Source organism: Mesorhizobium sp. M9A.F.Ca.ET.002.03.1.2 (genome assembly GCF_003952365.1).
GTDB lineage: Bacteria > Pseudomonadota > Alphaproteobacteria > Rhizobiales > Rhizobiaceae > Mesorhizobium.
Genome location: NZ_CP034443.1, coordinates 4865172 through 4977216, shown reverse-complemented (window position 1 = coordinate 4977216; position 112045 = coordinate 4865172). Strand labels below are relative to the sequence as shown.

At 62.1% G+C, this 112045-nt stretch carries 114 protein-coding genes, 2 tRNA genes and 4 pseudogenes (2 of these 120 only partly in view); 72 read left to right on the top strand and 48 right to left on the bottom strand.

The features are described from left to right. The 7 genes from EJ066_RS24060 to EJ066_RS24030 all read left to right on the top strand — a co-directional run. Positions 1–426, top strand: the 3' end of a protein-coding gene (locus tag EJ066_RS24060) for a cysteine synthase A (RefSeq protein ID WP_126042375.1). 609 nt of this gene lie to the left of the window's left edge; only the last 426 of its 1035 coding nucleotides appear in the window; its start codon lies off the left edge, out of view; its stop codon occupies positions 424–426. Further along, entirely contained in the window at positions 426–1169 is a 744-nt protein-coding gene (locus tag EJ066_RS24055) for an alanyl-tRNA editing protein (protein WP_126042373.1), read from the top strand. The genes EJ066_RS24060 and EJ066_RS24055 overlap by 1 nt, the downstream gene beginning before the upstream one ends. 39 nt (positions 1170–1208) lie before the next feature. Next, a complete protein-coding gene (gene sseA, locus EJ066_RS24050) occupies positions 1209–2090 on the top strand; it encodes a 3-mercaptopyruvate sulfurtransferase (protein ID WP_126042371.1) in 882 nt (293 codons plus the stop codon). 5 nt (positions 2091–2095) lie between these two features. Continuing rightward, positions 2096–2659: a GNAT family N-acetyltransferase gene (locus EJ066_RS24045; RefSeq protein ID WP_126042369.1), complete on the top strand. Its 564-nt coding sequence runs from the start codon at positions 2096–2098 to the stop codon at positions 2657–2659. A gap of 103 nt (positions 2660–2762) precedes the next feature. Next, positions 2763–3320, top strand: coding sequence for an OmpA family protein (locus EJ066_RS24040; protein ID WP_126042367.1), 558 nt, complete (start codon positions 2763–2765; stop codon positions 3318–3320). A 218-nt stretch (positions 3321–3538) separates the two neighbouring features. After that, a complete protein-coding gene (dapB, locus tag EJ066_RS24035; protein WP_126042365.1) occupies positions 3539–4345 on the top strand; it encodes a 4-hydroxy-tetrahydrodipicolinate reductase in 807 nt (268 codons plus the stop codon). Between the two features lie 76 nt (positions 4346–4421). Then, the gene (locus tag EJ066_RS24030) at positions 4422–4889 is read left to right on the top strand and encodes a DUF1203 domain-containing protein (protein WP_126042363.1); all 468 of its coding nucleotides are present in this window, start codon (positions 4422–4424) and stop codon (positions 4887–4889) included. 238 nt (positions 4890–5127) lie between these two features. Here EJ066_RS24030 and EJ066_RS24025 read toward each other — a convergent pair whose 3' ends face one another. Together EJ066_RS24025 and ald are read right to left on the bottom strand one after the other, a co-directional pair. Then, positions 5128–6426 carry an outer membrane beta-barrel protein gene (locus tag EJ066_RS24025; protein WP_126042361.1) on the bottom strand — a complete coding sequence of 433 codons (1299 nt, stop codon included), beginning with the start codon at positions 6424–6426 and terminating at the stop codon, positions 5128–5130. Positions 6427–6626: 200 nt separating this feature from the next. Further along, on the bottom strand, positions 6627–7742 hold the full coding sequence (gene ald, locus EJ066_RS24020; protein WP_126042359.1) for an alanine dehydrogenase: 1116 nt from the start codon (positions 7740–7742) through the stop codon (positions 6627–6629). A 156-nt stretch (positions 7743–7898) separates the two neighbouring features. Between ald and EJ066_RS24015 the strand changes: the two genes are divergently transcribed. Further along, positions 7899–8372, top strand: a complete 474-nt coding sequence (locus tag EJ066_RS24015) for an Lrp/AsnC family transcriptional regulator (RefSeq protein ID WP_023675099.1) — start codon at positions 7899–7901, stop codon at positions 8370–8372. On the opposite strand, the gene EJ066_RS24010 is transcribed toward EJ066_RS24015, so the two are convergent. Further along, positions 8369–9028, bottom strand: coding sequence for a 5-formyltetrahydrofolate cyclo-ligase (locus EJ066_RS24010; RefSeq protein ID WP_126042357.1), 660 nt, complete (start codon positions 9026–9028; stop codon positions 8369–8371). The genes EJ066_RS24015 and EJ066_RS24010 overlap by 4 nt on opposite strands. 171 nt (positions 9029–9199) lie before the next feature. Between EJ066_RS24010 and EJ066_RS24005 the strand changes: the two genes are divergently transcribed. Beyond that, on the top strand, positions 9200–10465 hold the full coding sequence (locus EJ066_RS24005; RefSeq protein ID WP_126042355.1) for an NAD(P)/FAD-dependent oxidoreductase: 1266 nt from the start codon (positions 9200–9202) through the stop codon (positions 10463–10465). 53 nt (positions 10466–10518) lie between these two features. Here EJ066_RS24005 and EJ066_RS24000 read toward each other — a convergent pair whose 3' ends face one another. The 4 genes from EJ066_RS24000 to EJ066_RS23985 all read right to left on the bottom strand — a co-directional run bounded on the left by EJ066_RS24000 (position 10519) and on the right by EJ066_RS23985 (position 14458). Next, positions 10519–11100, bottom strand: coding sequence for a TetR/AcrR family transcriptional regulator (locus EJ066_RS24000; protein ID WP_126042353.1), 582 nt, complete (start codon positions 11098–11100; stop codon positions 10519–10521). A 189-nt stretch (positions 11101–11289) separates the two neighbouring features. Then, positions 11290–11880, bottom strand: coding sequence for a DUF308 domain-containing protein (locus EJ066_RS23995; RefSeq protein WP_126042351.1), 591 nt, complete (start codon positions 11878–11880; stop codon positions 11290–11292). Between the two features lie 226 nt (positions 11881–12106). Further along, positions 12107–13096: a glycerophosphodiester phosphodiesterase family protein gene (locus tag EJ066_RS23990; RefSeq protein ID WP_126042349.1), complete on the bottom strand. Its 990-nt coding sequence runs from the start codon at positions 13094–13096 to the stop codon at positions 12107–12109. Positions 13097–13201: 105 nt separating this feature from the next. Continuing rightward, positions 13202–14458, bottom strand: a complete 1257-nt coding sequence (locus EJ066_RS23985; protein WP_126042346.1) for a cyclopropane-fatty-acyl-phospholipid synthase family protein — start codon at positions 14456–14458, stop codon at positions 13202–13204. Between the two features lie 367 nt (positions 14459–14825). Between EJ066_RS23985 and EJ066_RS32435 the strand changes: the two genes are divergently transcribed. The 16 genes and pseudogenes from EJ066_RS32435 (at position 14826) to EJ066_RS23910 (ending at position 28750) form a co-directional block, all read left to right on the top strand. Next, the gene (locus EJ066_RS32435; protein WP_276316413.1) at positions 14826–14960 is read left to right on the top strand and encodes a hypothetical protein; all 135 of its coding nucleotides are present in this window, start codon (positions 14826–14828) and stop codon (positions 14958–14960) included. A 98-nt stretch (positions 14961–15058) separates the two neighbouring features. Continuing rightward, positions 15059–15349 carry a Dabb family protein gene (locus tag EJ066_RS23980; RefSeq protein ID WP_126042344.1) on the top strand — a complete coding sequence of 97 codons (291 nt, stop codon included), beginning with the start codon at positions 15059–15061 and terminating at the stop codon, positions 15347–15349. 303 nt (positions 15350–15652) lie between these two features. Next, positions 15653–16576, top strand: coding sequence for a VOC family protein (locus tag EJ066_RS23975; RefSeq protein WP_126042342.1), 924 nt, complete (start codon positions 15653–15655; stop codon positions 16574–16576). Continuing rightward, positions 16573–17403, top strand: a complete 831-nt coding sequence (kdsA, locus tag EJ066_RS23970) for a 3-deoxy-8-phosphooctulonate synthase (protein WP_126042340.1) — start codon at positions 16573–16575, stop codon at positions 17401–17403. Before EJ066_RS23975 ends, kdsA begins: the two co-directional genes overlap by 4 nt. 103 nt (positions 17404–17506) lie before the next feature. Further along, positions 17507–17710 carry a dodecin family protein gene (locus EJ066_RS23965; RefSeq protein ID WP_126042338.1) on the top strand — a complete coding sequence of 68 codons (204 nt, stop codon included), beginning with the start codon at positions 17507–17509 and terminating at the stop codon, positions 17708–17710. Between the two features lie 84 nt (positions 17711–17794). Then, positions 17795–18160, top strand: coding sequence for a PRC-barrel domain-containing protein (locus EJ066_RS23960; RefSeq protein ID WP_126042336.1), 366 nt, complete (start codon positions 17795–17797; stop codon positions 18158–18160). A gap of 388 nt (positions 18161–18548) precedes the next feature. Continuing rightward, positions 18549–19823, top strand: a complete 1275-nt coding sequence (gene eno / locus EJ066_RS23955; protein WP_126042334.1) for a phosphopyruvate hydratase — start codon at positions 18549–18551, stop codon at positions 19821–19823. 184 nt (positions 19824–20007) lie between these two features. Next, on the top strand, positions 20008–20331 hold the full coding sequence (locus tag EJ066_RS23950) for a septum formation initiator family protein (protein ID WP_126042332.1): 324 nt from the start codon (positions 20008–20010) through the stop codon (positions 20329–20331). Between the two features lie 172 nt (positions 20332–20503). Continuing rightward, positions 20504–21550, top strand: a complete 1047-nt coding sequence (pdhA, locus tag EJ066_RS23945; protein ID WP_126042330.1) for a pyruvate dehydrogenase (acetyl-transferring) E1 component subunit alpha — start codon at positions 20504–20506, stop codon at positions 21548–21550. 15 nt (positions 21551–21565) lie between these two features. After that, positions 21566–22981 carry a pyruvate dehydrogenase complex E1 component subunit beta gene (locus EJ066_RS23940; RefSeq protein WP_126042328.1) on the top strand — a complete coding sequence of 472 codons (1416 nt, stop codon included), beginning with the start codon at positions 21566–21568 and terminating at the stop codon, positions 22979–22981. Positions 22982–22999: 18 nt separating this feature from the next. Continuing rightward, positions 23000–24373 carry a pyruvate dehydrogenase complex dihydrolipoamide acetyltransferase gene (locus tag EJ066_RS23935; protein ID WP_126042325.1) on the top strand — a complete coding sequence of 458 codons (1374 nt, stop codon included), beginning with the start codon at positions 23000–23002 and terminating at the stop codon, positions 24371–24373. Between the two features lie 145 nt (positions 24374–24518). Beyond that, positions 24519–25157: an SGNH/GDSL hydrolase family protein gene (locus EJ066_RS23930; RefSeq protein WP_126042323.1), complete on the top strand. Its 639-nt coding sequence runs from the start codon at positions 24519–24521 to the stop codon at positions 25155–25157. Positions 25158–25379: 222 nt separating this feature from the next. Further along, a complete protein-coding gene (gene lpdA, locus EJ066_RS23925; protein ID WP_126042321.1) occupies positions 25380–26825 on the top strand; it encodes a dihydrolipoyl dehydrogenase in 1446 nt (481 codons plus the stop codon). A 96-nt stretch (positions 26826–26921) separates the two neighbouring features. Next, a pseudogene (locus tag EJ066_RS23920) lies at positions 26922–27177 on the top strand (GlsB/YeaQ/YmgE family stress response membrane protein). A 136-nt stretch (positions 27178–27313) separates the two neighbouring features. Next, positions 27314–28279 carry a lipoyl synthase gene (gene lipA / locus EJ066_RS23915; RefSeq protein WP_126042318.1) on the top strand — a complete coding sequence of 322 codons (966 nt, stop codon included), beginning with the start codon at positions 27314–27316 and terminating at the stop codon, positions 28277–28279. Positions 28280–28291: 12 nt separating this feature from the next. Further along, positions 28292–28750 (top strand): type II toxin-antitoxin system RatA family toxin, encoded by a 459-nt coding sequence (locus tag EJ066_RS23910; RefSeq protein ID WP_126042316.1) that lies wholly within the window; start codon positions 28292–28294, stop codon positions 28748–28750. On the opposite strand, the gene EJ066_RS23905 is transcribed toward EJ066_RS23910, so the two are convergent. Both EJ066_RS23905 and EJ066_RS23900 read right to left on the bottom strand, forming a co-directional pair. Continuing rightward, complete coding sequence (locus tag EJ066_RS23905) at positions 28726–29235, bottom strand: CinA family protein (RefSeq protein ID WP_126042314.1); 510 nt, start codon at positions 29233–29235, stop codon at positions 28726–28728. The two genes, EJ066_RS23910 and EJ066_RS23905, sit on opposite strands and share 25 nt — an antisense overlap. Continuing rightward, positions 29232–30458 carry a bifunctional 2-C-methyl-D-erythritol 4-phosphate cytidylyltransferase/2-C-methyl-D-erythritol 2,4-cyclodiphosphate synthase gene (locus tag EJ066_RS23900; protein WP_126042312.1) on the bottom strand — a complete coding sequence of 409 codons (1227 nt, stop codon included), beginning with the start codon at positions 30456–30458 and terminating at the stop codon, positions 29232–29234. The genes EJ066_RS23905 and EJ066_RS23900 overlap by 4 nt, the downstream gene beginning before the upstream one ends. Before the next feature lie 140 nt (positions 30459–30598). Between EJ066_RS23900 and dusB the strand changes: the two genes are divergently transcribed. The 8 genes from dusB (at position 30599) to hflX (ending at position 40807) form a co-directional block, all read left to right on the top strand. Continuing rightward, positions 30599–31627 (top strand): tRNA dihydrouridine synthase DusB, encoded by a 1029-nt coding sequence (gene dusB, locus EJ066_RS23895; RefSeq protein ID WP_126042309.1) that lies wholly within the window; start codon positions 30599–30601, stop codon positions 31625–31627. Further along, positions 31624–32766: a nitrogen regulation protein NR(II) gene (locus tag EJ066_RS23890; RefSeq protein ID WP_126042307.1), complete on the top strand. Its 1143-nt coding sequence runs from the start codon at positions 31624–31626 to the stop codon at positions 32764–32766. The genes dusB and EJ066_RS23890 overlap by 4 nt, the downstream gene beginning before the upstream one ends. Then, positions 32763–34223 carry a nitrogen regulation protein NR(I) gene (ntrC, locus tag EJ066_RS23885; RefSeq protein WP_126042305.1) on the top strand — a complete coding sequence of 487 codons (1461 nt, stop codon included), beginning with the start codon at positions 32763–32765 and terminating at the stop codon, positions 34221–34223. Before EJ066_RS23890 ends, ntrC begins: the two co-directional genes overlap by 4 nt. A 214-nt stretch (positions 34224–34437) precedes the next feature. Continuing rightward, positions 34438–36723: a PAS domain-containing sensor histidine kinase gene (locus EJ066_RS23880; RefSeq protein WP_189644353.1), complete on the top strand. Its 2286-nt coding sequence runs from the start codon at positions 34438–34440 to the stop codon at positions 36721–36723. Then, on the top strand, positions 36713–38074 hold the full coding sequence (locus tag EJ066_RS23875; RefSeq protein ID WP_126042303.1) for a sigma-54 dependent transcriptional regulator: 1362 nt from the start codon (positions 36713–36715) through the stop codon (positions 38072–38074). The genes EJ066_RS23880 and EJ066_RS23875 overlap by 11 nt, the downstream gene beginning before the upstream one ends. An 89-nt stretch (positions 38075–38163) precedes the next feature. After that, positions 38164–39024 carry a D-amino-acid transaminase gene (locus tag EJ066_RS23870; protein WP_126042301.1) on the top strand — a complete coding sequence of 287 codons (861 nt, stop codon included), beginning with the start codon at positions 38164–38166 and terminating at the stop codon, positions 39022–39024. Between the two features lie 145 nt (positions 39025–39169). After that, entirely contained in the window at positions 39170–39415 is a 246-nt protein-coding gene (hfq, locus tag EJ066_RS23865) for an RNA chaperone Hfq (RefSeq protein WP_006202172.1), read from the top strand. After that, positions 39416–40807, top strand: coding sequence for a GTPase HflX (hflX, locus tag EJ066_RS23860; protein WP_126042297.1), 1392 nt, complete (start codon positions 39416–39418; stop codon positions 40805–40807). It abuts the gene before it with no gap. Between the two features lie 6 nt (positions 40808–40813). Here hflX and mazG read toward each other — a convergent pair whose 3' ends face one another. The 3 genes from mazG to opgC form a co-directional block, all read right to left on the bottom strand. Continuing rightward, a complete protein-coding gene (mazG, locus tag EJ066_RS23855; protein WP_126042295.1) occupies positions 40814–41638 on the bottom strand; it encodes a nucleoside triphosphate pyrophosphohydrolase in 825 nt (274 codons plus the stop codon). 84 nt (positions 41639–41722) lie between these two features. After that, a complete protein-coding gene (locus tag EJ066_RS23850; RefSeq protein WP_126042293.1) occupies positions 41723–42907 on the bottom strand; it encodes an amino acid aminotransferase in 1185 nt (394 codons plus the stop codon). Positions 42908–43039: 132 nt separating this feature from the next. After that, a complete protein-coding gene (gene opgC / locus EJ066_RS23845; protein WP_126042290.1) occupies positions 43040–44197 on the bottom strand; it encodes an OpgC domain-containing protein in 1158 nt (385 codons plus the stop codon). 435 nt (positions 44198–44632) lie between these two features. On the opposite strand from opgC, the gene EJ066_RS23840 reads away from it, so the two are divergent. The 3 genes from EJ066_RS23840 to EJ066_RS23830 are packed head-to-tail and all read left to right on the top strand — an operon-like array spanning position 44633 to position 46671. Next, complete coding sequence (locus EJ066_RS23840) at positions 44633–45151, top strand: sigma-70 family RNA polymerase sigma factor (RefSeq protein WP_245454969.1); 519 nt, start codon at positions 44633–44635, stop codon at positions 45149–45151. An 8-nt stretch (positions 45152–45159) separates the two neighbouring features. Next, positions 45160–45933: an anti-sigma factor gene (locus EJ066_RS23835; RefSeq protein ID WP_126044025.1), complete on the top strand. Its 774-nt coding sequence runs from the start codon at positions 45160–45162 to the stop codon at positions 45931–45933. Positions 45934–45954: 21 nt separating this feature from the next. Continuing rightward, on the top strand, positions 45955–46671 hold the full coding sequence (locus EJ066_RS23830) for a Bax inhibitor-1/YccA family protein (protein WP_126042286.1): 717 nt from the start codon (positions 45955–45957) through the stop codon (positions 46669–46671). A gap of 254 nt (positions 46672–46925) precedes the next feature. Here EJ066_RS23830 and EJ066_RS23825 read toward each other — a convergent pair whose 3' ends face one another. Then, positions 46926–47837, bottom strand: a complete 912-nt coding sequence (locus EJ066_RS23825; RefSeq protein ID WP_126042284.1) for an agmatinase — start codon at positions 47835–47837, stop codon at positions 46926–46928. Between the two features lie 266 nt (positions 47838–48103). After that, on the bottom strand, positions 48104–48799 hold the full coding sequence (locus tag EJ066_RS23820; protein ID WP_126042282.1) for a TetR/AcrR family transcriptional regulator C-terminal domain-containing protein: 696 nt from the start codon (positions 48797–48799) through the stop codon (positions 48104–48106). 188 nt (positions 48800–48987) lie between these two features. Between EJ066_RS23820 and EJ066_RS23815 the strand changes: the two genes are divergently transcribed. Continuing rightward, a complete protein-coding gene (locus tag EJ066_RS23815) occupies positions 48988–49476 on the top strand; it encodes a RidA family protein (protein ID WP_126042280.1) in 489 nt (162 codons plus the stop codon). A gap of 266 nt (positions 49477–49742) precedes the next feature. On the opposite strand, the gene EJ066_RS23810 is transcribed toward EJ066_RS23815, so the two are convergent. After that, positions 49743–50690 carry a homocysteine S-methyltransferase family protein gene (locus tag EJ066_RS23810; protein ID WP_126042278.1) on the bottom strand — a complete coding sequence of 316 codons (948 nt, stop codon included), beginning with the start codon at positions 50688–50690 and terminating at the stop codon, positions 49743–49745. A gap of 242 nt (positions 50691–50932) precedes the next feature. Here EJ066_RS23810 and EJ066_RS23805 point away from each other — a divergent pair, with 242 nt between their 5' ends. Continuing rightward, complete coding sequence (locus EJ066_RS23805; protein WP_126042276.1) at positions 50933–51592, top strand: TetR/AcrR family transcriptional regulator; 660 nt, start codon at positions 50933–50935, stop codon at positions 51590–51592. Positions 51593–51654: 62 nt separating this feature from the next. Here EJ066_RS23805 and EJ066_RS23800 read toward each other — a convergent pair whose 3' ends face one another. From EJ066_RS23800 to EJ066_RS23765, 8 genes and pseudogenes are all read right to left on the bottom strand, one after another. Beyond that, on the bottom strand, positions 51655–52125 hold the full coding sequence (locus tag EJ066_RS23800) for a YbaK/EbsC family protein (RefSeq protein WP_126042274.1): 471 nt from the start codon (positions 52123–52125) through the stop codon (positions 51655–51657). Between the two features lie 15 nt (positions 52126–52140). After that, positions 52141–52958 (bottom strand): annotated as a pseudogene (locus EJ066_RS23795) (MBL fold metallo-hydrolase). 3 nt (positions 52959–52961) lie between these two features. Further along, complete coding sequence (locus EJ066_RS23790; RefSeq protein ID WP_126042272.1) at positions 52962–53756, bottom strand: TatD family hydrolase; 795 nt, start codon at positions 53754–53756, stop codon at positions 52962–52964. Next, positions 53756–55309, bottom strand: coding sequence for a methionine--tRNA ligase (gene metG / locus EJ066_RS23785; protein WP_245454968.1), 1554 nt, complete (start codon positions 55307–55309; stop codon positions 53756–53758). Before metG ends, EJ066_RS23790 begins: the two co-directional genes overlap by 1 nt. A gap of 83 nt (positions 55310–55392) precedes the next feature. Next, positions 55393–56448 (bottom strand): DNA polymerase III subunit delta', encoded by a 1056-nt coding sequence (locus EJ066_RS23780; protein WP_126042268.1) that lies wholly within the window; start codon positions 56446–56448, stop codon positions 55393–55395. Then, positions 56445–57119 carry a dTMP kinase gene (gene tmk, locus EJ066_RS23775; RefSeq protein ID WP_126042266.1) on the bottom strand — a complete coding sequence of 225 codons (675 nt, stop codon included), beginning with the start codon at positions 57117–57119 and terminating at the stop codon, positions 56445–56447. The genes EJ066_RS23780 and tmk overlap by 4 nt, the downstream gene beginning before the upstream one ends. Before the next feature lie 63 nt (positions 57120–57182). Further along, complete coding sequence (locus EJ066_RS23770) at positions 57183–58337, bottom strand: D-alanyl-D-alanine carboxypeptidase family protein (RefSeq protein ID WP_126042264.1); 1155 nt, start codon at positions 58335–58337, stop codon at positions 57183–57185. 161 nt (positions 58338–58498) lie between these two features. Next, complete coding sequence (locus tag EJ066_RS23765; protein WP_126042262.1) at positions 58499–59716, bottom strand: septal ring lytic transglycosylase RlpA family protein; 1218 nt, start codon at positions 59714–59716, stop codon at positions 58499–58501. A gap of 477 nt (positions 59717–60193) precedes the next feature. Here EJ066_RS23765 and EJ066_RS23760 point away from each other — a divergent pair. From EJ066_RS23760 to EJ066_RS23740, 5 genes and pseudogenes are all read left to right on the top strand, one after another. Beyond that, positions 60194–60283 (top strand) — tRNA-Ser (locus tag EJ066_RS23760). Between the two features lie 174 nt (positions 60284–60457). After that, positions 60458–60687 (top strand): annotated as a pseudogene (locus EJ066_RS23755) (LysR substrate-binding domain-containing protein); the annotation flags it as partial. A 155-nt stretch (positions 60688–60842) separates the two neighbouring features. Further along, entirely contained in the window at positions 60843–61073 is a 231-nt protein-coding gene (locus EJ066_RS23750; protein WP_126042260.1) for a hypothetical protein, read from the top strand. 215 nt (positions 61074–61288) lie between these two features. Beyond that, the gene (locus tag EJ066_RS23745; protein ID WP_245454967.1) at positions 61289–61501 is read left to right on the top strand and encodes a hypothetical protein; all 213 of its coding nucleotides are present in this window, start codon (positions 61289–61291) and stop codon (positions 61499–61501) included. A 217-nt stretch (positions 61502–61718) separates the two neighbouring features. After that, the gene (locus EJ066_RS23740) at positions 61719–61880 is read left to right on the top strand and encodes a hypothetical protein (RefSeq protein WP_245454966.1); all 162 of its coding nucleotides are present in this window, start codon (positions 61719–61721) and stop codon (positions 61878–61880) included. A gap of 199 nt (positions 61881–62079) precedes the next feature. On the opposite strand, the gene EJ066_RS23735 is transcribed toward EJ066_RS23740, so the two are convergent. Then, positions 62080–63522 (bottom strand): multicopper oxidase family protein, encoded by a 1443-nt coding sequence (locus EJ066_RS23735; RefSeq protein WP_126042256.1) that lies wholly within the window; start codon positions 63520–63522, stop codon positions 62080–62082. Positions 63523–63601: 79 nt separating this feature from the next. Next, a complete protein-coding gene (locus tag EJ066_RS23730) occupies positions 63602–63979 on the bottom strand; it encodes a hypothetical protein (protein ID WP_126042254.1) in 378 nt (125 codons plus the stop codon). A 536-nt stretch (positions 63980–64515) separates the two neighbouring features. Between EJ066_RS23730 and EJ066_RS23725 the strand changes: the two genes are divergently transcribed. After that, on the top strand, positions 64516–64818 hold the full coding sequence (locus EJ066_RS23725; RefSeq protein ID WP_126044023.1) for a PadR family transcriptional regulator: 303 nt from the start codon (positions 64516–64518) through the stop codon (positions 64816–64818). Continuing rightward, entirely contained in the window at positions 64815–66038 is a 1224-nt protein-coding gene (gene chrA / locus EJ066_RS23720; RefSeq protein WP_126042252.1) for a chromate efflux transporter, read from the top strand. The genes EJ066_RS23725 and chrA overlap by 4 nt, the downstream gene beginning before the upstream one ends. A 184-nt stretch (positions 66039–66222) precedes the next feature. Here chrA and EJ066_RS23715 read toward each other — a convergent pair whose 3' ends face one another. Next, positions 66223–67350, bottom strand: a complete 1128-nt coding sequence (locus EJ066_RS23715) for a PQQ-dependent sugar dehydrogenase (RefSeq protein WP_126042249.1) — start codon at positions 67348–67350, stop codon at positions 66223–66225. 382 nt (positions 67351–67732) lie between these two features. Between EJ066_RS23715 and EJ066_RS23710 the strand changes: the two genes are divergently transcribed. After that, a complete protein-coding gene (locus tag EJ066_RS23710; protein WP_126042247.1) occupies positions 67733–67945 on the top strand; it encodes a hypothetical protein in 213 nt (70 codons plus the stop codon). 179 nt (positions 67946–68124) lie between these two features. Here EJ066_RS23710 and EJ066_RS23705 read toward each other — a convergent pair whose 3' ends face one another. From EJ066_RS23705 to EJ066_RS23695, 3 genes are all read right to left on the bottom strand, one after another. Further along, complete coding sequence (locus EJ066_RS23705) at positions 68125–68481, bottom strand: VOC family protein (protein WP_126042245.1); 357 nt, start codon at positions 68479–68481, stop codon at positions 68125–68127. A 29-nt stretch (positions 68482–68510) separates the two neighbouring features. Beyond that, entirely contained in the window at positions 68511–68909 is a 399-nt protein-coding gene (locus tag EJ066_RS23700; protein ID WP_126042243.1) for an SRPBCC family protein, read from the bottom strand. Positions 68910–68977: 68 nt separating this feature from the next. Next, complete coding sequence (locus tag EJ066_RS23695; protein WP_126042241.1) at positions 68978–69775, bottom strand: helix-turn-helix domain-containing protein; 798 nt, start codon at positions 69773–69775, stop codon at positions 68978–68980. Positions 69776–69975: 200 nt separating this feature from the next. On the opposite strand from EJ066_RS23695, the gene EJ066_RS23690 reads away from it, so the two are divergent. From EJ066_RS23690 to rimO, 3 genes are all read left to right on the top strand, one after another. Next, positions 69976–70746: an SDR family oxidoreductase gene (locus tag EJ066_RS23690; protein ID WP_126042239.1), complete on the top strand. Its 771-nt coding sequence runs from the start codon at positions 69976–69978 to the stop codon at positions 70744–70746. A gap of 269 nt (positions 70747–71015) precedes the next feature. Then, complete coding sequence (locus EJ066_RS23685; protein WP_126042237.1) at positions 71016–71675, top strand: TerC family protein; 660 nt, start codon at positions 71016–71018, stop codon at positions 71673–71675. 135 nt (positions 71676–71810) lie between these two features. Then, positions 71811–73124 carry a 30S ribosomal protein S12 methylthiotransferase RimO gene (gene rimO, locus EJ066_RS23680; protein ID WP_126042235.1) on the top strand — a complete coding sequence of 438 codons (1314 nt, stop codon included), beginning with the start codon at positions 71811–71813 and terminating at the stop codon, positions 73122–73124. A gap of 76 nt (positions 73125–73200) precedes the next feature. Here the strand turns inward: rimO and EJ066_RS23675 are convergent, their stop codons facing one another. From EJ066_RS23675 to EJ066_RS23640, 8 genes are all read right to left on the bottom strand, one after another. Continuing rightward, positions 73201–74268, bottom strand: a complete 1068-nt coding sequence (locus EJ066_RS23675; RefSeq protein WP_126042233.1) for a BMP family ABC transporter substrate-binding protein — start codon at positions 74266–74268, stop codon at positions 73201–73203. Between the two features lie 51 nt (positions 74269–74319). Beyond that, positions 74320–75240, bottom strand: a complete 921-nt coding sequence (locus EJ066_RS23670; protein ID WP_126042231.1) for an ABC transporter permease — start codon at positions 75238–75240, stop codon at positions 74320–74322. Further along, positions 75240–76370, bottom strand: a complete 1131-nt coding sequence (locus EJ066_RS23665) for an ABC transporter permease (protein ID WP_126042228.1) — start codon at positions 76368–76370, stop codon at positions 75240–75242. The genes EJ066_RS23670 and EJ066_RS23665 overlap by 1 nt, the downstream gene beginning before the upstream one ends. After that, complete coding sequence (locus EJ066_RS23660; RefSeq protein ID WP_189644352.1) at positions 76367–77944, bottom strand: ABC transporter ATP-binding protein; 1578 nt, start codon at positions 77942–77944, stop codon at positions 76367–76369. The genes EJ066_RS23665 and EJ066_RS23660 overlap by 4 nt, the downstream gene beginning before the upstream one ends. 235 nt (positions 77945–78179) lie before the next feature. Continuing rightward, positions 78180–79157: a quinone oxidoreductase gene (locus EJ066_RS23655; RefSeq protein ID WP_126042224.1), complete on the bottom strand. Its 978-nt coding sequence runs from the start codon at positions 79155–79157 to the stop codon at positions 78180–78182. A gap of 34 nt (positions 79158–79191) precedes the next feature. Then, a complete protein-coding gene (gene pcsA, locus EJ066_RS23650; protein WP_189644555.1) occupies positions 79192–79953 on the bottom strand; it encodes a phosphatidylcholine synthase in 762 nt (253 codons plus the stop codon). Positions 79954–80015: 62 nt separating this feature from the next. Next, positions 80016–80630 carry a DUF1326 domain-containing protein gene (locus EJ066_RS23645; protein ID WP_126042220.1) on the bottom strand — a complete coding sequence of 205 codons (615 nt, stop codon included), beginning with the start codon at positions 80628–80630 and terminating at the stop codon, positions 80016–80018. Positions 80631–80644: 14 nt separating this feature from the next. Then, entirely contained in the window at positions 80645–81583 is a 939-nt protein-coding gene (locus EJ066_RS23640) for a DUF2182 domain-containing protein (protein ID WP_126042218.1), read from the bottom strand. A gap of 63 nt (positions 81584–81646) precedes the next feature. Between EJ066_RS23640 and EJ066_RS23635 the strand changes: the two genes are divergently transcribed. Further along, the gene (locus EJ066_RS23635) at positions 81647–82858 is read left to right on the top strand and encodes a UbiH/UbiF family hydroxylase (RefSeq protein ID WP_126042216.1); all 1212 of its coding nucleotides are present in this window, start codon (positions 81647–81649) and stop codon (positions 82856–82858) included. Here the strand turns inward: EJ066_RS23635 and EJ066_RS23630 are convergent. After that, the gene (locus EJ066_RS23630; protein WP_126042214.1) at positions 82835–83797 is read right to left on the bottom strand and encodes an AEC family transporter; all 963 of its coding nucleotides are present in this window, start codon (positions 83795–83797) and stop codon (positions 82835–82837) included. The two genes, EJ066_RS23635 and EJ066_RS23630, sit on opposite strands and share 24 nt — an antisense overlap. Positions 83798–84017: 220 nt before the next feature. On the opposite strand from EJ066_RS23630, the gene hspQ reads away from it, so the two are divergent. Beyond that, the gene (gene hspQ, locus EJ066_RS23625) at positions 84018–84341 is read left to right on the top strand and encodes a heat shock protein HspQ (RefSeq protein ID WP_189644351.1); all 324 of its coding nucleotides are present in this window, start codon (positions 84018–84020) and stop codon (positions 84339–84341) included. A gap of 91 nt (positions 84342–84432) precedes the next feature. Here hspQ and EJ066_RS23620 read toward each other — a convergent pair whose 3' ends face one another. Beyond that, positions 84433–85062 carry an invasion associated locus B family protein gene (locus EJ066_RS23620; RefSeq protein WP_126042210.1) on the bottom strand — a complete coding sequence of 210 codons (630 nt, stop codon included), beginning with the start codon at positions 85060–85062 and terminating at the stop codon, positions 84433–84435. A 231-nt stretch (positions 85063–85293) separates the two neighbouring features. Between EJ066_RS23620 and EJ066_RS23615 the strand changes: the two genes are divergently transcribed. The 3 genes from EJ066_RS23615 to EJ066_RS23605 all read left to right on the top strand — a co-directional run bounded on the left by EJ066_RS23615 (position 85294) and on the right by EJ066_RS23605 (position 90212). Next, positions 85294–87114, top strand: coding sequence for an extracellular solute-binding protein (locus EJ066_RS23615; RefSeq protein WP_126042208.1), 1821 nt, complete (start codon positions 85294–85296; stop codon positions 87112–87114). Between the two features lie 42 nt (positions 87115–87156). Further along, entirely contained in the window at positions 87157–87837 is a 681-nt protein-coding gene (locus EJ066_RS23610) for a DsbA family protein (RefSeq protein ID WP_126042206.1), read from the top strand. Positions 87838–88325: 488 nt separating this feature from the next. Further along, on the top strand, positions 88326–90212 hold the full coding sequence (locus EJ066_RS23605) for an ABC transporter ATP-binding protein/permease (protein WP_189644350.1): 1887 nt from the start codon (positions 88326–88328) through the stop codon (positions 90210–90212). Here the strand turns inward: EJ066_RS23605 and EJ066_RS23600 are convergent. The 4 genes and pseudogenes from EJ066_RS23600 to rpiA all read right to left on the bottom strand — a co-directional run. Then, positions 90136–90336: pseudogene (locus EJ066_RS23600) on the bottom strand (hypothetical protein); the annotation flags it as partial. The gene EJ066_RS23605 and the pseudogene EJ066_RS23600 overlap by 77 nt on opposite strands. A 23-nt stretch (positions 90337–90359) precedes the next feature. Continuing rightward, positions 90360–91748 carry a glutathione-disulfide reductase gene (gor, locus tag EJ066_RS23595; protein WP_126042202.1) on the bottom strand — a complete coding sequence of 463 codons (1389 nt, stop codon included), beginning with the start codon at positions 91746–91748 and terminating at the stop codon, positions 90360–90362. 154 nt (positions 91749–91902) lie between these two features. Further along, on the bottom strand, positions 91903–92466 hold the full coding sequence (locus EJ066_RS23590) for a DUF2059 domain-containing protein (protein ID WP_126042201.1): 564 nt from the start codon (positions 92464–92466) through the stop codon (positions 91903–91905). Beyond that, positions 92453–93181 carry a ribose-5-phosphate isomerase RpiA gene (gene rpiA / locus EJ066_RS23585; protein ID WP_126042199.1) on the bottom strand — a complete coding sequence of 243 codons (729 nt, stop codon included), beginning with the start codon at positions 93179–93181 and terminating at the stop codon, positions 92453–92455. Before rpiA ends, EJ066_RS23590 begins: the two co-directional genes overlap by 14 nt. Positions 93182–93334: 153 nt before the next feature. Here rpiA and EJ066_RS23580 point away from each other — a divergent pair, with 153 nt between their 5' ends. The 8 genes from EJ066_RS23580 (at position 93335) to EJ066_RS23550 (ending at position 99547) form a co-directional block, all read left to right on the top strand. Continuing rightward, positions 93335–94018: a phosphoglycolate phosphatase gene (locus EJ066_RS23580; protein ID WP_126042197.1), complete on the top strand. Its 684-nt coding sequence runs from the start codon at positions 93335–93337 to the stop codon at positions 94016–94018. A 137-nt stretch (positions 94019–94155) separates the two neighbouring features. Further along, positions 94156–94230, top strand: a tRNA-Val gene (locus tag EJ066_RS23575). Positions 94231–94735: 505 nt separating this feature from the next. Next, entirely contained in the window at positions 94736–95944 is a 1209-nt protein-coding gene (locus EJ066_RS23570; RefSeq protein WP_245454965.1) for a sugar ABC transporter substrate-binding protein, read from the top strand. A gap of 69 nt (positions 95945–96013) precedes the next feature. Continuing rightward, entirely contained in the window at positions 96014–97081 is a 1068-nt protein-coding gene (locus EJ066_RS23565) for a sugar ABC transporter permease (protein ID WP_126042192.1), read from the top strand. Position 97082: 1 nt separating this feature from the next. Beyond that, positions 97083–97958 (top strand): carbohydrate ABC transporter permease, encoded by an 876-nt coding sequence (locus EJ066_RS23560; RefSeq protein ID WP_126042190.1) that lies wholly within the window; start codon positions 97083–97085, stop codon positions 97956–97958. A 16-nt stretch (positions 97959–97974) separates the two neighbouring features. Continuing rightward, positions 97975–98130: a hypothetical protein gene (locus EJ066_RS31510; protein ID WP_189644349.1), complete on the top strand. Its 156-nt coding sequence runs from the start codon at positions 97975–97977 to the stop codon at positions 98128–98130. After that, entirely contained in the window at positions 98123–99193 is a 1071-nt protein-coding gene (gene ugpC / locus EJ066_RS23555; protein WP_126042188.1) for a sn-glycerol-3-phosphate ABC transporter ATP-binding protein UgpC, read from the top strand. The genes EJ066_RS31510 and ugpC overlap by 8 nt, the downstream gene beginning before the upstream one ends. A gap of 96 nt (positions 99194–99289) precedes the next feature. Continuing rightward, positions 99290–99547 (top strand): PepSY domain-containing protein, encoded by a 258-nt coding sequence (locus EJ066_RS23550; RefSeq protein ID WP_126042186.1) that lies wholly within the window; start codon positions 99290–99292, stop codon positions 99545–99547. Positions 99548–99756: 209 nt separating this feature from the next. On the opposite strand, the gene EJ066_RS23545 is transcribed toward EJ066_RS23550, so the two are convergent. Then, positions 99757–101667: a murein L,D-transpeptidase gene (locus tag EJ066_RS23545; RefSeq protein WP_126042184.1), complete on the bottom strand. Its 1911-nt coding sequence runs from the start codon at positions 101665–101667 to the stop codon at positions 99757–99759. A gap of 212 nt (positions 101668–101879) precedes the next feature. Further along, positions 101880–102626: a 3-oxoacyl-ACP reductase family protein gene (locus EJ066_RS23540; RefSeq protein WP_126042182.1), complete on the bottom strand. Its 747-nt coding sequence runs from the start codon at positions 102624–102626 to the stop codon at positions 101880–101882. Between the two features lie 99 nt (positions 102627–102725). Between EJ066_RS23540 and EJ066_RS23535 the strand changes: the two genes are divergently transcribed. Further along, entirely contained in the window at positions 102726–103340 is a 615-nt protein-coding gene (locus EJ066_RS23535; protein WP_126044022.1) for a TetR/AcrR family transcriptional regulator, read from the top strand. 32 nt (positions 103341–103372) lie between these two features. Here EJ066_RS23535 and EJ066_RS23530 read toward each other — a convergent pair whose 3' ends face one another. Beyond that, the gene (locus EJ066_RS23530) at positions 103373–104284 is read right to left on the bottom strand and encodes an alpha/beta fold hydrolase (protein WP_126042179.1); all 912 of its coding nucleotides are present in this window, start codon (positions 104282–104284) and stop codon (positions 103373–103375) included. A gap of 47 nt (positions 104285–104331) precedes the next feature. Between EJ066_RS23530 and EJ066_RS23525 the strand changes: the two genes are divergently transcribed. Next, positions 104332–104784, top strand: coding sequence for a MarR family transcriptional regulator (locus tag EJ066_RS23525; protein ID WP_091590958.1), 453 nt, complete (start codon positions 104332–104334; stop codon positions 104782–104784). Between the two features lie 22 nt (positions 104785–104806). On the opposite strand, the gene EJ066_RS23520 is transcribed toward EJ066_RS23525, so the two are convergent. Both EJ066_RS23520 and EJ066_RS23515 read right to left on the bottom strand, forming a co-directional pair. Continuing rightward, the gene (locus tag EJ066_RS23520) at positions 104807–105418 is read right to left on the bottom strand and encodes a pyridoxamine 5'-phosphate oxidase family protein (RefSeq protein ID WP_126042177.1); all 612 of its coding nucleotides are present in this window, start codon (positions 105416–105418) and stop codon (positions 104807–104809) included. Between the two features lie 69 nt (positions 105419–105487). Continuing rightward, positions 105488–105847, bottom strand: coding sequence for a DUF971 domain-containing protein (locus EJ066_RS23515; RefSeq protein WP_189644554.1), 360 nt, complete (start codon positions 105845–105847; stop codon positions 105488–105490). A 193-nt stretch (positions 105848–106040) separates the two neighbouring features. Here EJ066_RS23515 and moaA point away from each other — a divergent pair, with 193 nt between their 5' ends. From moaA to EJ066_RS23475, 8 genes are all read left to right on the top strand, one after another. Further along, positions 106041–107036, top strand: coding sequence for a GTP 3',8-cyclase MoaA (gene moaA, locus EJ066_RS23510; RefSeq protein WP_126042172.1), 996 nt, complete (start codon positions 106041–106043; stop codon positions 107034–107036). 89 nt (positions 107037–107125) lie between these two features. Continuing rightward, the gene (locus tag EJ066_RS23505; RefSeq protein WP_245455230.1) at positions 107126–107566 is read left to right on the top strand and encodes a hypothetical protein; all 441 of its coding nucleotides are present in this window, start codon (positions 107126–107128) and stop codon (positions 107564–107566) included. Between the two features lie 162 nt (positions 107567–107728). Then, positions 107729–108649, top strand: a complete 921-nt coding sequence (locus EJ066_RS23500) for a DMT family transporter (RefSeq protein ID WP_126042168.1) — start codon at positions 107729–107731, stop codon at positions 108647–108649. A gap of 29 nt (positions 108650–108678) precedes the next feature. Beyond that, positions 108679–109305, top strand: a complete 627-nt coding sequence (gene mobA / locus EJ066_RS23495) for a molybdenum cofactor guanylyltransferase MobA (RefSeq protein WP_126042166.1) — start codon at positions 108679–108681, stop codon at positions 109303–109305. Next, on the top strand, positions 109302–109811 hold the full coding sequence (gene mobB, locus EJ066_RS23490; RefSeq protein ID WP_126042164.1) for a molybdopterin-guanine dinucleotide biosynthesis protein B: 510 nt from the start codon (positions 109302–109304) through the stop codon (positions 109809–109811). The genes mobA and mobB overlap by 4 nt, the downstream gene beginning before the upstream one ends. Positions 109812–110022: 211 nt before the next feature. Continuing rightward, positions 110023–110805 carry an ABC transporter substrate-binding protein gene (locus EJ066_RS23485; RefSeq protein ID WP_126042162.1) on the top strand — a complete coding sequence of 261 codons (783 nt, stop codon included), beginning with the start codon at positions 110023–110025 and terminating at the stop codon, positions 110803–110805. Between the two features lie 118 nt (positions 110806–110923). After that, entirely contained in the window at positions 110924–111637 is a 714-nt protein-coding gene (locus tag EJ066_RS23480; RefSeq protein WP_126042160.1) for an ABC transporter permease, read from the top strand. Further along, positions 111634–112045, top strand: partial view of an ABC transporter permease gene (locus tag EJ066_RS23475; protein ID WP_126042158.1) — the 5' end (the start) only. 419 nt of this gene lie beyond the right edge of the window; only the first 412 of its 831 coding nucleotides appear in the window; the start codon lies at positions 111634–111636; its stop codon lies off the right edge, out of view. Before EJ066_RS23480 ends, EJ066_RS23475 begins: the two co-directional genes overlap by 4 nt.

The window sequence follows — 112045 nt, the reverse complement described above, 5'->3', positions numbered from 1 at the left end:
ATCGCGCTCGCCGATCCGCTGGGTGCGGCGCTCTACAGTTTCTACACCAGCGGCGAATTGAAATCCGAGGGAAGCTCGATCACCGAAGGCATCGGGCAGGGGCGGATCACCGCCAATCTGGAAGGATTCACGCCGGATTTCTCGTTCCAGATTCCGGACGAGGATGCGCTGCCGATCGTCTTCGACCTGATCCAGGAGGAGGGCCTGTGCGTCGGCGGCTCGACCGGCATCAACATTGCAGGTGCTGTCCGGCTGGCGCGTGAACTTGGTCCCGGCCATACCATCGTGACCGTGCTTTGCGACTACGGCACGCGCTACCAGTCGAAATTGTTCAATCCGGAGTTCCTGCGCGAAAAGAAGCTGCCGGTGCCGGGCTGGATGGAACAACGGAGCACGATTTCGGTGCCGTTCGAAAAGGTCGCGTGATGGCGCACAACACGGAAGCGCTGTTTCGCGACAACGCCTATCTAAGGACGGCTGACGCCATGGTTGTCGCCGTCAACGATCGTGGCGGCATCATTCTGGACCGGACGATCTTCTATGCCACGTCGGGTGGGCAGCCGGGCGATATGGGCACCTTCGAACGCGCCGACGGCAGCCTGATCGCTGTTGCCGCCACCATCACCGGCGAGACCAAGGACGAGATCATCCACGTGCCGCCGCCGGGGCAGCTGGTTCCGGCCGTTGGCGAGCGGGTGAAGCTCGCCGTCGACTGGGAGCGTCGGCATCTGCTGATGCGCATGCATACGGCCTGCCATTTGCTCACCGTCGTCTGCCCGTTCCCAATCACTGGTGCCGCGGTTTCCGAGGACGACAGCCGTATCGATTTCGACATACCGGATGCCGGCTTCACCAAGGAAGACGTAACGGCCAGGCTAATGGAACTGGTGCGGGCCGACCACCCGATCTTCGTCAGGCTGATATCAGATGAGGAACTGGCGGCCAATCCGGGACTGGTGAAGTCAAAGAATGTGCGGCCGCCCGTGGGTACTGGCAAGATCCGCCTGGTCTGCATCGGCGAGAATGCCTCGATCGACAGCCAGCCATGTGGCGGCACCCATGTGAAGAGCTCCGGCGAAGTCGGCGAGATCCATATCGGCAAGATCGAGAAGAAGGGCCGCGAGAACCGGCGCTTCCGTATCCGCTTTGGACCGATGCCGACGACCTGATAGACAGTATGCCGCCAAGGGGCGGGCAGGAGAAGAAGAATGGCCGAAGACAGCCCTTTCACCGTCGCTGCGGACTGGCTGCAGGCGCGCCTTAGCGAGCCGGGCCTGACGATCATCGACGCGTCCTGGTATCTACCGGCGCAAAAACGCGACGCGCGCGCCGAGTATGACGCAGCGCACATTCCGGGTGCGCGGTTCCTCGATCAGGATGCGATCTCGGATCCCGATTCCCCACTGCCGCACACGCTGCCGTCGCCGCAGCATTTCGCCCAGTATGTCGGCGCCATGGGTATCTCGGCAGACGACACCATCGTCGTCTATGATGGCCCGGGCTTCTTCTCGGCGCCGCGCGCGTGGTGGATGTTCCGTGTCATGGGCGTGTTCCAGGTCTATATATTGGATGGCGGCTTCGATCGCTGGAAAGCGGCGGGACGGCCGGTGACGGCGGAGCCGACCAAGATCGCGCCTTGCGTTTTTCATGCCGACTTCGATGCCGCTCGCGTCGCCAGCCTTGCCGACATGCGCCGGATCGTCGGGACGAGGGAAAGCCAGGTCGCCGACGCCCGATCTGCCGGCCGTTTTGCCGGTACCGAGCCGGAACCTCGCGCGGGCATTCGCTCAGGCCATATGCCTGGCGCGCACAATGTGCCGTCATCGGTGCTTGCCGAAAACGGCGAGCTGTTGTCGAAAGACCGCTTGCGCAAAGTGATCGAGGACGCTGGCATCGACCTGTCCAAACCGGTCGTCACCTCGTGCGGTTCAGGCATTACGGCGGCCGCGATCACGCTGGCGCTCGAGACGCTTGGCCATACCGACAACAAGCTCTACGACGGCTCATGGACGGAATGGGGTGGGCTTTCCGATACGCCCGTCGTGACGGGCCCCGACTTGATGGGCCCCGTCTTGATGGGCAAGGACTGACGGCGATGGAGAACGGAGCGCTGGAAGACATCGAGGTCACGGTGACGTTTCTCGAAATGCACGCGCCGCCGGCCTATTCGCCGCCGGTGCCCTACAACCGTCAGATTGCGCTGCTGAAGACCAAGGACATTCCGCTGCATTTCTACCGCTACCTGATGGATCGGGTGGGCCGCAAATGGCACTGGGTCAACGTGCTGAGGCTCAGCGACGAGGAGCTTTCCGCGGGCGTCCACCGCGAGGACCGCGACATCAGGGTGCTGTATCTCGATGGAGCGCCCGCCGGATTCTTCGACCTCAAGCCGCATCTGCCGGAGGAAGTGGAGCTCGCCTATTTCGGCATGATGGAGCACGCGACCGGGCAAGGCATCGGTCGCTGGTTCCTGGGTTCGGCGATCGCCGCCGCCTGGTCGCACGGCCCAAGGCGGGTGACGGTGCAGACCTGCACGCTCGATCATCCAGCGGCATTGCCGCTCTACCAGAAACTCGGCTTTGAGCCGGTGGCGCAAAAGAAGGAGATCGTGCATCCAATGGCTTTCGCCGAGCGCGCGGCCAGCGTCATGCGACCGTGATTTTCCCGAAAGCCGAACCTTTCGTTCATCAAAGTTTCAGCTTGTCTTTGCCATCTTGCCGGCACCATCAACGGGCCGAGGCCGGCCCCGAAGGAGAGAAGACATGCTGACCCGACGCACATTTGCCGTCGCACTGATTGCGGCACTTGCCGTGCCGACCCTTGCCGCAGCCCAGGCGACTACACCTTCGGCCGCGACGATCGAGCGTCAGCTCGAGGCGGCGCCCCGGGTAAAGCTGCGCCCCAATCAGCGCGTCACCATACGCGAATTCAAGAGGCGGCCGGACCTGCGGCGCATGGCCCGCTCGATCGATATCCAGTCGATCAATTTCGCCTTCGGCTCGGCGGCTATCTCCGAATCGCAATATGGAAAAATCGAGAATATCGCCGACGCGCTTCAGCGAATCCTGCGGCGCGACCCCGGTGCCCGTGTTTTGATCGAAGGCCATACCGATGCGGTCGGCTCCTTCCGGTCGAACCAGATATTGTCCGAACAGCGCGCCGCCTCCCTGAAGCGCACCCTGGTGCGCGAATTCGGCGTGCCGGGTTATGCGCTGGAAACCGTCGGCTACGGCGAGGAATTCCTGCTGGTGCAGACGCAGAACGAGAATTGGCGCAATCGCCGGGTGACGCTGCGCCGCTTCGACGACTTCATCCGGTAAGACTGTTCAAAATTCTGGTGATCTGACCCGTCTGTGCGGCGGTCTGGATCAACTCTCCAGACGGAGCCCGGCTTGAATGAGCCGGGCTCTTTCCCTATCGCTGGTCGCTCAAGACCTACCACGTCGGCCCGCACGATGCATAGCGTCAAATTCCAAGAGCGTCCCTCGTGCGTCCAAACGGATGTATGGTGCTCTAATGGCGATGGAGGAATCGAACGATGGCAATACGGGTGGTGATGGCCGGTGCGACCGGCTGGGTCGGCAAAGCGCTGGTTCCGGCGATCGGGGCGCAAGGCGACATGGCGCTGGCAGGCGCCGTGTCACGCAGCGGTGCGGGGCAGGATTCCGGCCTTCTGGTTGGCATGCCGGCCAATGGCGTCACCGTTTCCGCCTCGCTGGCCGAGGCGCTGGAGGTGCCGTCCGACGTGCTGGTCGACTACACCAAGCCGCATGTGGTGAAGGACCATGCGCTGCTGGCCATCGAAACGGGACGGCACGTTGTGATAGGCACGTCGGGGCTGGCTGCTACCGACTTTGCCGAGATCGACGCCGCAGCGCGCGCCAATCGCGTCGGCGTCATTGCAGCCGGCAATTTTTCGATCACTGCCACGCTGATGAAGCGGTTTGCCCTGATGGCGGCGAAATACGTGCCGGATGTCGAGGTCATCGACTATGCCAGCGCCAAGAAGCCCGACGCGCCGTCCGGCACCGCGCGCGAGCTCGCGGAGGCGCTGGCGGATGTCCGCAAGGCTTCGACCGCGCGGCCCGTCTCGGAGGTCTCGGGTGTGCCGGGAACCCGCGGCGCGGCGGTCGGTACGGGTGAGGGGGTGCAGGTGCATGCGCTTCGCCTGCCCTCCTACATCCTGTCCTGCGAGGCGCTGTTCGGCCTGCCCGACGAGCGGCTGACCATTCGCCATGACGCCGGCTCGTCCGCTGCTCCTTACGTGGCGGGTACGCTGCTCGCCATCCGGCGGGTGCAGGAGATCACCGGGCTGGTGCGAGGCCTCGACGCCTTGATGGGCTGACAGGTTCGGCAGGAATCGGGTGGGAAGCGCTGGCGCAGCGGCGTAATTTCCGGTCGACGACACCGGAGATTTCACTATGACCGTAAAGTTCAAAGCCTTGCCCACGGAAGATGTCAGAGCCCTGCAGCGCGGCGGGCCGGACGCCTATGGTCTGATACCAGAGCGGAGAATATCCGACGGCGACGGCGTGCCTTGCCGCCACTGCCTGAAGAACGTGGCCGCCGGACAGGCCTATCTCATCCTGGCATACCGGCCGTTCCCCGAGTTGCAGCCTTATGCTGAGACCGGGCCGATCTTCTTGCATGCTGAGGAATGCGAGCGCGCCGCCGAAGCCGAGGTGCTTCCCGAGGTGCTCGAAAGCACCGACTATATCGTGCGCGGCTACGGCAAGGACGACCGCATCGTCTATGGCAGCGGCGGCGTCATCCCGACGGGCGCCATCGCGGCGCGGGCCGAGACCTTGTTCCAGCGCGAGGACATCGCCTATGTGCATGTCCGCTCGGCGCGCAACAATTGCTACCAGTGCCGGATCGAGCGCGCCTGACGGTCCGGGCGGCATTCATCGACCGCGACTGTCGTACGCCTGTCGCAATGTCGCGTTATGGAGTGATTGTCGATCGATTTGCCGACCGCGGATGAACCGGCGGGAAGTCTCGATATCAGAGGAAGCGGGGCTTTGGCTCCGCTTTTTTTTGCCTGCAGTGTCCCGCCCTGTATTTCTTCCGCCCAAAGAAAAAGCCCGCCGGAATGACCGACGGGCTTTGACTGTTGTCTGGACGGCTCTAGTTGAACTTGTACTTCGCACCGATACGAACGGTGTGGAACGAAGGGGTGGAGGTGAGGGTGTCGTCCGGCAGCGCGATTTCCGACGAAAAATCCTTCTCGGAGAACTGCGAATAGCGGTACTCGATGCCGACGGTCACGTTGCTGGACATGGCCGTTTCAAGACCACCACCAACCGAGAAGCCGCTGGAGTCCCAATCGAGGATATCGCCGATGGGCGAAGACGCATTCAGATCGAAGTGCTGCCAGCTGTAGCCGCCGAGCACGTAGGCGAGGGTTGATTCGTTTACTTTCATACCGACACGGCCAAGCACATCGAAACCGTAATCAGTATCCAGGTTGATGGATCCGCCCGGAACTTTCAGCTCCGAAGTCATGCCGGAGTAGCGAGCGTCAACCATGACACCTGCCACCCAGCTGCCGAAATCATGGTCGTAGCCGACGTTCAATTCACCGAACACGCCTTCGCCACCGAGCCCGTTGAATTCAAGGCCAAGCGGCGGAACGTCGATCTGATGCACCGATGCACCCGCACCGGCGGCACCGCCGACGTAGAAGCCGGTCCAGTTGTAGGCAGGGGCTTCAAAAGCGGCGACACCGCCATTCTGGGCGCCAAAGCGATAGTTGGCCGCAACTTGGAACGTATGCCGCGACGTGTCGAGATTGAGGGTGCCGTCCGGTGCGCCGAGATCGGCAAGAAGATCGTCGTTAGTGCCGAAGCGGGTATAACGATATTCGGTTTTGATGGTCCAGTTGCTGTTGACGGCCGTTTCAACGCCGGCGCCAACGAAGTAGCCGCTCTGGTCCCAATCGAAATCAAAGCCTGCGTTCGTGTCGAGCTTGTATTTCTGCCAGGAATAGCCGCCGAGCACATAGCCCAAAGTGTTGGGCGTGAAGAGGTAACCAGCCCGCAAACCAGCGTCGAAGCCATAGGTCTCCTGAACCGAAGCATTGAATCCAGCAACGTCGAGCGTGGTTTCAATATTGCCGACATGGGCGTCCAAAAGTCCGCCGATCAGGAAGCGCGGCGACACCATATAGTCGTACCCAACGGTCAGTTCACCGTACACGCCTTCACCGCCAATGCCGTTCAACGAGAAGCCAGGAAGGAGATCGCCGCTGAGCTCGTGGACATTGGCACCGGCGCCAACGCCGAAGCCGACATAGATGCCGCTCCAGTTGAAGCCCGACGTCTCGACGACCGGCACAACCGCGTCGGCGGCATGGGAAGCCGATCCGAGCGCTAGAATGGACGCCGCGCCAAGAAGCAAAAACTTTGTGGATTTTAAGCTGATCATTACTACCCCCTAGAAGAACCCGATGTCCTCCTAGCATCGGCCTATGGCGGCGGCTGTAACAAAAAAGCCACAGAAAAGGCATATTGCACGCAAAACGCGCAAAGCCGTTCAGTCGACGGCAAGCGATGAAATCTGCTTGTGCAAAATAATGAGCCGCCGAGGGTGTCAGCGGCTCTGTTGGGAACGAATCAGCGGCGGGTTCAGGCGGCGAGGACGGCCTTCGGCTCGACCAGTTCATAGCCGAGTGCTTCGGCCACCGCGCGGTTGGTGATCTTGCTCTTGTGGACATTGAGGCCGTTGCGCAAATGATGATCGTCGACCAGCGCCTTCAGGCCCTTGTCGGCGAGTTGCAGGCCGTAATGCAGCGTCGCATTGTTGAGCGCGTGGGCCGAAGTGACCGGCACCGCGCCCGGCATGTTGGCGACGCAATAGTGGATGACGCCGTCGACCTCATAGGTCGGCTCGGCATGAGTTGTGGCGTGCGAGGTCTCGAAGCAGCCGCCCTGGTCGATGGCGACGTCGACCAGCACGGCGCCTTTCTTCATGCCCGACAGCATTTCGCGTGTAACGAGCTTCGGCGCGGCGGCACCCGGGATCAGCACGGCGCCGACGACGATGTCGGCTGAAAAACATTCCTCTTCCAGTGCCTCGACGGTCGAGTAGCGGGTGTGGACGCGGCCGCCGAAGATATCGTCGAGCTGGCGCAGGCGCGGGATCGAGCGGTCGATGATGGTGACGTCGGCGCCAAGGCCGGCCGCCATCCGGGCGGCATGCAAGCCGACGACGCCGCCGCCGAGCACCGCAACCTTGCCGGGCAGCACGCCGGGCACGCCGCCGAGCAGCACGCCGCGGCCGCCATTGGCCTTCTGCAACGCGGTGGCGCCGGCCTGGATCGACAGGCGGCCGGCGACTTCCGACATCGGCGCCAGCAGCGGCAGGCCGCCGCGGTCGTCGGTGACCGTCTCGTAGGCGATGGCCGTCACGCCGGAGGCCAGCAAGCCCTTGGTCTGCTCCGGATCCGGAGCGAGATGGAGATAGGTGTAGAGGATCTGGCCGTCGCGGAGCTGGACCCATTCCTCAGGCTGCGGCTCCTTGACCTTGACGATCATGTCGGACTTGGCGAACACATCGGCGGCCGTCTTGGCGATGGTGGCGCCGGCGGCGCGATAGGCGTTGTCGTCGGCGCCGATGCCGGCGCCGGCACCGGTCTCGACCAGCACTTCGTGGCCATGCGCGACATATTCGCGGACCGAGCCCGGCGTCAGGCCGACGCGGTACTCATGATTCTTGATTTCCCGGGGGCAGCCGACGCGCATTTTCTTCTCCTGATCCGGCCCTTCTGGGCACGTTCCCTGTTTAGAGGTAGTGAACCACGAATCGTTCCGTAAGTGTTTGCGAATACGCTTGCGCAAGAGCATGCGGCTCGATAATCGTTGCGCAAAACAGCCAGATTGTCGCAGGAATCCCGAAAAATGCCGCTCGACAGGATCGATATCGCTATTCTCGAAACATTGCAGAAGGATGGGCGCATACCCAATGCGGCGCTTGCCGAGAAGGTCGGCCTGTCGCAGTCGGCCTGCTCGCGGCGGCTGGACAATCTGGAGAAATCCGGAACCATCCGCGGCTACCATGCCCGGCTTTCCAACGCGGCCCTTGGCCACCAGATGACGGCGATCGTGCATATATCGCTATCGGGGCAATTCGAAAAGACGCTGTCGGATTTCGAGGCAGCGATAAAGCGCTGTCCGAATGTCCTGTCCTGCCATCTGATGTCGGGCGAATACGACTACATCCTGCGCATCGCCGCTAAGGACCTCGTCGACTACGAGCGCATCCACAAGGAGTGGCTGTCGGCAATGCCGCATGTGACGAAGATCAATTCGTCCTTCGCCTTGCGCGAGATCGTCGACAGGACGGCCGTGGGGATGAAGCCGGAACTTGCCTAGGACTTGAAAGCCTCCGTCACCACCCGGTCCATCGGGATGTCATGCGGCTGCGGGTAGATGGTGGCGATGCGCTGCAATTCGTAGCCGACACCGATGACCAGCGGCTTGAACGGCATCGCCGCCAGCGTGCGGTCGAAGAAGCCGCCGCCATAACCCAGGCGAAATTGTCCCGGATCGATGCCGACGATCGGCGAAATGACGATGTCGGGCAGCACCGGATTGCCTTCAGCCGGGATCGGAATATTCCAGACGCCCTTCTCCAGCCGGTCGCCCGGTGCATAGGCGCGGAAGATTAGCGGCCGGCCTTTCTCGACGACAACAGGCAGTGCGGTGCGGCCGCCGCGTGCGTTGATGGACGCCATCCAGGGGCGCAAATCCGGCTCGCCGCGGAACGGCCAGTAGAGGCTGACCATGCGCCCAGCAATGTCGCCGATCACCGCGTCGAGGCTTTCGGCGATGCGCTGCGACATTGCCGTTCGCCCGTCGGCCGGGACAGCGAGGCGGGCTGCAATCAGCCGCTCGCGCTCGGCCTTGCGACAGCGCCTTACGTCCGTCCAGTCGGATAAGGGCGCCCGGAATGTCGGGTCGAGTTCATGCATGAAGCAAGGCGGAGAGGCGTATTGCGCCGGACCTTCATCGTCTCGATCATTGGCCATGTTTCACCTCGGCGTGCTGTTTAGATGAGGCTACATCAGGCGCGCGAACTGCGACATGCGCATTGACGACATCAAGCGGCGAGTCCGGGCATACGTCCATGGTCTGGCGTTGTTGCGCTACACAAAAATGCCTATATCAGCCAGGGTGAATTGCTCGCCATGGTGAATGGGATGAACCGGGCCAACCATCATATCGTCGTTGTCGGCGCGGGTTTCGGGGGCCTCGAATTCACCCGCGCGCTTGACGGCGCGCCGGTGCGCATCACCATGATCGACAAACGCAACCACCATCTCTTCCAGCCGCTGCTCTACCAGGTGGCGACCACGGCGCTGGCCACCTCGGAAGTCGCCTGGCCGATCCGCCATCTCCTGCGCAAGCGCAAGGACGTGACGACGCTGCTCGCCACCGTCAGCGGCATCGACCGCGCCGGCAAACGCGTGCTGCTCGAGGATGGCGGCGCGGTCGCCTATGACACGCTGCTGCTGGCCACCGGCGCCCGCCATGCCTATTTCGGCCATGACGAATGGGAGCCTTTCGCACCGGGGCTGAAGACGCTGGAGGACGCCACCACCATTCGACGGCGCATTCTGCTAGCCTTCGAGCAGGCCGAGCGGGAGACTGATCCCGCCAAACGCCAGGCGCTGCTGACGCTGGCGATCGTCGGCGGCGGACCGACCGGCGTGGAACTGGCCGGCACCATTGTTGAACTGGCGCACGACACGCTGCGCGGCGAGTTCCGCAACATCGATACGCGGCAGACGCGCGTGGTGCTGATCGAGGCCGGCGACCGCATCCTTCCCAATTTCGCGCCTGAACTTTCCGACTACGCCAGGAAGGCGTTGGAGCGGCTCGGCGTGACCGTCGAACTCGGCCGGCCCGTCACACGCTGCGATGCCGAGGGCGTCGTCTTCGGTGAAACGCACCTGCCGGCCAAGACAATCCTGTGGGCGGCCGGCGTCGCCGCTTCGCCGGCCGCCGAGTGGCTGGGCGCGGCGGCGGACCGCGCGGGCAGGGTGCTGGTCGAGCCCGACCTGACCGTGCCGGGGAGCCCGGAGATTTTCGTCATCGGCGACGCTGCACACGCCCTGCGGCCCGATGGCCGCATGGTGCCCGGTGTAGCACCCGCCGCCAAACAGCAGGGTTGGCATGTCGCAGAGACGATCAAGGCCCGGCTTGCCGGCGACGCAACCCCGCGGCCTTTCAGCTACGAGCATGACGGCGATCTGGCGACGATCGGCAAGCGCGCCGCCGCGATCGATTTCAGCTGGATCAAGCTCACCGGCTGGCCCGCCTGGTGGCTATGGGGCCTGGCGCACATCTACTTCCTGATCGGCTTTCGTAACCGGCTAGCGGTTTCGCTGAGCTGGCTATGGATATATTTCACTGGTCAGCGCAGCGCCCGCCTGATCACCCAGGGCGACGACGACAAGGGGTGATTTCCTCGGCAACCTGTTGCGTCGACACGACGCGGTATGACGTGGCTGAAGCGTTAGGTGCGAATGCGACGAAGAAGAGTTTCGACGATCACGTTAAACTGCTTCGGATCATCAAACGCCCGGGCGGCAAGCATGGCTCCGTATACGGCCGCCATGAAAGCTCGTGCCTCGACGGCAGGGGATGCATCGAGATGCACCGACCCCTGCTGTACCCCGAGTTCCAACAGCCGCTCCAGCCAGTTGCCGAGGTCGGCGAAATGACCGCGAACGGAAACCGCGACCTCTTCGGGTAGACTGGGCAATTCGGCCGCCAGCACTGCGGCCAGGCAAAAGGGAGCGGACTGATCCTTGATGCAGCGTTCCCAATACCCAGTATAAAACCGCAGCTGATCTATTGCGAGCGGCGAGCCCTCCTCCAGCGCCGCGATCTGGGCTTGGATACCGGCACGCGCCTGTTCGACAACTGTTACGACCAAGTCGACTTTCGAAGGAAAGTGATGGTGGATGCTTGCCTTACGGATGCCAAAGCGCTCTGAAAGGTCAGCATAGCTGAAGCCGTTATAGCCAACACGCATGATGAGCTGGGCAGCTCCGCCAACCAACTTACCCGCGGTGTCACCAAGTGCGGTGTTCATTGTCTACCTTCTAATAGGTTGATTTACGGATTTTGCCGATTTTTTAGGTTTGTCCCAGTTGGTAGTCCAAGATTCCGGCCAAACTGCCAATCTATTTCGAAAAAAGAAATGCGCTGTCCCAGGAGGACAGCGCACCATTCACCAGCAGGAGAGAGAGTCAGGATCTCGGACGGTTCTTTCAAGGCGCACCTAGTCGGCGATCTGGGGCGACTTTCGAAGGATGTCGCTGACCACCAGCCACACCGCCGACACCAGGAAGTAGAAAGCGCCAAACGCAGCGTATGGCGCGACATTTGTGATGCCGATAGCTTCCACGCCCCCAGCCATCCTTACAAAGAAGACTCCGGCCAGCGCCGATTGAGCGCCGCTCAAGATCATCGCCCACTGGGCACCATTGATCTTCCAGCGCCGCGCGGCGGTAATCAGTTGAAACAGGCCAGATAGAACAGCCCAGACACCGTAAACCGCCAGTACCGCGTTGTTGCTGTTGGTTAGCGCGATTGCTACCGCCAATGCGGTGAGCAGGCTGATGACAAAGTTCAGCAGTTGCGACTTATTGCGGCTCAGCCCGCCAGTGCGTTGAGCATCGACCAAGTTCGCCAGGGCATCCCACGCAGGATACGCGACCAACATGATCGCGGCCAGTGGCGGCATTGTCTTGGCGACAGTGAAAGCTAGGGCGACCCACACCGCAGAAACGGCGAACCGTACAAAGTAGTAGCTTTTAAGCCACCTGTTTGAAACTCGGGCCAGGTTGTGGTCACTGTTCTGAGCAAGCATATCTGTGTTTCCGAAAATGATTGATAAGAGGGTGGCGCGCCTCTACCTACTAGCAGGTAGGTAAGATGCCGTCAACAACCTTCGCCGTTCCACCAGGGTAATGGCGACTGGGTGCCAACGGCTGCGGATATCGGCTGGCATCTTCAACAGGATCGAGCCAGCCTACAATTTCGACGTCATCGATGGCGTCACCTGACGGACCCGCCCCAAACGCGGGTTTGTCGCTTCACGCCGGCGGCGCGAAACGCCGCTTGACGAGAGGCATGACCAGGTCCAACGCGTCGGTGGAAATGCCGCCGGAATAGCCGTCCGGCAACTGGTCGATCAGTCCCGGATCGTCGAGGCCTTGCGAAAAGCCGCCGCCGGCATAAGGGCCGAGCAGGTAGATGCGGGTGTCGACGCTATCCATGCGGTCCAGGAAACGGTTGGGCCAGCCCCATAGCCACTGCGCGACGTTGATCGGGATGAGCAGCGTTCCCTGCCGGCACGCCTCTGGAACGTAGCCGCTCCAGCCGAACACTGCATAGCGCAGGATGCATCGGGTCAGCGATGCGCGGCTCAGCGTATGCATGTCCGGCAGCGCCGCCCTGACCGCCGCGATCGGCTTGTCGCCGCCATAGACCGTCAGGCGGGCACGCTCGGCTGGCGCCAGCGTGGCGAGCCAGGCGGCCAACGCTTCGCCTTCCCCCGGGTCGTTGCTCTTGATGTTGATGTTGAAACGGCGGTTCGGGAAGTGCTGCAGGACCTCGTCCAGTGACGGCATCATGCCGATCCCCTTGCCGCGAAAGGGAAAGGTCTTGCCGCCATCCGCCGTGTAGCCATAGCCTACGTCGAGCGTCCTCAACTCGGACATGGCGTGGGCGCGCGTTTGTCCTTTGCCCTCGGTGCGGCAGTCCAGCGTCCAGTCGTGGAAGACCGCGAACTTGCCGTCCGTGGTCGGGTGGACGTCGAGTTCGAGCGCGTCCGCGCCAAGCGCGAAGGCGGCTTCCATAGAGGGAATCGTGTTTTCAAGGAAAGGATGGCGGGGCGGCAGCATGCGTTCGGCGGTGCAGGTGTCGGAGCCGAGATCCTTGCGGTCGAAATCCTGCGCCAAGCCGCGATGCGCAAGCACGGCCGGGGTGCCGGCCGGACGGCTCGACAGCAGCGGGCTGTTGTTGAGCCAGATGCCGCCCACAGCGACAACAATGGCAATGAGGAGGATTGTCCGTTTGCGCAAGACGTGATTCCGATTCTTGCGCCGCATCTTGCGTCGGGATCGGACTTTTTCACGGCAATCGCCCAATGATGCGATGGCCCAAATCAGGGCGATGACGTCGCCGGCCTAGGCCCTGTAAACCACCTGGCGGACATCGATGTAACTGGCGCGGAAGCCGGCTTCGCAATAATGCAGGTAAAACTCCCAGAGCTTCTTGAAACGGTCGTCGAAACCGAGCGGGACGATTTTTTCCCATGACGCCCAGAAGCGCTCGCGCCATTCGGCGAGCGTACGGGCATAGTCGTCCGGGAAAATGCGCTCGCGCAGATGAGCAAGGCCATGATCTTTGCCGAGCGACTTCAGGATCGACGGCGTCGGCAGCATGCCGCCCGGGAAGACGTAGCGCTGGATGAAATCGGGCCGGGCGCGATAGGTGTCGTAGGCTTTCTCGTTGATGGTGATGATCTGCAGGCCTGCAGTGCCGCCAGGCCTCAGGCAGTCCTTCATCTTGCCGAAAAACACCGGCCAGTATTTTTCGCCGACCGCCTCGAACATCTCGATCGAGGCGATGCGGTCGTAGGATCCGGTTTCGTCGCGGTAGTCTTGCAGCTTGATGTCGACCTTGTCGGCAAGACCGGCTTTCTGCACGCGCGCTCTGGCGAAGTCATGCTGCTCGCGGCTGATGGTCAATCCGGTGACGCGGCAGCCGATCTCGCGCGCGGCGAACTCGGCAAAGCCGCCCCAGCCGCAACCGATTTCCAGCACGTGGTCTTTCGCGCCGATGCCCGTGTCCTTGGCCAGCGCGCGATACTTGGCGGCTTGCGCGCTTTCCAGATCGTTGGCGCCAGTCGTATAGAGCGCCGACGAATAGGTCATGCTCGGATCCAGCCATTCCCTGTAAAAGGCGTTGCCGAGATCGTAATGCGCCGAAATGTTGCGCTTCGAACCGGTGCGGGTGTTCTGGTTGAACCAGTGGCGGACACGCTGGACGGTGTTGATCAGCCAGCTGGCGCCGCCGGCGAGGCGCTCTCCGATTTCCGAATTGACCACGAACAGTTCTAGGAAACTGGTCACATCGGGACTGTCCCAATCGCCGTCCATGTAGGATTCAGCGATGCCGATGGTGCCGCCTGCGAAGGCGCGGCCGGGCAAGCGCCAGTTCTTGAGCACCAGTTCGGCGTCCGGACCCGGCGCCTTGCCGCCGACGAGGACGGCGCGGCCGTCCGGCATCCTCACCTTGAGCGAGCCACGCGGCAGGTTCATCGCCGCCGACAAAACCATGCGCGCCTTGGCCGGCAGGCCTTTGACGGTTTCGGTGAAATTGAATTCGTCCAGCCTGACCGCGTCCCCCGACGCAATGTCGGCATGTTCCTTGTAACCCATGGCACGCCCCCAGACTCTGCGAAGCCGGCGCGAAAAATGGCCAGTTTCCGCACTCTCGCGCAGTTCATTCGCCGGGTTCGCGCTCTCTGGTCCGGATAGCTCACCGGTCGGTACGGCAAGCCCGAACGAAAGTGCACCTTTGACCAGAGCTTCGGCACTTCCCGGTGAACCCCGCCGCCAATCTTCCACGTCATCGATGCGAACTTCAAGAGGCAAGGCGGGAACTGGCTGGGCCAAGTGTCGGCCTGCGGCCTTCGACCACTTCACGACGGCAGGCAAGCAGAATTGGCGGAAAGATTTCGGGGGAGGGCGCTGGTCAACGCGGAATCACTATGGTTGCAGCCGCTCCCATGCGATAGTTTTAGTCATGCGTTACGTTATCGTCATCTGCGCCGTCACGTTCTTCCTGATCTGGGACGGACTCTACAATCAAGGCAGCTATCTCGACACCACCGTCAGGGAGATAACGCGCATCGTGCGCTACATCACCAGCCTGGTGTAGCTTTCTTTTCCCGCAGGTTGTCGGCGCGACATCGTGCCGGTTGACGCGACCGTTTTACCCACACAAAACACGCTTGCATATCGATCGAGGAGGCTGGGTTGATCCGGCATATCGTTTTCTTCAGCGCGCGCCACAAAGAGGATGTCGAGGCCGTACGCACGGGCTTGCTGGCGCTGGGCGACATTCCCCATTCCCGTCTTTTCGAGGTGACGCTCAACACCAAGGTCGACCCGCTGTCGGACGAGATCGACGTGGTCGTTTATGCCGAGTTCGAGGATGATTTCGCGCTGGCCGCCTACAAGGCGCACCCGCTCTATGCCGAGACGACCAATCAGGTCAAACCGCTGCGCGAACTGCGATATTCGGCTGACGTTGTGGCGGCGACCTGAAGAGAAATCGGTCGAAGCGGGAGCAGCGTGCTTCCCTTACTCCGTCTGAGCGGCGGTCGGTTCGCTCAGATCGGCGCCTGGCCGCTTGGGCGCGTTCCAGACCAGCATGGCAAGAACAGCTATCGCGACGACCGCAGCCGCTATGAACAGGTTATTTCTCATTTGGATGACGTAGGTTGGTTTCCTGCAGCGGCAAGTATTCCGGAGCCCCACGTAGCGGGCCTCGCGATCGGCCGCATTGATCCTTGCGGCGTCGGGCGAGGCTCTTGAACCAACGTCCGGAATGATGCACACCGCGCCGGCATGACCGAGACGATGCCAGCAGGACCACATTCGCCAGGCGCTTATCCGCCAGGCGCTTATCCGCTTGACCATCTTGTGCTGCCGACCGCGAGCCTCGACGTGGCGCGGGCGCGGCTCAATTCGCTCGGCTTTATCGTGGCTCCGACCGGCATCCATCCCTTCGGGACGGAAAACTGCTGCGTCTTCCTTGAAGACGGCACCTATCTCGAGCCGCTGGCGGTGTGCAACGCGCAAGCGGCGGCGAAAGCAATCGCGGACGGCAACGTCTTCGTCGCGCGTGATCGTGCCTATCGCGACAAACGCGGCAATGAAGGATTTTCCGCCCTTGTCCTGGGCACCGAAAATGCGGATGCCGATCATACGCGTTATGTCGAAGCCGGCCTGGCGGCCGGAGACATGCTGAGCTTTTCGCGTGCCTTCACCGACGCGGCGGGAAAGAGCGACACGGCATCGTTCAAGCTGGCCTTTGCCTCCGGCACCGGGGCGACGGACGCATTTCTGTTCGCCTGCGAGCGGATCAATGCGCCAAAAGTGGACCGCACCGCGTTGCAAATCCACGCCAATGGCGCGACCGGCATCATCGAAGTCGTGGCGGTCAGCGACGAGCCATCCGGACAGCGCCGACTGATTTCGATCGCGGCGCGCAGTCCCGTGGCCGGGCAGGGGAGCAGCGCCACGTTTGGCTTGCCGAATGCGACCTTGACCCTCCTTGACCCTGTCGCTTTCGAAACGCGCTTCGGCATATCTGCCGGCGCGCCATCAGAACTCCGCTTCGCGGGGGTAGTCTTTTCGGTTCGCCGCGCAGACACAGTCGCAAAGCTGCTTGCAGCCAGTTCCGTCGAACACGACATACGCGGCAATGATATTATTGTGCGGCCGGCAACCGGGCAGGGTGCGGCCTTCATCTTCCGGGAGATCGCATGAGCAAGCCCAATTCGTCCGTGACCGTCGGCAAGGTCGTCTTCGGCAACATCGCGCCGCTGTCGCTGATTGCCGGCCCGTGTCAGCTTGAATCGCGCCAGCACGCCTTCGACATGGCTGGCGCGCTGAAGGAACTGACTGAGAAGCTGGGGCTGGGTCTGGTCTACAAGACGAGCTACGACAAGGCCAACCGCACCTCGCTTGGCGGCACGCGGGGCGCCGGGCTCGATGCAGCGCTGCCGGTGTTCGACGATCTGCGCAAGGCGTTTTCGCTGCCGATCCTGACCGATGTCCACACTGAGGAACAGTGCGCGGTCGTGGCGCCGCATGTCGATATCCTGCAGATTCCGGCTTTCCTCAGCCGCCAGACCGATCTGCTGATCGCGGCGGCACGAACCGGCAAGGTCGTCAATGTGAAGAAGGGCCAGTTCCTCGCGCCGTGGGACATGAAGAACGTCGTCGCCAAGATCACCGGTTCCGGCAACGCCAATGTGCTGGTCACCGAGCGCGGCGCGTCCTTCGGCTATAACACGCTGGTCTCCGACATGCGCGCTCTGCCGATCATGGCCGAAATCGGCGCGCCGGTGATTTTCGACGCCACGCATTCGGTGCAGCAGCCGGGCGGGCAGGGCGGCTCCACGGGTGGCGACCGGCGCTTTGTCGGGACGCTGGCGCGCGCGGCGGTGGCGGTCGGTGTCGCCGGCGTCTTCATCGAGACGCATCAGGATCCCGACAATGCGCCCTCCGACGGCCCCAACATGGTGCCGCTGAAGGATCTTCCGACGCTGTTGGAAAGACTGATGGCGTTCGATCGCGTCGCCAAGGGCTGAACATGGCCCAGGCCCGGACCGGGGTCGGGGCCCTAAGCTTGTGGTCAACAGGTGCCGGTTGTACGCTGCCCAGGCAACTGAGTGCCTTGGCAGGGAGGAAGCCATGTCCGTCGCACGGGTCACCGAAATCACGTCATCGTCGAAGAAGAGCTTTCAGGACGCCATCGAACTGGGAATTGCGCGCGCCGCAAAGACCTTGAAGAACGTCGAGGGCGCCTGGATCCAAGATCAGAAGGTCGTCGTCGAGAACGGCAAGATCTCTGACTACCGCGTCAACATGAAGGTCACTTTCATCCTCGCGGAGTGATCGGTTAGCGTCGAAAAGTCTGGAACCTTCATCCGCGCCTCTCATTGTCAATGCATGGCGTCAACGACAAGGGAGAAACACACCATGACGACCCAGACAGGACACACTGAAGCCATCGCTGCTTCGCGGGTCATCGGTACATCCGTCTACAACACCGAAGGCACGCACATCGGCGACATCGAGGATGTCATGCTCGACAAGACGTCGAACGGTATAATGTTTGCCGTGATCGGCTTTGGCGGATTTCTCGGCATCGGCGAGAGATATCACGCCGTACCGTGGGCGAGCCTGGACTATGACGAGAACATGGGCGGCTACGTCGTGCCGTTCACGAAGGAGCAACTGAAGGCTGCTCCCGCCTATTCGATCAACGAATTGACGGGCGCCGACGGCGAGGCCGCGCGTGATGCTTCATACAGCTACTATAAGGTCGAGCCTTATTGGCATTGATCTTCATTCGCTGGAATCAAAAAGCCCCCGCCTGAGGCGGGGGCTTTTTGCAGGATATCTACTCCGCCGCGTGAAGGGTCGACAACTCTACCGCACCTTGTTGAGGCTGCTGAGTGTCACACGACGTCAGGAACGCCGCCGCGATCAGGAACAAACTCACAATACCGCTCAACTGAGACATGGCGAAACTCCTCCAGTTTCGCCCCGCGCAGATGCCAGCATAAACCAGAAAGCCGCATGCCGCCATGACTTATGATGACAGAAATTTGTGCTTCGTGAATCGGCAGGGAGGAAGTGGCGGCAATATTTGCGGACGCCCCGATTGCGTTTTGCGGCACTTTGGCTAAGACGTGCGCGACGCTTCGTCAGATCAATCGGGGACATTGCAATGACCGCCATCATCGACATTGTCGGGCGTGAAATCCTGGACAGCCGCGGAAACCCGACCGTCGAGGTCGACGTCGTGCTCGAAGACGGCTCGATGGGCCGCGCTGCGGTGCCCTCCGGCGCCTCGACCGGTGCCCATGAGGCGGTCGAACTGCGCGACGGCGGCGCCCGCTATCTCGGCAAGGGCGTCCTGCGGGCGGTGGAGGCCGTCAATGGCGAGCTGTTCGAGGCGATCGGCGGCATGGAAGCCGAGAACCAGATCCACATCGACCAGACCATGATCGAGCTCGACGGCACGCCCAACAAGAGCCGGCTCGGCGCCAACGCCATCCTCGGCGTGTCGCTGGCTGTTGCCAAGGCCGCGGCGGAAGCGGCTGGCCTGCCGCTCTACCGCTATGTCGGCGGCACCAAGGCGCATGTGCTTCCGGTGCCGATGATGAACATCATCAACGGTGGCGCCCATGCAGACAACCCGATCGACTTCCAGGAATTCATGATCCTGCCGATCGGTGCGCCGACGCTGCGCGACGGCGTGCGCTGGGGCTCGGAAATCTTCCACACGCTGAGGAAGAAGCTGAAGGATGCCGGCCACAATACCAATGTCGGCGACGAGGGCGGCTTCGCTCCTAACCTGAAGAGCGCGCCCGCCGCGCTCGATTTCATCATGGAATCGATCGAGCAGGCCGGCTTCAAGCCGGGCGAAGAGGTTGCACTCGGCCTCGATTGCGCCGCGACCGAATTCTTCAAGGACGACAACTACGTCTATGAAGGCGAGAAGAAGACTCGCGATCCGAAGGCCCAGGCCAAATATCTGGCCAAGCTCGCCGCCGACTATCCGATCATCACCATCGAGGATGGGCTGGCCGAAGACGATTGGGACGGCTGGAAAACGCTGACCGACCTCATCGGCAAGAAGACCCAGCTGGTCGGCGATGATTTGTTCGTCACCAATACGGGGCGGCTGCGCGACGGCATCCGCATGGGCGTCGCCAATTCGATCCTGGTCAAGGTCAACCAGATCGGCTCACTGACCGAAACGCTCGACGCCGTCGAGACCGCGCACAAGGCCGGCTACACCGCTGTGATGTCGCATCGCTCGGGCGAAACTGAAGATTCGACCATCGCCGATCTCGCCGTTGCCACCAATTGCGGGCAGATCAAGACAGGTTCGCTGTCGCGCTCGGATCGCATGGCCAAGTACAACCAACTCATCCGCATCGAGGAAGAACTCGGCAAGCAGGCGCTCTACGCCGGCAAGTCGATCGTGAAAAGCTGAGCTCACCGACATCCGGAACAAAAAGGGCGGGGCATCCCCGCCCTTTTTGTTTCAACATCGCCAAATCCGGTCGCGCGTAACCGTCCATTAAGCACAATCGGGCGAGAAAGGGGACCAGATTGCAAAGTGTTAGAGCGTCCTTTGCACGTCCAAGAGGACGCGCGGCGCTCTAGGGATTTGGATCATGTGGACACGTCAGCACAAGCAGAGAAACACCGGTCGGCTGATCATTCCTTCGCTCTGCGCGGCGTTCCTGGCCTATTTCGGCTTTCACGCCTATCATGGCGAATTCGGCATCTATTCCAAATATCGGTTGGAAGCCGAAACCGTCGATCTGCAAAGTAAGCTCGATGCCGTAAAGGCGCGCCGGATCGACCTGGAACGGCGCGTTCAGCTCCTGCATCAGGGCACGCTGGAGAAGGACATGCTCGACGAGCAGGCACGCAAGGCGCTCAATGTGTCCCATGCCGACGAAATCACCATCATGTTACCGGCTGCTGCAAGATAACCAATTTTCAGTTAATCGCGAATATTTTCAATGATTTTAATCGCTTAGATGCATGTCAGCCATGCATTTTTCAGCATGGCGAAACGCTTTCCCGCGTGTTAGCCTTCCCCAAATCGGTGGGGAGAGCTGATCTCCCACAGTGTCCGCAAGAGACGCCAACAGGGAGTGATGCATGGCCACCGCCGCCAGAAAAGCGCCTGCCAAATCCAAATCCAGATCCGACGGCAAATCGGCGGGGCTTTCGGCTCCCAAGCCTGTCGACTTCACCAAGGACGAGGAGCTTGACGCCTACCGGCGCATGCTGCTTATCCGCCGCTTCGAGGAAAAGGCCGGCCAGCTCTACGGCATGGGCTTCATCGGCGGCTTCTGCCATCTCTATATCGGCCAGGAAGCCGTTGTCACCGGCATGAAGATGGCGCTGGTCGATGGCGACCAGATGATCACCGCCTACCGCGACCATGGCCACATGCTGGCGATGGAACTGTCGCCACGCGGCGTCATGGCCGAGTTGACCGGGCGCCGCGGCGGCCTGTCGAGGGGCAAGGGCGGCTCCATGCACATGTTCTCGAAGGGGAAGCATTTCTACGGCGGCCACGGCATTGTCGGCGCGCAGGTTTCGCTCGGCACCGGCCTCGCCTTCGCCAACCGCTACCGTGACAACAACAATGTGACGCTGACCTATTTCGGCGACGGCGCCGCCAATCAGGGCCAGGTCTATGAAAGCTTCAACATGGCCTCGCTATGGAAGTTGCCGGTGATCTACATCATCGAGAACAACCGCTATGCCATGGGCACCTCGGTTTCACGGTCGTCGGCCGAGACGGATTTTTCGCACCGCGGCGCCTCCTTCAAGATTCCCGGCATCCAGGTCGACGGCATGGATGTTCGCGCGGTCAAGGCAGCCGGCGATCTCGCAACCGAATGGTGCCGCGCCGGCAAGGGGCCGCTGATCCTCGAAATGCAGACCTACCGCTATCGCGGGCACTCGATGTCCGATCCGGCAAAGTACCGCTCCAAGGAGGAAGTGCAGAAGATGCGCTCCGAGCGAGACCCGATCGAGCAGGTCAAGGCGCGGCTGCTCGAGAAGAAGTGGGCGGATGAGGACGAGCTCAAGACCATCGACAAGGAGGTTCGCGACATCGTCGCAGACGCCGCCGAATTTGCCCAGAACGACGCGGAGCCGGATCCGTCCGAGCTCTGGACCGACATCGTACTGTAACGAGAGGGCAAGGACATGCCGATCGAAATTCTCATGCCCGCTCTCTCGCCGACGATGGAAGAGGGCAATGTTTCCAAATGGTTGAAAAACGAGGGTGACAAGGTCGCCGCCGGTGACGTCATCGCCGAGATCGAAACCGACAAGGCGACGATGGAAGTCGAAGCCGTCGACGAAGGCACGCTTGCCAAGATCGTGGTTCCTGCCGGCACCGAAGGTGTCAAGGTCAACGCAGTGATCGCCGTGCTCGCGGTTGATGGCGAGGACATCGACAAGGCAGGCGAAGGCATCGGCGAAGCACCTGCCAAGGCTGAAACGGCAACCACAGAGCCTGCCAAGGCTGAAACTGCAGAGCCAGCGGCTGCGCCGGCCAAGAGCGAGGCCGCAACGCCCGTCGCCGCAGCGCCCAAGCTGGAAATCGCCGCCGATCCGGACATTCCGGCCGGCACGGAAATGGTCTCGACCACGGTGCGCGAAGCGCTGCGCGACGCGATGGCCGAGGAAATGCGCCGCGATGGCGACGTCTTCGTCATGGGCGAGGAGGTCGCCGAATACCAGGGCGCCTACAAGATCACGCAAGGGCTGCTGCAGGAATTCGGGCCGCGGCGCGTCGTCGACACGCCGATCACCGAACACGGTTTTGCCGGCGTCGGCGTCGGGGCGGCGATGGCTGGCCTGAAGCCGATCGTCGAGTTCATGACCTTCAACTTCGCCATGCAGGCGATCGACCAGATCATCAACTCCGCCGCCAAGACGCTCTACATGTCCGGCGGGCAGATGGGCGCGCCGATCGTCTTTCGCGGGCCGAACGGCGCGGCCGCCCGCGTCGCCGCCCAGCATTCGCAATGCTATGCCGCCTGGTACAGCCACATTCCCGGCCTGAAAGTGGTGATGCCCTACACCGCTGCCGACGCCAAGGGACTGCTGAAGGCCGCGATCCGCGACCCGAACCCGGTCATCTTCCTCGAGAACGAAATCCTCTACGGCCAGTCCTTCGACGTGCCGAAGATGGACGATTTCGTGCTGCCGATCGGCAAGGCGCGTATCCACAAGTCAGGCAAGGATGTGACGATCGTCTCCTTCGGTATCGGCATGACCTATGCGGTGAAGGCCGAGGCCGAATTGCGCGGCATGGGCATCGATGCCGAGATCATCGACCTCAGAACCGTCCGTCCGCTCGATTTCGACACCATCATTGCCTCGGTCAGGAAGACCAATCGGCTGGTGGTGGTCGAGGAAGGCTTTCCGCAGAGCTCGGTCGGCGACCATATCGCCAGCCAGGTGTCGCAGCGCGCTTTCGATTTCCTCGACGCGCCGGTCATCACCATTGCCGGCAAGGACGTGCCGATGCCCTATGCGGCGAACCTCGAAAAGCTGGCATTGCCCAATGTCGGCGAGGTCGTCGAGGCGGTCAAAGCCGTCACATATCGCTGAGCAAGGCGGGAGGACAAAATGCCGATCAACATCACCATGCCGGCTCTGTCGCCCACGATGGAAGAGGGCAATCTTTCCAAATGGCTCGTCAAGGAAGGCGACAAGGTTTCGCCGGGCGACGTGATCGCCGAGATCGAGACCGACAAGGCGACGATGGAAGTCGAGGCCGTCGATGAGGGCACGGTCGCGAAGCTGGTCGTTCCTGCCGGCACCGAAGGGGTCAAGGTCAACGCGCTGATCGCCGTGCTCGCGGCCGAAGGCGAGGATGCGGCGGCTGCCGCGAAAAGCGGCGACGGCGCTGCCGTCCCGGCAAAAGCCGAGGCTCCGAAAGCGGAGGCGCCCAAGGCCGATGCACCGAAGGTTGAGACACTGAAGGCTGAACCTGCCGCAGCCGCGCCCAAGGCGGAGATGGCTCCGGTTGCCAACGGTCATGCGGGTGGCGAGCGCACTTTCGCCTCGCCGCTGGCCCGGCGCATCGCCAAGGAAGCCGGCGTCGATGTATCTGCCGTGACCGGCACCGGCCCGCATGGCAGAGTGGTGAAGGCCGATGTCGACGCGGCGATTGCTGGTGGCGGCGCCAAGGCAGCGCCTGCCGCGAAGGCAGCGCCCGCCGGGGCTCCGGCTGCTGCCCCTGCAGTGAAGCCGATGTCGGACGATCAGGTGCTGAAGCTGTTCGAGGAAGGCTCCTACGAGCTCGTCCCGCACGACAACATGCGCAAGACCATCGCGCGCCGGCTGGTCGAGGCCACGACCATCCCGCATTTCTACCTGACGCTCGACTGCGAGCTCGACGCGCTTTTGGCGCTGCGCGCGCAGATCAATGCGGCCGCACCCATGAAGAAGACCGAAAAGGGCGAGGCGCCGGCCTACAAGCTGTCGGTCAACGACATGGTGATCAAAGCGATGGCGATGGCGCTGATGGCGGTGCCGGACGCCAATGCGTCGTGGACCGAGAGCGCCATGGTCAAGCACAAGCATGCCGATGTCGGCGTCGCGGTATCGATCCCCGGCGGGCTGATCACGCCGATCATCCGGCGTGCCGACGAAAAGACGCTGTCGGTCATTTCCAACGAGATGAAGGACCTCGCCAGCCGCGCCCGCAGCCGCAAGCTGAAGCCGGAAGAGTATCAGGGCGGCACCACGGCGGTGTCCAATCTCGGCATGTTCGGCATCAAGGACTTCGCCGCCGTCATCAACCCGCCGCATGCGACCATCCTGGCGGTCGGCGCCGGCGAGGAGCGTGCGGTGGTCAAGAACGGCGAGATCAAAACAGCCACCATCATGTCGGTGACGCTGTCGACCGATCACCGCGCCGTCGACGGTGCACTCGGCGCCGAACTGCTCGTCGCCTTCAAGCGCATGATCGAAAACCCGATGGGCATGCTGGTCTAGAAAGGAAGAAGGCGGTGCGGAAATTCTTCACCAGCCTTTTTGCCTTCATCCTTCCCGGCATCGTGGCGATCGTCATTCGATGGCTGTTCGTGCGCTGGCAGGTAAGGCGTTCGCAGACAGGCTTTGGCGGGAGCGGGATAAGCAGATGAAAACAGTTCTTTGCTACGGCGATTCGCTGACCTGGGGCTATGATGCGGCAAGCCTGGATCGCCACCCGCCTAGGGATCGCTGGCCGAGCGTGCTGCAGGCTACGCTAGGAGGCGGTGTCGAGGTCATCGCCGAAGGCTTGAACGGCCGTACAACGGCTTTCGACGACCATCTGGCCGGCGCCGACCGCAACGGCGCCAGAGTGCTGCCGACGGTCCTGATGACGCATGCGCCGATCGACCTGATCGTCATCATGCTCGGCGCCAACGACATGAAGCCGTGGATCCACGGCAATCCGGTCGCCGCCAAGCAAGGCATCCAGCGCCTGATCGATATCGTGCGTGGTCACGACTACCCGTTCAATTGGCCGGCGCCGCAGATCCTGATCGTCGCGCCGCCCGCGGTCAGCCGTACGGAAAACGCGGAATTCAAGGAAATGTTCGCCGGCGGCGATGAAGCGTCGAAGCGGCTGGCGCCGCAATATTCCGCTCTTGCCGACGAAGCCGGCTGCGGCTTCTTCGATGCGGGCACGGTGGCCGAAACCACGCCGCTCGACGGCGTCCATCTCGACGCGGAGAACACGCGAAACATCGGCAAGGCGCTGGCACCGCTGGTGCGCGTGATGTTAGCGACATGATAATAAATGCATTTCTGATCATTGGCATTTGGTTGGCTGTGCATTGGCAGGGTCACCGAAGTCGGCTTCTTGCAGGCTACGCACTTCTTGGGCTCTGGTTTTCCGACGCCCTTTCGATACTGATGCATGAGCCAGCTTTCGCGCCTCCAATATTGAGGTACGAGCCAATTTCGATACCGAAGCCTTCTTTCGGTAAAGCCTCGCTTCAATAAGGACCACAAAATGGCTGAATCCTACGACGTGATCATCATTGGCTCCGGCCCAGGCGGCTACGTCACGGCGGTGCGTTCGGCCCAGCTCGGCTTCAAGACGGCGATCGTCGAGCGCGAGCATCTCGGCGGCATCTGCCTCAACTGGGGCTGCATCCCGACCAAGGCGCTGCTGCGTTCGGCAGAGATCATGCACTATTCGGATCATCTGAAGGACTACGGCTTGAAGATCGACGGCAAGGTCAGCGTCGACACCGCTGCCGTGGTCGACCGCTCGCGAAAAGTCTCGCTGCGGCTCAACAGCGGCGTTGCCTTCCTGATGAAGAAGAACAAGGTCGATGTGATCTGGGGCGAAGCCAAGCTGTCCAAGCCCGGTGAAGTTGTTGTTTCGAAAACCTCCAAGAAGCCGATGGAGCCGCAGCCGCCGGCGCCCAAGGGCGTCAAGGGCGAGGGCACCTACACCGCAAAGCACATCATCCTGGCGACCGGCGCCAGGCCGCGTGCGCTGCCCGGCATCGAGCCCGACGGCAAGCTGATCTGGACCTATTTCGAGGCGATGGTGCCGAAAGAGATGCCGAAATCGCTGCTGGTGATGGGCTCGGGCGCAATCGGCATCGAATTCGCTTCATTCTACCGCACCATGGGCGCGGAGGTGACGGTGGTCGAGCTGCTGCCGGCGGTCATGCCGGTCGAGGACGCAGAGGTCTCGAAATTCGCGCAAAAACAGTTCGAGAAGCAAGGCATGAAGATCGTCCTCGAGGCCAAGGTGACCAAGGTCGAGAAATCAGCCAACTCGGTTACCGCGCATGTCGAGATGAAGGACGGCAAGGTCGAGAAGATCACCGCCGACCGGATGATCTCGGCCGTCGGCGTGCAGGGCAACATCGAGGGCCTCGGCCTCGAAGCGCTCGGCGTGAAGACCGAGCGCGGCTGCGTCGTCGTCGACGGCTACGGCAAGACCAATGTACCCGGCATCTATGCAATCGGCGATGTCGCCGGACCGCCCATGCTTGCCCACAAGGCCGAGCATGAGGGCGTGGTGTGCGTGGAAAAGATCGCCAACTTCCCCGGCGTGCACGCCACCGACAAGCTGAAGATTCCGGGCTGCACCTATTGCAACCCGCAGGTTGCGTCCGTCGGACTGACCGAAGCGAAAGCAAAAGCCGAGGGCAAGGACATCCGCGTCGGCCGCTTCCAGTTCGCCGCCAACGGCAAGGCCATCGCGCTCGGCGAGGACCAGGGCTTCGTCAAGACCATCTTCGACAAGAAGACCGGCCAGTTGCTCGGCGCGCATATGGTCGGCGCCGAGGTGACCGAACTGATCCAGGGCTTTGTCGTGGCGATGAACCTGGAGACCACCGAGGAAGAGCTGATGCACACGATCTTCCCGCATCCGACGCTGTCGGAGATGATGAAGGAAAGCGTGCTCGACGCCTATGGCCGTGCGCTGAACGCATGATAGGCTTTTCGCGCGAGACCCGCACGCAAGACCTTGGGGAACTCAACGGCAAGGTAACTCGTTTCCGGATGCATTCATCATACGAGGAGAGGGCAAATGGACGTGAACGGCGTGGGCTGGATAGCAGCCATCATCATCGGCGGTCTGGCGGGATGGCTCGCCGAGATGGTCATGAAGAGCAACACCGGCATCTTGATGAATATCATCCTTGGCATCGTCGGCGCCATCGTGCTGAATGCCATCCTGCAGGCGCTCAACATCGGCGCCTTCGGCGCCGGCTGGGTCGCCTATCTGATCCGGTTTCATTGGCGCCTGCCTGCTGATCTGGGTAGGACGCATGGTGCGCCGTTAACCCCTGTCGATATCTGCTATGCGAAAAAGCCTATGGCGGCATGCGCCGCCGCGGCCTTTTTCTTTGCGCCGAAAAGTCCTAGATGACTTGTGAAAGCGAACGCCGGATCGGCGATCGCGAATGAACCGGGTTTCAGATGGTCACCGTTCTCGACACGATCGCCAATGCGCCGCGCCTGCGGCATCCCGAAAAGGCGCACAAGCCTGACCAGGACGTGCTGCGCAAGCCAGACTGGATACGCGTCAAGGCGCCGATGTCGAAGGGCTATGCCGAGACGCGCGAGATCGTCAAATCGCACAAGCTGGTGACGGTGTGCGAAGAAGCCGGTTGCCCCAACATCGGCGAGTGCTGGGATAAGAAGCACGCGACCTTCATGATCATGGGCGAGATCTGCACGCGCGCCTGCGCCTTCTGCAACGTGGCTACCGGTATACCGACCGCGCTCGATCCCGATGAGCCGGCCCGCATCGCCCATGCCGTCAAGCAGATGGGCCTGACCCATGTCGTCATCACCTCCGTCGACCGTGACGATCTTGCTGATGGCGGTGCGCAACATTTCGCTGAGGTCATCCGTGCAATTAGGGCGGCGACGCCTTCGACGACGATCGAAATCCTGACGCCCGACTTCCTGCGCAAGGAAGGCGCGCTGGAGATCGTGGTGGCGGCCAAGCCCGACGTTTTCAATCACAATCTCGAAACCGTGCCGTCGAACTATCTGACGGTCCGGCCGGGCGCCCGCTATTTCCATTCGATCAGGCTCCTGCAGCGGGTCAAGGAACTCGATCCGTCGATCTTCACCAAATCCGGCATCATGGTCGGCCTGGGCGAGGAGCGGAACGAAATCCTGCAGTTGATGGACGATTTGCGTTCAGCCAATGTCGACTTCATGACCATCGGCCAGTATCTGCAACCGTCGAAAAAGCACCATCCGGTGATCCGCTTCGTCACGCCGGAGGAGTTCAAGTCCTTCGAGACGATCGGCAAGACCAAGGGCTTCCTGCTGGTGGCATCGAGCCCGCTGACGCGTTCGTCGCACCACGCAGGCGACGATTTCGCCAGGCTGCGAGCGGCGCGTGAAGCGTTTCTCAGAAAGTCCGCCTAACACACTGGTTTCATGCCACAATTCGAAGCCCATCGCCGCGTCGCGCATACGCCGGAACAGATGTTCGCTCTGGTCGCCGATGTCGAATCCTATCCGCAATTCCTTCCGCTTTGCGAGGCGCTGACGATCCGCTCGCGCAAGGAACGCGACGGACGCACCCTGCTCGTCGCCGACATGAGCATTGGCTACAAGGCGATCCGCGAAACTTTCACCACGCAGGTGCTTTTGAAGCCTGACGAGAACGCCATCGACGTCAAATACATCGACGGGCCGTTCAAATATCTGAGCAATGTCTGGCGCTTCGAGCCGGATGACGGCGGCTGCAACGTCTGCTTCTTCATCGACTACGAATTCAAGAGCCGCATTCTGGGCGCGGTGATGGGAACGATGTTCGATCGCGCCTTTCGCATGTTTTCCGAGGCGTTCGAGAAGCGCGCCGACGCCATCTACGGGGCAGCGCCGGCGGCCTGATCCGCGGCGAGTGCGCGCAGGCCCAGTTCGAGCGCATGCCTGACCGTCTCCCGGCGGATGAAATCGCGGCCCTTGTCGGCGAACAACTGGCATTCGCTGACGACCGGCCGGCCGGTCAAGGCGACACCAAACCAGACCAGGCCGACGGGTTTTTCCGTCGAGCCGCCGCCTGGACCGGCAATGCCGGTGACGGCAAGGGCAAGCCCGGCGCGCGAACGATCCAGGGCGCCCTGCGCCATCTCGATCGCCGTTTCCCGCGAGACCGCGCCGTGCGCCTCAAGCGTTGCGGCGAAAACACCGAGCATCTCCGTCTTTGCCCCATTGGAATAGGTGATGAAACCACGGTCAACCACGGCCGAGGAGCCAGCGATGTCGGTCAGGGCGGCGATGATCATGCCGCCGGTGCAACTCTCGGCCGTCGCCAGCATGATGCCGCGCTGCCGGCAGGCTTGAAGCAGGGCATCTGCGAGATCGCCGGCGCTCATTCGGGGACGTCCCCTGGAAACACGACGCTGGCGGTCGCGATGGCCGCTATGCCTTCCTCTCGGCCGACAAAGCCGAGCTTTTCGTTGGTTGTCGCCTTGATCGAGACACGGTCCCGGGAAATTCCCAGCACCGCCGAAAGGGTCTTAGTCATCGCCTCGCGATGCGGGCCGACGCGTGGCGCCTCGCAGATCAGCGTGATGTCGGCATTGGCGATGCGCCCGCCGCGCGCGCGCACCAGCTTGGCCGCATGCTCGACGAAGATCCGCGAGGCCACGCCTTTCCACTGCGGATCCGACGGCGGGAAATGCGTGCCGATGTCGCCGGCGCCGCAGGTGGCGAGCAATGCGTCGGTCAGGGCGTGCAGGCCGACATCGGCGTCCGAATGGCCGGACAGTCTCTTGTCATGCGGGATGGAGACGCCGCACAAGGTCACGTGATCGCCGGGCTCGAAGGCATGGACGTCATAGCCGTTGCCGGTGCGGACGTCTGGAAAACGCGGCCGCTCGCCGGAAAGCCGCTGATCCGCCATCGAAATATCCCTTGCCCAGGTCAGCTTGACATTGTCCGGCGAGCCCGGAACGATTTTCACCGGAATATGTGCCCATTCGGCAATCGCGGCGTCATCGGTGAAGTCCGCCTTGCCCAGGTGATGGGCCTTTTCATGGGCGGCCAGAATCGGCCAAAACGGAAAGCCTTGCGGCGTCTGCGCGGCATGAAGCCCGTTTCTGGAAACCGTCTCGCCGATTATGCCGGCGGCCGACTCGCGTTTCAGTGTGTCGGCGACGGGGAGGGCAGGCAACGCCCCCTGCCGCTCGCCGATGGCGGCGATCGTACGGTCTATCAATTCCGCGTCGACGAACGGACGAACGGCATCATGGATCAGAACCTGGCCCGGCGCATGGCTTCTCAGCGCAAGCAGCCCGAGCCGAACGGAGTCCTGCCTGGACGCGCCACCGGTGATCGCAACAACCCGATCGGCGTTGCCTCCGGCGGCGCTGCGAAAAAGCGCGCTGTCGTCGGCGTGGATGGCGACGACGACAGGCCCGATTCTCGGATGCGCCAAAAACATGTCCAGTGTGCGCGCGATGACCGCACGGCCGCCGATCCTTTGGTATTGCTTCGGCCCGTCGGCCTGCCCGGCGCGCGCGCCGCGGCCGGCGGCGACGATAACCACGGCAACTTTGTCGTCTACAGCCGAAGGTTTTTTGCTTGCATCTGTCATGCCGAGACGCTTAGTCGCGGCGCAGGGTCAACGCCAGCATTTTTCCCAAATGCGCCTTAATGTGACGTCATTGCGCGTTGCACATTGCCGCCATTCTGGCTAGAGAATGTGCAGCAATTGAAGATGCTTGGTTTTTGTGCATGCGCGACGTGACTAAATTGGCTTCGCCGTTGGACGTGGGTGGCGTGAGAATCCGCAATCGCGCCTTTCTCGCGCCCATGTCGGGTATATCAGATGAACCGTTTCGGCAGCGTGCCTATGCGCATGGCGCCGGATTGGTCGTCTCGGAGATGGTGGCGAGCGGCGAACTTGCCAGGGGCAGAGCCGGTTCCGGCCTGCGCATCCGTCACTCCGGGCTGCCTGTTCACATGGTCCAGCTTGCCGGCCGCGAGGCGGCGCATATGGCCGAGGGCGCCCGAATCGCCGCGGGCGAGGGCGCCGACATCGTCGACATCAATATGGGCTGCCCGGCCAAGAAGGTGACGGGCGGTTATGCCGGTTCGGCGCTGATGCGCGATCTCGATCACGCTCTGTCGCTGATTGAGGCGGTGGTCGGCGCCGTCGAGGTGCCGGTTACGGTCAAGATGCGGCTCGGCTGGGACGAAACCGCGCTCACCGCGCCGATGCTGGCGCGCCGCGCCGAGCAGGCGGGCGTCAAGATGGTGACGGTGCACGGCCGCACGCGTTGCCAGTTCTACCAGGGCAAGGCCGACTGGCGCGCCATCGCACGCATAAAGCAGGCTGTGTCGATCCCGGTTGTCGCCAATGGCGATGTCGGCTCGCCGGCGGAGGCAGCAATGATCCTCGACCAGTCGGGCGCCGACGCGGTGATGATCGGCCGCGCGCATTATGGCGCGCCGTGGACGGCGGGCAGCATCGCGGCAGCCGCGGCAAGAGAGACAACGCCCGACGTGCCCGAAAGCCCGCAAGCTCTGGCCGACTACGTGGTCGCCCACTACGAGGACATGCTGACGCTCTACGGCATCGAAAGCGGCGTGCGCCAGGCGCGCAAGCATCTTGGCTGGTATCTCGACCGCCACGCCGCTGGCGTCGTCGGTGAGCAGCGAAAGGCCATCCTCACCTCCTTCGAGCCCGTCCGCGTCATTGCCGCGTTGCGCGAGGTGTTTTCAAGCGCTCCCGAGGCGATGAACCTGCGGAGCGCAGCATGAATGCCACCGTTGCACAGAGCATGGACATGGCGGACGCCGCTCACATCGTACTCAACACGATCCGTCGCCCGGTAATCATGGTCGATGCGGAAGGGTTCATCACCTTCGCCAATGCCGATGCCGAGGACTTCTTCCGCTCGAGCGCGACCATGCTCGCCCGTAACACATTACCCAAGCTCATTCCCTTCGGCAGCCCGCTGCTGACGCTTGTCGACCAGGTGCGCGAGCGCCGGGCGCCCGTCAACGAATACCGGGTCGATGTGTCGTCGCCACGCCTTGGCATCGAGAAAGTCGTCGATCTCTACGTCGCGCCGGTGCCGGAATTCCCGGGCGCCGTGGTGGTGATGTTTCAGGAACGATCGATGGCCGACAAGATCGATCGGCAGATGACGCATCGCGGTGCGGCGCGTTCGGTGACCGGCCTAGCCGCGATGCTTGCCCACGAGATCAAGAACCCGCTGTCCGGCATCCGGGGCGCTGCCCAACTGCTTGAACTGTCGGCTTCCGACGAGGATCGCGCGCTGACCCGGCTGATCACCGATGAGACCGACCGTATTGTCTCGCTGGTCGATCGCATGGAGGTGTTTTCCGACGAGCGGCCCATCGACCGCTATCCGGTCAACATCCATGTCGTACTGGACCATGTGAAGGCGATTGCAAAGAACGGTTTTGCAAAGAAAATCAAGATATTGGAGGATTATGATCCATCACTGCCTCCGGTCTTCGCCAACCGCGACCAGCTCATCCAGGTGTTCCTCAACCTGGTCAAGAATGCGGCCGAGGCCATCGGCGGCGATCCGCAAGGCGAGATCAGTCTGACGACCGCGTTCCGTCCGGGCATCCGTGTCTCCGTTCCGGGAACGCAGGGCCGCGTGTCGTTGCCGCTGGAATTCTGCGTCCGCGACAACGGCTCCGGCGTTTCCGAAGATATCCTGCCGATCCTGTTCGACCCCTTCATCACCACCAAGCCGAACGGGTCGGGGCTTGGTCTGGCGCTGGTCGCGAAAATCGTCGGCGAGCATGGCGGCATCATCGAATGCGATTCGACGCCGCGCGGAACCACCTTCCGCATCCTGATGCCAGCCTGGAAAGAAACGCCGTTTGGCACAGACGATGATGGCGAAGGAGACCGCAAATGACTGTTCGCGGCAATATTCTCGTCGCCGACGACGATGCGGCCATCCGCACGGTCCTCAATCAGGCGCTTTCGCGCGTCGGCCATGAGGTGCGCGTGACGTCCAACGCCTCGACGCTGTGGCGCTGGGTGGCGGCGGGCGAGGGCGATCTCGTCATCACCGACGTGGTCATGCCGGACGAGAATGCCTTCGACATGCTGCCGCGCATCAAGAAGGCGCGGCCGGAACTGCCCGTCATCGTCATGAGCGCCCAGAACACGTTCATGACCGCGATTCGGGCTTCCGAAACCGGCGCCTACGAATACCTGCCAAAACCGTTCGACCTGACCGAGCTTCTCAACATCGTCAACCGGGCGCTTTCCGAGCCGCGACGGCCGAAGATCGATGCGCGGGCGGACGAGCCGCCGGAAACGATGCCGCTGGTCGGCCGCTCGGCCGCCATGCAGGATATCTACCGCATGCTGGCACGCATGATGCAGACCGATCTGACGGTGATGATCTCAGGCGAATCGGGCACCGGCAAGGAACTGGTTGCACGTGCGCTGCACGAATATGGCCGTCGTCGCGGCGGCCCTTTCGTCGCGATCAACATGGCGGCGATTCCGCGCGATCTGATCGAATCGGAACTGTTCGGGCACGAGAAGGGCGCCTTCACTGGCGCGCAGAACCGTTCCACCGGCCGTTTCGAGCAGGCCGAAGGCGGCACGCTCTTCCTCGACGAGATCGGCGACATGCCGATGGAGGCGCAGACGCGCCTGCTGCGTGTCCTGCAGCAGGGCGAATACACCACTGTCGGCGGCCGCACGCCGATCAAAACCGACGTGCGCATCGTCGCCGCCACCAACAAGGATCTGCGCACGCTGATCAATCAGGGGCTTTTCCGCGAGGATCTGTTCTATCGCCTGAATGTCGTGCCGCTCAGGCTGCCGGCGCTGCGCGAGCGGTCCGAGGACGTTCCGGATCTCGTCCGGCACTTCTTCAAGCTCGGCGCCAGTGAAGGCCTGCAGACCAAGCGGATTTCCACCGGCGGCATCGAGCTGATGAAGCGCTACCCGTGGCCTGGCAATGTGCGCGAGCTCGAAAATCTTGTCCGTAGGCTGGCCGCGCTCTATTCGCAGGATGAGATTTCCGCCGAGATCATCGAGGCGGAACTGAAGACCGGCGACAGGCCGGTCGTTCCCGGCGGCGGCAACCTTATTCCCGACGATTTGTCCATCGGCCAGGCGGTGGAACATTTCCTGCAGCGCTATTTTGCGTCGTTCGCCGGTGAATTGCCGCCGGCCGGGCTCTATCAGCGCATTCTCTCCGAGGTCGAATATCCGCTGGTCCTTGCCTCGATGACGGCAACCCGCGGCAACCAGATCAAGGCCGCGGAACTCCTGGGGCTCAACCGCAACACGCTGCGCAAGAAGATCCGCGAGCTTGGCGTCAACGTCTACAAATCGTCCAGGCAAGCGTAGAGCGACGTGCGTCCTTCGGGCGTGCAAAGTACGCGCTGGCACTTTGAGTTATCGCATTGGCCCGAAAACCGATTCCGATTTCGGGCCAAAGCGATAGGGCCGCACCTTTTCCGGGGATCGATCGCCGAAACATTTCCGTCCAGGTCACACTTGTTGCATAATCGCCACAATGCGTTGCATAGATCCGACGCAATCACTGGCTCTAGACGGCGACATGGCTTCACGGGCACCGAGACTGAGCGACCCGCTTTTCAGCGAGCCCGGAACAAGAGACGGGCGTCGGCTGCTTGCGCTGCCCGGCGTCGTGGCGGTTGTCGGTGCGCTGGTTACGGCGGCGATATCCTTCGCCATTCTCGTCGGCGCCACGCCGATCACGCCGGACGAAAGGACGACGCTGGCGCTTATCGCCCTCAATGCGGCGTTCATCCTGTTCCTGATCGCGCTGGTCGGCCGCGAAGTGCATCGTATCGCGATGGCGCGCCGGCGTGGCAAGGCGGCGTCGCGACTGCATGTGCGGATCGTCGCGATGTTCGCGCTGGTCGCCGCGATTCCGGCCATCATGGTGGCGATCATCGCCTCGATCACGCTCGACATTGGCCTCGATCGCTGGTTCGAGATCCGCACCAAGACGATCGTCAATTCGTCGCTGTCGATTGCCGATGCCTATGTGCAGGAGAACGCGCGCAATCTCCAGGGAACGACCCTGTCGATGGCCTACGATCTCGACGCCTCCCGCACGCTTTACGGCCTCGATAGAACCGGCTTCCTCGATCTGATGAACAAGGAAGCGGTGGGGCGCTCGCTGGCCCACGCCGCACTGGTCAAGCCTGACGGTTCGTTCGTCATGAGCGCCAAGACCGACGCCGATTTTGCCATGCCGGAACCGCCGGAAGGCGCCATGAGCAGTGCTGCCGACGGCAGGCCGGTGCTGATCGAGCCGAAGACGCGCAACATCATGGGCGCCATCGTCAAGCTGCGCGAGATCGAAGGGCTCTATCTCTACACCATCCGCCTCGTCGATCCCGAGGTGATCAAGGCGCGGCAGATTGTCAGAGCCAACACCGACGAGTATCGCGGCCTGGAAAGCAATCGCCGCACCTCGCAGGTGGCCTTCGCGCTTCCCTATCTGTCGCTGACGCTGATCATCATTCTGTCCGCCATCTGGACCGGCATTGCCGTCGCCGACCGCCTGGTGCGGCCCATCCGTCAGCTGATCGGCGCGGCCGACGAGGTCGCGACCGGCAATCTCGACGTTGCCGTGCCCGTTCGGCCTTCCGACGGCGACGTCGCCTCGCTCGGCAACACCTTCAACAAGATGCTGCTGGAACTGAAGTCGCAGCGTAACGAGATCCTGTCCGCCAAGGATTTGATCGACGAACGGCGCCGCTTTTCTGAAGCCGTGCTTGCCGGCGTCACCGCCGGCGTCATTGGCGTCGATCCGTATGGTATCGTCACCATCGTCAACCGGTCGGCCGAAACGATGCTGGCGATATCGGCCACCGCCGCACTCGGGCAGAATCTCTCCGCCCTGCTGCCGCATGTCGGTCGCGTCTTCGAGATCGGTCGAAAGTCGGGCAAGCCTGTCTATCGCGAGCAGGTGACCTTTTATCGCGCCGGCACGGAGCGGACCTTTAACGTGCAGATCACGGTCGAGGCCGGCGACGACGGTTCGGAGGAGAAATCCTATGTGGTGACGGTCGACGACATCACCGATCTGGTCCAGGCGCAGCGCTCCTCGGCCTGGGCGGATGTGGCGCGGCGTATCGCCCACGAGATCAAGAACCCGCTGACGCCGATCCAGCTTTCCGCCGAGCGCATCAAGCGCCGCTACGGCAAGGTTATCACCGAAGACCGCGAGGTTTTCGATCAGTGCACCGACACGATCATCAGGCAAGTGGAGGATATCGGCCGCATGGTCGACGAGTTCTCCGCTTTCGCACGCATGCCCAAGCCCGAGATGAAGGCCCTCGATTTGCGCGAATCGTTGCGCGAAGCCTCGTTCCTCGTCGAAGTGAGTCGCGCCGATATCACCTTCGAGCGCGTGTTCGGCAACGAGCCGCTCAAAGGCACTTTCGACAGCCGCCTGATGGCGCAGGCTTTCGGCAACGTTATCAAGAACGCAGCCGAGGCGATCGACGGACTTGATCAAAAGGATCGCTCGCACGGCATAATCCGGATTCAAGCCGGACGGCAGAATGGCGCGATTCGCATCGACGTCATCGACAATGGCAAGGGTTTGCCGCGCGAGAATCGTCAGCGACTGCTCGAGCCTTATATGACGACACGCGAGAAGGGCACGGGGCTCGGCCTCGCTATCGTCAAGAAGATAGTGGAGGACCATGGCGGCCAGCTCGAACTGCATGACGCGCCGGCTGATTTCCACGGCGGGCGAGGCGCGATGATCAGCATCATCCTGCCGCTTGCCACCACTGTGCCGTTGCGCGGCGAAGACAGGACGGAACACGAAAGAGAAACTGAAAAGGTCGGTAATGGCGTCTGATATTCTCATCGTCGATGACGAGGAAGACATCCGCGAACTAGTCGCCGGTATTCTGAGCGACGAAGGTCACGAAACCCGCACGGCATTCGATGCCGACAGCGCCCTGGCGGCGATCGCCGACCGGGCGCCGAGGCTGATTTTCCTCGATATCTGGCTGCAAGGCTCGCGTCTGGACGGATTGGCGCTGCTGGACGAGATCAAGACGATGCACCCGAACCTGCCCGTGGTGATGATCTCGGGGCACGGCAACATCGAAACGGCGGTCTCGGCCATCCGCCGCGGTGCCTATGACTTCATCGAGAAGCCGTTCAAGGCCGACAGGCTGATCCTCATCGCCGAGCGCGCGATTGAAACCTCGAAACTGAAACGCGAGGTTTCGGACCTCAAGCTGCGCAGTGGCGAAACCTTCGACCTGATCGGCATGTCGTCGGCGATGAGCCAGTTGCGCCAGACCATCGAGCGTGTCGCGCCGACTAACAGCCGCGTCATGATCATCGGCCCGTCCGGGTCAGGCAAGGAACTCGCGGCACGCGCCATCCACACGCTGTCGGCGCGCAAGAGCGCGCCGTTCGTCACGCTGAGCGCTGCCAACATCACGCCCGAACGCATGGAGGTCGAGCTGTTCGGCACCGAATCAAACGGTGTCGAACGCAAGGTCGGTGCGCTTGAAGAAGCCCACCGCGGCATTCTCTACATCGACGAAGTGGCCGACATGCCGCGCGAAACGCAAAACAAGATCCTGCGCGTGCTGGTCGAACAGCAGTTCGAGCGGGTAGGGGGCACCAAGCGGGTCAAGGTCGATGTCCGAATCATATCGTCGACCTCGCAGAACCTGGAAGCGATGATCGCCGACGGCCGATTCCGCGAGGATCTCTATCACCGCCTGGCGGTGGTTCCGGTCATGGTGCCGGGACTGGCCGAGCGGCGGGAGGATATTCCCTATCTGGTCGACAATTTTATGAAGCAGATCTCCCGGCAGGCCGGCATCCGGCCGCGGCGCATCGGCGACGACGCGCTGGCGGTGCTGCAGGCGCACAACTGGCCGGGCAACGTCCGCCAGTTGCGCAACAATGTCGAGCGATTGATGATCCTGGCGCGCGGCGACGATGCCGATGCGCCGATCACCGCCGACCTCTTGCCTGCCGAGATCGGCGATGTCATGCCGCGCACGCCAAACCAATCCGATCAGCACATCATGGCGCTGCCGCTGCGTGAAGCGCGCGAACAGTTCGAGAAGGACTATCTGATCGCCCAGATCAACCGTTTTGGCGGCAATATCTCGAAGACAGCCGAGTTCATTGGCATGGAGCGCTCGGCGCTTCACCGCAAGCTGAAGTCGCTGGGCGTCTGACAGCCGAACCAATCGTGGCCTACGCAATTTTCGGTTACGGCGGCGGCGGAATCGCTTAAGAAAAGCCGGGACTTCTCCGGGGGTGATCCATGCCGCGCATTGCCTATGTGAACGGGCGCTATGTCGCTCACGCCGACGCTGTCGTGCACATCGAGGACCGCGGCTATCAGTTCGCCGATGGCGTCTACGAGGTCTGCGAGGTGGCGCGCTGCTTCATCGTCGATATGCCTCGCCACCTCGCCCGGCTGGACCGTTCGTTGCGTGAGCTGTCGATCGGATGGCCGGTCACCCCAGGCGTGCTGCCGATTATCCTGCGCGAGGTGGTCCGCCGCAACCATGTCACCGATGGCCTGGTCTACCTTCAGGTGACGCGCGGCGTCGCCAGCCGTGACTTTGTTTTCCCGGCGGGCACGAAACCGTCACTGGTGGTGACCGCCAGGAAAGCCGACCCCGCTGCTGCCGCGAAGAGGGCCGAAAGCGGGATCAAGGTTCTCACCGTGCCGGAGAATCGTTGGGACCGGGTCGATATCAAGTCCGTCGGGCTGTTGCCGAATGTCCTCGCCAAACAGAAGGCCAAGGAAGCCGGCGCCCAGGAAGCCTGGTTCGTCGATGCCGACGGCACCGTCAAGGAAGGTGGATCGTCGAACGCCTGGATCATCACCAGGGATGGCGTGCTGGTGACGCGGCCGGCCGAGCACGGCATCCTGCGCGGCATCACCCGCACCACGCTGTTCGACGTGGCCGCCAAGCTCGGCCTGAAGATCGAGGAGCGAGGCTTTTCGGTCGCCGAGGCCAAGGCCGCGCGCGAGGTTTTCATCAGCTCCGCGACCACGATCGCCATGCCGGTGGTGGCCATCGACGGTGCTCCCGTCGCCAACGGGCATCCGGGCTCGATAACACTTTCCTTGCGGCAAGCCTTTTTTGACATTGCGGAAAAAAGTCCAGCCTGATAACCGCACAGGTGGAATGAACATCAATATATCTCGTTCTGCTTGTCGTTATTGACGGCAAGATGGTGTTTGCGCGCTTGACATGTGCCGGGTAATTTGGCGCATTGGCCTGCAAACCGAAGGGGATCGGCGAAAGACAAGAACAATGGCGGAACGATCGCAGAATCTTCAGGACCTGTTCCTGAATTCAGTTCGCAAAAGCAAAAACCCACTCACCATCTTTCTCATCAACGGCGTGAAGCTGACCGGTGTGGTCACTTCGTTCGACAATTTCTGTGTTCTGCTGCGTCGCGACGGCCATTCCCAACTCGTCTACAAGCACGCCATTTCCACGATCATGCCGAGCCAGCCGGTTCAGATGTTCGATGGCGAGGAAAGCCAGGGCGCCTGATTGGCACGCAAGAAAGACGCGGACCGTAGCGTTCGCGAAAAAACAGCATATCAGCTGGGGGCGGAAGCCGAAGGCTCGACCCGGGCCGTGGTCATCGTACCCGTGCTCACCCGCCAGCCGCGCGGCGACGAAGATACGAATCGTCCGCGCCTGATGCGTTCCGCCGAGGCCCGCCACGACGAGGCGGTTGGTCTGGCCCGCGCCATTGACCTCGACCCGATCCATACCGCGGTGGTGACGGTCAATGATCCGCGGCCTGCGACCTTGCTCGGCAGCGGCAAGGTTGCGGAGTTCGCCGAGATCGTCAAAGAGGGCCATGCTGAACTGGTTATTGTCGATCATCCGCTGACGCCGGTGCAGCAACGCAATCTCGAGAAGGAATTGAACGCCAAGGTGCTGGATCGCACCGGGCTGATCCTCGAGATCTTCGGCGAGCGCGCACGCACCAAGGAAGGCACGCTGCAAGTCGATCTTGCGCACCTCAACTATCAGAAGGGCCGGCTCGTGCGAAGCTGGACCCACCTCGAGCGCCAGCGCGGCGGCGCCGGATTCCTCGGCGGCCCCGGCGAAACGCAGATCGAGTCGGACCGCCGTGTCCTGCAGGACAAGATCAACAAGCTGAAGCACGAGCTGGAAACCGTGCGGCGCACCCGTGACCTGCACCGCGCCAAGCGCAAGAAGGTGCCTTTCCCGGTGGTGGCGATCGTCGGCTATACCAACGCCGGCAAGTCGACGCTGTTCAACAGGCTGACCGGAGCAGGGGTGCTGGCCGAGGACATGCTGTTTGCCACGCTCGATCCGACACTGCGTCGGGGGCGACTGCCGCACGGCACGCCGGTCATCCTTTCGGACACCGTCGGTTTCATTTCAGACCTGCCGACGCATCTGATCGCGGCGTTCCGGGCCACGCTGGAAGAAGTGGTCGAGGCCGATCTCGTCATCCATCTGCGTGATATTTCGGATCCCGACACGGCAGCCCAGGCCGAGGATGTCGAGCGCATCCTCGCCGATCTCGGCGTCGATGCCGGCGACACCAAGCGCGTCATCGAAGTGTGGAACAAGATCGACCGGCTCGATGAAGGCAACCGGGCGCGGTTGCTCGCCGACGGCATCGACGGGAAGAAGGCACCACCGATTGCCATATCGGCCGCCACCGGCGAAGGCATCGATGTGCTGAAGGCGATCATCGAGGCAAGAGTTTCAGGCGACCTGGAGACGCTGACCGTCACGCTCAAGCCTGACCAGCTTGGACTCGTCGACTGGCTCTACCGCAATGGCGACATCGTCTCGCGCGCCGACAATGAGGATGGCAGCTTGACCATCTCGCTTAAGGCCACGCAAAGCGCGCGCGAAGAGGTCGAAAGCCGATTGAACCGTAAAAACAACGGGTAATCGCTGTTACTTCGCGCTCTTGGCTTGCTGCCAAAGCACCTCCATCTCGTCCAGAGTCGCCTTTTCCAGCGTGTTTCCGGACGCTTCCAGCGCTTGCTCGACATGGTGGAACCGCGACCGGAATTTCTCGTTGGTGCCGCTGAGCGCCGCTTCGGAATCGACCTTGAGATGACGTCCGAGATTGACGACGGCAAACAGCATGTCGCCGAACTCGTCCTTGATCGAAGCCGTATCGCCCTTGGAAAGAGCCTCGCGCAACTCGCCGATCTCTTCCTCGATCTTGTCTAGGATCGGCGTGGCCTCGCTCCAGTCGAAGCCGACGCGAGCCGCTTTTTCCTGCAGCTTGAGCGCCCGGGTCAAAGCGGGCAGGGCGACCGGAATGCCGTCCAGAAAACCCTTGCCGTGATCCTCCGGATCGTGCCCGCGGGCGAGGCGAGCGTTTCGCTTTTCCGCCTTTTCCTCGGCCTTGATCTTCTCCCACATGCCCTTGGCCATGCCGGCGCTGCGCGCCTTCTCGTCGCCGAAGACATGCGGATGGCGGCGGATCATCTTTGTGGTGATGGCCTGGACCACGTCGCCGAAGGCGAATTCACCGGCTTCCTCGGCCATCTGTGCATGGTAGACGACCTGCAGCAGAAGGTCGCCGAGCTCGTCGCGCAGATCGTCCAGGTCGCCGCGCGCGATGGCGTCCGCCACCTCGTAGGCTTCCTCGATCGTGTAGGGCGCAATCGTCGAAAAATCCTGCTCGATGTCCCACGGACAGCCGGTTTCCGGCGCCCGCAGCGCCGCCATGATTTCGATCAGCCGGGAAATGTCTTTCGAGGGTTTCATCTGCCGAATGTTATCGTGCGCCCGGCCGCCCGGCCAACGCCGTCGGACGGCGAGGGGCGATTGTCCACAGCGTTGCGCAGCCCCTCAATCGAGTACGGAGACGATCGCCTTGGCGAGCGCGTCCATCCCGTCTTCCGGCAGGCCGGCGACGTTGATGCGGCTGTCGCCGACCATATAGACGCCGTGCTCGGCGCGCAGCCGTTCGACCTGTGCTTCGGACAGGCCAAGCCGGGAAAACATGCCGCGATGACTGGCGACGAAATCGAAGCGGTCGGAATTGGACTGCCGCCGCAGCGCTTCGGCGAACTGCACCCGAAGCCGCAGCATGCGCAGGCGCATCTCCTCGAGCTCCGCTTCCCAGTCGGTGCGTAGCGTGGCGTCTTCAAGCACGATGCGCACCGCGGCCGCGCCGTGGTCCGGCGGCATCGAATACATGGCGCGCGCAGCCGACAGCATCTGGCTCATTGCCACATCCGCCTGCGCGCTGTCTTTTGCCAGGATCATCGCCGCGCCGACGCGGTCACGATAGACGGCAAAGTTTTTCGAGCAGCTCGAGGCGACGACCATTTCCGGAACTTTCGCTGCCAGCAGGCGCAAGCCGGCGGCATCGGCGTCCAGGCCTTCGCCAAAGCCCTGATAGGCAATGTCGACAAAAGGCAGGAGGCGGCGATCGACGACGAGGTCGGCTATTTCAGCCCACTGCGCGGCGTCCAGATTGGCGCCTGTCGGATTGTGGCAGCAGCCATGCAGCAGCACCACGTCGCCGCTCTTGGCGGTCGCCAGCGCGCTCATCATGTCCGCGAAGCGAACAGCACCTGAGGCAGCGTCGAAATAGGGGTATTCGCGTATCTGCAGGCCGGCGGCGCGCATCACCGGCATGTGGTTCGGCCATGTTGGGCCCGACAGCCAGATCGTCGCGTCGGATCGCGTCCTCTTGAGCAACTCGGCCACCAGCCGCAGCGCGCCGGAGCCGCCGGGCGCCTGCGCCGCGCGGATGCGCGTCATGTCGGCGGCCGGACCGAAGGTGAGCCTCGCCATCGCAGCATTGAAACCGGTATCACCGGCGAGGCCGAGATAGGTCTTGGTATCCTGGTTCTGCAGCAATCGCTTTTCGGCCTCGCGCACGGCGCGCATCACCGGCGTCTTGCCGTCGCGATCCTTGTAGACGCCGACCCCGAGGTCGACCTTGTCGGGGCGGGGATCGGCGCGATAGAGGCCGATCAAGGCAAGGATCTTGTCGGCTGGGGCAGGCTGGAGGTCTTCGAACATCGGCGCGGTTCCGTTTGCGGCGGAGTGATACGCAAATCGGTCGTGCTGCGCTAGCGGTTTCATTTGCGCCAGGCTGAAAAGCGCCAGACCGAGCAAATGCGGGTTTCCGCATGTCAACTGGTCGACGCCGTTCTATGGCGCCGGCGTTAGGGCAGCAGACGGCAAGGCGGCGACAGGTTGCAGCTTCTTGCCGCCCCACCCGATCCGCGGCAACCATTCGAGGTAATAAGCGAAGCCGAACTGCAGCGCGATGCCTGTCGAGATCAGGATCGCGTCATAAAGAAGCCCGCCTGGGCTGACGACCTTCATGACCTGCGCGATCATGGCGAGGATCGTTCCGGCGACGAAAACCGGTAGCGAATGCTTACCGAGAACCGCGAGCGGGTGGCTGGGACCCGTCTTCGCCAGGTTGGAGAGCGCCGGGATCGACACGATCAGATAGGTGATCGCCAGAATGTGCATAAGCCGCGACAGCGACAGGAATGTCTTGTCGAAGCCGGTCAGCACGGTAGGCAGGCCGGAGGCCGTCTCGACGCCCCACAGTGGCAGCCGCACCCAAATCAACGCGCCGACCAAATACCCGACGGCCGCGCTCGCCATCATCCAGTTGAAGCGGATTTCGCCGCCGCGCTTGACGTGCAGCATGCCGGCGATCCCGATGACGAACAGAAACTGCCAGGAGAGCGGATTCAGGAACCAGAAGCCGTCGTCGCCGGGATAATTCGAAGGCGCGATCTGGAAAATGCCGGCGATGAGCCAGAGGAGAGCGGAAGCGGCAAGCATCAGGCGCAGGCTGAAAGTGCCGATCCACAGGAAAAGCGGCATCATCAGAAGTACGACGGCATACATGGAAAGAATGTTGTTATAGCCGATCTGATGGCCGAGCGTGGCGATGCCGAGCAGCGCTTCCGGCGTGTCCTCGATGATCATCTGGATGTTGATCAGCTTCAAAAGATCGGGCCGCGAGAAATGCAATGCAGCCGCCGAGAAGATCGCCAGCGTCGCCATCGTGGTCATGATGTGGGTGACATAGAGAACGCCGGCACGCCGCCAGGCCTTCAGGGTGATGAGCAACCGGTTCCCCGGCTGGAACTTCAGTCCGTAGGCGAGCCCAACGGCAATCCCTGAAATCAGCACGAAGGCTTCGGCCGAATCTGAAAAGCCGAAATTCTTGTGCGTGAAATACTCGAAGATCGTCCCCGGCACATGGTTGACGAAAATCGTCAGCAGCGCCAGCGCGCGGAAGACATCAATGCGGGTATCCCGCTGGGCTGGCGTATTGTTTGTCATGTTGGGTCTGTAACTGGTTGAACGAGGCGGGCTCAAAAAGAACCGTCGGCGAAGCAACGTCGGCGGTGAATGTTTCCAGCCTATAACGCGCAAGTGCCCCGAAAATGATGACATCTTCACAGTTTTCCGCGTCACAAATTAATTCAGGTGTAAACATCGAATCCTGGTCGATCTCTCCGCCCGGACATTGTGAACTACGCCGTCAACCCGGCAGCTGGCTGGCGCGACGCGATGGTGACCGCCGTCCAGATGAGGGATATCTTTGGGGTCGGCCCAAGCGATGATGGGGAGGGTTGCACGGGGATGGGAGCCTGAGCCCACCATACGGGACCCAGGCCTCCTGCACGGGGTAATGTTGAACTTCCCGATCGCAAAAAAACTTAAGGAGCGGGATTAAAACCTGCCATGCTCCGTAAACAGGACATGAGAGGGTCGATGCCACGCTTCGATATCATAGGACAGCTTGGTTCCCTGCGGCGCTACGCGCGCTCGCTGACGCGCGACAGCGTCGAAGCGGAGGATCTGGTGCATGACGCGCTGGTGCGTGCCTACGAGCGGCGCGGCACCTTCCGATCCGGCGGGAACCTGCGCGCATGGCTGCTGTCGATCGTCCACAACGCGTTCATCGACGGCTTACGGTCCCGCAAGGCTGAAGCGGCGCGTATCAAGCAGGCCGAATATCTTGCCGACGCCAGTATGCAGGCCCCTCAGGAGCATTCCGTCCGCCTGGCACAGGTGCGCGAAGCCTTTTTCAAATTGCCGCAAGAGCAGCGCTCGGCGCTGCATCTCGTCGTCATCGAGGGACTTAGCTATAGCCAGGCGGCCGAGGCCAGCGGCGTGCCGCTGGGAACGCTGATGTCGCGCATCGGCCGGGCGCGCGCGGCGCTCCGCGAGATGGAGGACACGTTGCCGGCGGGAGCGAAAAGCCACCTCAGGATCGTGGGAGGCCCGTGATGTCCGTGATGAACGAACTGCGCGACCCGGTGACCGATGCCGACCTCGACGCCTATGTCGACGACCAGTTGGACGTTGCCCGCCGCATCGAGGTCGAGGCGTTTCTTTCCGCCCGTCCGGAGGTGGCCGCGCGCGTGATGTCCGACCTCAGGACGCGCGACGAACTGCGCTTGGCGCTTGCCGGATCCAAGGGCATGGCGCGGCCGGCAACGGCCGATGCGGCACGGCGGCTGGAACGGGGGCTGGCCCGGGGCCGCGTTTTAGGCACGTTGCAGCGGGCAGCGACGGTCGCAGTCCTGGTGGCCGCGGGCTGGTTGGCGAACGGGATCGTCGGGCCGATATCGGTGACGAAAGTCGTCGCCTCGACCCAGCCGCCTGTCTATCTGGAAGAGGCGATCCGGGCACACAGGACGACGATCATGCGCGAGGCCATGTCATCGCAGCTCGAAACGCCGAACTACAATGCGAACGAAATCCGCGCTGCCACGGCGATCGTCATGCCATCGCTGCCGAAGGACTGGAAGGTCCGTGACGTGCAGATCTATCCGTCGCAGTTCGGCCCAAGCGTCGAGATGGCTGTCGAAACAAGGGACCTGGGGCTGATCTCGCTCTTCGCGATCAGGCCCGGAACGTTCGACGTGGTCCAGCCGACCATCGTTCCCTCGGATGAAATTTCCTCAGCTTACTTCCAGGTCGGGGAGGTCGCCTACGCGGTCGTCGCTCGAAGCGATGTCCGCGACCTCGATCGCGCCGCAGAAACGCTCGCCAAAACGCTTTACTGACCCTCACCAAGGAGAATCCGCATGAACACCCCCAACCTAGGATACCGCTCGGGCGTCGGAGCCCAAGCCGGAGCCGTCTACGACGAAGGCCTGCGCCAGCATATGCTGCGCGTCTATAACTACATGGGCATTGGCCTCGTCGTTACGGGCGTGATCGCCTTCGTGGTGGCTTCCACGCCAGCCCTCTACGTGCCGATCTTTTCCAGCCCGTTGAAGTGGGTGGTGATGCTGGCACCGCTCGCCTTCGTGCTCTTGTTCTCGTTCCGGATACAGACGATGTCCGCGGCCGGCGCTCAGGCGATGTTCTGGGCGTTCTGTGCGGTCATGGGCCTGTCGCTGGCCTCAGTGTTTCTAGTCTTCACCGGCACCAGCATCGCGCGCACCTTCTTCATCGCCGCCACCATGTTCGGCGCGACCAGCCTTTACGGCTACACGACCAAGCGTGATCTGACCCAGTTCTCGTCCTTCCTGATCATGGGCCTGATCGGCGTGGTGATTGCCAGCCTCGTCAACATCTTCCTCGGCTCGACCGCGCTCCAGTTCGCCATTTCGGTGATCGGCATCGCCGTCTTCATCGGGCTCACTGCCTGGGACACGCAGACGATCAAGGAGCAGTATGCGGAAAATTTCGGCGCGGAATCGCAACAGAAGCTCGCCGTCTTCGGTGCATTCTCGCTCTATCTGAACTTCGTCAACATCTTCCAGCTGCTGCTGAACTTCACCGGCGAGCGCGAATAGCCGCGTCAGAGGTTTTGGAGCAGCGACATGCAACGAAACAGACTTGAAGCGCGTCGCGGAAATCGCCGGCACCACGGGCGGAGGAGGGGGGCTCCGACGGGGCCGACGATTCCGGTTTCAACGATGGCGGTGATTTCGGCGATGTCTGACAGTGCGCGGTGCGGGTGGGGCCGGTCTTGGACCTCCGCCACCCGACTGCTTCGTTTGGAACGGCGACTGTCCGCCCGCCTGCGCGAAGAGCAGGAAGCCGGGTTTCAAACCTGCCGGACGATGGTGCCGATTACATTGACGAGAAGGCGCGCGGCGGTCAGGGCCGACAGGCCGTCGATGTCGGAGGGAGGATAGAGCTCGACAAGATCGAATCCTGCGATCCTGGCCCGCCTGCCGACGCCCGCGATCAGGTCGATCACCTGCGTATAGGTGAGGCCTCCGGCCGTACGTGCCGCCACGCCCGGCATGATGCCGGGATCTAGGCCGTCGCAGTCGAGGGTGACGACGACCCGCACTCCTTCCGGAATATGCCGGAGAGCGGCTTCGACGCCCTGAGCGTGAACTTCGCGGGCGGTTACGAAGCGGCTGCCATAGCGCCGCGCCGCTTCAATCTCGGCGAGGCGTGCGCTGCCGACGCTACGGAGGCCGACCTGCACCATGCCGGCGACATGCGGCATCTCGCTTGCCCGGCGCATCGGGCTTGAATAGCCGTGGTGTTCGCCATGCACCTCGTCGCGCCAGTCGATATGGGCGTCGATCTGCAGGATCCAGACCGGCCCGTGATCCGCAAAGCCGGCAAGAAAAGGTATGACCACGGAATCGTCGCCGCCGAGCAGGATCGGTACGGCCGGCAATGCCAGCGCCTCGCACGTCTTTGCCTCGATCCGGGCCCGGTTGCCGACATTGTCATGCATGGTGGTCGGGATGTCGCCGGCATCGATGCAGCAGGCCGGCTTGCCGTCGAACAGCGGACCGCCGAGATCGAAATCCCAGTGCTCGACGAGCGCGGCATCGTCCTGGCTCGCAGCGCGGATGGCGTCGGCGGCCAAGGCATAGCCGCTGCTGTCCTTGCCGGGATAAGTGCTGCCATGACCGGCTCCGAAGATCACCGCACGGGGCATGCGGCCATCGGCGAGGCGATCGGGAAAGCCGAGAAAGGAAGGTGAGGCGGTCATTTCTTGATGGTCTTGATGAAACTACAGTGTTGAACGTGCAGGATAGGGGTCATTTGCGGAAGGGCGGCAAAATCCTAAAGCGCGTCGCGTTTGAACGGATTCATGCGACGCGCTTTAAGTTCTTGTTTTTATGCATGTCGTTATCGCATAACCGCTGCACACTTTTGCGCGACATGCATTAGCCTGCAAGGTCGCAAGATTAATACAAAGTGCGCCAATCGACGTAAAAATCAGAGAGTCTTTCATCCGTTGCAGATCGCGCTCGCTCATCTTGGAGCGAGGCCATCAAGTAGGAAGGCGAGGCCTTTCCGGAAGGCGCCATCCCAATCGTTATCCAACAGCAGACGAGAGCGTTCGATTGTCGGGCAGCGTTCGCTGAGGCGTGTAAGGCGCTGCTGCGCGGCGGCCCTGTCATCGTCCGAGACGTCGAAGCTCGCCCGGGTGATGGTGGCGCCCATCACATAGTTCCAGAGCGACCATATCGCGACGTTCAGATCTGCGTCCGCTACGCCGGCTCTGGACAAGGTCATGCTCAGCAGTTCTAGGCGACCGAGGATGTTCGGGCCGAGCGCCCGGCGCGGCAGCAGCGATGCCGACCAAGGATGGCGCAGCATGCTGGCGCGCCAGTCTTCGAGCATATGAACGACTTCCTCGCGCCAGTCTTGAGACTCAACTATTTGGGGCGGTCCGCGATATTCGAGCACCGAGTCGAGCGCCAGATCAAAGACATCCTCTTTGTTGTCGACGTGCCAATATAAGCTCATCACGCCCGAGCCGAGGCGATCGGCCAGCCCACGCATCGTCAATCCGTCGACCCCTTGAGCGTCCAGCAGTTCTACCGCGGTCGCCACGATACGCTCCCGAGAGAGGGGCGGTTCACTGCGCGGCTCCTGCACGGGCTGGAGCCATTCACTTGTCTGTTGAGACCGTTTGCTCCGGGCGCCGCTACGTTTGGCTGCCATCCGTCTTCCTCACTGTTCAGAACGTCGATATTGACCGGCAACGTGACGAATGTCGATCTTGAACGCTTGACTCGTACATCGTACCATACGATGTATCGTACGTCGCACGAGTCATCGTATGGGTTAAAGTTCAGTCATGCCGGCCGCGGGGGTACGTTGTTCGCAGTCCGCAGAGCCAAGAGAAAATCATGTCACGCGCAATCAAACATCTGCTTATCGGAGGGCTAATCATCATGACCATGGGAGTTCCCACTGCGACCACAGCGAATGAGAATGATCTCAAGCTGACCATCGTCAATCCGCAAGGCCTCTACGATCCCGCCCCGAACGGCTACAGCCACGCCGTGATCGCTTCCGGCGGAGGTCGGATCGCCTACATCGCTGGCCAAGGCGGAGAAGACAGCACCGGCTCGCTGTCGCCCGATTTCGCGGTCCAGGTGGGACAGGCATATGCGAACCTGCGCACGGCGCTTGAGGGGATCGGCGCGAAACCGAATCAGGTCATCAAGCTCACGGTCTTCGTGGTCGATCATGACCAATCCAAGCTCGGGGTGCTGACCAGGCACGTCAAGGAAACGTTCGGCGAGACGCTGCCGGCGCAGACATTGGTGCCGGTACCGAGACTGGCGCTCGGCGGCATGCTGTTCGAGGTGGAGGCCGTGGCCGTGCTTGATTAGCGGGGGCAGTGCGTCGGAACAATCGGCATCGCCTTGCTCGGCCTGGTGCCTAGCTTTGTGCTCTTGCGCTTCTGGAAAACCGTGTGCTTGTCGGAATAGAACGAGTAGGGCGAACATTCCTGCTTTGCAGAATCACTCAGTCGCATAAGATAGATTATGGAACTGGCGTGTTCTTTGATGACGCTGTTTTTCAGCCCAACCGCAGTTCCTTGTTCTCAGCGGAAACTGCGGTTGGTAGCGTGGCGCCTCCTGGGACGCATACAGGTCTACGCTGCTTGCGGCACGCAGGCCTCGCAGATCGCCGCGATGTGCCGATGGTCGGTGCCGCAGCAGCCGCCCAAAATGCGCATGGTCGGAAATGAGTTTCTCAGCCTGCTGTAGCGTCGCCCGAGATCGTCCGGGTCGCCAGCGTCGAGTGTCCCAGATTCGTCCAGCTCGGCATGGCTTTTGGCCGAAGCGTTCGCCTTCACGCCATAGACTCGGTCGAGCCAACGCTCGCCCTTTTTCAGCGCCTGCATGAAATGCGTCGGATGTGCGCAGTTGATCATGTAATAGGCCGGCGCACCGTCCGTCGCGTCATCGACCCTGTCGATCGCCTCCCCGAGCGCCATGCCGGTCACCAGCTTCCCGTCCGTCTCCACGGTGAACGAGATCATGCAAGGCATGGCATGCGCCTTGGCCGCCCGCGCCACTCCGATTGCCTCGTTGAAATTGGTGAGCGTATAGGCCGCCACCATGTCGGCCTCGGTCCATGCGAAACTTTCGATTTGCGCCGAGTGGTAGGCTTCCGCCTCGCTGGCGTCCATCTTGCCCGCTTTGTAGCCGTCGCCGCGCGGTCCAATCGCGCCGCTGATGACGCACGGCGTTTCGGCGGTTTCGAACTCCTTGCGTAGATCGAGAAGAAGCTCGATCGAAGTCTCGTTGACGGCTCGGAGCGCTTCCGGTCCGTAACCGAGCAACGCTCCCCAATCGGGATTGGCACGCCACGTCGGCGTGTCGAGGATGAAGCCAGTCGCGCTTCTGCGCGCGATGGTCAGATAGCGGACGTAATATTCCTTGAGCCTCTGCCGGCCTTCAGGCGTTGCCATCAGCGTGAATGAAGCAAAATGCGGAAGGTCGAGACCTTCGTGAAAGATGAAGGTCGTTTCCATGCCGCCGTCGCTCAGGAATGTTCTGTTGGCGAGTTGCGGTAGATTTTGGCGGTACTTGGCCATGCTTGTCTCCAGTGCTAAGATAACACCGTGCCGCTTGGGTCGCGACCGGTTCGGAATGACCGGTTTTAGCAGCACGTGCCGCTGGTGCAGTAGAAGGCTTGTGGTCCGGTCGTCTACCGAAGCGGGAACCGCAGCAATTACAGTCGGATAGCCGTGCTTGGGCGGTCGTACTGCTATCGATGCTGATGTTTGCGGATGGGAAAACCATACCGCCGGTACAGTAAATTGGAGGGGATTCGGACATGCGCAAGGGTGCGGAAACGCGCGAACGCATTCTGGAGATTGCCGAGGCATCGGTGCTCGCCAAGGGGTTTGGCGCGACCTCCATCGAGGAGGTGATCGCCGAGGCCGGCATCACCAAGAGCGGCTTCTTTTATCATTTCAAGGACAAGAACGAACTCGCCCGCGCTTTGATGCTGCGCTACGTCGAGGAGAACGACCGCATCTTCGACGATGTGTTTCGACGCGGTCGGCAATTGTCCGATGATCCGTTGCAGTCTTTCCTGATCACCCTCAAGCTGCTAGCCGAGCTGATGGGTGACTTGCCGAACGGCCACCCCGGTTGCCTGATCGCGACGTTCACCTATCAGGAGCGCCTGTTCGATCGCAATGTTCGCGACATCGCCTCCGACGCCGTACGCTCCTGGAACGGACGGTTTCGAGATGCGCTGAACGAGATCGCGAGCGTTTATCCCGCGCGCGAAGGAGTGGACCTCGACGATGTGGCCAAGATGTTCTCCTGTGTGATCGACGGCGGCATCATCATGTCGCGGGGGCTCGGCGATCCCTGCGTGCTGGAGCGCCAGATCCTCGCCTTCCGCGCTTTCGTAAAGATGCTCTTCGCGCCGGCTGCGCCCAACGTCATGCTGCCGCCCGCGCCCACCGCCGTCGCCGCCGAATAGGCGTGCGTCGGTCGCGCGCTCTGCCGCCGAGCGTCGGGAAGCGGCATCAGGCGCGTTCGACGTCAGGCTGCCAGATTCACCACGACAGCGCGCGCCGCCCTGACCATGGCGCGTGGCTCGGCGGCGAACACCGCGTCATGCGCGCCGGCCGCTGCCCAGACGCGGTCGAAGCCGAGCAGTGCTTCGTCGGCGAACGCCGGGATCGCGACCAGATGGCCGATCGGGGCTACGCCGCCGATGGCAAAGCCTGTCTCGTCGCGGATCTGCCGCGGGTCGGCGCGCTTCAGCGGCTCGCCGGTCATCGCTGCGGCCTTGGCGAGATCGAGTTGGTTGGAGCCGGAAACCAGGAAGAGAAAAAGTCTGCCGCTGGTTTCTCCCTGGAAAATCAAAGATTTGACGATCTGTGCAACCGTGCAGCCGCATTGCGCGGCGGCTTCCGCGGCGGTGCGTGTCGAGGCGCCCATGCGCTTGATCTCGATATCGAGGCCTGCGTCGGCCGCTGCCTTGGTCACACGGTCAATGCTTCCAACCATGAAAAAACAGACCTATCATTCTGATTTATAATGGATTTCGATCGTCATGCCGTCATAGGCCGGCTCAACGTTGGCCGGTGTCTCGGCTATCATAGCGGCGTAATCGAGCGGCACATGCATATGCGTCAGCACGGCCTTTGCCGGCGCCAGTTTTTCGATCCAGCCGAGTGCCTGACCGAGCGACAGATGGCTCGGATGCGTCCTGTATTGCAGCGCGTCGATGACGAGCACGTCAAGCCCACGCAACCGTTCGGCCGTGGCGTCGGGGAAATCACTGACATCGGGGCAATAGGCGAGCCCGCCGATGCGAAAGCCAAGCGATATGATGTCGCCATGGATCTGCGGCAGCGGCTCGAGGGTGAGAGTACCCCCTCGCCTTCGATCACCACCGGCCGGGCGTGGTCGATGATATGAGCATCGACGATGGGTGGATAAGAACTGCCCTGCGGCGTTTCAAAACAATAGCCGAAAGCCTGCCGCAACCGCAGCATAGTAGGCTGATCGGCGTGGATATCGATCAGATGACGCTGCTCGAGCACGAAGCCGCGCAAATCGTCGATACCGTGGATATGGTCGGCATGCGGATGCGTATAGACGACCGCATCGATGCGCCTGACCGATGCCAGCAGCATCTGCTCGCGGAAATCCGGTCCGGTATCGATGACGACGGTGGTCCTGCCGCCGTTTGCCGCAATCCGCTCGACGAGCGCAGCGGTGCGCATGCGTCGGTTCCTCGGATTGGCCGGATCGCAATTGCCCCAGTCGCCGGTGATGCGCGGCGTGCCCGGCGATGAACCGCAGCCGAGAATGGTGAGGCGCAGCCGGTCGCCCATGCGTCAGGCGCTCAGTACGCTTGGGCGCGGCATCTTCCTGAACAGCCGGAAGAAATTGTCGGTGGTGATATCAGCGATTTCGGCCTCGCTGACGCCGACCGTTTCGGCCAGCACCTTAGCTGTATGCGCGACATAGGCAGGCTCGTTTCGCTTGCCGCGAAACGGTATCGGTGCGAGATATGGCGCGTCGGTTTCGACCAGCAGGCGGTCGTGTGGCACATCGGCGGCGATGGCGCGCAGTTCGGCCGAATTCTTGAAGGTCAGGATGCCCGAAAAGGAAACATAGCCGCCAAGCGCCACGCCGACTTCGGCTAGCCTGCGCCCGGATGAAAAACAGTGCAGGATGAAGGGGAAGGCGCCCTTCCCTGTTTCGTCCTCGAGGATGTCGGCCATGTCGCTGTCGGCGTCGCGCGCATGGATGACCAGCGGCAGGCCCGTCTCGCGCGCGGCGGCAATATGGGTGCGAAAACCCTGCGCCTGCGCATCGCGCGGCGCATGGTCGTAGAAGTAATCGAGCCCGGCCTCGCCGATCGCCACCACTTTCGGATGGGCGGACAGCCGGACAAGCTCCTCGACAGTCACATCCAGCTCTTCGGCGGCGTTGTGCGGGTGGGTGCCGACAGAGCAATAGACCTGGTCGAAAGATTCAGTGATCTCAAGTACTTGTTGGAATCTTTTCACACGCGTCGAGATCGTCACCATGCGACCGATTCCAGCGGCTAAAGCGCGGGCGACGATGGCCGCCCGCTCCTCTGCGAAATCCGGAAAATCGAGATGGCAGTGACTGTCGACCAACATCAGGCGCTTGCATCCGTTTGCTCGACATAACGTGGAAACACCGGTTCCGGCGCAGGCAGGGCCGTGCCTGAAACCAGCGCGTGAGCTTCGGCGACGTGCGCGAAGTCGCGGCTGTCCGCCGGCGCCGCCAGCAGGTCGAGCAGCTTTGCCGCAGAGGTCGGGACGACGGGCTGGCAGAGGATCGCGATACGCCGGATCACCTCGGCCGTCGTCCACAGCACCGTTTCCATGCGGGCCGGATCGGTCTTCTTCAGCGCCCACGGCTCCTGCCCCGCGAAATAGCGGTTCGCTTCGGCCACCACGCCGAAGATCGCCGCCAGCGCCAAATGGATGCCCTGGTCGGCCATCGTCTTACGTGCTGTGACAAGGGCGGCACTTGCCTGATCGAGGATCGCCTTGTCGGCATCGCTCAGTTCGCCGCGCTTCGGCACCACGCCGCCGCAGTTCTTGGCGATCATCGACAGCGAGCGCTGCGCCAGATTGCCGAGATCGTTGGCGAGGTCGGCATTGGTGCGGTTGACGATGGCGTCGTGGCTGTAGCTGCCGTCCTGGCCGAACGGCACTTCGCGCATGAAGAAATAACGCACCTGATCGAGGCCGTAATGCTCGATCATCGCGAACGGATCGACGACATTGCCGACCGACTTCGACATTTTCTCGCCCCGGTTGAACAGAAAACCATGCGCGAACACGCGCTTCGGCAGTTCGATCCCTGCCGACAGCAGGAAGGCCGGCCAGTAGACGGCGTGGAAGCGGACGATGTCCTTGCCGATGACGTGGACGTTCGCCGGCCAGAAGCGCCAATTGTCAGCCTGTTCATCGGGGTAGCCGGCAGCGGTGATGTAGTTGGTCAAAGCGTCGATCCAGACATACATCACATGCTTGTCGTCGCCCGGCACCGGCACGCCCCAATCGAACGTGGTGCGCGAGATCGACAGATCCTTCAGCCCGGATTTGACGAAGCTGACGACTTCGTTGCGCCGCTCCACTGGGCCGACGAATTCGGGATTGCTTTCATAGAGCGCGAGCAGTTTGTCCTGATAGGCGGAAAGGCGGAAGAAATAGCTCTCTTCCTCGGTCCACTCGACGGGCGAGCCGAGCGGCTCGCGGCGCACGCCGTCGTCGCCGACCTTGGTTTCGGCCTCGTCGAAATAGGCTTCCTGCCGCACCGAATACCAGCCGCTGTAGCGGTCGAGGTAGATGTCGCCATTCTCCGCCATGCGCTTCCAGATCGCCTGGCAGGCCTTGTAGTGGCGCTCCTCGGTGGTGCGGATGAAAACGTCGTTCGAACAACCGATCGCTTCATACATCGAGCGGAAGATCGCCGAGTTGCGATCGGCAAGCGCTTTCGGCGTCAGGCCTTCGGCGTCCGCCGTCTGCTGCATCTTCAAGCCGTGTTCGTCGGTTCCCGAGACGAAGAAGACGTCCTTGCCGTCGAGCCGGTGGAAGCGGGCCAGCGTGTCGCTGGCGATGACAGTGTAGGCATGACCGATATGTGGCTTGCCGTTCGGATAGAAAATCGGCGTGGTCAGGTAGTATTTTTCGCGTGCCATGGATGAGCCGTCATGAATGTCTGAATGAAAGATGTCGCGGTGAGATATCGCATCGAAACGGCGATTGCCATCCCGATGGGCCGTCACATTCGCATTGCAGAATTCAGGCGGTCGATCATGGTCAAGGCGTGCTGCTTCTTGTCGAGATTGTAGGTGTCGGTTTCAGATATAGCGTTCAAAGCCTCGTGCCAAGTATCCGAGAGCGTTTTCGCCCGCGCCAGATCGCCCGCCAGCGCGGCCTCGCTTGCGCCGGTCGAGAGCAGGTCGAGCGCGCGGCGATTGAAGATATCGAACTGGATCGCCTGGTCGCGACCAGCGACCGCCTCCGCGAGGCGGTAGGCGCCGGCGACATCGCTCTTTCTTGCTGTCGCCAGGGCGTCAAGCGTTTCGGCGATCTCCAGCCCGCCATACTGCGTCAACAGGATTGCGGCGCGCGCGCTGCCCCCTGCCCGCTCTGCCAGTGCTGCGCGCGCTGCGGGATCGTCCGGCGGTGGCGGCTCAACGCTATCCAGAACCGTCATCAGGCTCTCGGCATCGAGCGGCGCCAGCCGCACCATCTGGCAGCGCGAGCGGATCGTCGGCAGCAGGCTGCCCGGCGCATGGACGATGAGAATGAACAAGGTTCGTGCAGGTGGTTCTTCAAGATTCTTCAACAAGGCATTGGCCGCATTGGCATTCATGTCGTCGGCCGGATCGACGATCACCACGCGATAGCTGCCGTCATGCGAGGTCAGCGACAGGAAGCGGCTGACCTTGCGGATCTCATCGACGGTGACGACCGTCTTGAAACTCTTGGTCTTGTCGTTTGGCGGGCGGGTCAGATGCAGCACCGAAGGATGTGCGCTGGTGGCGATCTGGCGAAACAGCGATGACGCCGGATCAGGGACGGCAAGTACGTCCGGCGCCTGCTCGAACGCCGGATGTTTCAACAGATGATGCGCCAGGTGGAAGGCGAGCGTCGCCTTGCCGATGCCGACCGGACCGACAAAAATCAGCGCATGCGGCAGCTTCCCGGAGCGGTAGGCGGTGGCCAGCATGTTCGCCGCCTGGCCATGTCCGACCAGACGCGGGGTCTCGGATGGCTCAGGGACGCCGTCCAGCGTGTCGTGCTGTTCCGGTGCGATCCGTTCGAAAATCATCCCGGCGCCGCCTGCTTCCTGCGCGCCGGCGCCATTGTCTCCAGGGCCGCGAACACGGCGGCGGTAACGACATTCTCCACCATGTCGGGGTCGGCGGACGCGTCGACGACGATGCAGCGCTCGGGTTCCGCCGCGGCGATCGCCAGAAAGGCTTCGCGGCGGCGCTGATGGATATCCAGCGTCTCCTTTTCGAAGCGGTCGGCGCCGGCATCGTTACCCCGCCGTGCCGTGGCGCGCCGCAGTCCCTCAGTCGGATCGATATCGAAGATCAGCGTCATATCGGGCACCATGCCGTTGATGGCGACCTTTTCGAGCGCACCCATGAACGCCGGGTCGAGGCCGCCGGTGACGCCCTGGTAGACGCGCGAGGAATCGATGAAGCGATCGCAAAGCACGATCGAGCCGCGTTCGACCGCCGGCCGGATGACCTGCTCAACATGGTCGGAACGCGCGGCGGCGAAAAGCAGCGCCTCCATCCTGGGGCCGAATGGTTCGGCAGCGCCGGAAAGCAGGACATGCCTGACCGCCTCGGCGCCCGGAGAGCCGCCCGGCTCACGCGTGACAAGGACATCGTATTTCTTGGCGCGCATCTTGCTGGCCAGCCGCTCGATCTGCGTCGACTTGCCTGCTCCTTCGCCGCCCTCGAAGGTGATGAAAAATCCCTGCACCAAAGCCTTTGTCCATACTGCGGGACCGTAATAGTCCCGACTTGAGAAAAGGTCCACGCCGTGATGCTAACGCAACCAGCCGACGGCCAGTTCCTTGACGGCATCGAGAGCGCGCTGCGGCAGCGAGCCCGGGCCAACCGACTCGGCCGCGAAAAGCGGCGTCTCCTGGCTCAGCGTATCGCCGATCCAGACCCGCAGTGCGCCCACCGCTTGCCCCTCCTCCACGGGTGCTGCAACCGGTCCGTCATAAACGATCCTGGCGGTCAGCTTGTCGCGGTTTGCGATGGGCAGGAAGATATCCACCGGCCCTTTTGCCTTCAGTGCTACGCCGGATTTCGCACCGCCGAAAACCTGCGCTTCGCCGACCACTTCATCCCTGGCGAAAATCTCGGTCTTCTGGAAGGCGCGAATGCCCCAGTCGAGCAGCTTTCGCGCTTCCTCGGCGCGCTCGCGGTCGCTTGCCAGTCCGCTCATCGCCGCGATGAGGCGTGTGCCATTGTGGTTGACCGAGCCAACAATGCCGAAGCCGGACGCCTCGCTCATGCCGACCGCCAGGCCGTCCGCTCCGATACCCATCGCCAGCAGCGGATTGCGGTTTCTCTGGGTGATCTTGTTCCAGGTGAAATCCGTCTGGCCATAGTAGCGATAGAGATCCGGGTAATGCCGCCAGATATGCAAGGCCAGAAGCGCAAGCTCCCGAACGGTCGTCTGCTGACCGTCGGCCGGCAGACCGGTCGAATTGACGAATGTCGATTTCTCCAGGCCGATCTGCCGTGCGCGCTCGGTCATCTGCGCCGCGAAGTTCGCCTCGGATCCGGCGAAACCTTCGGCGATGATGATACAGCCGTCATTGGCTGCCTGGACCGTCACGCCCTGGATCAGGTCTTCGAGCCGAATCGTCGATTTAAGCTTGGCAAACATGGTCGACGTTCTGGACGGCGCGCCGCCGGTGCGCCATGCGTTCTCACTCACCACGAACGTATCGTCGAGCGTCATGCGCCGCGATTTGATGGCGTTGAAAGCCACCTCCATCGTCATCAGCTTGGCCAGCGAGGCCGGCGGTATCGGCCTGTCCGCGTCCTTGGAAAACAGCACCGTTCCGGTTTCGGCATCGATCATGAAGGCTTGCCCGGCCTTGGTCTCGAAAAGCTGCGCCGCGGCCGGAACCAGCGAAAGCAGCAGGAGGCCAAAACCCAGGAGCCCGGCGAAGTGAAATTTCATGAAAGGTTAGACCTGTCGGCCGGCATTTCTGAGCAAGCTCTACAAGCTATCAGGCTTTGTCCCGGACAAGCAATCCAGCTTTGTCCCGGACAAGCAATCGGCTTTGTCCCGACGGATCAACCGCGCCCATGGATAACTAGCAAAACTTCAGGTTTTGCCGGTCAGTTCCGAACCACGAGCGCGTCGGGCGCACCGTGCGACCACGCTGCCTGCAGCATTTCGTCCAAGCTGCCATGGCCGTCCGGATAGAGATTGACTGAATACCAGTCCTTGCCATCAAGCTCGGAGCGCTGGATTTCGGCCTTGCCGAAGCCGGAAAGCTGGCCCGCCACACGCTGCGCCTCGGCGGCATCCTCGAACGAGCCCGCAGCGACATAGTCCGTGGGCGAACCGGCCGAAGGCGCTTGCCGCTTCCACGATTGAAGGATTTCGGCGGGCGACATGCCAGCGCCATTCAGCGCGGCAAAGGCATTGGCGGCGCCCTGGACGCGTTCGTCCGCATAAGACAGCGACGCCACGGTGAATGGCGATTGCGCCGGCAGATTGATCTCCGGGCGTTCTGGCGCGATCGGCCCGAAATCGGGCAGCGTCACACTGCCGGCGGCTGATATGACAGGCTGTGCCGACGCGGAATTCGTCAACTGACCGGGAAATGGGACGGCGACAGCGCCCGACGCCGAGCTCGGCGATGGACCATTCATAGCGATCATGACACCGGTCGGCAGGCCGTCCGACGGATCCGGCGCCCTATTGCCTGGATTGTAGGAGGCCATCAGGTACTGATCGTCGTTACCGTCAAGCGGCGCCCGGCCGACATATTCGACCTTCACCTTGGCCGTGCCGATATTGGCATAATCGAGCATCTCGGCGGCACGCTTCGACACATCGATGATGCGCCCGTCATGATAAGGGCCGCGATCGTTGACGCGCACGATGACCGAGCTGCCGGTCTTCAGATTGGTGACGCGCGCATAGCTCGGCAGCGGCATGGTCGGATGCGCACCGGTCAGATGTGTCATGTCGTAGATTTCGCCGTTGGCGGTCAGCCTGCCGTGGAAGGCCTCGCCATACCAGGATGCTGATCCGACCTTGGCGTAGCGCTTGTCTTCCTTCGGATAATACCACTTGCCGCGCACCTGATAGGGCTTGCCGAGCTGATCGCGTCCGCCGCCACGCTGCAAGCCTGACATCTTGAAGGTGACGCGCGGGCTGGCCTTCACGCCGTATTCGGATTCGGAAAAATATTCCTTGGAGCGGGGCTTCTTGTTGACCATCGCCTTCGGTTGCGGCGCGGCGCAAGCCGCCAGCAAGGCAGCCGACAGGGCACACAACATGAAAGCGGAAGCGCGACGTAGGTGCGGGCGCGCCATGCTCTGCATTTTTCGACTGTCCCCTCTCAGCAAAGGCACCGCAACTTGACCGTCAGCGGGGCCACGGCACCCACCCGACAAATGCCAGCGCCACTTGATTCGCAATCCCTTGTGCGCAGGAATTGTTTATCACCGTATTAATCGATTATGGTCGGAACCGGGCGAGATTGTGGCACGAACCCTCCTGGCGATCGCAGCGAAAGATCGCGGCTTTTCGGCCTTCGGCGCCGCGCTGTTCGTCTTGCCGCAGCCCCGCCGTCAGGCGCCCCCCAAAAGCCCGCATGTCTGCCCGGCTGCCCGGGATGCTGAAAACGTCCATTGGCGATCAATCCCATGCTTTGCCGTTGGCAGGAAGCGTCGCGGCCGGTTGACAGGGCTTTGCCGGGCGCACTAGAGCAATGAAGCGCCGACGATCTCCAGGCGGGCAGCGCCAATAGACACGAGTTGAGATCAGGACGAGCATCCGAGTGGTTGAAAAATCACGATGGAGGGATGGCCGAGCGGTTTAAGGCACCGGTCTTGAAAACCGGCGTGGGTGCAAGCCCACCGTGGGTTCGAATCCCACTCCCTCCGCCACATTGGCCAGGTCCGTTCCGGAGACATGGGTAACAGTTTGTACCTAAGACATGGGTGACAACCTCGTGCCGAACGAGTTGTCGCCGAACACCGCCTTTTTCCCACGGCAGTTCGCCGTTTCATGTTCGAGAGCAGTCGCCATGGGAAAACACAGTGGGGGTGGCAGGCGATCGCCACAATGGCGAGACGATGAAGCAGATGGCGCTTGCCGGTGCCGGCATCGCGCGGTTGGGGTTGTTTCACGTCGGGGCCGATATTGCCGCCGGAGCGCTTGTGCCTCTACTGGAAGACTGCAATCCGCCATCCATGTCGGCGGCGGGCCGCTGCCACCTCGGGTTCGCGCCTTCATCGAACACATGGTCGAAACTTTGGCTGGATCGCCGCTCCTGAACGCAGCCTCTTAACAAGAGGAGGCTCGTAGCCAGGCCTCCTCGCGCCTGACGATGGTTGCTGGGCATCCGTCACCTTGAGCTCCGCGCTAAGAAACGCGATGCGTCCTTCGACATATTCCGGGACATCATCTGGCCCATCGGGCCGACCATTGGCTGGCCCCCACCGCGTGACACTGCGCATCCCGACAGCCAACCATCCCTATTCGATCATCGACCGGAAGGCGAAGCCGGGCGACAAGATCGACCTCGATGGCGAGGTCGTTCACGTCGATGAGGAGTTGGGCAGAGTCACAGTGCAAGTGCTCGGCCGCGTCACCGTCGATGCGGACACAGTCAAGCTGGTGAGGAAGTACCGCTGGCCGAAGGGCACGACGCTGGTGTTCGATGAGCCGACCTGAAATCTTTCAGCCTGAAGGGAACCCAAATGGCCGTGGCAAGTTGATTACACGGTACAAACGGTAAGCACGCACCGTTTCAGGCCACATAAACCCGCTCCGGCTGCCCCTCAGCCGGGCGGGTTTTCTCTAGTGCGGCAACTTATAATGGCGAATCGCAGCTGAAGTTGAGGGTTTGTGGAAGAGGGAACGATCCGGTCCGCCCTGAGTTAGTAATCATGACGAACACCATGGAACCCCACGAAAGCGCGATGGCCAAGGCCAGGGAACGCATCAACCGGACCGAGCTCGCGCTTGAACGCTCAGAAGAAATGCTGGCCGAGAACATCGCGCTGTGCAGCAGGATCAGCGCGCAACGGCGTCTGGTCGAGGCCGCACACCGCTTACTGACGATCGATCCGCCCAGCACCGACGGTGGGCTGAAGGCCTAGCAGCGGGGGCTATCACTCCTCATTCCTCCCGGAATTCGCAGGTGCTTTTCACACGGCCGGCCTGCTCCACGAGATGGCCCGCCCCTGGTCACGCCGCGTTCCCCTTTTGCCGCAGCGTGGGTCGGACATTGGAACGAAAGGCGTATTCGCGAATTCTTCCGCTGGATAATTGGAATCGTCGCCCATGAGGCTCGCGACTCTCCACCTTGAAACTGCAATGTATGGCGACGTATATCGCGCCGCAAGGCTCGCGCTGTTAAGGCAGCAAATCGTGAGGCACATCAAGCGCACGGACCGCTCGGCGCAGAAAGTCGAGCAAGCGCTGGCCAGGTTGGTTGAAGCCAACGCGCCCGTAGAGCTGCTCGCGCGGCATCAGTAGGGCGGCGCTCACGGCAGAGCTCCGGCGACGATCGCGCCTGTGAGACAGCCGGTAGTGATCTCATCTCAGTTGCTCTTCTCGGGCAGGCCCATCGTGTCGCCGGTCGCCTTTTCCACCTGCGGGTCGGCAGGGGTCGCTACGGCAATGGCGGTGGACTTTCTCTCAAGATTGGTTCTCATGTCTTTTCTCCCTGGTCTGCTCAGGCGTCGTACTGGACGACGGTCATCATGCCGGTCGCCATGTGATAGAGATGGTGGCAGTGGAAGGCCCATGTGCCGGGGTTCGAGGCGTCGAACGCGACGGTGACCTCGCGCTGCGGCGGCACCCACACGGTGTCGCGGACCGCTCCCGAAAAACGGTGTCCGTCGATCCCGACTACCTGGAAATGGTGGCCATGCAGGTGCATCGGATGGCCCATCATGCTGTCGTTGCGGATGGCCAACTCGACGCGGTCGCCCTTGCTGACCGCGATCGGCTTGTGGCTGCCGAAGGTTTGGCTGTTGATGGTCCAGACGTACTTTGCCATGTCGCCGCCGAGCACGACGGGTTCGCGTTTGTTCGCCACCTGCTCGGCGAGCGGTTTCGCGGCACGGAAGCCCAACTCCAGCGAAAGGTCGAGCGGCACTTCAGCCTTGTCTCCCTTCGAGGGAACGCGTTTCACAGCGCCGCCCCTTTTCGCCAGGATGAAGCCGGCCCGCTCGACGCCGCCTTCGCGCAAAGCGAGCACCGGCCATGCCCCCTCCTCGCGCGGGAGACGGATGCGGATATCGAGGCGCTGCCCCATACCGAGCGGGAAGCGGCGGCCGCGGACGGGGACGATCCGGTTGCCGTCGACCGCGATCGCCTCGCCTTCGAGCGATCCGGTGTCGATCCAGAAGGCCGTGGCGGTCGCCCCGTTGATGAGTCGCAGCCTGACCGTTCCGTTCCTTTCGACAGGAAACACCTGCGGATCGTCGAGTGCCCGATCGTTCGCGAGATAGGCGTCGTAGTCGATGTCGTTGATGTCCATGGCGGAGCCACCGTGGGTGACAGCGCCTTGCTCCATGCCGCTCATGTTGTGGCTCATGCCGCTCATCGAGTGGCCCGACATCGCCCCTGTCAGTCCGGCAAGCAGTTCCTCGGGGGCCTTGAAGCTGAAATCGTGGAAGAGCACCACGACGGTCTGCTCGTCGAGGCCGGCCTCAGCCGGGTCGTTGACGATCAGCGGCGCCGCCAGAAGCTGCTGCTCCTGCAATGTGTGGGCATGCATCCAGTGAGTGCCGGGGGTTTCAAGCGGGAAGCGATACTCATAGGATTGGCCGGGCTGCAACAGCGACTGCGGCAGGTCCGGCACCCCGTCCTGTCCGAAAGGCGGTGTCAAACCGTGCCAGTGGATGAGCGTCGTCGCGTCGAGCACGTTTTCCAGACGGACATTGAAGTCCTCGCCGGCCTGGGCGAATAGTCCGTGCGTACCGTCCTTCTGGAGGAGACCGAAGACGGTGGCGGCCTGCCCCGCGACCTCGATGACGCGGGTTTCGGCGCGAAGAAGTGTTGGGACGGCGGCTCGTGCAATGCCGGCAAAGCCGGTCAGTGACGAGACCGTGCTGGCGACGCTGGCAGCCGCCGTGGATGCCAGAAACTGGCGGCGGGAAATCTGTTGCATATCAAAGCTCTCATGTTCGTGAACTCGAAAGGCCGGATCGGCCGATAACGGAGCGCACGAACCGCGAGGCCGCGTGCGCTCAGACGGTTACGATGAGCTTAGGAGGACGCAATTCCATTGACGTCTCGCCCGGCAGCAAGGTGACGGATGGGGCGAGCGCGAAAGGTTCCCGTTGCTTGAGGCCTACGAGGATTTGCGCGGGCATGGGCACGCAGAAAAAGCAGCTTGTAAACGAGACGCAGCAATCCCCGTTGTCTTGCGCCTCGTCCCCGCCGTTGCACGGCGCTTCATCTGCATACGCCGTCATGGCATCGGCAGCGTGATGGTATTCAACCGCAATGCGGGCTTCATACTTCATCGATGCATGAACGTGGCGGCCGCCATAGAGAATTGGGGAAACCGCGATCAGGACGGCAATGAGTAGCGCAAGCCATCGGGGCGCGTCGATTACCGACACCCCTCTCCACAAGCGAACGAGTTGCGACTGGACGGCCTTCCGATACAAAAATCAGTTCCTTCGCCCAATATGCCAAGGTCAACATCTGCAAAGATGCAGATACTTTGCGTCAATAAAATACTCGAGGTTCTCGCGATCGGAATTGCGTCAGATCAAATAAGCCGGATCAACGTACGTGAACAAATTGTTCCTCTGCGTCTGACGGAGGCGGGATCCCAGATCTCACAGGGGCCAGAGGGCGACCACGCGACCACAGCAAGTCGGACCTGGTCCTCAGGGCAGCAAACCAGGGATTGGAGGTGGCGCTCGCACGAGACAAGCTGGCAACCGGCGGCATTGCAAATGGCGTCACGCGGCGGTCAGCAGCGCGGCGATGCCGATGAGAACGAGCTCCATGCCTTGTCGTCTTTTTGTAATCGATTTTCGCTATCGTAAGCCGATAGTATGAACCGGTCGCACGGCATATCAAGAAGGCAGGTGGCATGACAGAGGGTCAGCCAGAGATGGCGGCGGCTGAGAAAAGGCGTCCGCGGGCGATGGAGCATCACGACCTGCTCTCCGGTCTCGTGCGCCTGCATGTGCTCCATCATGCGGCCGAGCACGAGATTTACGGCCAGTGGATGATCGACGAGCTGGCGAGCCACGGCTACCGCCTGTCTGCCGGCACGCTCTATCCATTGCTCCACAAGATGACGCGTGACAGCTACCTCAACTCGCGCGAGGAGCGCGACGGACGCACGATGCGCAAGCTCTATTCCATTACCGACAAAGGACGCGAGGGCCTTGCTGTGGCCAAGGAGCGTATCCGCGAGTTTACCGGAGAGGCAGTGAAGCGATGATGGGCACGACAACGAGCCACGATGAAAACCAAGCGACAAGAGGCTCGCCTGGGGAGGTCTTTGCGGCCTTCCTCAAGCTCGGCTTGACCTCCTTTGGCGGACCGATCGCGCATCTGGGCTATTTCCGCGATGAACTGGTGCAACGACGCAAATGGATCGACGAAGCCAGCTATGCCGATCTCGTTGCGCTCAGCCAGTTCCTGCCCGGTCCGGCGTCCAGCCAGGTCGGCTTTGCGTTGGGACTGCTGCGTGGCGGGCCGCTCGGTGCGCTTGCCGCCTGGGCGGCCTTTACCTTGCCGTCGGCTCTCCTGCTCGTCCTCTTCGCCTACGGGGCGACGGCGTTCGGTGGACCGGTCGGCAGCGGCATCATCACCGGCCTCAAGATCGTCGCCGTCGCCATCGTGGCGCAGGCGGTCTGGGGCATGGCAAGGAACCTGTGTCCGGATCGCGAGCGGGCCACGATCGCCCTCGGCGCGGTGCTGGTCATCATTCTCTTCGCTGGTCCGCTCGGGCAGGTGGCGGCGATCGCCGCCGGGGCGACGGCGGGGCTGCTGTTCTGCCGCAATCATCACGAGGCGATCACGAGACACATCGACTTTCCCGTCTCGCGCACGCTCGGGGTAATTTCACTCGTCGTGTTCTTTGCTCTTCTGTTCGGGCTGCCCATCGTCACCACCGCCATGTCTTCGCAAGGGCTGGCCGTCTTCGACTCCTTTTATCGCGCGGGCTCGCTGGTCTTCGGCGGCGGACACGTCGTGCTGCCGCTTCTCGAAACGGAGGTGGTCCGAAGCGGTTGGGTCAACCACGACCAGTTTCTCGCCGGCTACGGCGCGGCGCAGGCCGTGCCCGGTCCGCTCTTCACCTTCGCGGCCTATCTGGGAACCGTGCTGGAGCCGGCCCCCAACGGCCTCGTTGGAGCAGGCATTGCGCTGATCGCCGTCTTCCTGCCAGGATTCCTGATCCTGCTCGGCGCCATTCCGTTCTGGGACAGCTTCCGCAAACGCGAAAGCGCGCAAGCGCTGATGCGCGGCGCCAATGCAGCGGTTGTCGGCATCCTCGGCGCGGCGCTCTACGATCCCGTGTTCACCAGTGCCATCGTCGGCCCGCGCCAGTTCGCCTTGGCGCTTACCTGCTTCGTGCTGCTGATGGCGTGGAAAGCTGCGCCCTGGATCGTCGTGCTCGTGGCCGCAGCGGGCGGCGTGCTGATCGGCGCGGCCTGACTCCGTTCGCCGCAGGAAGCCACCCGCCAGCCCTGCCGGACAGGCCGAATTTCCCCAGGCAAATCGAGCAGGTGGCCCTGCTAAACCTTTACCGAGACGTCGGCCACTGTTTCTGATGACACTGTGTTGGCTGTCATTGGCTCAGCGATGATTCACCAGGCTCCGTCTGTCGCGCCGCATGGAATCACTGCGAAGTCGCTGGCGACAGTCGTAATATCCGTCCCGCTGGCTCGTCGGTCAGCGCCATGACCGCGCCGTCGGGAGCCTGCACCACGTCTCGGATACGCCTGCCGAGAGCGAGGACTTCCTCGCCCGCGACCTGCTCGCCGTCAATCCTGACACGAACGATGCCTTCCGCCGACAATCCGCCAATCAGGAGGTCGCCTCGCCAGTCGGCAAACATGTCGCCGGTGTAGAAGGTCATGCCGGAAGGCGAGATGACGGGCGTCCAGCTATGGATGGAGCCGGCAAAGTCCGGCCGAGTCGACGGATCGGGAATGCGTTCGCCCGAATAGTGCCGCCCCCAGCTGACCACGGGCCAGCCGTGATTCCGGCCTGCTTGCGGAATGTTCAGCTCGTCGCCGCCGCGCGGTCCCATTTCCGCCGTCCAGAGCACGCCGGTTTCGGGATGGATCGCTGCGCTTTGCACATTGCGATGGCCGTAGGACCATATCTCGTCGGCGCCGTCCTTGCCGACGAAGGGATTGTCGTCAGGCACTGAACCGTCGGGATTGATGCGGACGATCGTCCCAAGATGATTGTTGACGTCCTGCGCCTGTCGCATCTTGAAGCGCTCGCCGAGCGTGACGAAGAGCTTGCCGTCCGGCGCGAATACCAGGCGGGAACCGTAGTGGTTCCGTCCGGAGACCGCCGGTTGCTGCCGGAAGATCACTTCGAAGTTCGAAAGCGCGCTCCCGTCATCGTCCAGGCGTCCACGACCGACGGATGTGGCCGCGCCGCCGGGGCGTTCCTCCGAGTAGGAGAGATAGACGGTCCGGTTGTTGGCAAAGTCCGGATCGAGCGCCACATCCAGCAGGCCGCCTTGTCCGCCGGCGACGACGTCCGGCACACCGCCGATCGGATCGGAGACGGCCCCGTCGGTCGAGACGAGCCGCAGGCGCCCCGGACGCTCGGTGACCAGCAGCACGCCGTCTGGCAGGTAGGTCGCGCCCCAGGGGTGTTCGAGCCCTTCGGCAAAGGTCTCGACGGCAATGCGGCCCGTTTCGCTCTCTATGCTCCTGGCAGGGGCCTGTGCGAGCGAGGGCGCACTGAAAGCAAGAAGAAAAGACGAAGCAATGAGTACCCGCAGCATGATTTCTCCATCCGAACAGGGTGTGGCGGAGGAGCCGACGGCTCCTCGATATCTAATGACCGACTGCCGATGCGGTTCCCAAGGCGCCAACGGGGCGCTCGCCAAACTTCCACTTTCCAGACATCGCAAGGGTCATCTGGGAGAACCTTGGAGGGCCATAGCGTAGACGGAGTTCTGTCGCGCTCCCGCGCGGCCTTTCAATAGCATAGCAAAATCAAAATGTTAGGCATTATTTTTAATTTTATCATTAAGGAATACCAGTGTCATTGGTGTTCCTTAAGATGAAAAGGCCGTCTCGTGCGCGGGCACGAAAAGTTGACTTTCCGACCTGGGGATATGCCATTAGCCTGCCCTCGCCCTCAACAAAGCTAGGAGCCACAGGATGAAGACCACTCTCTTGGTTGTCGCCGCTCTGGGCCTTTCAGTGTCCGGTGCCGCTGCGGAATGTGTTGGCCACACTAAAACGACGGCTTCCGTAGATCAGCAAACCAAAGTGGCAAGCATCGCGAACAGCAGTGCGCCGACGGTTGCCGACGCCACGACAACAGCCGACACGCCAATCCTCAAAAAGGAAGAGGCAAAAGAGTCGGAATAGGCGCTTCAGCACGAGCAAGGACTAAAGCCAGCCGCCAGGTAGGTGTCGGCGAGCGCCTGACATGAGCCGAAGCATCTTCGACTTCGCGCCAGGAAACGGCATTGTTCCCGATTGCACGCACAATCCATTCGAAAAGAGAGGCGCCGGGCTCGGCTCGACGCCTCCCCTCCCCAGGTTCCTCACTTGTTCGACCACACCGCAAGTTCGTAGCCGTCCGGATCGGAAAAGTGGAAGCGCCGGCCGCCTGGGAAGGAATAGGCGGGCTTGACGATCTTCCCGCCAACCTCCTCGACGCGACGCTGGGTCTCGTCCAGCCTGTCGGCATAGAGGATCACCAGCGGTCCGCCCGCCGTCTTTTTCTGGCCGCCGAGAGCAAAGCCGCCGAACAGGCGGCCGTCGTTGAACTCGCAATAGCTCGGCCCGTAGTCCTTGAAGGACCAGCCGAAGGCCTTGCCATAGAAGTCGCGCGAGCGCGCGATGTCGCTGACGGAAAACTCGACATAGTCGATGCGTTTGTCGTTGCTTGATTTGGCCATGATCTTCTCCTTTCGTGGTCTTTGGCGGCTCAGCGTTCGAGCATTGCCTTCAGGGTGTTGAGGTCGCGCTGCACCGCGGCGGCGTCGGCGGTGAACGTCTCCTCGGTCATGTCCGGCGTCTTCAGAAGCGTGAACATGACCTCCGCGCCGGTGCCGTTGGGAACCACGCGCACCGCATTGCGGGTTTCCTTGCCCTCGGCAAAGACGATGTGATCGAGGACACCGAATTCGTTGGGCCGGGAGAAGCGGATGCGGATGAGCCGGCCGTCGGGGTCCTCCGCCGTCCAGTCCTCGCCCGATTTCTCGAAGCGTCGGCCGAGGCCTGCCGCCCAGCGCTGGAAATTCTCCGGGATGGAGGCGAAGTCATAGATTTCGCGCCAGTCCCGGTCGACGGACACGGTGATGATGCGGGATTTGTAGATGGTCATATCTGCCTCCTTCGATTGAAGGCAGACTAGACGGATACGGCGATGACGTATTGAACGAAACGGCCAGTTCAGGCGCCGAGCTGCCGCAGGACCGTTGCGGGCGAGAAACCCGACAGGCGCCGCACCTCGCGCGTGAGATGAGCCTGGTCGGAATAGCCCGTATCGAACGCAAGATCGGCCAGGCGCGGCTCGGCGGATTGCTGCGCCAGGTTCAGAAACCGCTGGAAACGGAGGATGCGGTCAAGCGTCTTCGGGCCATAGCCGAAAGCCTCCTGACAGCGGCGGCGAAGCGTTCGCGGGCTGACGTCCAGCCGGTCGAGGATCACCGCCATGCCCGGCCCGGCAGATTCCGTTTTCAGCGCGTTGAAGGCAAATCCCATGTCCGGAGGCGGCGGCTCGACATCGGGCGCGAGCCTGGAGAGTGCCGCTTGCATCGCCCGCATCCGCTCCGCCGTGGAGGATGCATCACCGATTCTCTGGGCGATTTCGCGCGCCAGCGCGCCCCAGAAGTGGCCGAGCGCCAGCCGGCTGCCGACGATCTCCGACATCGGCAGGCCGAGCCACCGGCATGCCGCACCCGGGCGGAAGCGGGTGCCGATCACCGTAGAGCCGGGTGTCAGCGCAGAGAGGGCAACGGCCACGTCGGGACCCGCCACCACCAGCTCGCCATCGATCCAGGTGATGTCGACGCAGCCGTCGGGGACCACGGCCGATAGGCGCCCCGCGCCCGGTCTCAGCGTATTGGACCAGACACACCGGAAATGCCCTTCGAGTGCCGCCGGAGGATCGAACTCGCGGTATTCTCCGATCACCCCGGAAAGGATGGGCGCCCCGGAAAGAACGGGTGTGTTGTCGTCAGACGTCACGAGCCTCTCCTGTGAGGGATACGTTCGCAGGCATCGTCGGCCCGTAACCTATTGCGATGGCGGCTTGCATCAACCCCATCCTTGATCAAGCGTCGTCTTGTCCATCATGGCTGACGATTCCACGCCGTTCCGCGACGCAGCCACCGATTGCAGCATGGCGTCGTTTTCACTATCCCTATTCCTGCAGAGGACCGCTTGGCATGAGCATTTTCGACAGATTTTCCTTGGCTGGGCGTGTGGCGCTCATTACCGGAGGCGGACGCGGGCTCGGCTTCGAGATCGCGCGCGCCTTTGCCGAAGCGGGAGCTCATGTGGTTGTGACCGGACGTACGGCCGCTGTGCTCAATGGCGCCGTCGCCGTCATCGCGAAGGGCGGCGGCAGTGCCCAGGCGGCGGCCTTCGACATAGCGGATGTGGCGGCCGGCCGTGCTGTGATCGCGGATATCCGCCGGACCCGCGGCCGGTTGGACATCCTTGTCAACAATGTCGGCGCCCGCGACAGGAGGCCGCTCGTGGCATTCGGGGATGACGATATCCTTGAGTTGATCCGGACGGATCTGCTCTCGGCGATCTCACTGTCGCGGGATGCGGCGGAAATCATGAAGGCGCAAGGCTATGGCCGGCTGATCTCCGTCACTTCGATCGTTGGCGAGATGGCACGTCCGGGCGATGCCGTCTATCCCGCTGCCAAGCAAGGGCTGACCGGCCTGATGCGCAGCATGGCCGTCGAATACGGCGTGCACGGGATAACCAGCAACGCAATCGCCCCGGGGATGTTCGCTACCGAGACCAATGCCGCGCTGGCCGAAGATCCCGACATGCTTTCCTTCGCTCGCCAGCGGGTTCCCCTGCAACGCTGGGGACGGCCGGAGGAAGTCGCCGGCGCCGCCCTTTTCCTGGCCAGCGATGCGGCATCCTTCGTCAACGGGCATGTTCTGACCGTTGACGGCGGAATGTCCGTGCAGATGTGACGATTGCGAAGCACCAGGAGAAATCGCCAGGTATCAAAACCCGAATCGTTGGCGCAAATCAGCACCATGAATAAATTCCTAGCATACCTGCTGTCACATGTCAAGGTATTGCTTGTGGAGCGCTGGGCGACGGGCAGTGCGAGCCTGAAGCGATCTGGCTTCGCTGCCCACCTGTTCCAAGCAATCTCTTGACGTGTGTGAACCAGACACGTTAGGGCGTCGGGGTATTCAGCGCGACGCTCGGCGAACAAGCAAGGAACTTCCGGTTGATGGAAATTTTTACCGCCGCAGGCTTCTCGGCCCTGCTCCAGGTTATCGCCATCGACCTCGTACTTGCAGGCGACAACGCTATCGTCATCGGCCTTGCCGCGGCCGGCCTGCCGGCCGAACAGCGCAAGAAGGCCATCCTCATCGGCGTGCTGGCGGCGACCGTGCTGCGCATATGTTTTGCAGCGGTAACCGTTCAACTGCTCTTGATCGTCGGCCTGCTGCTGGCCGGTGGCATCCTGCTTTTGTGGGTTTGCTGGAAGATGTGGCGCGAACTGCGCACCTCCCAGGCCGACGAATTGGAAGCGACCGAGGCGCTGGCCGATTCCGATTTCGACAAGGATAATGCAGTGGCCGGCAAGGCGCCGCGCAAGACGCTGGGCCAGGCCGCGCTGCAGATCGTCGTCGCCGACGTCTCGATGTCGCTCGACAATGTGCTGGCGGTCGCTGGTGCAGCGCGCGATCATTTCTCCGTGCTGATCATCGGCCTGGTTCTGTCGATCGCGCTGATGGGTCTTGCCGCAAGCTTCATCGCCAGGCTGCTGCACCGCCACCGCTGGATCGCCTATATCGGCCTGCTGATCATCCTCTATGTCGCGCTCGACATGGTCTATCGAGGCGCGATGGAAGTCTGGCCACATGTGAACAACGCGGTGAGTTGACGCCACCTGTCACGTGCTTCCACCATCGCAACAGATACATTCATCGTGCGTTTCGTCGCGGCTGCCGCGGGCCATACCAATGCCGCAATAAGTGTGGTACTGCGCCGCCAAATCCCAAAAAGCCGGAAAACCTTTATGTCCGCCCCTCGCGTCAGCTTCGTCAGCCTTGGATGCCCGAAGGCCCTCGTGGACTCGGAGCGCATCATCACGCGCCTACGCGCCGAGGGCTATGAGATCGCGCGCAAGCATGATGGCGCCGATCTGGTCGTCGTCAACACCTGCGGCTTTCTCGATTCGGCACGCGACGAATCGCTCAATGCCATCGGCTCCGCGCTTTCGGAGAACGGCAGGGTCATCGTCACCGGGTGCCTCGGCGCCGAGCCCGACGTCATCCGCGAAAAGCACCCAAACGTTCTCGCCATCACCGGTCCGCAGGCCTATGAGAGCGTGATGGCTGCGGTGCATGAGGCCGCACCCCCGAGCCACGATCCCTATGTCGACCTTTTGCCGCCGCAAGGCGTCAAGCTCACGCCGCGCCACTATGCCTATCTCAAGATTTCGGAGGGCTGCAACAACCGCTGCACCTTCTGCATCATCCCGGCGCTGCGCGGCGATCTCGTCTCGCGGCCGGCGGCCGACGTGCTGCGCGAGGCCGAGAAACTGGCCAAGGCCGGCGTCAAGGAGATCCTGGTCATTTCGCAGGACACCAGCGCCTACGGCATCGACATCAAATACCAGGCAAGCCAGTTCGGCGATCGCGAAGTGCGGGCAAAATTCCTCGATCTGTCGGAGGAACTCGGTAAGCTCGGCGTCTGGGTGCGCATGCACTATGTCTACCCCTACCCGCATGTCGCCGATGTCATCCCGCTGATGGCCGAAGGAAAGATCCTTCCCTATCTGGACATCCCGTTCCAGCACGCCTCGCCGCAGGTGCTGAAGAACATGCGCCGGCCCGCCCATGGCGAAAAGACGCTCGAGCGCATTCGCGGCTGGCGCGAAATCTGTCCGGACCTCGCGATCCGCTCCACCTTCATCGTCGGCTTCCCCGGCGAGACGGATGACGATTTCGAGATGCTGCTCGACTGGCTGGACGAAGCCAGGATCGACCGCGCGGGCTGTTTCAAATACGAGCCGGTTAGGGGCGCCCGCTCCAACGATCTCGGCCTCGAACAGGTACCGCAGGAGATCAAGGAGGCGCGCTGGCACCGCTTCATGCAGCGCCAGCAGAAGATCTCGGCAACGCAGCTCGCCAGGAAGGTCGGCAAGCGCCTGCCCGTCCTGATCGACGAGGCGCATGGCACCTCGGCGAAAGGCCGCACCAAATACGACGCGCCCGAAATCGACGGCTCGGTGAATATCCAGTCGCGGCGCCCATTGCGCGCCGGCGACATCGTCACCGTCAAGATCGACCGTGCCGACGCTTACGACCTCTACGGCTCGGCGGTATGACCTCATCCCACTCTAAAAGAAAGGGCGCCGTGCGGCGCCCTTCCTGTCAATTTAGCTATGTGAACTCGGCTAGCCCTTACTGCGGCAGCTTGTCGTCGACGCCTTTGATGTAGAAATTCATGCCGAGCAGCGTGCCGTCGTCCGCGACTTCCCCTTCCTTCAGCCACGGCGTTCCGTCCTGCTTGGCAATCGGCCCGGTGAAGGGGTTCCAGCCGTCGACGATCTTCTTTTCGGTGGCTTGCGCCATCGCCTTCACGTCGTCGGGCATGTTGGTGTAAGCGGCCATTTTAACGGCGCCGTCCTTGATGCCCAGCCAGACATTGCCGGGCTTCCATGTGCCGTCGAGCGCGGCCTTCACCCGGCTGATATAATACGGCCCCCAGTCGTCGACGATCGAGGTCAACTGCGCCTTGGGAGCGAACTTGATCATGTCCGAAGACTGACCGAACCCCTGCAGGCCGCGCTCTTCGGCGACTTGCAGGGCAGCGGTCGAGTCGGTGTGCTGGACGATGATGTCGGCACCCTGGTCGAACAGAGCCTTGGCGGCGTCGGCTTCCTTGCCCGGATCGAACCATGAATTGACCCAGACGATCTTCGCCTTGAAGTCCGGGTTGATCGACTGGGCGCCGAGCATGAAGGAATTGATGCCCATCACCACTTCGGGGATCGGGAACGAAACGATGTAGCCCGCGACGCCCGACTTCGATTGCTTGGCGGCGATCTGGCCGAGAATGTAGCGGCCTTCATAGAAACGCGCGTTGTAGATGCCGAGATTGTCCGATGTCTTGTAGCCGGTCGCGTGCTCGAACATCACGTCGGGGAATTTCTTGGCAACCTTCACTTCGGGGTCCATGAAGCCGAAGGAGGTGCCGAAGATGATCTTGCATCCTTCGCGCGCCAGGCGCTCGAACGCACGATCGGCATCGGGACCCTCGGAGACGTTCTCCAAGTACGCGGTCTCGACCTTGTCGCCGAGCGCCTTTTCTACGTCCAGGCGGCCCTGGTCATGCTGGTACGAATAGCCGAAATCGCCGATCGGGCCGGTATAGACCCAACAGGCTTTCAGCTTTTCCTGAGCTTCGGCGGTCGCCGCCAGCGACAATGTCGCCGCCGTCGTCACCAGCGCAATAAGCAGTTTTTTCATCGTGTTACCTCTCTGAGTTAAGCCTTGGAGCTTCCCGTCTGTCTTTTATTGTCAACGATCCGGAACGAATGGCTGCCCCAAGGAAGCCGGTGTGTTCATCATCGTCAAACGCTTGTTGCGCGAGATTAGAACGAGAACCACGATGGTTGCCAGATAGGGCAACGAAGAAAGCAGTTGCGAGGGAACCGGAATGCCAAAAGCCTGTGCATGAAGCTGGCCGATCCATACCGCGCCGAAGATATAGGCGCCAGCCAGCACACGCCATGGCCGCCATGATGCGAACACGACCAGCGCCAGCGCGATCCAGCCGCGTCCGGCGGTCATGTTCTCCACCCATTGCGGCGTATAGACCAGCGACAGGTGGCCCCCGGCAAGGCCGGCACAGGCGCCGCCGAAGATCACCGCCAGATAGCGGTAGCGGATGACGTGGATGCCAAGCGCATGGGCCGATGTATGGCTGTCGCCGATCGACCGCAGCGTGAGCCCGGTGCGGGTCTTGAACAGGAACCACATGACGGCGGCGGTCAATGCGATCGAGATATAGAAGATCGGGTCCTGGCCGAATAACAGCCTGCCGACGACGGGGATCGCTGTCAGGCCTGGAATGTCGAGGTTTGGCAGCCTCGCGCCGGGCTGGCCGACAAAGCTGGTTCCCATCATGCCGGAAAGACCGAGGCCGAGCAATGTCAGCGACAGGCCCGTGGCCACCTGGTTGGTGGCCAGCGACAGCGTCATGACGGCGAACAGCAACGAAAACACCGCGCCCAGGGCGATCGCCGCCAACAACCCGATCCACGGCGATCCCGTGAGATAACCGGCGCCGAAACCGCCGACCGCCCCCATGATCATCATCCCTTCGACACCGAGATTGAGCACGCCGGAACGTTCCACCACCAGTTCGCCGATCGCCGCGATCAGCAAAGGCGTCGCCGCGGTTGCAATGGTCAAAAGTATGTTGACGGTGATGTCCATCAGCGGACCTCCTCCAGTTTCGGCGCGGCTTCAAGCTTCGGCGTGGCCCCTGATTCCGATACCGCAGGGCCGATCAGGCGAATGCGGTAGTGAATGAGCGTGTCGCAGCCGAGCACGAAGAACAGGAGCATGCCCTGGAACACGCGCGCCACCTTGTCGGAGATGCCGAGCGCGCTTTGCACCGCCTCGCCGCCGAGATAGGTCAGCGCCAGCACCAGGCCGGCGGCGACGATGCCCAGCGGATTGAGCCGGCCGAGGAACGCCACGATGATGGCGGTGAAGCCGTAGCCAGGCGAAATGACCGGCTGCAGCTGGCCGATGGCGCCGGAGACTTCCGAAATTCCGGCAAGTCCGGCCAGTGCACCCGACAGCATGAAGGCGAAGAATACCACCCGGTTGATGCCGAAGCCGGCGAAGCGCCCTGCCCTGGGGCTCGAGCCGAGCACGCGGACCTCGAAGCCTTTCAGCATGCGGCTCATCAGGATCCAGATCAGCACCGCTGCGACCAGCGCGAAGACGAAACCCCAATTGGCGCGGCCGGAGGCTGGCATCAGTTCCGGCAATATCGCCGAGTCGTTGAACTGTATCGTCTGCGGGAAATTGAAGCCCTTCGGATCGCGCCACGGCCCGCGCACCAGCCAGTCGAGGAAGAGTTGGGCGACATAAACCAGCATCAGGCTGGTCAGGATCTCGTTGGTGTTGAAGCGAGTCTTGAGCAAGGCCGGAATGGCGGCGTAGGCAGCGCCGCCGACCATGCCGAACAGCAGCATCAGCGGCAGCACCAGCGGGCCTTCAAATTGCGGAAACAGCACCGGGATGATCGAGCCGACGATGCCGCCCAGGATGAATTGGCCTTCTGCGCCGATGTTCCAGATATTGGCTCTGTAGCAAACCGATAGGCCGACCCCGATCAGGATGAGCGGTGCCGCCTTGATCGCCAGCTCATGCAGCTGCCAGACCTGGCTGACCGGCTCGATGAAGTAAATCTGGAACGCCTTCAAAGGGTTGACGCCAAGCAGCGCGAACAGGATGGCGCCGGCAATGAGCGTCAGCATGAATGCAATGAAGGGCGACAGCGCCGAGAACAGCATGGAGCGCTGCGGGCGTTTGATGAGTTCGAGGCGCATCATGACGTCTCCAGAGCGTGTTCGACATGGCCGGGCTCGGCGCCGCCCATCAGCAGCCCGACCTTTTCGAAGGTGGCCTCGGCGATCGGCAAAGGCTTCGACAATTCGCCATTGTGCATCACGGCGATCGCGTCGGATATCTCGAACAATTCGTCGAGATCCTGGCTGATGACCAGCACTGCCGAGCCGCTGCGTGCCAATCCGATCAGCGTCTGGCGAATGTGGGCGGCCGCACCGGCGTCGACGCCCCACGTCGGCTGATTGACGACCATGACATCAGGCCTGCGGTCGAGCTCTCGGCCGACGATGAATTTCTGCAGATTGCCGCCTGAAAGCGCTGCCGCCTCCGGGTCCGGAGCGCTCTTGCGTACATCCATTGCCTCGATGATGCGCTGGGAAGCGGCATAGATCGCATCGCTTTTGACCATTCCGCCGGTGCCGACGAACACCTTGCCGTCGGTGGCATGGCGCGACAGCAGCAGGTTTTCCGAAAGCTTCATGCGCGGCGCCGCGCCGTGGCCGAGCCGCTCTTCCGGCACGAAGGCGGCACCCATCAGCCGCCTGCCGGTGATGCTGAGACCGCCGGCATCCTTGCCGCGGATGCGCACCGAGGCGGCATCCTGCTGCAGCGCCTCGCCGGAGACGGATTCGAAGAACTCGCCCTGGCCGTTGCCGGCGACGCCTGCAATGCCGATCACTTCGCCGGCGCGTACCGTCAGGTTGATGTTCCTGAGCGGGATCGAGAACGGCGTTGCCGGCTTGCGGCTGAGCGCGCGGATTTCAAGCAGCGGCTGGGCGGTCTCGATACCCTCGGCCGGCGCGCGCACCACGGCCTGCACGTCGTTGCCGACCATCATGCGCGCCAGCGATGCCGCGGTTTCCTTGCGCGGGTTACAATGGCCGACCACCTTGCCGTGGCGCAGCACCGTGGCGCGGTCGCAGATGCGTTTGACCTCTTCCAGCCGGTGCGAAATGTAGAGGATGGACTTTCCTTCCGAGCGCAGCCGTTCGAGCGTCTCGAACAGCTTGTCGGCTTCCTGCGGCGTCAGCACCGAAGTCGGCTCGTCGAGAATGATGAGCTGCGGCGTCTGCAGAAGGCAGCGGATGATCTCGATGCGCTGGCGCTCACCGACAGACAGGTCGCCTACCAGTGATTGCGGGTCGAGCGGCAGGCCGTAGCTGTAGGAAAGCGCCCTCGCCTTCGCGGCGATCGTGCTGATCGGCGAACCGTCATCCAGCGACAGCGCGATGTTCTCGGCCGCCGTCAGTGCCTCGAACAGCGAAAAATGCTGGAACACCATGCCGATGCCTAGCTTCTTCGCAAAGCCGGGACTGGTGATCGTCACCGCCTGACCGTTCCATAAAATCTCGCCCGAATTGGGCTCCAACGTTCCGAACAGCATTTTGACGAGCGTCGACTTGCCGGCGCCATTCTCGCCGAGCAACGCGTGGATTTCGCCTCTTGCGACGTTGAGATCGATATGGTCGCACGCCGTCAGCGTGCCGAATACCTTGGTGAGGCCACGAACCTCGAGCAGGTTTGCGCCGTCCTGATTTGCACTCACGGTGCCTCCCATCTGGTTTGCCAGATATGTTTTCTAGTTCCCGCAGGCATGGTATGCGCGGCCGGCTCTCGTCGGAAAGCGGCACACGTCTTGAAAGAGCTTCAAGAATTTCAGCGGAAAACCTAGCGCATCGGCCCGAAAATCGAAATCGATTTTCGGAAAACACGATGCGTAGATTCAAAATGCTGGAGCGTATTTTATGCGTCCAAGTGGATGCACATCATTCTAAGCTCAAATAGTGGAAGGCTCAGGGGATAAGAATGGTTGTCCCGGTCGTCCTGCGGCCTTCAAGGTCGGAATGCGCCTTGCCGGCGTCCTTGAGCGCGTAGCGCTGGTTGATCCTGATCTTGACCGCGCCATTGAGCACGATTTCGAACAGCGCGGCGGCGGACGCCTCCAGGTCTTCGCGCCTGGCGTTGTAGACGAACAGCGTCGGACGGGTAGCGAACAGTGAACCTTTCTGCGCCAGCAACGATATGCTGAACGGCGGGATCGGCCCTGACGATTGACCAAAGCTGGCGAACATCCCGAGCGGCTTCAGGCAGTCGAGCGAGGCCGGAAAGGTATCGTTGCCGACCGAATCATAGACGACGTCGCACTTCTTGCCGCCGGTGATGGCGATGACGCCAGCGACGAAATCCTGCTCGCGGTAATTGATGACATGGTCGAAGCCATGCGCCTTGGCCAGCTCGATCTTGTCGGTGGAGCTGGCGGTGCCGATCACCGTCGCGCCAAGATGCTTCGCCCATTGGCCAAGGATCAGTCCGACGCCGCCGGCCGCCGCGTGAAACAGAATCGTGTCGCCCGCCTTCACCTTGAAGGTACGGCGCAGCAGATATTCCGCCGTCATCCCTTTCAGCATCATGGCGGCCGCCTGTTCGTCGCTGATGCCGTCCGGCACCTTCACCACGCGGTCGGCGGCGATCACGCGCTGCTCGGCATAGGCGCCGGTCGTCACGGCGTAGGCAATGCGATCACCCGGCTTCAGCCAGTCGACGTCCGCGCCCACTTCCACCACCACCCCGGCTGCTTCGCTGCCGGGTATCAGCGGGAAACCGCCCGCCGGCGAATAAAGGCCGGAGCGATGATAGACGTCGATGAAATTGAGGCCGATCGCCGTGTGTCTGACCAGGATTTGTCCCGAGCCGGGTTGGCCCGGGTCGGCGTCCTCATAGGTCAGAACCTCCGGACCGCCATTGGCGTGGATGCGGATTGCTTTGGACATTGACTAGGCTCTCTTGGGATCAGGATTTCTCGGATCAGGCTTTCCTGGCGCCGAGCGTTGGGAAGAGCTGCATGATACCGCCGATGCAAGCGAGGTAAAGCCCGGTGACCGTGATGCCGATCTTGGTGAAGACACTCACCTGCTCACCCAGGACGCCGATCTGGTCGTAGAAGGCGGCAAGAGCGGCCTGCGCCAGGGCCAGCGCTCCAAAAGCGCACCACAGCAGCGTCATGCCAAGGTTGATCGGCCGCAGCCGCACCACCCGCACCGGGTGGATGAAGTTGATCGGCACGAAGGTCAGGATGCCAGCCACGACGACCACGGCGAAGGAAACCCATTGTCCCGGGTCGATGACGAACAGCGTGAACACCACCATGTTCCAGACCACCGGAAACCCCTTGAAGAAATTCTCCTTCGTCTTCATGCCGGTGTCGGCATAGTAGATCGCGCTCGACACGACGATGATCGCCGCTGCCAGGAACGACAGGCCCTCGCCCATGAAGCCGCGCTGATAAAGCGCGAAGGCCGGAATCAGCACGTAGGTCACGTAGTCGATGATGTTGTCGAGGAGTTCGCCCGACCATGTCGGCAGGATTTCCTTGACCTCGAGCTTTCTGGCGATCGGCCCGTCGATGCCGTCGACGAACAGCGCCAGTCCCAGCCACCAGAACATTGCCGTCCAGCGCCCCTCGCTTGCCGCCACCAGCGACAGGAATGCGAGGAACGAGCCCGACGCTGTCAGCAGATGGACCGAAAACGCGCGTGCCTGCGGCCACGTGACTTTCTTCTTCGGCATCGGAATCCGGTCGGCGATTTTCCTGGCCGTCGTCTTCTTCTTGTTCACGGGTCCCTTCTTGTTCACGGGCCCCGCCAGTCCAGCTTGCAGATCTCGGCAGAGCGGCCGGCAAAGTTCCAGTTGCGGCCGAAAGCCCGCATCTTGCTCTTGTCGGACCTGGCGACGATGATTTCCGGTGCGATCCAGTACTCCGAATTGCTGATGATCGTGTCCTTGTCGCGGTCCTTTCCGGGAATCGGCGTTACCGCCCCGTCGATGATCTTCGGTATCTGGAAGATACGCGTCCTGTCACGCGTCTCGTAGGTGATCGGCGCCTGCTCGACGCCGAGGAACTTTCCGACCAGGATGGAGAGCAGCGAGGTGGTGCCGCCGGCCTTGCCGGTGAAAATCCTGGTCAGCGCCTTTACCGCATAGACTGAGGCGCGCTTGTCGATGAACAGGCCGGCGGTCCAGTTGCCACGGCTCATATAGCCGGGGATTTCCATGACCAGCCCAAGATTGAGTCCGGACAGGTCGACCTCGCCGAAATGGCCGGCATCGATGCGGAACCCCGCCCAGGTCTGGCAATAGCCCTCGGTCGGCGGATGATTGCCAAGAGACAGCACGCAAGGACAAAAAACCGTGCAATTGCAGGAGAGCACCAGCTCTCCTTTCATTGCCCAGCCTTGATCTGCCATGGAATTCCCTCCCCTCATGCCGAGACTACTAGCAGGGCGGTTGCCCAGACAAGCAGTATCGCACCGGCGACCCGGGTTGGCAGCCTGCCCGCCGTCTGTTTTTCGATCAAGGTGAACAGGCCGATCAGCGCCATCCAGAACACGTTCATCACACCGACGGCGAACATAACCAGCATCAGCGCCCAGCAGCAGCCGAGGCACCACACGCCCTGCTCCATGCCGAGCCGGAAAATGCGGCCGGGCCTCGCGCTCCAGTTCGAAAACAGGACCGAGAACGGGTTTTTGCATTTTGTCAGGCATGCTTCCTTCAGGCCGCTGAACTGGTAGAGGCCGGCAGTCAAAAGCGCGGCTGCTCCTGTCGCTCCGACCACTGGATCGAGCATCTGCGCTGGTGAGGCGAAGACGTGGACGATGAGCGTCAGCGCCGCAAACACTGCCGACGCAGCCAACCACACGCAGAGGTAACCGGCGACCAGGACCAGCGGATGGACGACCGGTTCGGCCTTGATCCTTGCGGTATCGGCGATCTCGCAGTAGGTGCGGATCATCGGCGCCGCCGAGGGCAGCATGGCGGCGACCGCCATCAGGAACCACATGACGATGAGCGCTCCGGCCTGCGCGCCGACGCTTCCGTCGAGCGGCGCGGGTGCAAGACAAAGGGTGAAGAAGCGCTCGAGAAAATCCGGCAGCGGCAGCTTCGGCAGATATCTAAGCATCGTGTCGCCGGGTGCATCGATGCCCGGCCCCCGACTCTCGGCGCCACGTATCGCCATGGCGCCAAGAAGCAGCCATGCCAGAAGGACGCCTGCGCCCAAAATGATGTTGACCGTCAGTCGAGGATTGCGCGAGACGCTTGCCGTGGCGCGGCCGGCACGGTCGAGATGGCTGAAATCGTGGTCTTGGCCGGTCATGGCAATCGAATGGGCCGAATCGCCGCGTTGATCAAGCCGCATGATCTGACCTATATCCTCACCAGGTCGGACCGGCCGCCTAGCGTCGCAATCGGGAAGTCGATTTTGGATCATCGGGAGACAGCACGGATACTGGTTGCCGGCAGCGGCCCGGCGGGGCTGATCGCGGCACTTGGCTTCGCGGATGCCGGCTTTCCCGTGACACTCGTCGGCCCTGAGGCAAATGGCCAAGACGGCCGCACGACGGCCTTGATGAACCCTGCCCTGGATATCCTCGAGCGGTTGGGCGTCCTCGACGCGGTCAGACCCCAGGCAGCACCGCTGAAGGTGATGCGCATCGTCGATGCAACCAGCCGGCTGATCCGCAGTCCGGTGGTCATTTTTCGCGCCAGTGAAATCGGCGAGGAGCAGTTCGGGCTGAATTTGCCCAACAGCGCGCTCAACCCCGCGCTTGCTGGGGTCGTTGCCGCACATTCCGGCATCGAATGGCGAAAGTCGATGGTGGAGACCTGGCGCCTCGACCCCGATCATGCCCATGCCGTCCTGTCTGACGGCAGTGAGGTCGCAGCATCGCTCGCGGTCGCTGCCGACGGGCGTCTGTCGCCGGCCCGTGAGGCTGCCGGCATCTCGACATCCGCCCGATCCTACCCGCAGGCGGCATTGGTTCTCAATTTCGGCCACCGCAGCGACCATGCCTTCACCTCGACCGAATTCCATACCGAGACCGGCCCGTTCACCCAGGTCCCCCTGCCCGGCAACCGGTCCAGTCTTGTCTGGGTGGTGGAACCGGAAACCGCGAGAGAGCTCGCCGCACTGGACGATGCCACTCTTTCGAAGCGGGTCGAGCAGCGGATGCAATCGATGCTCGGCCGGGTCTCCGTGGAGGCCGGCCGGCAGATCTACCCGCTTTCGGGCGTGACGCCCCGGTGCTTCGCGCGAAACCGGGTGGCGCTTGTCGGCGAAGCCGCCCATGTGTTTCCGCCGATTGGTGCGCAAGGTCTCAACCTTGGTATCAGGGATATCGACGATCTGATTGGAATTGCTTGCGAAAACAGGGAAGATCCAGGCATTGCCAAGGCACTCGCAGCGTATGATTTCAGGCGGCGGCCCGACATTCTGGCGCGCAGCAGCGCGGTCAATCTGCTCAACAAGTCGCTGCTCTCGGATATGCTGCCGGCACAGATGGCGCGCAGCGCCGGCCTCAGCGTGCTTGGCGGCTTCGCGCCGCTTCGCGCCTTCTTCATGCGCGAGGGGATGCGGCCCGGTAGCGGTTTTGCGGCGCTCGCCGGCGGCTTAAGGAAACAGGTCCGGGGGTAGCACGCCATGACGGATCATGTAGAGCAGCCCGGTCACCGTCATGACCGAGAGGCAAGTGGTAATCAGCACGCTGGCTGAGGCACGTTGCACCCAGACGCCATATTGCTGGGCGATGACGAAGACATTGGTTGCGGTCGGCAATGCCGCCAGCAGCACCGCCGAAAACAGCCAGGTCTCGGAAAAATCGCCCGCCCAGCTCAGCACGACATAACAGAGCAACGGGTGCAGGATCAGCTTCAGCGCGGCGATCAACGCCAGTTCGTGCGGGATGCGATTGAGTGGCCTGAGCGCCAGGGTGACGCCCATGGCGAACAGCGCACAGGGAGCCGCGGCGCCAGAAAGATATTCGAGGAAGCGCTCGACCGGTTCGGGCGGACGAAAGTTTATATAGGCGGCGCCAACGCCCATGGCGGTCGCTATGATGAACGGATGCAGCACGATCTTCCTGAGCACGCCAAGAACGAGCTGCAACGGCGATGTCTTGTCATCGCCGGAAAGCGCCATCATCATCGGCGCGACGGCGAAATGGATGATATTCTCGAAACAGAAGATCAGAGCCACGGGCACCGCCGCGTCCTTGCCGAACGCCAGCAGCGCAAGCCCCGGTCCCATATAGCCGATATTGCCATAGGCGGCGGCAAGCGCCTTGATCGTCGATTGCGCGATTTCGCCCCGCGAGGTCAGCACCGACCATGCGAACATCAGCGAGAAGATCGTGTAGGTCGACAACACAGAGCCGAGGATGAAGCTCCATTCCGTCAGCCGCTCGAACGGCGTCTTTGCAAGCAGCTGGAAGAACAGGGCGGGGAGCGCGACATAGACGATGAAGGTGTTCATCCAGCCGAGCGCTTCCAGCGGCTGCCTGGTGATGCGCGCCACCAGGAAGCCCATGAAAATCAACCCGAAGAACGGAAGAACAAGACCGATGACGTCTGACATTTTGTGCTGGCGCGAAACTCTCGGGCGGGCTAGCCCGTAGCGCGACGGGGCGTCAAGCGCTGCGGCATTGAATTGATGCGGCGCCTGCGCCAATTGTGCTAGGGAGCAGCCCTAAAGTCGGGCTCGATTTTTGTAGCGCAATGTGTAGATTCAAAGTTTTAGAGCGTCTTTTGCGTATTCCAAGGAGGCGCGGCACTCTTGGACTTAAGTGGTGAGTACGATGAAAACAGCGAAATTCTCGATCGGACAGGTCGTTCGCCACCGGCTGTTTCCATTCCGCGGCATCGTTTTCGATGTCGACCCGCAATTCGCCAACTCCGAAGAATGGTACGAGGCGATCCCCGCGGATGTGCGGCCGCGCAAGGACCAGCCCTTCTACCATTTGCTCGCCGAGAATTCGGAAACGGATTACATCGCTTACGTGTCGGAGCAGAACCTGCTCGAGGATCGGTCTGGCGAACCGGTGCGGCATCCGCAGATTGGCGAGATGTTCGACAAGAGACCGGACGGGCGCTACGAACCGAAGCGCCAAACGAGACACTGACCTGACGCGACGGCGGCCGGAACGAAAAAAGCGGGGCAGGACCCCGCTTTTTTCTTGGCTTGAGAAATGTCTTGTTTGCCCCGTGGGGCGATCAGTTGGCGGTCTTCGCCTTGTCCTGCTCTTCCTTGAGCTTCTTGGCGAAGTCCTGATTGTTCTTGGCAACGAAATCCTGAAGCTTCTTCTGCCGATCCTCGATGTCGGACTGCTGCAGCGGAGGTCCGTCGAAGGCACCGCTGAAGCCGGTCAGCGCGATCTTGATCGGGTTCGGCTGGTTCTGGAAATTGACCGAGGTCAGCGTCAGGTTCGAACCCTTCTTGAAGGAATTGACGAGCTGGTCGGTCAGCGGCACTTCCGCCACGCAGCGGTCTGGAAAGCAGATCACATAATCGAGCTTCTGCGCCTTGCCGCCGTCGATCTGAAGGCCGATGCCGGGAGGAACCAGACGACCGGTCGGAACCGTCACCTGGAACACCTTGCGGTTCACCTTGCCCTTCAATTCGATCAGGCTGACGCCGGTGACGAGCTGGCCGTTGCCGGCGGTGGTGATGTTCTGGACATTGCAGATGTCGACATCTTCCTGCTTGGTGCAGGCCTTGAACCAGCCCTGCGGAATCTGCTGTTGCTGCTGCGCAAGAGCAGCGGGAAATTGTGCACCCAGAAAGCCGACCACGCCAGCGGCCATGACCGAAAGGCGGTACGCGTTGCTGTTCAGGCTCGTCATGTCGTGCACTTCCTCTCAAATGATCCCGGAACCGGCTTCTTCGCGCCGTGTGGTCCTGCTACCTGTTGCCAAAATGAGGCAACAGAATGACTCGGACGGCGTGTTACACTGCAAGCGGTGCCGAATCCAGCCCGATACTCGCAATTCATGAATTCACGATTGGCCGGCAGGCAGCCGGCTCGTGTTAGGGTGCGCTCCGAATCATCAAGCCGACCCAGTAAGGAGACGGTCATGGGCCGCGTTCTTGTTTGGCTGATCACCGCGATCTCGTTTGTTACCCTTCTGCCCCAGTCAGCTCTGTCGGAGCCGAAACACGCGATCGCTATGCAAGGTGAGCCAGCGCTGCCGGCCGACTATACGCATTTCAGCTACGTTAATCCCGATGCGCCCAAGGGTGGCAGCATCACCTATTGCGTGGTCGGCAGCTTCGACAATCTCAACCCGTTCATCCTGAAAAGCCTGCGCACGACGGCGCGCGGCGTGATCGACAAGATTTTCGGCAATCTCGTCTTCGAGCCGTTGATGCAGCGCAATGACGATGAAGCCTTCAGTCTCTACGGCCTGCTTGCCGACACTGCCGACATGGACCTGGAGCGCAGGAGCATCGAATTCCACCTCGATCCGAGGGCCAAATGGTCGGATGGCCAACCGGTGACTGCGGAAGACGTGCTGTTCACTTACGACGTCTTTACCGAGAAAGGCCGGCCACCTTACAGCGCTCGTATGAGCATGGTCGCCAAACTCGAAAAAACCGGCGACCGCAGCGTTCGCTTCACATTCAATGAGAACGCCAACCGCGAGACTCCGTTGATTATCGCGCTGACGCCAATTGTGCCGAAGCACGCTTTCGACAAGGAGACTTTCGACAGGACCACGCTGAAACCCGTGATCGGCAGTGGGCCTTACACCGTGGCGCAAGTGGCGCCCGGCCAGCGCATCGTGTTCAAGCGCAACCCGGATTATTGGGGCAAGGACGTCCCCGCCAAGCGCGGCTTCGACAATTATGACCAGATCACCATCGAATATTTCCTCAATGCCAACGCCAAGCTGGAAGCTTTCAAGAAAGGCATCTGCGCCATCGACGACGACAGCGATCCGGTCAAGCGCGAGCGCGATCTCGACTTCCCGGCCTTCCACAAGGGCGATGTGATCGCCGAAACGTTCGAGACCGGCATCCCGCCGGTGGTGACGGGGTTCCTGTTCAACACACGGCTGCAGAAGTTCTCCGATCCGGTCGTTCGACGCGCGCTCGGCATGCTCTACGACTTCGAATGGGCTAACAAGAACCTGTTTGGCGGCAAGTACATGCGCACCATGAGCTATTGGCAGAATTCCGAGCTTTCCGCGCTCGGCCATCCGGCCGACGACAGGGAAAAGGCGCTTCTGGCACCTTACCCCGGCCGTGTGCCGACCGATGTCATGGACGGCACCTGGCGGCCACCCGTTGCCGACGGTTCGGGCCAGGACCGCAAGGTGCTGAAGGCCGCCTTCGATATATTGAAGGGAGCGGGCTATACCTTGCAGGATGGAGCGATGCTCGATCCCGGGGGGAAGCCCTTCGGTTTCGAGATCCTGATCGCCTCGCAGAACGAGGAGCGCCTTGCCGCCATCTACCAGCGCACGCTGGGAAAGATCGGCATCGACGTCACCATCCGCAGCCTTGACGGCGATCAGATCCAGTCGCGCAAGCAACGTTTCGATTTCGAGGTGCTGATCGGCGCCAGCGGTTTCGAGAACTCGCTGTCGCCCGGCATCGAGCAGCTCGGGCGTTGGGGATCCGCTGCCGCCAATGCCGAAGGGTCATTCAACCTCGCCGGCGTCGCCGATCCGGCGGTGGATGCCGCGCTTGAGGCGATGCTCGACGCCCGCAGCCGCGAAGACTATGTTGCCGCCGTCCGGGTTCTCGACAGGTTGCTGATCTCCGGCAACTACATGGTTCCGATGCAGCACAACACGCAGCAATGGCTTGCCTACTGGAACTATCTGGAACATCCGCAAAAGACGCCCATATCAGGCTATCGACTGCCGACATGGTGGCGCAAGGCGGACTAAGAATGACCCGAACCGAGGTCCGCGTCAGCATTGGAGACGAAGATGAGCGCATTGAACTCCATCACCGTCGATGTCGTGTCCGATGTCGTCTGCCCGTGGTGCTTCATCGGCCAGAAGCGGCTCGACAAGGCGATTGCCGCGGCAAGCGGTGTCGACGTGCACGTACGCTGGCGGCCGTTCCAGCTTGACCCGACCATCCCGCCCGAAGGCAAGGATCGTCGCGAGTACATGGTGGCCAAGTTCGGCAGTGACGAACGCATCCGCGAGATCCACGCCCGCATCGAGCCCCTGGGTGAAGCCGAGGGGATCGACTTCGCGTTTGCTGCCATCAAGGTCGCGCCCAACACGCTGGACGCGCACCGCGTCATCCGCTGGGCTGGTGCTGCTGGCGAGGTCGTGCAGAACCGGCTGGTGCGGCGTCTGTTCCAGTTGAATTTCGAGGAAGGCGCCAATCTTGGCGATCATGTCGTGTTGGTCAAAGCTGCCCGCGAGGCCGGCATGGATGCATCCGTGGTCGAGACGCTTTTGCCGACAGACGCCGACGTCGAGGCGGTGCGCACCGAAATCGCCACCGCTTCGCGCATGGGTATCACAGGCGTGCCGTGCTTCCTGCTTGAAGGCAAGTATGCCGTGATGGGCGCGCAGGACGCCGATACGCTCACCGACGCCATTCGCCAGGTTGCGGCGGCCAAGGCGCGCGGTGAGCTGGAGAAGGCGAACTGAATAGCGGCTCGGCTGACGCCATTTTCGATCACTTTTCCCGCCGCCACCAGGTCGACATGGCAACAAGGATGCGCCGAAGACGGCACGTTTTTGCGCGCATCCATCTTCCGCAGCACAAAGTTGGTCGATCGACCACGCTCTTGCCTTCACAAAACCGTGTGAAGAGCTTCCCTTGGGGAAGGTGTCGGTTCTCACATATGTAAACTGGCAAATAACTGAAATTATTAGATAATATCCATTTTGGAATGGCGCCGCATGACATTGCGGTCACTAAATTCTGTTGCTTGACGGCAACGGCGAGCGAGCCAATCCCTCGCGGCCCAAGAAAAGATAATGGAAAATGATCAATTGGTGTTACTCTCTGTAACAAAACTAAAAGAGGTTTGGGCGGGATAGTGATTCGGGTCGGTAGACCAGAGCGACATTCAATATCGGAAAAATGGCTCCGCGGTGCCGCAAGGCCTCCGCTCCTGACACCGGTTTCCCCGATGCGCAGCTTCTGGGGACTGATGCGGGCCTACTGGTTCTCGGACCAATGGGTTGAGGCCTGGACGCTGACGCTGGTCATCGCACTGTTTACCGCGCTCTCAAGTAAAGCCGGCGTCTGGTTCGCCGAGGCATCCGGAGAGCTGGTCAACTCGATCGCCTTTTACCACGATGCCGCGAACACCACGCCGCTTGCATCGCTGCTCACCAACGCCGGCACGCTCGTCCTTCTGGTCGTGCTCAAGGACGCAGGCTTTACCGGCATCCGCACCTTTGTTTCCGCGACGCTGCATCGCAAATGGCGCGGCTGGCTGGACAGCCGTTTCAACGAAGCGCTGCTCGACACCAATCACACGCATTTCCATGCCCAGCATGGTTCGTCCGGCACCGCCGCTCCCGACAACATCGACCAGCGCGTCCAGGAATCGATCAAGGACATGACTGGCGGAGCCATCGGCCTCGCCATGGGGGTCATGGCTGTCGCCACGTCGATCTATTTCGTGGGCCAGAAACTGCTTGAAAGCTCGGCGGAAGTGAAAGGTCTGGGGTTCCTCGGCAGCTATGGCAGCGCGGTCCTGGCGTTCCTGGCGGTCGCCACATACGTTCCGCTGAACACCTGGATCGCGGTGAAGCTCGGCGGAATGCTGGAACGGCTTAACATCAAGATGCAGCAGTCCGAAGGCAGTTATCGCGGAGAGCTGACCACGTTCCTGCGCCGCAGTTTCCACGTCGCCGCCTCACAGGGCGAGAATGTGCAAAAGACGATGCACGGCCGGCTTTATGTCGATATCGACCGCACCTGGGCGCGGCTGAACATCGTCAACACCGGCTACCGTTCATTCGAACTGGTCTACAATTTCATCGGCGCCCGCATTGTCGCCTACGGGCCAGGGCTTGTGCCCTACATCCACAATGGATTCGATCTCAAGGGCTACATAACCGGCTCCGAGATGGTCAACTCCCTGATCAATCAATGTTCATGGTTCATCCATGTCATGCCCTCCATCGCGGCGCTGCGGGCCAACAGCCAGCGCGTGACCGAACTTGCCAATGCGATCGAAAACGTCCAGCGCCCGCAGGAATTCTACAGCCTCACCGGGTGCTCCGATTTCCGCTACGATCGCCAGAACCCGGTATTCGGCCTGACCATCCAGAAGCTGGAGCTGACGCATCAGGGCCAGGACACAGCCCCCTTCCTGAGCGCCGCGAACTTGCGCTTCCGACGCGGCGAGTGGACGTTCCTGAAGGGTGAATCAGGCTGCGGCAAGACATCGCTGATCAAGGCGATCAACGGCTTGTGGCCCTATGGCCGCGGCACCATCGTCTTCCCGGAAGGGGTCGAAAGTTTCTATGCCGCCCAGGAGGTCAAGCTGCAGCAGGTTTCGCTGAAGCAACTGGTCTGCCTCCCCGGCTCAGAGCGCGATCACACCGACACGCAGGTTGCATCGGCCCTGCACAGAGCCGGCCTTGGCGATTTCATCGAACACATGGCCGATGAAAGCCGCGAGGGAATGAACTGGGACCAGGTGCTTTCGGGCGGCCAGAAACAGAAGCTGGTTGTCGCCCGCATCGTGCTGCAGCAACCGGGGCTGCTGTTCCTCGACGAAGCGACCGGCGCGCTCGATCCCGAAGGGAAGATCGCCTTCCACCAGGCGATCAAGGACAATTGTCCAGACGTCACGGTGATCTCAATCATGCACGAGGCCGTGCCGCCAAGATCGCTTTCAGGCGCCGAATTCTACCATAGCATCGTTACGATCGCGGATGGCATCGCGACCAAAAAGCCGCTGGCGCCGAGCCTGCCGGTCGAGCTCACCACCATCCTCGCGCACCCCAGGCCGGTCGAGGAAAGATGGCTGCGTTTCCCACGCCGGATGAGGCAGAAATAGCGGCAACACAACAATCTGGGAAGGCGCCCGTCATGCCGGCGATCGCCGTGTTGGTCAGCGCCACCACCGTCAGATCGAGCGCCGGGTCCACGAACCAGGAATGTCCGTAGACGCCGCCCCAGCGCCAGGCGCCCGCCGTCTGCGGCGTCAGACGCGCTCGCCGTCCTTCACCCGGTAGGTCGGCTTGTACATGGTGACGAGTTCTTCCGCGGCGGTCGGATGCACGGCCATCGTACGGTCGAAATCACCCTTGGTCAGCCCGGCCTTCAGCGGAATGCCGAGAAGCTGTGCCATCTCGCCGGCATCCGGCCCGAGGATATGGGCGCCGAGCACTTTTTTCGAGGCGCCGTCGACCACCAGCTTCATCAGCATCCTTTCGTCGCGGCCGGACAGTGTGTGCCGCATCGGCCGGAAGGTGGCGCGGTAGATCTCAAGGTCGGAAAAACGCTTTACGGCCTCGTCTTCCGACAGGCCGACGGTACCGATTTCGGGCTGCGAAAAGACAGCGGTGGCGATCATATCATGGTCGGGCGCGGTCGGGTTGCCCTTGAAGGCGGTCTCGACGAAACACATCGCCTCGTGGATCGCCACCGGCGTCAACTGTACGCGGTTGGTGACGTCGCCGATCGCCCAAATGTTGTCGATGTTGGTGCGCGAATATTGATCCACATTGATGGCGCCGGTCTTGGTCATCTCGATGCCCACGCCCTCAAGACCCATGTTTTCGGTATTGGGGAGGCGGCCGATCGCGAGCATGACCTGATCGACCGTCAGCACCTTGCCGCCGGTGACGAGCGCGTCGAGCCGTCCGTCCGGCCGCTTCCTGATCCATTCGGATACGGCATGACAGAGAATTCTTATCCCCTTTTTTTCCATCGTCTCGTGCAGCATGCGCCGCAGGTCCATATCGAAGCGGGAAAGTATCTCCTTGCCGCGATAGACCAGCGTGGTGTCGACGCCGAGGCCGTGAAAGATGTTGGCGAATTCGACGGCGATATAGCCGCCGCCCTCGATCATGATCGCCTTCGGCAATTCCTGGAGGTCGAAGGCTTCGTTGGAAAAGATGCAATATTCGTGGCCGGGCAGAGCCGGGTGCGGCGCTGGGCGGCCGCCGGTAGCGATGAGAATCTGATCGGCCGTGACAGTGCGGTCCTCGCCGAGAAGATGCACAACATGTGGATCGACCAGCATGGCGCGTGACTGAAACGTCTCGCCGCCGGCGCCTTGGACATTCTTCTTGTAGATGGCTTCCAGCCGGCTTATCTCGCGATCTTTGTTGGCAACCAACGTCTGCCAATCGAAGCTCGCCTGCGGCACGGTCCAGCCATAACCGGCGGCGTCGGCAAAGTGTTCGGGAAACTGCGAGGCATAGACATACAGTTTCTTCGGCACGCAACCGCGAATGACACAGGTGCCGCCATAGCGGTATTCCTCGGCAATGCCGACGCGCTTGCCGAGCGCCGCCGCCACGCGCGCCGCCCTCACCCCGCCGGAGCCGCCGCCGATGACGAAAAGATCGTAGTCGTAACCGGCCATGGTGCGGCTCTCCTTGCCCTTCAAGCGTCTGAGACAGGTAGGCTGCAAACCACCAAAAGAAAAGCCCGGACTACGACGCCGCGCATGCTGTCAGACGCGCAACGGAGGCCGGGCTTTCCGGTCCAGCAGCGGCAACGCCGCCTGGAAAATATGCTCAGTTCTTCGGTGCTTCCGGCTGCGTGCCAGCGGCATCCGCCGGTGCCGCCGGCGCTGCGGCCTTCGCTGCCGCAGCCAGCGTTTCGCCGACCTGCTGAGCGAGATCGCGAGCGACGCCGTTCTGCCAGATGTCGGCGGCCTTGAGCAGTTCCCGCGTCACGGCCGGGCCGCTGTCGAGCAGCTTCTTGCCGGAATCGGAATTGTAGAAAGCGGCGATTTCGGTAAGCTCTTTCTCGGAAAATACCTTGGCATAGGCCATGGCTGCTTCCTTTTCGAGATCGGCGCGGCGCGAGGCCAGCGCCATGGCCTTTTCGCTGATGGTCCTGCCGATCAGTTCCTGCATGTCAGGGTTCTTTTGGATAAGCTGCTGCTGAAGGGCGGCGGCGGCCTGCGGCAGGATGTTGTCGAACGGGTCCGTCGCATGGATCGCTGCGACCGCGGCGCGGGCCGCCTTCAGATGCCCGTCGGTGACGTCCTGCGAGAACGCCGGCGATGAGAACGCAAAGACGGCTGAGGCTGCCAGAATGGCAGAAAGACGGCGAACCCGGTTATGCAACGTCATGATCGGTAAAACTCCCTGGTTTTCGGGCGGCATGGACGGTTTGGATGCCGTCGCCGGCGATGATGGCCGCTGATGCCAGCCCGATGAAAAGACCATGCTCGACCACGCCTGGAATGGCATGGAGAGCATTCGACAGCGCTCTTGTATCCGGAATGCGGCCAAAAGATGCATCGAGGATAAAATGGCCGCCGTCTGTAACAAAAGGCTGGCTCCCCGTCATCCTCAATGTGACGGGACCGGCAAGGCCGAGCCTTCCGGCCGCCGCGGCGACCGCGATTTCCGTGGCTCGCAGGCCGAACTGGTTGACCTCTATGGGCAGCGGAAAACGGCCGAGCGTCTCGACCATCTTCGAATGGTCGGCAATGACGATCATGCGGGCGGAAGCCGCCGCCACGATCTTTTCGCGCAGCAGCGCGCCGCCGCCGCCCTTGATCAATGTCAGGGCCGGATCGATCTCGTCGGCGCCGTCGATGGTAAGATCGAGTTCGGGTGTTTCCTCCAGCGTCGACAGCGGCACACCGAGCTCGCCGCAAAGGATGGCGGTGCGCTCCGAGGTCGGCACGCCGACAATGGTGAGGCCGGTGGCGACCTTTTCGGCGAGCAGCCGCACGAACTCCTCGGCCGTCGAGCCGGTGCCGATGCCAAGCCGCATGCCATCGCTCACATGGGTAAGCGCTGCCCGTGCCGCCTCGGCCTTCAGTTGCCTCGCATCCATGCTTTGTGTCGCGCCCCCAAATTTGTTTCGGCGCTCCTAGCATTTTTGCCAGTCCGGTCAAAGACCTTGGCTGTGGACCGACCAACCATTGCTTGCCTGAAAGGATCGCAGCGGCTATCGCCTGCCAACGACGCAATCGCCACAGGACAGGCCATGACCCGACCGATCATCGTGTTCGACCTCGACGGGACGCTGATCGACACGGCGCCGGACCTGCTCGACAGCCTTAACCACAGCCTTGCCGCCAGCGAACTTGCAGCCGTCGACGAGGTCGGCTTCAAGCGCTTCGTCGGCCATGGCGGGCGGGTGATGATCGAGCGCGCGCATGCCGCGCAGCAGAGATCGCTGGCCGTCGAGGAACACGACCGGTTGCTGAGACTGTTTCTCGATCACTACACCGACAACATCCCGGGCAAATCGCGCCCCTACCCCGGCGTCGTCGAGACCATCGCTCGATTCGAGGCAGCCGGTTATCTCTTGGCCGTCTGCACGAACAAGTACGAAGCCAACTCGGTGGCGCTGATCGAGGCGCTCGGCCTGGCGAAGCATTTCGCGGCGATTTGCGGTCAGGACACGTTTGCGTTCCGCAAACCCGACCCGCGCCATCTGACCGAAACCATCGCGCTTGCGGGCGGCGATCCGCGCCGCGCGCTGATGGTGGGTGATTCGCAGACCGACATCGATACGGCCAAGGCCGCCGGCATTCCCGTGGTGGCGGTCGATTTCGGCTACACCGACCGCCATGTGCGCGAATTCGAACCGTCGGCGGTGATCTCGCATTTCGATGCGCTGACGCTTGGTCTGGCCGAACGCCTGATTGCCGCTGCGGGGCGCTGAGTGACGGCGACCGGGGTTGCATCCGCCAGGTTGCATCCGGTCTTCGTCGGAACGCCCGGACATCGCCCGGACATCGCCTTGACTTCCCCTGCCGGCCTCCCTTATATCGCGGCGCGCTTGGCCTTCGGGCAACGAGCGGGCGATTAGCTCAGCGGGAGAGCACACCCTTCACACGGGTGGGGTCGCAGGTTCAATCCCTGCATCGCCCACCAATATCCGTTCCCGGAACAAAGCTACAATCCGCGTCGCAGTCGCCGACGCTTCGAACTTCCGCCTCATCGCCAGGTTCGCCCACGATCCGGTTCATGCGATGTGTCAAGCGGCGGGGTACACATCACAAAGCACTGTCTAGCCCCGAAGCCACTCAGGCCGCATTGAGCGCGGCCTGGGGAGAAAGTTGACGGGCGATGAAATCGTCCTAGGTGAGCTTCTATCTCCGTAGTGGTGCCCGGGAATTGACGAGAGGAAATCGCCACCGACCTTCTGCTCCGAAACGCCAGATGAGACAGCGCGGTTGCAAATGCTTCCGGCTTCCGCAAACATTGCTGGACCTCATCAAGGGCCGCAGCGGCCGGCCCGGAACCAGGACGCCGGTGTCATGGCGGCACTCAGGGCTGATCTTGAATTCGTCAGCGTCCTTACGTCAAAAGGGAGGAACAACCAATGAAACTGACAACCCACCTCGCCGGTGCGATGATCGCGTTGACCTGCCTGTGTGTGCCCGCGCTGGCGCAGCCGAAGTTGACCATGTGGTATCACGGCGCCGGCAATGAGGTGGAGTCGCAAATCCTCAACCAGATCATCTCCGACTTCAACACCAGCCAGTCCGACTGGACGGTGAGCATCGAGAGTTTCCCAGAGAAGACCTACAACGATTCCATCGCGGCAGCGGCCCTGGCGGGCAACCTGCCCGACATTTTGGATGTGGACGGGCCCATCATGCCCAACTGGGCCTGGGCCGGCTATCTGCAGCCGCTGCCGATCGACGAGAGCGAGTTCGCCGACTTCCTGCCCGGCACCAAAGGTGTGTGGGACGGCAAGCTCTATTCGATCGGTCTGTGGGACGCGGCGGTGGCGCTTTTTGCGCGCCAGTCGACGCTGAAGGAACTGGGTCTGCGCACTCCGACCCTCGACAAGCCCTGGTCGAGCGAGGAATTCATGGCCGCGCTTGATGCCGCCAAGACCTCGGGCAAGTATGAATATGCCCTCGATCTCGGTATGAACGACCAAGCCGAGTGGTACTCCTATGCCTTCTCGCCGTTCCTGCAGAGTTTTGGCGGGGACATTGTCGACCGTTCGACCTACCGCACCGCGGAAGGCGCGCTGAACGGCGAGGCTGCGCAGGCTTTTGGCAAGTGGTGGCAATCGCTGTTCACCGGCGGCTATGCGCCTGACACCAGTGAGGACCCCGCCGATCAGCAAACCGGCTTCATCGACGGTAAGTTCGCATTCCAGTGGAATGGCAACTGGCGCGCGGTGGAGACGATGGAAGCCGTGGACGACGTTGTCTTCCTTCCAGCCCCCGACTTCGGCGCGGGCAGCAAGATCGGTGCGGGCTCCTGGCAGTTCGGCGTCTCGGCCAAGTCCAAGCATCCGGAAGGTGCCGCTGAGTTCATCAAGTTCGCCACGCAGGACAAATACCTGGCTGCCTTCTCCGACGGCATCGGCCTGATCCCGCCCACGCCCTCGGCGGCACAGATGACAAAGAACTACAAGGATGGCGGCACGCTCGCAATGTTCTTCGACCTCTCCAAAGCGCAAGCTCTGGTGCGCCCGGTCACTCCGGGCTACGTGGTCCAGTCCAAGGTCTTCACCAAGGCAGTGGCCGACATCGCCAACGGTGCCGACGTGGCCGATACGCTCGATGCGGCGGTCGACGAGATCGACGCCGACATCGAAAACAACGACGGCTACGGCCACCGCTAGTTCTATCGCACCGGGGTACGCGCCAACCGCGGACTCCACGCTTTCCGGCTTCCTGGGCGGATATCGCAAATGGCGTCGAAACTAACCCTGTCGAACCGGACGGGCTGGACATTCGCCCTGCCAGGCTTCGCACTCATCGTCATATTCGTCATCCTGCCGTTTTTCTTCGCGATCGGTCTCTCCTTGACAAATCAGCGGCTGCTGTCGCCGAACCCCACCCAGTTCGTCGGGTTGGAGAACTACCAGCAGCTCCTGGGCCTCGCGGCGGTGACCCTCGAGCCAGAGCGCGACGATGCTGGCGAAGTGGTTCGAAACAAGGCCGGCGAAATCCAGTATCCGCGCCTGCGTAAGATCACCCGCAGCGACGACTATCCCCAGTATCGCGGCATGCGCGAGTGGTTCCGCTGGCAGTCCGGCGACAACGTCATGGTCGTCATCGCCAGCGACGTTGTGTTCATGAAGGCGCTGGTGAACACCTTCCTTTTCGTCCTGGCCGTGGCGCCGGTGCAGGCCGGCCTCGCGCTGGTGCTCGCTTTGCTCATCAACCAGAAGCTCAGGGGCATCAACGTATTCCGGGCCATCTACTTCATGCCGGTGGTGGTCTCCATCGTCGTGGTCTCGCTCCTCTGGCGGTTCATCTATGACGGCCAGAACGGGCTGTTGAACAGCATCCTCCAGGGCCTCACCTTCGGCCTCTTCCAGCCCGTCGACTGGCTGGGCAACCCCTCGACCGCGCTGCCCGCGATCATGGCCATGTCGATCTGGCAGGCCGTCGGCTTCCACATGGTCATCTGGCTGGCCGGGTTGCAGACGATCAGCCCCACGCTCTACGAGGCCGCCGCGATCGAAGGGGCTTCGAAATGGCAGACCTTCCGCTATGTCACCTGGCCCGGCCTGCGCAACACCGCCGTGCTTGTCCTTATCGTGATCACCATGCAGGGCTTCGCGCTCTTCGCCCAGATCGACGTGATGACCAATGGCGGTCCGCGCGACAGCACCCAGACCCTCGTCTTCCAGGCGGTCGAGCGCGGCTACGGAAAGCAGGACATCTCGGGCGGCTCGACCATCTCGGTCATCCTGTTCGCGATCGTGCTGACGATCTCACTCATCCAGCGCTGGCTGACACGGGAGCGTTAAGATGGTCATTAATCCCGACAATTACGGCCTGAGGCTTTTCGTCCGCTATCTGGTGCTGTGCCTGATCGCGCTGATCTTCATCTTTCCGCTCGTGTTCATGATCAACTCGAGCTTCAAGCCCGACAGTCAGCTCCTCGCGGACACTTCCAGCCTGCGTGCCTTCCTGCCCGTGGGGGATATCAGCCTCGACAATTATTTCGGGGCGTTCCAGCGGGCGCCGGTCGGCCTGTTCGTCTTCAACTCGGTTCTGGTCACCGGGGTGACCGTCCTTCTCTCGCTGCTGATCTGTTCGCTGGCCGCATTCTCCTTCACTTTCCTGCGGTGGAAGGGACGCGATGTGATGCTCTCTATCGTCATCGCCACGCTGATCATTCCTTTCGAGACCATCGCTATCCCGCTCCTGCTCCTGGTCTCGAAACTGCCCTGGATCGGGCTCGACGGGCTGGAATGGGGCTGGCTCAACACCTACCGGGTGCAGATCATCCCCTGGATCGCCGACGGGCTGACGGTCTTCCTGTTCGTCCAGTATTTCAAAGGGCTGCCGGGCGAGCTGATCGAGGCGAGCCGGGTGGAGGGCGCGAGCTGGTGGCAGGTTTACTATCGCGTCGTCATGCCGCTCTCAGGGCCGGTTCTGGCGACCGCCGCCATCCTGAAGTTCCTCGTCATGTACAATCAATATCTCTGGCCCCTCATCGTGGTGCAACAGGAAAACTATCGACCGGTCATGGTCGGCCTCGGCTACTTCTTTCAACTCAACGTCGCTTGGGGCGAGGTCATGGCTTATCTCACCCTTATCACCGTCCCGGTGCTGATCTTCTATCTCTTCCTGCAGCGCGCCTTCATCGCATCGATCGCCTCGACCGGTGTGAAGGGCTGAATACAAGGAAGGCAAAATGGTTCCCGTACTCAAAGACGAGTGGATCTGGGACAGCTGGCATGTTCATGACGGCAAGCGCCGGCACGGCCATTTCCTCAAGGCCGGTAAATCGATCGGCGATCCTGAATTGCGGCACATGAGCCAGGGAACCGGAGCCATCGCTTATGGCTGAGGTCTCGTTCAAGGGCGTCAAGAAATTCTATGGTCGCGTCGACGTCGTCAAAGGAGTCGACATCCACATCAACGATGGCGAGTTCGTCGTCTTTATCGGGCCGTCAGGCTGCGGGAAGTCCACCTTGCTTCGCATGATCGCCGGGCTCGAGGACATAACTGAAGGCATCCTCGAGATCGGAGGCCGGGTGGTCAACGAGCTCCAACCCAAGGAACGCGGTGTGGCGATGGTGTTCCAGAGCTATGCCATCTTTCCGCACATGACCGTGCGCGAGAATATGGCGTTCGGTCTTACGATTGCAGGCGCTTCCAAGCAGGAAAAGGAGCAGAAGGTCGCCGAGGCCGCACGAATCCTGCAAATGGAGCATTTGCTCGACCGCCGCCCAAGCCAGCTTTCGGGCGGCCAGCGCCAGCGAGTCGCTATCGGGCGCGCAATCACGCGGAAACCGGCCGTATTCCTGTTCGACGAGCCGCTCTCCAATCTCGACGCAGCGCTGCGCATGGACATGCGTATGGAAATCGGCCGGCTGCGCAGGCAACTGGGCACAACAATGATCTATGTCACCCACGACCAGGTCGAGGCGATGACGCTGGCTGACAGGATCGTGGTCCTGAAGGACGGTGAAGTCATGCAGATCGGAGCGCCGATGGAGCTCTATCACGAGCCGGCCAACAGGTTCGTAGCCGGCTTTCTAGGAGCTCCGTCGATGAATTTCCTGAATGTCGACGTCCTCGACCTTGATGGCGAAGCAGCGACGGTTGGCAACCAATCCCTGGAGCCGATCAGGGTAGCGACCAGAAGACGCCCCTTCCGGAAAGGCGGCAAGGCCATCCTGGGTGTCCGTCCGCAGTACCTGCGGGAGGCGCCGTCTGGAAAAGGCATGCTGCACGGCACTGTAGCACTTGCCGAGCGGTTGGGCAGCGAAACGGTCGTGGACCTGACGCTTCGCGACGATCGCGAGCTCATTGCGGCCTTCGATGAGGACAAGATATTTGAACCGGGTGATGCTCTGGAACTCATGTTCGACACGGCCTTGGCCCATCTCTTCCCCGAGGACGGGTGAGCTGCAGATGGGTGCGCCGTAACCGTGTGCATTCCAGAACCCGGAACAAACCTGCATAGCCGCGAGTTTCTACTTGTCGAAGTGTGAGGGAAAGCCATGTCCAGACTTGTTTTGGCGACAGCTGTCGTAGTTCTTCTTTTCGGTGGACCGGCATCTGCCGCAGATGACAGGCCGCTGCCACCCCAGAATGCCAAGAAACTGTCGGAAATCATCGCCAAGGTCGAGCAGCGCAGCGACTTTCGCTACATCGACGAGGTCGACTGGGACAGCGGCGCCTACACCGTCACCTATTACACGACCGACAAGGCGAAAGTCGAGATCACCTATGATCCGGTGACAGCCGAGCCGAAATAGATCGCCGCACTTTCCTCTAGGCAATACGCGCGCAGCTTGGCGACGATTCCTCGGAAACTAGCAGCGCCGTAGCCAGGGCGGCGCGATGTCGTCACCATCGCCGCCGCCGGCCTTGTCGCCGAACTGGTTTATTGGCTGATCGCCGGACCTGAGGCCGGTTTCCGTCGCCCGCTCTCCCAGCGTTAGGACCGATCGATGAGACCCAGTTCTCAGCTTGCCGGCGAGCGCACCGCTTCCGTGCTGTCCAGCGCCTGCTGCAGGCGCGTGTCGCGGTCGTAGACGTCATGGAAGTATTCGACATTGCCGGACATGTCCGGCCAGGCGGTGAAATAGGCGACATAGACCGGGATCGTGCGCGCGACCTTTTCGGTTGAATGTCCGTGCTTCAGCTTCTCCGCGATGTAATCGACCGAGGTGCCGAGCACGGCGGCCGCCATGCCGCGCGGATCCTGCAGGCGAACGCAGCCATGGCTGAGCGCCCGCATGTCACGTTCGAAGAACGACTTCTGCGGCGTGTCATGCATGTAGATTGCGTGCTTGTTGGGGAAGAGTATCTTCAGTTCGCCCAGCGCGTTGGCCTCGCTCGGCAGCTGGCGCACGCCATAAGGTACCTTCGCGCCATAGGCGCCCCAGTTGACCGAGGAAGAGGGAATGCGCTTGCCGCGCGCGTTGACCACTTCGTAGCCGGCGCGGTCGAGATAGCCGGGATCCCTGCGCAGCCGGGGCAGCATCTCATTGACGAGGATCGACTGCGGCACGCCCCAATAGGGATGGAAGTCGACCTGCTCGACCTGATCGTAGAAGAATGAAGTCTGGTTCGTGGTTTTGCCGATGACGGCGCGGGTCTTCAGCTTCTCCTCGCCATTTTCGATGTAGCTCGCCGTGAAGGCCGGCTGGTTGATGAAGACACGCGGACTGCCGAGATCGGATGGCAGCCAGCGCAACTGCTCCAATGCGACCTTTACTTTCTGGATCTTGTCGACCTTGGACGTTCCGACCAGCGCGGCGACAGTGCGCGGGCCGATGACGCCATCGTCCTTCATGCCAGCCCTCTTCTGAACCGCCCTGATGACCGGCACCAGCTCCGGATCATAGACCTCGCTGGTGGCGAGCCTGGCCAATATCTCGCCATAGGCGCCGCCCATCTCGTCGTCGAGGTTGCGCGCGATCTTCGCCAGAAGCTTCGGCAGTTCGGGGCTGGTCTGCCCCGGCTTCAGCAACAGCTTGGGGTCGACGACGATCTCGTCTTCGGCGCTGGCCTGAAGCGATTCCAGTTCGACGCGCAGCGCCTGATACTCCACGTTCTGCGGATGCCGTGATTCGAGATAGGTGCGCGCTTGCTGGGTGCGTGCCAGCGTGTTCAGCACGCCTTCCATATCGAGCGGCTTGGCCGGGAAATCATAATAGCCGGTGATGCGATTGGGATCGACGCGGCCGCCTTGCGCGTCATGAACGTAGCGCAGGACGCGCGCCGACAGTGCCATCTCGAAGCGGACGAGCTCCTTCATCCGCGCATCGGTGTTGCTCGTCAATGCGCTGGTGGCGGGCACTTCTACCGTGTAGTCGCCAGGTGTGAGGCCATAGCTCGCCGCCTCGCCAAGCACCCGCACCGCATCCTGCGCACGGCTGTTGGCACTGGTTTCCGTTACCCAGATGAAATTCGGATTGGCCGAGTAATAGCCAATGATCGCCTTGGCGATATCTTTTTCGGCATAGAGTTCGTAATCACCGAGCCCGGCGATCGCTTCGCGGAAGGCAGCGCCCGTGGCGGAAGATGGCTGGAAGGCGGCATCCTGTGGCACCGCCGGCTCCGGCGTTGCCGCCAGTGTCGAGAAGTCGACGCGCACGAGCGGGTCGCTCTTGTAGGTGTAATAGGACGGGCTGCTGATTTGGGCGCCACCACCGCCGCTGCGAGAAACGGCCGGCGCGTTTGCATTTGGCTTGTATCTCGGCTGCCTTGAGGGCGGCGGGGGGAAATCACCTTGCGGTGTGTGCCTGATGCCGCCGCCGAAAAGCCTCTCGAAAAACCCTTGCGCGTTCGCCTGCGGCACGCCGAAGGCCAGCATTGCCGTGACCACCGCAAGCGGCATCACGGTTGCTTTGTTTCCGAGGAATTTCATGGATCACCCGCTCCGGCTGCAACCGGTTCCCGTTGCGCATCGCTTGACGGTCTCGCCCAACGCATGACGGATGTAAGGCGCGACTATACCGATTCATACTGATTTCGTTAAGCTTCCATAAATTTCGGAGGGTCTGTTGCAGAACAGTTTCACAACACAGTGATACCGGAGCGAATTGGGTTCGCTCCGGTTTCCGGGGAACAGCGCAAGGATCAGGCGTTGGCGCCGCCGTCGATGGTCAGTGCGGCGCCTGTCACGAAGCGCCCTTCGGAACCTGCCAGCCAAGCGACCATGCCGGCGATCTCTTCAGCCTTGCCGAAACGCGGCGTCGCCATCTTCTGTCGCTGGTGCTCGGCATGCGGGCCGCTTGCCGGGTTCATATCGGTATCGGTCGAGCCCGGATGAACGACGTTGGCGGTGATGCCGCGCGAACCGAGATCGCGCGCCAATGCCTTGGTCAAACCGACCAATGCCGCCTTACTCGCCGAATAGGCGCAGAGGCTGGTGTCGGTGACACGATCCGCCAGATTGCTGCCGATCGAGATGATCCTGCCGCCCTCGCCCATATGCACTGCCGCCGCCTTCGAGGCCACGAACGGGGCTCTGACATTAACCTCCATGGTTTCATCGAAGTCGGCGAGCGGCAATGTGTCGATCGGCGCGGCGCGCCAGATGCCGGCGCTGTTGACGAGAATATCGAGCCGCCCGAAAGTCCTCACCGCCTCGCTGACTGCCTCCTGGATTGCGGCGGCGTCGCGGTTGTCGGCCTTGATGGCAACGGCGCGACTGCCGGCTGCCTCGATTTCCCTAACGACCGAGCGGGCCTGCTGCTCGCCATTCACGTAAGTGAGCGCGACGCCGGCACCGTCGGCCGCAAGCCTTCGCGCAATCGCCGCGCCGATGCCGCGGCTGCCGCCAGTGACGAGCGCGACCTTGCCGTTCAAGCTTTTGGATGGCATTTGGTTCTCCTTTATGTAACGATCGATACATAAATGTCTGTCAGCCTTGCCCGGGTACGTCAACTGATTTATGTATCAATCAACACAGAAAAGGATGCCATGCCGAAACGAGGCCGCCCCCGCACTTTCGATCGAACCGCTGCCCTGCGGCGCGCAATGGAGGTGTTTTGGGCCAAGGGTTACGAGGGCGCATCCATGAGCGACCTGACTGCGGCGATGGGCATCAACTCGCCCAGCCTCTATGCCGCCTTCGGCAGCAAGCAGGCGCTCTTCCTCGAGGCGACTGAGTTTTACACGCAGGTCGAAGGCACCGACATCCGGTCGGCGCTGGAGAAGGCGCCGACTGCGCGCCAGGCGATCGAGCGTTTCTTGCGTCAGACGGCCAAGGACTATTCGCAGGCCGATCGTCCGCAAGGCTGCCTGATCGCGCTCGGCGCACTGCACCAAGACTCAAGCCGCGGTCCCATCTGCGATGACCTGCGCCGACGCCGCGCCGAGAACCGCGAGGCCCTGCTGAGACGGCTTGAACGTGGCGTGGCTGAAGGCGAGTTGGCCCGGGGCTTCGACTGCCGCACGGCTGCAACTTTCTACGCGACCGTGCAGCACGGCATGTCGATCCAGGCGCGCGACGGCGCATCGCGCGCGGCGCTTCTGGCAACGGTGACCGGGGCCATGGCGGCGTGGAAAGCGATGGCCGACACGGACGCGGCGTGAAACACTGGCCGCATGCCGGATTCTCGGTCAAATCAATGCAGCAGCGACGGTTCCAGACGTTCGGCAACGAAGCCGACCGCACGCTCAACCACGCCCTTGTCGGCGAGAATGCGGCGATGGCCGAGCCCGTCGGCCCAGTAAAGCCGCACATGGTCGCCGGCGCCGGCATAGAGCCTTGCATGGTCGGCGGACACTTCGCGGTCGTCCGGCGCATGGATGACCAGCGTTGGCACCGGCGTGCTGGCAAGCTGGCGGTCTCCGGTGAATTCGTGCAGCGGCCGGCCGGCGATGCGTTCGACCCGGTCGGCCATGGCGGCCTGCGAGCGCGGGCCGACACCGAGCATGCGGCTGAAATCGTTGAAGATCGCCGGCAGGGAACTCGGCGCCGCGATCAGCACCAGCCGCCCGGCCGCCAGCGGCGGAATGTTCTTGACCGAACCGACGACGGCATTGGCAGCAACGGCACCGCCGAAGGAATGGCCGACGGTCGCCACGAACGGGCCGAACCATTCGCCGGCGAGCCGTGCGGCTTCGACAGCGCTGACCAGCGTGAGCCGGCGGCCCTGCGATTGGCCGTGGCCCGGCAGGTCGAGCGAAACAACCTTGTAACCGGCGTCACGATAACCTTCGATCAGCGTGCGCATATATTCGGTGCGCGAACGCCAACCATGGATGACGAGCACCGTGCCGGCGGCCACCCTGCCCGGCTCTGGCCTGAATTCATGCACCATGACGCAGCCGTTTTTGGTCTTCAGCCGATGATGGCGGGCCTCGGCCATGAAGCCGGCGGCGCGGTCGACGGCGCGTCGCTCGCCGTCGCTGAGAACCTTGGCGTTCGGCGTGCGGCAGAACAGTTCGAAGGCCGCGCGCCCGGTAAGGCGGGGGGCTACGTGCTCGGCGGCAGCAAACACGCCCCGGATGACCTTCAACCCAAATGATGCCATAGTGGCGATCCATCCATTCGTTCAAGCATGAACATAATAGTTCAAACATGAACATTAAACAAGAGCTGCCCTGGGACAACCCGCGTTTTCGCAACTGGGTCGCGGTGGCGCGCGCCTGCCACGTGCTGGAACGCACGCTGGCGGTGAAGCTCGCGCCGCTGGACCTGAAGCCGGCGCAGCTCGACGTGCTGATGAACCTTTACCGCCATCCCGGCATGTCGCAGCACGATCTCGCCCGCCGGCTGCTGGTCGGCCGCTCCAACATCACCATGCTTTTGCCGCAACTCGAGACACGCGGCCTGCTGCGCCGCGAAGGCGATCAGAAGGACAAGCGGGTACTGCGGCTGACCTTGACCGAAGCCGGCACGGAACTGCTGATGCAGGCGCTGAAGGTCCATATGGCGCTGATCGAGAAGGCGATGAGCCAGTCGACGCCGGAGCAATGCGACATGATCGGCGAGCAGATGCGCAAGATTGCCGACGTGCTCAAGGAAGCGTAACCGGGCTCGCAGAGCGATCCGCTCACCACATCGACTTTTTCGCACGCTCCGGCCATTCCTTGTCATAGGCCTCGCCGTCGATGCCGTTCCGGCTGGTGATTTCCAGGATTTTTCCAGGCGTCGGCAGCGACCTCAGGTCGACATGCCTTGCCGGGTTCCAGAGTTCCGACCGGTGGACTGCGCGAGCACACTGGAAATAGACCGAATCGACGTCGATGATTGTGACCGAGCGCGCCGGCTTGCTGTCGACGCTGAACGAGGCGCAGAGCGCGGCGTCCGTGGTGATATGGGCGCGGCCGTTGACGCGCAGCGTCGTGCCGGAGCCGGGCACCAGAAACAAAAGGCCGACGCGCGGATCGCGAAGGATGTTGTGGAGCGAATCGGCACGGTTGTTGCCGCGCCGGTCCGGCATCATCAGCGTTTTCGGATCATGGATGCGGACGAAGCCGGCGAGATCGCCGCGCGGCGAGCAATCCAACCCTTCCGGCCCGCTCGTCGCGAGCGCGGCAAAGGGCGAGGCCTCGATGAAGGCGGCGTATTCGGGAATCACATGGTCGAGTTCCTTGACCAGCGAGGTCTCGCCGGGCAGGCCATAGAGCGCTTCGAGCTGTTCGACCGTGGTGATGATGGACATGCTTTCGTCTCCGAGTGTCGGCCGCCGTTATTCCTGATCGGTGACGTTTTGACGACAGCCTGGGCGGAGCTAACGATCGCGGGTCAGCCCCTTCTCATCCAGCTCGGCGAGATAGGCGTTCCAGCGCTGCTCCTTCTCATGACCCAGCGTATGCAGGTAATTCCAGGTGAATATGCCGGTATCGTGGAAATCGTCGAAGGTGATGCGGACGGCATAGTTGCCGATCGGTTCGATCTTCAGGATTACAACGTTGCGTTTGCCGGGAACGGTCACGCGCTGTTCGGGCGAATGTCCCTGAACTTCGGCCGATGGCGAGGCGACGCGCAGAAACTCCGCAGGCAGTTCGAACGGCTGATGGTCGGGGAACGTCACGGTCAGCAGCCTGCGATCCTTCGAGACCCTGAGTTCCTTCGGCGCCGTCATGGTGATAAGTTCCGCTTCATCTGCCCTTCCCTACGCCGCTTCGCGCAACGGGGAAAGGCTGCGTCGAAACTTCCGACACAATCTGTCGGCGGCGCGATGTTACCAAGGATCGAAACCTCTTATCTTGAATGGCAGGTTGGATCGTATCACATAGCCATATATAACGATGCCGTTCGCAGCCACGGGAAACGCTTGAAGCATGAACATGATCGATCCTTTCGGTCGCACGATCAGCTATCTCAGGGTGTCGGTCACCGACCGCTGCGATTTCCGCTGCACCTATTGCATGGCCGAAGACATGGCGTTCCTTCCCAAAAAGGATCTGCTGTCGCTGGAAGAGCTCGACCGGCTGTGCACGGTCTTCGTCGAAAAAGGCGTCAGGAAACTGCGTCTTACCGGCGGCGAGCCGCTTGTGCGCAAGAACATCATGCATCTGGTGCGTCGGATTGCACGTCATCTCGAAAGTGGCGCTCTGGAAGAACTGACGCTGACCACCAACGGTTCGCAGCTTTCGCGCTTTGCAGCTGAGCTTGCCGATTGCGGAGTCAAGCGCATCAACGTCTCGCTGGACACGCTGGACCCGGAAAAATTCCGCCAGATCACCCGCTGGGGCAATCTCGACAAGGTCATGGAGGGTATCGACGCCGCGCAGGCAGCGGGGCTGAAGGTGAAGCTCAATGCGGTGGCGCTGAAGGATTTCAATGACGCCGAGCTACCGGAGATGCTGCGCTGGGCGCACGGCCGCGGCATGGAGTTGACGGTCATCGAAACCATGCCGATGGGCGAGATCGATGCCGACCGTACCGACCAGTATCTGCCGCTGTCGCTGCTGCGCGCAGCACTTGAGCGGCAGTTCACCCTGACCGACATCCCCTACAAGACCGGCGGCCCGGCCCGCTACGTCCACGTCGCCGAGACCGGTGGCAGGCTCGGTTTCATCACGCCGATGACGCATAATTTCTGCGAGAGCTGCAACCGCGTCCGGCTGACCTGCACCGGTACGCTCTACATGTGCCTCGGCCAGGAGGATGCCGCCGACCTGCGTGCACCGTTGCGTGCATCCGAAGGCAACGAGCTGGTCGCCGACGCCATCGACGAAGCCATTGGCCGCAAACCAAAGGGTCATGATTTCATCATCGACCGCCGCACCAACCGTCCATCGGTGTCGCGGCACATGAGCGTCACCGGCGGCTGATTTCTTCGCCGATTTAGTGCAAGATCGCCTCCGGTCATCGGCTGAGAGGTGACGGTATGAAGCATTTCTTTTCGATCTCCGCGTTTTTGGTGGCGATCGCGACGACCGACGCGGTCGCCGCGCCGTTCACTTATACCAATGCGCGCTTTGGCACCGTCTGCACCTTTCCCGACGAGATTTTCACCGATCGCTTGCCAGAGCCGGAGAATGGCGACGGGCAGCAATGGCTCAGCGCGGACGGTGCCAGCCTGATCTGCTCCGGCATCTTCAACATCGATGACGACACCCCGAAAGGTTTTATTGCCGCTGAGAAATCCAGCGAAGGGCCGAGCTATAAGATCACCTACAGCAGGACCGGCAAGGACTGGGCGGTGCTGTCGGGACTCAAGGACGGGACCATCTTTTACGAGCGTCGTCTGTTCGGAATGGACGGCGTCATCCGCAGCGTCTGGATCAATTACCCGCCGGCTCTGAAATCGAAATACGACCCATTGGTTGGAGTGATAGCTGACAGCCTCAGGGGTCCGTGAACATTTCGGTCACGCCCAGAAAAAGTCCTGTCCGCATGCGGTTGCCGGATTTACCGGAAGGTTCCAGCCTAGCGGTCAAAAGGCTGTGGTCCAGCCCTTTGACGTTGCGGTTTTGTGATCGGCTGCTACAGGCTTGATGCAAAGCACAACTGGTAACGTCCTTTGCTTCTTTCGCCAAATCTGCGCGGCGCGCTGTTCATGGTGGTGGCCATGGTCGGCTTCACCCTCAACGACGCGATCACCAAATTCGAGTCGGACTCTATGAACATGGCGCAGGTCATGCTGATCCGCGGCGCCTTCGCTTCGCTTTTCGTAGGCCTGCTTGCCTGGCAACGCGGTGCGCTTGCCCTTCCCGGCTCAATGCTGCAGCCGATGGTTGCGGTGCGCGTCGCCAGCGAAGCCGCTGCTACGGTGTCGTTTCTCATCGCCCTTGCCCATCTGCCGATTGCCAATGTCTCGGCCGTGCTGCAGGCGCTGCCGCTGGCGGTGACTATGGGCGCGGCACTTGTATTCAACGAAACCGTCGGCTGGCGGCGCTGGTTGGCCATCGCCATCGGTTTTGCCGGCGTGCTGATCATCGTGCGGCCCGGCTTCGAGGGATTCAGTGTCTATTCGCTGCTGGCGCTCGCCTGCGTCGTCTGTTGCGCGGTGCGTGACCTTGCCACCAAGCGGATACCACAAGCCATTCCGACATTGCTGGTGTCGACCGCCACGGCACTCGCCATGACGGTGCTGGGGGCGGCGCTGCTTTCGCCAATGGGGGGATGGACACCGATGGCGGGAAAAAGCACGGCGCTGCTGGCACTGGCGGCAGTGCTCGTGGTCACCGGTTACCAGTTCATCATCATGGCGATGCGGGTGGGCGACATCTCGTTCATCGCCCCGTTCCGCTACACAGCCCTGCTCTGCTCGATCCTGCTTGGCCTGTTCATCTTCGGCGACGTCCCCGACCTGCCGATGACACTCGGCGCCACCGTCATCGTCGGCTCCGGCCTCTACGCACTTTACCGCGAACGCATCGTCGGCCGGCAAAAGACTGCCGCCGAAAGCGCTGGACCTGATATGGCGCCGGACGGCATATAGACGAGCCCCCCGGGTCGGCGAGGCGGACGATGAACCGAGACATTGCAGGGATCATTCTAGCCGGTGGCCAGTCGCGGCGAATGGGCGGTGGCGACAAAAGCCTGCTTGCGCTGGGAGGCCGCCGCGTGCTCGACCATGTCGTCGCGCGCCTTGCCCCACAGGTCGGACCGCTGGCGCTGAGCGCCAACGGCGATCTGACACGCTTTGCCGGGTTCGGACTGCCGGTGCTTGCCGATACGGTTGAGGGCTACGCGGGACCGCTTGCCGGCATCCTGACCGGCCTTGAGTGGGCGTCCATGGCTTGCAGTGCAGTCGTCACTGTCGCCGGCGACACGCCGTTCTTTCCCGAGGATGTGGTCGGGCGGCTGGCCGCGGTGGTCAACGAACGTCCCGACGCGATCGCTGTCGCCAGTTCGGGTGGCAAGCGGCATCCGACATTCGCGCTCTGGCCGCTTGGTCTGCACGACGCCTTGCGCCGTTTCCTGGTCGATGAAGACAATAGGCGGGTCTCTGCCTTCATCGAGCGGCACGGCTTTGTCGATGTCGATTTTCCGATGTGGGACACCGGCGGGCACGAGATCGACCCTTTCTTCAACATCAATACGCCCGACGATCTTGCCGAAGCAGAACGTCTGTTGCAGAGCATGGAACCATGATGAGACGCGTCTTCGGCATCACCGGCTGGAAGAATTCCGGCAAGACGACACTGACCGAAAAGCTGGTCGCCGAACTTGCCCAGCGCGGCTGGAAAGTCTCGACGGTGAAACATGCCCATCATGATTTCGACATCGACAAACCAGGGGCGGACAGCTTTCGCCATAGGCAGGCGGGGGCCTCGGAAGTCGCGATCGTGTCGGACAGGCGCTGGGCGCTGATGCATGAATTGCGTGACGAGGACGAGCCGACGCTGGAAGCGATCCTGTCGCGACTCGGCACCTGCGACATCGTGCTGGTCGAGGGTTACAAGCGCGAGGCGCACAGCAAGATCGAAACGCGGCGGCTGGAGGCTAAGGACCAGGCCCCGCTTTCGGCAAATGATCCGCATATCGTCGCCATTGCAGCCGACTTCGCCATAGCGGACGAAAATCTGCCGGTCTTCGATCTCGACGATACGAAATCGGTAGCCGACTTCATCGAGCGCACGACCGGTTTGACGCGCTGAGGGTTGCCGAAGGAGCATTCGACCACCCTCTTTCTCCGTTACCTTGCCTGCCCCTGCGTCAGCATTATCCGCGAATGCAAAATCCCGAAAGCAGTGGTTTTGCAGTTGCTTTTTCTTGGAAAAGAGTGGGAGTATCGAGCCAGCGGGCGGTCAAAAGCACCGCCCACAGAGCCGTTTGGAACGACGGCCGGGACACATAGAGAGGACCATCATGCGTACTGCATTGCGTATAGCGCTCGCCGCATCGGCCGCGCTGCTGACGCTTGGCGTTGCCCAGGCTCAGGAAAAAACCCTCAGGATCGGCACGGAGGGGGCCTATCCGCCATTCAACAACCTGACCGCCGATGGCCAGCTCGAGGGCTTCGACGTCGACATCGCCAAGGCGCTTTGCGATGAGATGAAGGTGAAGTGCACGTTCGTCGCGCAGGATTGGGATGGCATCATCCCGGCGCTTCAGGCCGGCAAGTTCGACGCCATCATCGCCTCGATGTCGATCACGCCGGAGCGTGCCGAGAAGGTCGACTTCACCAACAAATACTACAACACGCCGCCGGCGATCGTCGCGCCCAAGGACAGCGACATCAAGGGCGTGACCAAGGAGGACCTGGCCGGCAAGACGATCGGCGTGCAGGGTTCGACCACGCATTTCAACTATTCGACCGCAACCTACACCGACAGCACGATCAAGCCTTACCCGACCGCGCAGGAATACCAGCTCGATCTGGCCAATGGCCGCGTCGATGCGGTCAACGACGATATCACTGTTCTCGAAGGCTGGCTTGCTACGCCGGACGGCGCCTGCTGCAAGCTGATCGGTGCGATTACGCCTGACATCAAGATACATGGTCCGGGCGCCGGTATTGCCGTGCGCAAGGGCGAAACCGAGCTGGTCAATCAGTTCAATGCGGCGATCGATGCCATCCGCGCCAATGGAAAGTACAAGGAAATCAACGACAAGTACTTCAAGTTCGACGTCTACGGCGGCGAGTCCTGATCCTTATGGATCTGATAGCGAACGGCGGGATTTTCCCGCCGTTCGCATAAGGAACGGCGCACGAGGGGTGACGCCGCGTTGCTCTCAAAAGACCCCATAAAGGAGACCAGGCAGGCGGATGCAAAGCGTTTGGACGCTGCTCAGTTGGGGACCCGAAGGCTGGCTCGACGACATCGCCTATGGCGTTTTCATCACAGTTTCACTTGCAGCCGCGACCCTGCCTGTCGGTCTGGTGATCGGCTTTCTGGTCGCACTGGCCAAGCAATCGAGTGAGCCGTCACTGCGGCTGGCCGGCAATATCTACACCACCATCTTTCGTGGATTGCCCGAGTTGCTGACCCTGTTCATCATCTTTTACGGCGCGCAAATCGGCATCCAGCAAGTGATGCGCCTGTATGACCCGACCGCCGCGGTCGAAGTGAACGCTTTTGTTTCCGGCATGATCGCGCTCGGCGTCGTCTTCTCGTCCTACGCCAGTGAGGTCTTCCTTTCCGCGTTCCGCGCCATCCCGAACGGACAGTATGAGGGCGGCTATTCGGTTGGCCTGTCGGGCTGGCAGACGATGCGGCTTGTGGTGCTGCCGCAGCTTATCCGTATCGCGCTACCGGGTCTTGCCAACCTGTGGCTCATCCTGCTCAAGGACACTGCCCTGGTGTCCGCTATCGGTCTTACCGACATATTGCGGCAAGCGGGCGTCGCCGCCCGCGTGACCAAGCACGCCTTCCTGTTCTTCGGTGTCGCCGCTCTTATCTATCTGCTCCTCGCCATCATATCATCCTTCGGCATCAACGCGATCGAACGTGCGGTAGGTCGTCAGCAGGTGCAGCGATGAGCGCTACCGCCACGGACGCCACCAAGGTCGACCGGCCGCCGGCTCTGCCCCGCGGCTGGCCTCGGCAACGCGTTCTCGGCTATGGGCTGGTCTGTCTGTGGATCGTTTTTCTCGCTGGGATCGCCGCCTACCTCGTTCTCGCCTGGAATGGCGAGCTTTTCAGGAAATACGCGCCCGGTTATGTATCGGGGCTTGGCATCACTCTGCTGCTTGTCGCCATCTCGATCGTGCTTGGTGCGATCCTGTCGGTGCCGATCGCTTATGCCCGCATGTCGAGGAGCCGGATTCTCTCGGGTCTGGCCTATGCCTATGTCTATTTCTTCCGCGGCACGCCGTTGCTGGCCCAGACCTTCCTTGTCTATTACGGCGTCGGTTCTTTCCGGCCGCAACTCGAGATGGTCGGCCTCT

Coding starts and splice junctions, on each gene's coding strand:
- EJ066_RS23790 (WP_126042272.1), bottom strand. CDS start 53,756: ATGTTGGTCGACAGTCACTGCCATCTCGATTTTCCGGATTTCGCAGAG.
- EJ066_RS23525 (WP_091590958.1), top strand. CDS start 104,332: ATGAACATTAAACAAGAGCTGCCCTGGGACAACCCGCGTTTTCGCAAC.
- EJ066_RS24045 (WP_126042369.1), top strand. CDS start 2,096: ATGGAGAACGGAGCGCTGGAAGACATCGAGGTCACGGTGACGTTTCTC.
- EJ066_RS23725 (WP_126044023.1), top strand. CDS start 64,516: ATGGAGCATCACGACCTGCTCTCCGGTCTCGTGCGCCTGCATGTGCTC.
- EJ066_RS23820 (WP_126042282.1), bottom strand. CDS start 48,799: ATGGCAGCCAAACGTAGCGGCGCCCGGAGCAAACGGTCTCAACAGACA.
- EJ066_RS23740 (WP_245454966.1), top strand. CDS start 61,719: ATGTATGGCGACGTATATCGCGCCGCAAGGCTCGCGCTGTTAAGGCAG.
- EJ066_RS23530 (WP_126042179.1), bottom strand. CDS start 104,284: ATGGCATCATTTGGGTTGAAGGTCATCCGGGGCGTGTTTGCTGCCGCC.
- EJ066_RS23485 (WP_126042162.1), top strand. CDS start 110,023: ATGCGTACTGCATTGCGTATAGCGCTCGCCGCATCGGCCGCGCTGCTG.
- hspQ (WP_189644351.1), top strand. CDS start 84,018: ATGAAAACAGCGAAATTCTCGATCGGACAGGTCGTTCGCCACCGGCTG.
- EJ066_RS23770 (WP_126042264.1), bottom strand. CDS start 58,337: ATGAAATTTCACTTCGCCGGGCTCCTGGGTTTTGGCCTCCTGCTGCTT.
- EJ066_RS23645 (WP_126042220.1), bottom strand. CDS start 80,630: ATGGCAGATCAAGGCTGGGCAATGAAAGGAGAGCTGGTGCTCTCCTGC.
- lpdA (WP_126042321.1), top strand. CDS start 25,380: ATGGCTGAATCCTACGACGTGATCATCATTGGCTCCGGCCCAGGCGGC.
- EJ066_RS23605 (WP_189644350.1), top strand. CDS start 88,326: ATGCGCAGCTTCTGGGGACTGATGCGGGCCTACTGGTTCTCGGACCAA.
- EJ066_RS23675 (WP_126042233.1), bottom strand. CDS start 74,268: ATGAAAAAACTGCTTATTGCGCTGGTGACGACGGCGGCGACATTGTCG.
- EJ066_RS23780 (WP_126042268.1), bottom strand. CDS start 56,448: ATGATTTTCGAACGGATCGCACCGGAACAGCACGACACGCTGGACGGC.
- EJ066_RS23850 (WP_126042293.1), bottom strand. CDS start 42,907: ATGTTCGAAGACCTCCAGCCTGCCCCAGCCGACAAGATCCTTGCCTTG.
- pdhA (WP_126042330.1), top strand. CDS start 20,504: ATGGCCACCGCCGCCAGAAAAGCGCCTGCCAAATCCAAATCCAGATCC.
- EJ066_RS23705 (WP_126042245.1), bottom strand. CDS start 68,481: ATGGCCAAATCAAGCAACGACAAACGCATCGACTATGTCGAGTTTTCC.
- metG (WP_245454968.1), bottom strand. CDS start 55,309: ATGGCACGCGAAAAATACTACCTGACCACGCCGATTTTCTATCCGAAC.
- EJ066_RS23875 (WP_126042303.1), top strand. CDS start 36,713: ATGGCGTCTGATATTCTCATCGTCGATGACGAGGAAGACATCCGCGAA.
- EJ066_RS23890 (WP_126042307.1), top strand. CDS start 31,624: ATGAATGCCACCGTTGCACAGAGCATGGACATGGCGGACGCCGCTCAC.
- EJ066_RS24005 (WP_126042355.1), top strand. CDS start 9,200: ATGAACCGGGCCAACCATCATATCGTCGTTGTCGGCGCGGGTTTCGGG.
- EJ066_RS24055 (WP_126042373.1), top strand. CDS start 426: ATGGCGCACAACACGGAAGCGCTGTTTCGCGACAACGCCTATCTAAGG.
- EJ066_RS23765 (WP_126042262.1), bottom strand. CDS start 59,716: ATGCAGAGCATGGCGCGCCCGCACCTACGTCGCGCTTCCGCTTTCATG.
- ald (WP_126042359.1), bottom strand. CDS start 7,742: ATGCGCGTCGGCTGCCCCCGGGAAATCAAGAATCATGAGTACCGCGTC.
- chrA (WP_126042252.1), top strand. CDS start 64,815: ATGATGGGCACGACAACGAGCCACGATGAAAACCAAGCGACAAGAGGC.
- EJ066_RS23710 (WP_126042247.1), top strand. CDS start 67,733: ATGAAGACCACTCTCTTGGTTGTCGCCGCTCTGGGCCTTTCAGTGTCC.
- ntrC (WP_126042305.1), top strand. CDS start 32,763: ATGACTGTTCGCGGCAATATTCTCGTCGCCGACGACGATGCGGCCATC.
- ugpC (WP_126042188.1), top strand. CDS start 98,123: ATGGCTGAGGTCTCGTTCAAGGGCGTCAAGAAATTCTATGGTCGCGTC.
- EJ066_RS23715 (WP_126042249.1), bottom strand. CDS start 67,350: ATGCTGCGGGTACTCATTGCTTCGTCTTTTCTTCTTGCTTTCAGTGCG.
- EJ066_RS23540 (WP_126042182.1), bottom strand. CDS start 102,626: ATGCCATCCAAAAGCTTGAACGGCAAGGTCGCGCTCGTCACTGGCGGC.
- rimO (WP_126042235.1), top strand. CDS start 71,811: ATGTCCGCCCCTCGCGTCAGCTTCGTCAGCCTTGGATGCCCGAAGGCC.
- EJ066_RS23900 (WP_126042312.1), bottom strand. CDS start 30,458: ATGACAGATGCAAGCAAAAAACCTTCGGCTGTAGACGACAAAGTTGCC.
- EJ066_RS23590 (WP_126042201.1), bottom strand. CDS start 92,466: ATGACGTTGCATAACCGGGTTCGCCGTCTTTCTGCCATTCTGGCAGCC.
- EJ066_RS23550 (WP_126042186.1), top strand. CDS start 99,290: ATGTCCAGACTTGTTTTGGCGACAGCTGTCGTAGTTCTTCTTTTCGGT.
- EJ066_RS23805 (WP_126042276.1), top strand. CDS start 50,933: ATGCGCAAGGGTGCGGAAACGCGCGAACGCATTCTGGAGATTGCCGAG.
- EJ066_RS23560 (WP_126042190.1), top strand. CDS start 97,083: ATGGTCATTAATCCCGACAATTACGGCCTGAGGCTTTTCGTCCGCTAT.
- EJ066_RS23745 (WP_245454967.1), top strand. CDS start 61,289: ATGACGAACACCATGGAACCCCACGAAAGCGCGATGGCCAAGGCCAGG.
- gor (WP_126042202.1), bottom strand. CDS start 91,748: ATGGCCGGTTACGACTACGATCTTTTCGTCATCGGCGGCGGCTCCGGC.
- EJ066_RS23520 (WP_126042177.1), bottom strand. CDS start 105,418: ATGTCCATCATCACCACGGTCGAACAGCTCGAAGCGCTCTATGGCCTG.
- EJ066_RS23995 (WP_126042351.1), bottom strand. CDS start 11,880: ATGCTTGCTCAGAACAGTGACCACAACCTGGCCCGAGTTTCAAACAGG.
- mazG (WP_126042295.1), bottom strand. CDS start 41,638: ATGAAACCCTCGAAAGACATTTCCCGGCTGATCGAAATCATGGCGGCG.
- EJ066_RS23665 (WP_126042228.1), bottom strand. CDS start 76,370: ATGATGCGCCTCGAACTCATCAAACGCCCGCAGCGCTCCATGCTGTTC.
- EJ066_RS23815 (WP_126042280.1), top strand. CDS start 48,988: ATGTCACGCGCAATCAAACATCTGCTTATCGGAGGGCTAATCATCATG.
- EJ066_RS23630 (WP_126042214.1), bottom strand. CDS start 83,797: ATGTCAGACGTCATCGGTCTTGTTCTTCCGTTCTTCGGGTTGATTTTC.
- EJ066_RS24030 (WP_126042363.1), top strand. CDS start 4,422: ATGACCGTAAAGTTCAAAGCCTTGCCCACGGAAGATGTCAGAGCCCTG.
- mobA (WP_126042166.1), top strand. CDS start 108,679: ATGAACCGAGACATTGCAGGGATCATTCTAGCCGGTGGCCAGTCGCGG.
- rpiA (WP_126042199.1), bottom strand. CDS start 93,181: ATGGATGCGAGGCAACTGAAGGCCGAGGCGGCACGGGCAGCGCTTACC.
- dusB (WP_126042309.1), top strand. CDS start 30,599: ATGCGCGACGTGACTAAATTGGCTTCGCCGTTGGACGTGGGTGGCGTG.
- EJ066_RS23910 (WP_126042316.1), top strand. CDS start 28,292: ATGCCACAATTCGAAGCCCATCGCCGCGTCGCGCATACGCCGGAACAG.
- EJ066_RS23610 (WP_126042206.1), top strand. CDS start 87,157: ATGAGCGCATTGAACTCCATCACCGTCGATGTCGTGTCCGATGTCGTC.
- EJ066_RS23880 (WP_189644353.1), top strand. CDS start 34,438: ATGGCTTCACGGGCACCGAGACTGAGCGACCCGCTTTTCAGCGAGCCC.
- EJ066_RS23905 (WP_126042314.1), bottom strand. CDS start 29,235: ATGAGCGCCGGCGATCTCGCAGATGCCCTGCTTCAAGCCTGCCGGCAG.
- EJ066_RS31510 (WP_189644349.1), top strand. CDS start 97,975: ATGGTTCCCGTACTCAAAGACGAGTGGATCTGGGACAGCTGGCATGTT.
- EJ066_RS23835 (WP_126044025.1), top strand. CDS start 45,160: ATGAACGAACTGCGCGACCCGGTGACCGATGCCGACCTCGACGCCTAT.
- EJ066_RS23685 (WP_126042237.1), top strand. CDS start 71,016: ATGGAAATTTTTACCGCCGCAGGCTTCTCGGCCCTGCTCCAGGTTATC.
- EJ066_RS23825 (WP_126042284.1), bottom strand. CDS start 47,837: ATGACCGCCTCACCTTCCTTTCTCGGCTTTCCCGATCGCCTCGCCGAT.
- EJ066_RS24040 (WP_126042367.1), top strand. CDS start 2,763: ATGCTGACCCGACGCACATTTGCCGTCGCACTGATTGCGGCACTTGCC.
- EJ066_RS24015 (WP_023675099.1), top strand. CDS start 7,899: ATGCCGCTCGACAGGATCGATATCGCTATTCTCGAAACATTGCAGAAG.
- EJ066_RS23670 (WP_126042231.1), bottom strand. CDS start 75,240: ATGGACATCACCGTCAACATACTTTTGACCATTGCAACCGCGGCGACG.
- EJ066_RS23985 (WP_126042346.1), bottom strand. CDS start 14,458: ATGGGTTACAAGGAACATGCCGACATTGCGTCGGGGGACGCGGTCAGG.
- EJ066_RS23810 (WP_126042278.1), bottom strand. CDS start 50,690: ATGGCCAAGTACCGCCAAAATCTACCGCAACTCGCCAACAGAACATTC.
- EJ066_RS23480 (WP_126042160.1), top strand. CDS start 110,924: ATGCAAAGCGTTTGGACGCTGCTCAGTTGGGGACCCGAAGGCTGGCTC.
- EJ066_RS23870 (WP_126042301.1), top strand. CDS start 38,164: ATGCCGCGCATTGCCTATGTGAACGGGCGCTATGTCGCTCACGCCGAC.
- moaA (WP_126042172.1), top strand. CDS start 106,041: ATGAACATGATCGATCCTTTCGGTCGCACGATCAGCTATCTCAGGGTG.
- pcsA (WP_189644555.1), bottom strand. CDS start 79,953: ATGCCGAAGAAGAAAGTCACGTGGCCGCAGGCACGCGCGTTTTCGGTC.
- EJ066_RS23935 (WP_126042325.1), top strand. CDS start 23,000: ATGCCGATCAACATCACCATGCCGGCTCTGTCGCCCACGATGGAAGAG.
- EJ066_RS23660 (WP_189644352.1), bottom strand. CDS start 77,944: ATGGGAGGCACCGTGAGTGCAAATCAGGACGGCGCAAACCTGCTCGAG.
- EJ066_RS24025 (WP_126042361.1), bottom strand. CDS start 6,426: ATGATCAGCTTAAAATCCACAAAGTTTTTGCTTCTTGGCGCGGCGTCC.
- EJ066_RS23975 (WP_126042342.1), top strand. CDS start 15,653: ATGACCGAGACGATGCCAGCAGGACCACATTCGCCAGGCGCTTATCCG.
- EJ066_RS23960 (WP_126042336.1), top strand. CDS start 17,795: ATGACGACCCAGACAGGACACACTGAAGCCATCGCTGCTTCGCGGGTC.
- lipA (WP_126042318.1), top strand. CDS start 27,314: ATGGTCACCGTTCTCGACACGATCGCCAATGCGCCGCGCCTGCGGCAT.
- dapB (WP_126042365.1), top strand. CDS start 3,539: ATGGCAATACGGGTGGTGATGGCCGGTGCGACCGGCTGGGTCGGCAAA.
- EJ066_RS23580 (WP_126042197.1), top strand. CDS start 93,335: ATGACCCGACCGATCATCGTGTTCGACCTCGACGGGACGCTGATCGAC.
- hfq (WP_006202172.1), top strand. CDS start 39,170: ATGGCGGAACGATCGCAGAATCTTCAGGACCTGTTCCTGAATTCAGTT.
- EJ066_RS23615 (WP_126042208.1), top strand. CDS start 85,294: ATGGGCCGCGTTCTTGTTTGGCTGATCACCGCGATCTCGTTTGTTACC.
- kdsA (WP_126042340.1), top strand. CDS start 16,573: ATGAGCAAGCCCAATTCGTCCGTGACCGTCGGCAAGGTCGTCTTCGGC.
- EJ066_RS32435 (WP_276316413.1), top strand. CDS start 14,826: ATGCGTTACGTTATCGTCATCTGCGCCGTCACGTTCTTCCTGATCTGG.
- EJ066_RS23950 (WP_126042332.1), top strand. CDS start 20,008: ATGTGGACACGTCAGCACAAGCAGAGAAACACCGGTCGGCTGATCATT.
- EJ066_RS23545 (WP_126042184.1), bottom strand. CDS start 101,667: ATGAAATTCCTCGGAAACAAAGCAACCGTGATGCCGCTTGCGGTGGTC.
- EJ066_RS23735 (WP_126042256.1), bottom strand. CDS start 63,522: ATGCAACAGATTTCCCGCCGCCAGTTTCTGGCATCCACGGCGGCTGCC.
- EJ066_RS24000 (WP_126042353.1), bottom strand. CDS start 11,100: ATGAACACCGCACTTGGTGACACCGCGGGTAAGTTGGTTGGCGGAGCT.
- EJ066_RS23930 (WP_126042323.1), top strand. CDS start 24,519: ATGAAAACAGTTCTTTGCTACGGCGATTCGCTGACCTGGGGCTATGAT.
- EJ066_RS23565 (WP_126042192.1), top strand. CDS start 96,014: ATGGCGTCGAAACTAACCCTGTCGAACCGGACGGGCTGGACATTCGCC.
- EJ066_RS23640 (WP_126042218.1), bottom strand. CDS start 81,583: ATGCGGCTTGATCAACGCGGCGATTCGGCCCATTCGATTGCCATGACC.
- sseA (WP_126042371.1), top strand. CDS start 1,209: ATGGCCGAAGACAGCCCTTTCACCGTCGCTGCGGACTGGCTGCAGGCG.
- EJ066_RS23965 (WP_126042338.1), top strand. CDS start 17,507: ATGTCCGTCGCACGGGTCACCGAAATCACGTCATCGTCGAAGAAGAGC.
- EJ066_RS23940 (WP_126042328.1), top strand. CDS start 21,566: ATGCCGATCGAAATTCTCATGCCCGCTCTCTCGCCGACGATGGAAGAG.
- EJ066_RS23840 (WP_245454969.1), top strand. CDS start 44,633: ATGCCACGCTTCGATATCATAGGACAGCTTGGTTCCCTGCGGCGCTAC.
- mobB (WP_126042164.1), top strand. CDS start 109,302: ATGATGAGACGCGTCTTCGGCATCACCGGCTGGAAGAATTCCGGCAAG.
- opgC (WP_126042290.1), bottom strand. CDS start 44,197: ATGACAAACAATACGCCAGCCCAGCGGGATACCCGCATTGATGTCTTC.
- EJ066_RS23655 (WP_126042224.1), bottom strand. CDS start 79,157: ATGTCCAAAGCAATCCGCATCCACGCCAATGGCGGTCCGGAGGTTCTG.
- eno (WP_126042334.1), top strand. CDS start 18,549: ATGACCGCCATCATCGACATTGTCGGGCGTGAAATCCTGGACAGCCGC.
- EJ066_RS23800 (WP_126042274.1), bottom strand. CDS start 52,125: ATGGTTGGAAGCATTGACCGTGTGACCAAGGCAGCGGCCGACGCAGGC.
- EJ066_RS23690 (WP_126042239.1), top strand. CDS start 69,976: ATGAGCATTTTCGACAGATTTTCCTTGGCTGGGCGTGTGGCGCTCATT.
- EJ066_RS24010 (WP_126042357.1), bottom strand. CDS start 9,028: ATGGCCAATGATCGAGACGATGAAGGTCCGGCGCAATACGCCTCTCCG.
- EJ066_RS23830 (WP_126042286.1), top strand. CDS start 45,955: ATGAACACCCCCAACCTAGGATACCGCTCGGGCGTCGGAGCCCAAGCC.
- EJ066_RS23535 (WP_126044022.1), top strand. CDS start 102,726: ATGCCGAAACGAGGCCGCCCCCGCACTTTCGATCGAACCGCTGCCCTG.
- EJ066_RS23620 (WP_126042210.1), bottom strand. CDS start 85,062: ATGACGAGCCTGAACAGCAACGCGTACCGCCTTTCGGTCATGGCCGCT.
- EJ066_RS23700 (WP_126042243.1), bottom strand. CDS start 68,909: ATGACCATCTACAAATCCCGCATCATCACCGTGTCCGTCGACCGGGAC.